The organism is Acinetobacter sp. NIPH 284, assembly GCF_000369425.1.
In the GTDB taxonomy this organism is placed as follows: domain Bacteria; phylum Pseudomonadota; class Gammaproteobacteria; order Pseudomonadales; family Moraxellaceae; genus Acinetobacter.
The window spans coordinates 173,015-288,357 of the sequence record NZ_KB850010.1 but is presented as its reverse complement, the minus strand read 5'-3'; the positions used below and the strand labels follow the sequence as shown (position 1 = coordinate 288,357).

Here is a 115,343-nt window from a genome sequence, read left to right as displayed (position 1 = left end):
TGTTGGTTTGATTGTTGCAAAATAAATATTCATTTTCGAAAAATTGTTACTTTTCTTGAGTTAATCAATTTAACTCAAGATATATTCAATAAAAACTATATTTTTCTTATAAATAAATACGATTACCGTGTTTCTGAACTGTTAGTTTCTCCATCGAATTTTACCATTTATCTAAAAGTGTCGATAGATTGGCATTTTTTGATCTATTTTTTATTGTTTATTTTCGATTTATATGTTTAAATTTTCATTATCGAAAAATAATGAAAAATTTGTGGTGATCTATGCAAACTTCTCCTCAGACAAATGAAAAAATCTATGACCTTGCGGTCATTGGTGGTGGTATCAATGGTGTTGGTATTGCAGCTGATGCTTCAGGACGCAGTTTATCGGTATTCTTGTGTGAAAAAGATGATTTAGCCAGTCATACTTCTTCAGCAAGCAGTAAGCTCATTCATGGTGGTTTACGTTATTTGGAACACAAAGAATTTCGTTTAGTACGTGAAGCGTTAGCTGAGCGTGAAGTGCTATTGGCTAAAGCTCCACATATTATTCGCCCAATGCGTTTTATTATGCCGCATCGCCCACATCTTCGCCCTGCATGGTTGATTCGCACGGGTTTGTTCTTCTATGACCATTTAGGTAAGCGTGAGAAATTATTGGGTTCAAATAATGTCTATTTTAAAGAAGATAGCCCTTTAAATTCTGCGATAACACGTGGTTTTGAATATTCTGACTGTGCTGTTGATGATGCTCGTTTGGTTGTACTTAATGCGATGCATGCCCGTGAAAAGGGTGCTGATATCGTAACTCGTACTCGTTGTTTGTCTGCACGAAGAGATGGGCAGTATTGGATTGTTGATTTAGAAAATGAAAATTGTCAATACCAAATTAAAGCAAAGGCACTGGTCAATGCTGCTGGCCCTTGGGTCGCAAAATTCATCAAACAAGATTTAGAGCTCAAATCACCTTATGGTATTCGCTTGATTCAAGGTAGTCATATCATTGTACCGAAACTGTATGAAGGTGATAAAGCATTTATTATGCAAAATGATGACCGCCGTATTGTCTTCGCAATTCCTTATTTAGATCAATACACCATGATTGGAACTACGGATCGTGAATACCAAGGTGATCCTGCGCAAGTGCAAATTACTCAAGCAGAAACAGACTATTTGCTTGAAGTGAGCAATGCACATTTCAAAAAACAGCTTACTCAAGCGGATGTTATTTGGACATTTGCTGGGGTACGTCCACTCTGTGATGATGAATCAGATAATCCTTCTGCAATTACGCGTGACTATACTTTGGCTTTGTCCAAAGGTGAGGTGGGGCAGGCCCCATTACTTTCCGTATTCGGTGGAAAGTTAACAACTTATCGAAAATTAGCTGAGTCAGCTATGCAGCAGTTAAAAGCATTCTTCCCTGAAATGAAGGGGAGTTGGACTGCAACAGAAGCTTTACCTGGTGGCGAAAATATGGAGTCTGTTGAACAGTTGATGCGAGAAATTCGTGCACAAATCACTGATGCATCAGAAGCTTTAGTTAAGCGTTGGGCATCAGCTTATGGTTCACGTATTTGGAATATTTTAGGCGAGAAAAGTTCAGTTGAGCAACTTGGACAGCACTTTGGACAAGGTTTGTATGCGCGTGAAGTGGATTATTTATGTACTGCTGAATGGGTAACAACCAGTCAGGATGTATTATGGAGACGTTCTAAACTAGGACTTAGCTTCACGCAAAAAGAAACAGAAGCTTTGGATGCTTATCTGATTGCAAAAACTCATAGCAACGAAGCTGCTTAAAAAGCGCTATAGCAGTATCTAAGCGCTGTCTTTAAAAAAGCCCTTTATCTAAATAACCTGAGTTCGGCGAACTCAGGTTATTTACTGATAGATGTGCAGGGGGCTTTGGGGGATGCGAATATTGTCATTTATTCGATGCATTGATGATTTAAATCATTTATTAATTGATGCTTGATTTTAGAGTGTTTTGATGAAAACCGTACGTGGGCAAATTGCTCATTTGGTTAGTGGCTGAGTAGAGTTATCGTCGTAACAGTTCATTGCATGCAAATTGCGTAGGTTTAAATAGACACGAAGCATCCATTTAACGCCTGAATTAGGTGCCGCTTTCGACATTACTAAGCACCGCTGATTTCACGATTTCTGAGTAAAGTGATATAACAAAATCATCAGTTAGTAACGAAACAAGCTCATCGTAGGCTAGCTTTGTATACTTTTTTATCTCTATTTCCTTCGTCATAGAGTGTGTATTCGTTATCTTGTTTAAAGATAAAGAAAAGAAACGGACTAGCAGGATTTTTTCATCTAGGACGATAACAATAGACTTTCTATCATCGTATGCATGCACAAGCCAATTAGTACCACCATATGTTTTATTTAATGAGCCAATTGAGTCGGCTCTGGAGTGCCTTGTTAGGGGGTATTACAGGCTAAACATTTGCAGGACTTTGTTAAGACGCCTCTCATAAGCCTGATCATTTTTGCAATTGGTAGCCAGTTGGTGACAGAACGTTTTTAATGCTTCAAGGAACACCAAATAAATGTCTTCTATATGAACTGGAATATGTTTACACCGTCTATTAAAGGCGTTGTGGATGCAAATAACTTGGCTTGTGGCGATTCTTTGGCGCCAGCGTAATACTGTAATTCTTTTGCATTATTGTTGTTGGATAGATCAGATTGGGATGTGAAGGTGTGAAGCACTGCACAGCGCGCCGCCCAAAAATCTAACTCGTTAAAGTTAATGCGAGGGTCGCCAAGCATGTATTTTTTTACCCAATTCTTGAATGAATCGCCTGTTGCTTTAATTTGTGATGGCGGTGCGTCTAGTAGCCCCATTGCATCTATGCACGAATAGAGCAAAACCAGCATTTGCCCATATAGCTTTGCGCCGTAAAGAAGGTTTAAACCATGTAAACTGTTGCTAAGGTATTTTTCGATTCTGCTATCTATTTCGAGTGACATGAGTCTGCTTTGCCCCTAACTATTCTTATGCGGTAGTGGTGATACATAAGATTCCAAATTCTGCTGCATAAGATGCCTATTTAATGAAGTATTAAACAAAATAATATTGATTTATTTTGACTTAAAACCATCATTAAATCATAAAAATAACAAGGATAATAACATGTCAGTTCATTAGCCTAAATTACTTGATTTAGTTAGGCGGCATATCCGTTATAAGCATATTAGTTATAGGGTTGGGTGGGTCTGTTATTTAAGGTATTTCTAGTCGTGGTGAAACCAAGGTTTTCGATTTTCTGACATGTCACTACGTTGATGGTTTGTGGCGTTTCTTTGGTTGGGGTGTTTAATTTTGCACCACAATTGTTTTAGTAACTACTTATAAATGTGTTGCGCATCGTTACGGAATCCGCCAAATAAAAAGGCCACCGAAGTGACCTTTTAAATCTCCCTGAACCCCTCTTTAATCAAGAGGGAAACTAGAGTGATTAAGCAGATTTAACAGCTGCTAATAATTCATTTTGACGATCTTTAAGTGCTTGCGGTAAGCGGTCACCAAGTTTAGTAAATAACTCAGTATGGCTTTCAAGCTCTTTGATCCATTGGTCTTTGTCTTGTGCTGTAACAGTTTCGAATTGTTCTTTAGAGAAGTCGATACCTGTCCAGTTCAACTGTTCGTAAGTTGGAACATAACCGATTGGTGTTTCAGTCGCTTCAGCACGACCTTCACAACGATCAATAATCCACTCAAGAACACGCATGTTTTGACCGAAACCAGGCCATACGAAGTTGCCTTCAGCATCACGACGGAACCAGTTTACATTGAAGATTTTTGGTAATTTGTTACCAGCAGCTTCTGCTTTAGCGCCAACTTCTTGACCAAGTTGTAACCAGTGACCGAAGTAATCAGCCATGTTATAACCAGCGAAAGGAAGCATTGCAAATGGGTCACGGCGAACAATACCTTGTTGACCAACAGCAGCAGCAGTTGTTTCTGAACCCATTGTTGCAGCTTTATAAACGCCATCAACCCAGTCAAAAGCTTCAGTTACTAAAGGTACTGTATCTGCACGACGACCACCGAAGATGAATGCAGAGATTGGTACACCTGCTGGATTTTCCCAGTCAGCATCAATAGAAGGGCATTGACCAGCTGAAACTGTAAAGCGAGCATTTGGATGAGCCGCTTTTTCACCTTCAACGTGAGGCTGACCTTTCCAGTTGGTTAAGTTTGCTGGAACTTCTTTAGAAAGACCTTCCCACCAAATTTCACCGTTATCTGTTACAGCAACGTTGGTATAGATAACATCTTTAGTTAATGTCGCCATACAGTTCGGGTTAGTTTTGGTATTTGTACCAGGTGCAACACCGAAGAAACCCGCTTCTGGATTGATTGCATATAAACGACCATCTTCACCTGGTTTGATCCAAGCAATATCGTCACCTACAGTTTCAATCTTCCAACCTTCATAACCTGCTGGTGGAATCAACATAGCAAAGTTGGTTTTACCACACGCAGAAGGGAATGCCGCAGCGATGTAGTGTTTTTCACCTTGTGGATTGGTTACGCCTAAAATAAGCATGTGCTCAGCTAACCAACCTTGCTCACGACCCATTGCAGAAGCAATACGTAAAGCTAGGCATTTTTTACCAAGTAAAGCATTACCACCATAACCAGAACCGTAAGACCAGATTTCACGAGTTTCTGGGTAATGAACAATGTATTTTTCATTGTTACATGGCCAAGCGACATCTTTTTGACCATCTTTCAATGGAGCAGCAACCGTATGAACACATGGGATAAACTCACCATCTGTACCTAATACGTCATAAACTGCTTTGCCCATACGCGCCATTTTTGTCATGCTGACAGCAACGTAAGGTGAATCTGTTAATTCGATACCGATGTGTGCAATATGGCTTCCTAAAGGACCCATAGAGAAAGGAACGACGTACATGGTACGACCTTCCATTGCGCCATCAAATAAGCCGTTTAATTTCGCACGCATTTCAGCAGGCGCAACCCAGTTGTTTGTTGCACCAGCATCTTCTTGATTTTCAGAGCAGATATATGTGCGATCTTCAACACGAGCAACATCAGAAGGGTCAGAATTTGCAAGATAAGAACCAGGATGTTTTTCTTGGTTAAGTTGTTGCATGGTGCCGTTAGCGATCATCAAGTCGATCAGACGTTGATATTCTTCCGCGCTTCCGTCACACCATTCGATTTTTGCTGGTTTGGTTAATTTTGCAATTTCTTCCACCCATGCAATAAGCTTAGGGTGACGAACGAATTCTGGTGCGTTCACTTGGGTCATGGTGATGCCTTTTTAAAGTGTGTACGACGTACAATTCTATTCATTGGATGACAATGAAAATAGATGAAGTAAAAAAAGTGGCTGTATTAAAGCATAAAATCGTAAAAAAAATAAGACTACCGTGCTTAATAGAGTCTTAATCTAAGAGTGTATATTTATGGGTAACGTATTGTTTTTGCTTAAATTGAGTATTTTTTGGTTCTATATGTAATTTTTTTATGTGTATTATTTTTATTTTAAATTATTATTAAAAACAATTAGATAGATTTGTTTATTTTTTTTGAGAATTATTATTGATAAATTGAATAATGCTCATCCAAAATTTACATAAACAAACTTTTAATTGTTGATTTTATAAACAAAAATACTGGTGATTTATCTTTAAGGCTGTTAGGTATGATTCAGAATTTACGGCCCTTGTCCATAATTTACAATCAAAAATCTGGCTTTCATGCAGCACAGCAAGAAGACCAGTATGAAGCTCTTATGGCTTTTTGGAGTCAGAAAGGATTTGAAATTCAGGTGTTTGAATTAAATTCGCACATGAATTTTGATGAAATGATGAATAATGTTTTATCTCGACATCAACAGGAACATGCGCGTGGGGTAGTTGTTGCTGCAGGTGGTGATGGTACATTAAATGCCGTAGCAAAAAAGTTAATGCATACCAATATTCCAATGGGAATAATGCCCTTAGGTACGTTTAATTATGTTGCACGTGCTTTAGATATTCCGATTGATGTGGCTCTAGCAGCAGAAGTAATCGCAGTGGGTCAACCGCGCGAAGTTCATGTTGCAACGATTAATGATCAAATTTATTTGAACAATGCCAGTTTAGGTTTGTATCCTTTATTCATTAAGAAGCGTGAACTTTATAACCAGTATTTAGGGCGCTTTCCATTACATGCTTATACTTCGGCATTAGATGTGCTACTGCGCGAACATAAATCATTAAAACTCGCACTCACGGTTGATGGGAAAAAATATCCTGTAGTTACTCCGTTAATATTCTTTGGTAATAATCAGTTGCAATTAGAGGATATGAAATTAAGAGTTGCAGAATGTGCTGCAAAAGGCAAGTTAGCTGGAGTTGTTGTTGCTAAAAGTGACCGAATCATTTTATTAAAAATGCTATGGAAACTTGTTCAAGGGGAAATCGATCAAGCATCGGACGTCTATTCTTTTTGTGCCGAACAAATACAGGTTGACTGTAAAAAGGCCAAACTTACTGTTGCAGTCGATGGGGAATTAGTGGATATGCAACCACCTTTAAAATTCTCAGTAAAAAAATCAGCCTTGAAAGTGATGGTTCCAAATGTTGTTACACCTATCTGATCTACATTTTGGTACTGAACGTGAAGAATGTATTCAAGCGATACGACTGTTTTGCCAACAAAAACGCCCAGAGGCAATTGTAATCAGTGGCGATTTAACCCAGCGTGCGCGTTTCAAGCAATTTTATGATTGCCGTCAGTTTTTAGATTCTTTACATATCCCATATCTTGTTGTGCCAGGTAATCATGATATTCCGCTTTATCATGTCTGGAAACGCTTCTTCTCTCCATTTGTACGTTACCAAGCGTTTTTTGGCCGTTTAGAGTCTACTTTAGAAACGGAGCATTTTTATATTGTTGGCATGAATAGTATTCGTCGGAGATACCATACCCGAGGGCATATTTCTCTTGAGCAAATTCATGAAACGGATACCAAGCTGAAAAATGCACCCACAAATAAAATAAAATTGGTCACTTTCCATCAGCCTTTTTATACCTTCCCAAATGAGCATGGAGATAAGGATTGTCCTGTGCTTGCTAAAATTGCATTAGAACGTTGGGGTGAGACAGGGTTGTTTGGTTTATTACATGGGCATCTACACAAAGTTGCTGTTCATGATTTAAATCAAATTTTTCAATTGGGATTCAACCATCCTATTTTAGATATTCATGCTGGAACAGCAACTTCAAATCGTTTGCGTTTTGGGTTTTCAAATAGTTTTAACGTGATTTTAGATGACGGAACAATTGAGCATTATTGGTTTGATGAAAAACAGAAAATCTTTCTTCGATCATGAAATGCTGCTTAATTCGGCAAGATCATGTGATTGTGTTGAAAAAAACATCTTTAAATAGATTTTTTTTTAATTTCCCCCTTGAAGCCATTTTTTTTAACCCCACAAAAGTGGCATATCAAATTTTGTTATGGCGCTTTTGTCTTGTCATAACAATTTATCAAAAAAGACTAAGTCTGATGGAGTTAAATATGAGCAACATTCGTCCATTACATGATCGTGTTGTGATTCGTCGCGTAGAAGAAGAAACTAAAACGGCTGGTGGTATTTTACTTCCAGGTTCTGCTGCTGAGAAACCTTCTCAAGGTGAAATCATTGCAGTGGGTAATGGTCAGATCACTGACAATGGCGTTCGTGCTTTAGACGTTAAAGTTGGTGACAAAGTATTGTTCGGTACTTATGCAGGTACAACAGTAAAAGTAAGTGGTGAAGAACTCTTAATTATGAAAGAGTCGGACATCTTAGCTGTGCTTGAAGGCTAACTCGACACATAACTCAAATTTATTTTCAGATTCAGTATTTAAAAAGATTCGGAGTTTAACATGTCAGCTAAAGACGTAAAATTTGGTGATTCAGCTCGCTCAAAAATGATCGCAGGCGTTAACGTGCTTGCAGATGCAGTAAAAGTAACTTTAGGTCCTAAAGGCCGTAATGTTGTCATCGACCGTTCTTTCGGTGCACCACACATTACTAAAGATGGTGTAACAGTTGCGAAAGAAATTTCTTTAAAAGACAAGTTTGAAAACATGGGTGCTCAACTTGTTCGTGAAGTTTCTTCTAAAACCAACGACATCGCGGGTGACGGTACAACAACGGCAACTGTACTTGCTCAAGCAATTTTAAATGAAGGGATCAAATCTGTAACTGCAGGTATGAACCCAATGGATTTAAAACGTGGTATCGATATCGCAGTAAAAACGGTTGTTGAAAATATCCGTACCAATGCAAAACCTGCTGATGATTTCAAAGCAATTGAACAAGTGGGTTCAATCTCTGCAAACTCTGACACAACTGTTGGTAAGTTGATTGCGCAAGCAATGGAAAAAGTAGGTAAAGAAGGTGTTATCACTGTAGAAGAAGGTTCTGGCTTCGAAGATGCTTTAGACGTTGTAGAAGGTATGCAGTTCGACCGTGGTTATATCTCTCCATACTTCGCGAACAAGCAAGATACTTTAACTGCTGAACTTGAAAATCCGTTCATTCTTCTTGTAGATAAAAAAATCAGCAATATCCGTGAATTAATCACGGTATTAGAAGCTGTTGCTAAAACAGGTAAACCACTTCTTATCATCGCTGAAGATGTTGAAGGCGAAGCGCTTGCTACACTTGTTGTAAACAACATGCGCGGTATTATCAAAGTATGTGCGGTTAAAGCACCTGGTTTTGGTGACCGTCGTAAAGCAATGCTTCAAGACATCGCGATCTTGACTGGCGCGACTGTTATTTCTGAAGAAGTCGGCATGTCTTTAGAGCAAGCTTCTCTTCAAGATTTAGGTACTGCACACAAAATCACTGTATCTAAAGAAAATACTGTGATTGTTGATGGCGCGGGTAATGCTGCACAAATCGCGGAACGTGTTCAACAGATTCGTGCGCAAATCGAAGAATCTACGTCTGAATATGACAAAGAAAAACTTCAAGAACGCGTTGCTAAATTAGCTGGCGGTGTTGCAGTTATCAAAATTGGTGCAGCAACTGAAGTTGAAATGAAAGAGAAGAAAGATCGTGTTGACGATGCACTTCATGCAACGCGCGCAGCAGTTGAAGAAGGTGTTGTAGCAGGTGGTGGTGTTGCACTGGTACGTGCTGTAAACGTATTGGATGGCTTAAAAGGTGCAAACGAAGATCAAACTGCGGGTATCAACATTTTACGCCGTGCGATTGAAGCGCCACTTCGTCAAATCGTTTCGAATGCTGGTGATGAGCCATCAGTTGTCATCAATGCAGTTAAAGCGGGTGAAGGTAACTTTGGCTATAACGCTGCAACTGGTGAATATGGCGATATGTTGGAAATGGGTATTCTAGACCCAGCTAAAGTAACGCGTTCTGCACTTGAGCACGCAGCTTCTGTTGCTGGTTTAATGTTGACTACAGAATGTATGATCACTGATATCCCAGAAGATAAACCAGCTGCTCCAGATATGGGCGGAATGGGTGGTATGGGCGGAATGATGTAAACCGCGCATATGTGGTTTAAGTTATTGTAATTTAATAATATTTAATCAGTATTTGTTAAACTTACTCATAATGTTACTCACATTCAAGTTTGTTACAAAAAAGGTCACAAATTTTATTTGTGACCTTTTTAATTTTATAGATCTACTAGATCTCTTAAAAACTAAAGTCATCATATTAGATAAGAATTTAACTATTGGATGAATGAAAATATTGAAAAAATACGCCTGAGAAAAATCAGGCGTTTTTGACTTAGAACAACAGCTATTTCATTCTGACGTAAGAGTGGAGTTTTCCTCATGAATAATACAGGAAAGGACATAGCTATTAAGCCAGTAATTTTTACGTCCATCTTTGATTGGTCTTGTCACGCGACCAGTTTTAATTCGATCATATAGCTCCTTTTCTGAAATATTCATGCGCAAAGCGAATTCGGCAGTAGATACTCGACGTTCGGTATTAGTTAGGTCTATAGATACAGCCATTAAATATCTCCTTCAATAAAGTTTTAAGAGAAAACCTCTTAAAATAAAGGCTATCAAAATATAAAAAAAAAAGATGAGATATATGGAAAAAAACCAAAAAAAGATGAGATATATGCAGAAAATAAAAAAAGATGAGATATGTTTAAAAAATAAAAAAAAGACTTATTTTTTTTATTATATCAGTAAATAATCTTTTGTAAGTTGTCAGTAATAACAACGTTAGCTCATTAGCCCATTTAAAATAAATGAGCTAAACGTATACTACTTTATCTTTTAAGCTATATTTTTATTTAAAAGGCATCCTTGGGTCAGATAAAATAGAGTTTTTCTTATCGTTAAAGTTTCTACCAATTTCTGAGAACTTAAATTCATTTATTTCATATTCTGAAAATAATTCTCTGTTAAAATAATTTTTAGTCTGATAAAGCTCTACCATCTTAAGTGTAATATCCAGATAATTCATTTCAATATCTTTAGATTTTAAAAATGATATAAGCACACTGCCAAGAAAAAACTTCTCATGATTCTCTTTTTTCCTGTCTTTTATCTTCTGATTTCTTTGCTTATACGAATTATTCAAAGATTTTTTAATTTCATAGTGTGCTTTTTGTTTGATTTCATATGGAATTTTTCTATTGTAATTTTTTAGCATTTTTAATGTTATTTTTAATCTTTCTTCAGTCTGAGAAAAAGGATCTTCATATCCACTAAAATCAACGATATCATTTTCAATATCAGAGCGATTACTCTTTTCGATTGTGCAGATAGAATCCATTAATTCTGATAATCTGTCTAATTCTAAGATTTTGTGATATTTATTATTTAATCTTTTTGTGTCTTCTTCGGTAAATTGATTTTCTGTTTTCGATTGAATTAATTGAAGTACCAACTCATCTGAATGAGTACGTCTTGCTATCTGATTTAAGTGTTTTTCAACTCTTAAAATTATTTCTCTCACTGTTAATTTAACTCTAGCCATTTTTAAACCATCTGTTTTTAGGAAAATGTTGGTATATCACAAAGTCTAAAAAAAAATCGTCAAAAGTTGATGTTTTCAAAAAATACTACTCTTCTGTTAATTTGAGCTGTTAATTTATGGCTGTTAATAGTGGGACAGATAAAAAATATTTTTTGCGAATGCAAAAAAGATTTTTTATATCTCGTATCCGTGTCTTTTAAATTTCGCTTCGCTTTCATTTAAAAGACACTTCTCCTCGTGCTGCGCAGCCCTGTTAATTTTTAAGTATATGATTTTTAATGATTATAGGGTGTTACTCTTATGTGCTATCGGCGTTACTCATATTTTAAAGAGTGTTACTCTTATTTATTTAAGCTGTTACACGTATTTTATAAATATCTTATGTGACTGTTTTTATTGGTAAAAATTGATATTTTTTAATTTTTTAGTCTGTTACTCTTATTTTTAGGTTCTGTTACTCGTGCAATTTTATTAAATGTGTGTTTTTTGATCGAAATTTAAGTTTTTTTCATTTTTCTTCACCAAACGAATCATGATTTTTTAAAATTTTGTAGGATCCGATATTCCAATTTAATTAATATCGGAAGTAAAGATGTATTATTTTCATTTAAGTCACAACGTTAAAGGTGATAGTCAAATAAAATTGAGTGACGGTCATTCAAAGTATCGACTATCAAAAAGTGCCTATCACTATATTACTCGCACCTTATATTTTTCTAAGCATAAAAGTGAGATTGAAGAGCTTGAATATTGTGCTTCTTATCATATGCCAGCTTGGGTCGATAATCATCCCGATCAGTTTTGGTATGCAGCAGATCAATATACAAGTGAGACCCGACGAACCTCATCACATATTACAATCGCTTTGCCAAAAGAATTGGATGAAAATCGGCGCATTGAATTATCTGAAAGGTTAATGCATGAGTTTTGTGGTCAATATAAAATGCCATGTACAATCGCAATTCATAATCATGTTGCTGCGCTGGATGGACAGTCAGAACAACCACATTTACATTTATTATTTTCAGAAAAAAGTATGTTGGATAATATCCAACGTTTACCAGAACAGTTCTTCAAGCAATATCGTCAAAAAAATCCTGATAAAGGTGGTGCATTAAAAATCACGGCTGATGTGCTTGGGTTTGGTCGTAACATATTATTTCACTACCGAACAAAAACTGAAAAAATAATAAATGAATTTTTAGAAAAATATGCGCCAACTAAGATTGTAGAAATTCATGGTCTTAAATTAGAAGTGAGCAGTGCAGTGTCATGTTTATCAAATGAAGATTATAATAAAAAATATGGAACTAAATTAAAGGATGTTCCTCAAATTCCTAGGCACTTACTGTATAGCACCGATCCTGAAGATCAAGACACAGTGAAAAATTATAGAAAGGAGATTCGGGAAATTCGTCAAAATAACTTATGTGAACTCTATAAAAAAGAGTATGAGTTAGCGTTGGCTAAAAAACGTGAACAGGAAAATACGAATACACATTATCGTGATCAATCGAAAGATCTAGATTATGACTTTTAATATACATACATTAAATAACTAAGGTCGGTTATCTCTGATGAGCCAGTTGAATGGATTTAATCAGTCTTTGTTTAACCTTTGATTTAATCAAATGATCCGTTTATGAACTTCCTATAGACGGATCATTTGAAATTGGTCTTCGTTCGATTTGACCTATTTCTTTAAATAATTTTCCATTTGTAGCTGTTCAAGCATGTGCCATTGATAGCGCTCATGTCCTGCAAAATTCTGTTTGATATATACAATATGTTGAAGAATCCGCTTCTGATACTTTAAGAGTTGTTGAATACGTAGATCATCACAATCAATATCTACACGGTGCTGCCTGAGTGCTTGATAAAAGCAGCGGTAATTGACATCCATATTTTTTAACGTTTCGTTTGATGCAGCAGGGTGGAGGGGTTGGCTTAATCCTTTTACTGAATAAGATTCACGCGTGACAAAGTCGGGGCGCAGACGGGATTCTTTTGCCACTTTTAATGTTGGTTCAAATGTATTTGATTTAACCTTGATATTTTGAAATGCCTGTTGTATTGAACTCATTAACATGGATGACTGGACGGCTTGAGCAGACTTCTCCAGAGAGGGGGTGATTACGACGGGATCAGGAGTTGGTACGATCTCATTAGGCTGATTGTTTTGCCCGTTATTCAGCGTGATGAGTTGTTTTAATTTCTTATAATTAATCGTATAGAAATTGGTTTGTAGCCATTTGTTCTGTGCTAACTTTTCAATCACAAGAATTCCAGCTTGCTTTAACTTTGCCACAATTCGTTTGATTGTTGATACGCTATACACGCCAAGCGTCGCTTGCCATTGCTCGTAGCTATGGAACCAATACTTTTTTCCATTAAAAATTTTCCCCTCGTTATTTTCTAAGCAATAATGCAATTTCTGTAGAAAATTGGCAGCCGCTACGCCAAACGCTTTTGCAAGCGTAGGCGAAGCAATTAAAGGATAGTCTCCCGAAATCAGGAGATTGTTATTCTTCTTAGCCTTGGACATGACCAGCTCCAAACAGCACACGCTGTGCGCGCTCAATCAACTTGTGACGTTGATGCGTACGGAATGCCCATAAAGAGGAGAGGTTATTATTTTGATTAAACTTTGCGACTTCGAGAATTTGCTCATCATTCATTTCATGCATACATTCACGGATGATCTGATGTGCTTGTTCAAGTTCTTTGAGCAAGGAATTTGCGGTATCAACAGCAATATAAAGATTGGCGAGTGTCTGGCGTTGTGGATTTGAAATTGATTTACCGAGTTCAACAATTAGTTGAGAGGCTTGTTTTTTAGGTGTGCAAGTGTTTGCACCATGAAGAATTGCGTTCATAGCAGTAGTCCTAGATAAGTTTAATTACTTACCGCCATCACTTGTCACAATGATGGTGGCAGCTAAACAGGGGTGACAATACTGAATCTAGGCTCAGCCAACCTTACGGTTGCCCTGTCAAGCTGCCATAACGACTGCTAAACAGTAGACAAAAAAATAGCCGCAAGTGCGACATTTATTTGCACCTAGATTATATCAGGTTGTCACGCCTGAACACAGATTTTGCTGTGTAGGTTTAGCTTAACTGGGTATACCTTAAACTGTCAATGATCCAATTCAACCTTTTTACATATCTTAACATTAAATAATCTATTGATTCTCCTGAAGATATTTTGAATTTCTGACGGCTAGGAAACTGGTTGTTAGAATTTTTATGCACGATGGTCATTGTTCAATGTTTATTCTTTTTCTTGCTTTGAGAACTGATCTGAATAGGTCTTAGATGTGTTTAAGTCATAAACTCAGAGTGATTGCTGTTAATCATGAGCTGAATTCATGATCGATTTTTCAGTGCCTCATCAATGTTTAAGACTTTCACTAAGCTTTCTCTAATATGAATGGGTTGAATTAGGATATTACCCATAGCTTTATTGGATAAGATCATAAAAGGATAAGTCCATTCTGAATCATAACTCACATAACTAAACCGATTTCAATAAGCCAAATATTTAAAGGTGCGGTTGGGAAATTTATTGATTTATTTTATTGTTTTATCTTACTAAAGAAGAAAAGTCCATTTTAGTCTCATCCATTAAACCAAAATGAGCTAATCGAGTGGCTTAATTTGACCTCATGGGAAAAATCAAACACTTAACTTAAATTCTTACAAGTAATTTGATCGTCCAGATTTTAGTATTGGTAAAATTGACTAAAGCTTTGAATAAAATTAATATGGGCTCGCTGGCCTACATTGCCAGTCGGTTTTGACAGACCGTTGATCCAGCACAGAGAATAGCTCGCCTATTTTTTGTGGACCTTCTCGTCCCTCTTTTATCTTTATGGTAGGACAGAAGGGGGACACCTTCGGGTGTGCTGGTTCCTTGGATCCCAGTCTGTCAACCCTCTTTTGTTCTGCCACCATTATTTGACAGTGATATGGCAGAACTTCTTAAGATTCAAGGAGCTTCACATGTTGTATCTATCTTTTCTCATTTGTGCCTCACCACCTGTTCAACCTTGTTGTGCTTTGCAACGGGGACTAGACGGCTAACTATTATTCGTCTGTATTAAAAAACTTTTAACAAGAACAATCCAACGGTGGATGGCTAAATCACGCCTATAAAAATAGAACTTTTTATATCTGCTGGTGATTGTGAATTGCATTGAACATGTGGGGAACAACCATGACTGAATTAACTAAACCTAAAATTATTCCAATCGAAAACCGTCCTCAAAAATCCAAGCTATTTTTAAAATGTGTGGTCTTGCCGATTGTGATCTTTCTGATTATTGCCAAACTCTTTTCCTTTGGTGCTTTTGCCTATATCTTCTTTGGCTTTGACCTGTTCTGGTTTGTGATCATTTACTACCTCTATCAATATGGAAATACATATTTCGATGGAATGACTGAGCAACTGAAACGCCAAGGGGAAACTTTTAACTATCAAAATCGTGGTGTCTGGATTAATAGTCAGGACAAAACTATCATCCTATTTGATCAGCCTGATCAACGTCTCGTCAAATATCCTTTTGACTATATAACTTCTGTTGGACATTACAATTTGGTTGAAGATCGCTTCAGAACCACAACCACAGTGATCAGTAACCCAATGATGGGAACCCATGTTAATCAACAAGTCCATCGGACACCGATGAAACGTGAGTTTCAGGTCAATATTGGAACACGGGATCAATTTAAACCAAATTACAGCCTTAAAGTGCTGTTTCCTTGGCGTAGTCCCAAAATGGCCAGTGAAATTCGTCAACTCCTTTCGGCTGATTATTATCAATAACAACAATTATATAAGGTAATAAATTATGAAGATTTCAAAAACGTTTATGCCATCTGTTCTGATGCTGGCAATCAGCACAGTAATGGTTGGGTGTGGGGGCGGTGGTTCGGGAGGAGATTCTGGTTCATCCAATGGTGGTGGAACGGAAAATTCTAATAATGGCAATATAAACCCTAAGCCAGTGACCTGTGCTGAAAGCCAATATCTGGAAGAGGGTACATGTAAAAACAAGGTAGTGCAGAATATCCAGTCTTTACCATTCAGCAGCCTGATTCAAGGTCAAAGCTATCCATTATCGCTTCAGACAGATCAAGGTCTGGCAGTAACGTTTAGCAGTAACACACCCAACATCTGTAGTGTAAGTGGCAGTGAACTCAAAGCGCTTAAAGTTGGTCAGTGTATTCTGGCACTGACACAGGTAGGGACGGAAAAAGTTCTACCACTCAATAGCAGCATGACCGTCAATGTGACTTGTGCTGCCGATCAATATCTAGAAAATAATGTTTGTGTAACTAAGGCCAAGCAAACCATTACCCCACTTAAAATGAAATACATCCTGACGGATAGTATTTATTCACTGGATGCTGAATCCAGTGTCAAACTTCCTGTTAAAATCAATAGCCTTTCTTCAGCAACCTGTACTTATTCTAATGGTGAACTAAAGGGGATTAGTGCGGGTGTATGTACCCTTAAACTCACCCAGGAGGGTGATGCCAAAACATTGGCCGCAGAAAGCAGGACTATTAGCTTTGATGTATTTAAAGCCTCATCCATGAGCGAGGCACCCGATATCAATAACTGTTATGCGGGTAAGCTCAGTGCAAAGTTTAGAAATGAATTTTTAAATGAAATCAATACGGTTCGTGCCTTGCATGGATTACCCAGTGTGAGTTATGACGATGCCCGTGAAGATGAGATGATGCAGACGGCACTGATTCTTGCGGCAAACAACATCCTGACCCATTACCCCGAAGCTAACACAAACTGCTATTCCGATATTGGTGCAGTGGGTGCAAGAACCAGTAGTCTGGAAATGGGAGTAAGACAGAATAAGAATGACTATTCACCTGCCGAAAGCATTACCAATATGGTGCATGACAAATTAAACCTGTTTGCAGGAGATGTGGGGCATCGACTCTGGATGCTCAATCCCTTCTTACAAAAATCGGCGTATGGTTCAGTTAATGCACCATCATTTAAAGATACCCGATTCCCTTATGTGGTCGGTACGTCCTATAAAGTGGTTTATCCCTTTAATCATACAACCACTGCACCACTCGGTGTGATTGCCTATCCCTACCACAACTATCCAGCCAAATATTATATGGCGGGTTCAATTCTCTCGATTTCAGTTTTAACCGAACAAAAGAATTTCTTTGCCAATCGCAATGTGGACTACGCTAAAGCTAACGTTGTTGTCACTGAACGAAGTAGTGGGGCTAAACAGAAGATCAGTAATATCCGTTATGAAAATATCGGAGTTCCCAACCATATCCAGTTTAACTTTGACGATTTGAAGTTGAATGTGATTTATGACGTCAAACTCAGCAATGTTCTGGTGAATGGTCAGCCTAAAGAATATTCCTATTGGTTTAACGTGAATGGTCGGTAATCCAACATAAGGACAACAACAAAATGACATGTATGATTCAAAAAATTCTCGTTACGAGTATCTCGCTGCTCATGATACATACCGCGATGGCTCAACCTATTTCTGCTTCAGCTTTAACCCTAGAGCAAGGCTTATCCTGTCTGGATTGGGCTGAAAAAGAACAATCTTTTAATAATCAACTGGCGCTGGGTGACAAGGCAGATATACCAACACCAGCGATCGTCAAACTTCAGAAACAATTTCAACAGCTATATAGCAAGCAAAAGACTACCATTATCGATGATTCAGACGATGAAAATTTCTGTCAGGACTGCCCTGAAACAACCGTCTATCTTCCTAGAAACAAAAGTAATCCGATTCAACGGATTGAGACCTCAATGCATGTCAGTGTTGCAGGAGCAAATACATCGATCTATCGTCGAGATGACATCGCCACAACTAAACAAAAAATTGAGAACGCATTAAATATTAAATTCAGTCACTATACAGGACAGCAATTCAAAAGCTTTAAACAGCAGTGGGATAAAGCTTCTATGCATGATGATCAAAATAGAAGTAAAACTCAAAAAGTCTTTCAGCAATATCCACATTTAAAGGTCTTTAATGGTGAAGTCTTCCAAAATCAAAAGATCTATACACCCAAACAGATTTATATCTATAGCCAGCGTTATAAACGTGACAGTTCTTATCTGAATGACATGATTGCTTTTATCAGTCTTTATGACAATCCGATCAATCCATCACAGCACATCTTACAGTGTGGTTTTATTGACAATGTGTTTTAACCTCCAAATAAATAAAGAGTCATATCAAATGAAAAAATTTATATTCGCAGGATTATGTTTAAGTCTTTCAACACTGGCTTGTGCAGGTGCGAAAGAAAGCCTAGCAGGAAAGCGTTTGGTCTTGGATTTGCCAGATACTGAATGTGCAGGATTGTCTTTTGCCAAGAATGGTAAAGATGCAGCAATGTATGCTGAAATGGGGCAATGCCAAGATCCTTTACTACTTCGAGTAAAATGGCTAGATGACAAAACCTTTATTTTAATTGAGAAAGTACGAACGAATAATATTTCTCCACCACGTAGCTATTTATATAAAGTCCAAAGCATCAATCAGCATTACGTAAAACTGACTCAGATATGGACGGGGTGGGGTGATTCAAAAGACGATACGCTAGGCTATTATTTTAAATAGCTTGATCTAAGGTAGGCTAAATATACAAAGCTAAAACGATAATTGATCAGAGATTTTTAAAACATGAATTACTATGCAGAGGATCCCTTCTAGATAACTTAATCTAGGAGGAAACATGAAAAAGCTGAAATTTCAGTATCTACAACCTGCAAACACTCATCCTAATGACGGTATACGAAAACGATATCCCCATATGAGGAATGCTTATTTTAAAAAGTTCAGTACATATCCAGAACGTAGTTTCTATTTTTTTCATTTGATCGAATATAAGGATTATCCTTTAAAACTTCGTGTTGCACGAGGTTCTGGTTTGCCAGAAGAATGGGATGATCTTCCATCTTCAGTCTACAATGTAGCTAAAAGCTGGAAGCATAATTCCAAAAGAAAGCATCAGTACTTTAAAGAGGATGTTGCCTAAAATTTATTTTATCTAAAAATAAGGGAATAGTTTTTCCCTTATTTTTTGCTTAATGCCGAATTTAATAATTACATACTTATCTAGCAGTAGCGGATGATTTGACGACTGTAGAAAACTTAGCTCAAATTTAGCTTAATAGCTGCCCTAAAAAATGGGTAAGTATTAGATAGATCGGATTTGGGTGGTGTTTCAAAAAGTATGCTGAAACAAAGCAGGTTGAATTTTGATAAAATAGAGAAATGCGAATAACTCTAGAAATCAAATGTCCAACCTGCCTCGGTGACAGTATAAAGAAAAATGGCATCAAAGTAGATGGGAAACAAAACTATCAGTGCAAAGACTGTAAACGTCAGTTTATTGGTGACCATGCTCTGAGCTATCTAGGATGTAATTCAGGCATTACTCGAAAAATATTACAGTTGATGGTCAGAGGTAGTGGTATACGAGATATCGCTGAAGTTGAGCGAATCAGTATCGGTAAAGTTTTACGTACTTTAACCGAATCGACCTACCAAATTCAGCCTAAACAAAGTCATTATGAGTCTCTTGAAGTTGATGAGTTTTGGACTTTTGTGGGAAATAAAAATAATAAACAATGGCTTATTTACGCCTACCATCGAGAAACAGGTGAGATTGTTGCTTATGTTTGGGGTAAAAGAGACTTAGCTACAGTTCAACGATTGAAGACAAAGCTTAAACAATTAGGTATTCACTACACCCGAATTGCAAGTGATCATTGGGACAGTTTCATAACTGCTTTTAAAAACTGCAAGCAAAGTATTGGTAAATTTTTTACTGTAGGTATTGAAGGTAATAATTGCAAAATAAGGCATCGAATTAGGCGTGGTTTTAGAAGGAGTTGTAATTTTTCAAAAAAGATTGAAAACCATTTTAAAGCTTTCGACTTAACCTTTTTTTACATCAATAATGGCTTCATTTAATGTCAGCATACTTTTTGAAACACCACCCGGATTTGAGCTTATTCATACTCCTTTTGCTGATATTGGTAATAGTTTCGAACATATTCATTTTCAAATGTTGAGGAGAGAGATTTACTTTAATAAAACTTTTTAGTATTTTGTTAGCAAATCAGTAGTATTTCCATCGCTATGCGTTCAAGTAGGTTGTCTAAGCTTATACTCGCATTTATCCTGTTTTTGTTTACGATAACAATTACGGGAGTTCATGCGTGGGCGCCTGTCTTACTTGAGAATATTGAACACCAACATGAGTTAAGTATTGTCGTTGAGGATGATGCATCAAGTCATTGGTCTTTGCAGCATTCTAGTGATTCTCTTAAAAACTCTACTGATCATGACGCTGAAGCGCATAGCTGGAAGAACATTGATGAGCCAATTTATCATCATTCAGTAAAACCAATTTCTTCTGATAGTGATCTAAGCATAGATCCAGTCTTTATTCTTAGTTTCGCACTTCCACTAGTTTTATTCTTTTTCCAGCTTTTTGAAAAGCCTATTTATCGAGCCTTTTTAAAGCGGCGATCCCCTCTAATATTTAGTAATTCTTATACCTACTCTAAAAACTTAATCGTCCTACATAATTGATTTTTCTATACAAAAATTAATTTTAATTTTTTTGTATAGGTAAAGTCATGTCTAAAAAATATCAGATATTTCTTACCTGTGGATTTGTAGCAACAGCAGCAAATGTATTCGCAGAAACGAATTATGCTGATCTACAAAAGCAGGTAATCGCAAGTGATGCTGTACTCAATAGCTTACAGCAGTCCGAGCAAGCTTATGAAATCAATCAAAAGTTTGCTGGTAGATTAAATAATCCGACTTTCAATGTGGAGTTGGATAATCTCGGTAATTCTAAACTGAAGGATTTGGATGGCCCAACAACCTTATTGGGACTGTCACAAGAGATTCCTCTTAGTAATAAACTTTCCTTGAGAAAACAGATTGCGAGTTTTCAAGGTGATCGCAATCTGTTCGAAATAGCAAAGCGTCAGGCTGAACTCAAAGCAGATTTAAGAATCTGTATGGCGAACTGGTATGTAGCTACTCAGCGTGCTGAAATTTATTCTTCTGAGAGTAAATTGAATGCCAGACAAGCTAATGTTCTTTCCGAACGGCTTAAGTACGGGCGAGTAATTCCTTCTGATGCTCAACTAAGCATAGCACTTTCATCTGAATCTAAATTGCGCCATCAAAATGAAGTGAAGAAGATTCAGTTCCAGAAAAATCTGTGCTCTAAGTTCACTTCCAACCTGCCAAGTAATGCATTGGAGGTTCCGCTAAGCTTTAATTTCACAGACAAAATAAGTTTGTCTGAGCAAGAAGCAACGCTGAGTTCAAAGCTGAAAAAGACTCAGTTTGAACTGGCCCGTAAAGAAGCAATACCCGATATTACTTTGGGAGTAGGGGTTAGGAACTACCAAGAAACCAATGACAAAGTCTTCCAAGTTTCAACGTCAATACCTCTCAATGTCTTTAATCGAAATAAGGGCAATATTGCGATTGCTCAAGCAGAGCATACGAAAGCAGAAACAAAGTCTGTGCTTGTGAGTCGTAACTCTAAAATTGAATTGGAAAACAAATCTATTGAGGTTTCAAATTTAATTGATGCGATTAAGCAATATGATCAAACCGTTTTGCCCGCAACAAATGAAAGCCTGCGAATTGCAGAGATGGGTTACCAAGCAGGGAAAAACTCTTTACTTGAGTTCAATAACATCAAGCAAATTTGGCTAGACAAACATCTTGCTCGATTCGATTTGTGGTTGGCTTTGCAGACAGAAATTGCAGAAGTCGAGCGCAACTACATTACTCATTTAGATCAAGAATAAGGGCAAGGATATGAATAAACAAACAAATACATTGATTGCAACTGGTGTCGTTGCCTTACTTATCGTCTTATGTGCTATTGCTTGGTATAAAACCGGAAATAAGACACAAGCGAGTGGACATGGTGAGGTCGCCGAAGAAAAAGTAGCTGTAGCTGGAGATGAGAAAGGACCACACGGTGGTCGTTTGTATCGAGATGGAGATTTCTCTGCTGAGGTTAAGATATTTGAAGAAGGAGTGGAACCACACCTCCGTGTTTATGGGTATTTGAAAGACAAGCCACTTAAACCTGAAGACTTAAAAGCGAATATTTACATTAAGCGTTTAGATGCTGAGCAGAATATTCAATTTAAACCAGAGAGTGATTACTTGATTGGAAATGAAATTGTCTATGAGCCACATTCGTTTCTAATGGTTGTAAATGTCGATTATCAAGGAAAAAAACATACTTGGAAGTGGGATACGAAAGAAGGTCGTGTCACCATGTTAGACAGTAGTATTAAGAGCAGTGGTTTAGAGCTTTTAAAAGTTGAACCAATGATGTTTGAAAATGCTTTGGAACTGAAAGGTGAATTGAAGTTTCCTGATAATTTTGAAAGCCTTGTTGCACCAAAAGCCAGTGGAACACTGATAAAAACCTACCGTAATATTGGGGATAAAGTAAGTCAAGGAGACTTACTTGCTGTTGTCCAAAGCCAAGATTTAATTCGTTTGAATGCGGATCGTAAAGTTGCTTTGGAAACTCTACAGTTTGCTCGACAAAAAATGGAACAAGAACGAGCATTATGGCAAAAGCTTGTATCACCTGAGATTGATTATATTTCTGCAAAGAGAGATTTTGATGCTGCTCAAACTCGTGCAAATGAGTTGAATAACTTAATAAGCTCTTATGGCGGTTCAGGTAATGGAACAGTTGAAGTTCGTGCAGCAATGTCAGGAACAATATTAGAAATCCTTGGTGCTGTTGGATCTAATGTAAGCGCTTCAACCCCTATTTTTAAAATCGCAAATACTTCGCAACTCTTGGCGGTAGTAAATGTTCCTGCTGACAAGCTTAATGCTATAAACCCTACAAACAGAGTCAAAGTTAAACCTCAAAGTCCGACAGGCACAGAAGAGGCATTGGGCAAGATCAAATATATTAGTGATGTCATCGATACTAAAACACGTACAGCGAAGGTATTTATTGAGATACCAAATCAGTTTAAGTGGCGTTCTGGACAGTTAATCACGGCTCAAATTTTTGAAAATCAAAGTCAAAAGCCAATGGTTGTACGTGAAGATGCGTTACAGAATTTCCGTGATTGGGACGTGGTATTCATTCGTGTTGGTAACGATTTTGAAGCTCGACCTCTGGAGCTTGGCGATAAATACAATGGGTATGTGGAAGTTAAATCTGGATTACGAATAGGACAGGTTTATGCCGCAGGAAATTCATATCTTTTAAAAGCAGAGCTAGGTAAATCTGGCGCTACTCATGACCATTAAGGGGAGTAGCGAATATGTTTGATCAGATTGTTAAACTCTCGATTAAGAATCGTTGGCTTGTACTCATCGTATTCCTATTTGTCGGTGCATTGGGGGCCTATAACTATTTTAAGCTACCAATTGATGCTGTTCCCGATATTACGAATGTACAAGTTCAGATTAATAGTGAAGCTCAAGGACTCTCTCCAATGGAGATGGAGTCTCAGGTGACTTATCCTATTGAAACGGCTTTGGCTGGTATTCCAAATTTAGACTATACCCGATCAGTCTCTCGGTATGGCCTGTCACAAGTGACGGCAATTTTCAAAGAAGGGACGGATATTTATTTTGCCCGACAATTAGTGAATGAGAAGCTACAAGGGGTGACACCAAATCTTCCCGTTGGAATTGCAACTTCTATGGGGCCTGTTTCTACAGGACTTGGCGAAATCTTCATGTATACCGTTGAAAATGCCAAGAACAATCCTAATCCACTTTCACCAACGGAATTACGCACCTTACAAGACTGGGTGATTAAACCTCAGCTTCGAAATGTAGAGGGTGTTAATGAAATCAATACCATTGGTGGTTATCTCAAACAATTTGTAGTTCAACCTGATTATGCTTATTTACGTAGCATAGGGCTGGATCAGAAAGCGATTTTAGAGGCTATCTCTAAGAACAGCATGAATAAAGGCTCGGGGTATATTGAGAAAAATGGTGAACAGTATTTGATTCGTTCTGATTCTCAAATTAACTCAATTGAGCAAATCCAGAATATCCCGATTACGACGAGCAATGGTTATATCCTCAGATTGAAAGATGTTGCCAAAATATCTATTGGTCACGAATTACGTACAGGTGCCGCAACTAAAGATGGGCAAGAAATTGTACTGGGTACAGCATTCATGCTTATCGGTGAGAACTCACGAAATGTTGCTCATGCTGTTGATCAAAAACTACAGCAAGTTCAAAAATCATTACCAGAAGGTGTAGAAGCAAAAGCGGTCTATAACCGTACAACTTTGGTTGATGCAACGATACAGACGGTGAAAAAGAATCTTCTAGAAGGTGCGATTCTGGTAATCGTTGTTCTGTTTGTATTTCTTGGTCATTTCCGTGCCGCGCTGATTACAGCTCTAGTTATTCCATTATCAATGTTGATGACAATCACAGGTATGGTGAACCAGAAAATTAGTGCCAACCTTATGAGTCTTGGGGCACTAGATTTCGGGATTATTGTAGATGGTGCTGTTGTAATTGTTGAGGCTTCCTTAGCAAAGTTGGCAATTAAACAAAAAGAGCTTGGGCGAGTTTTAACAAGGCAAGAACGCTTTACGACTGTGTTTGAAGCGACTAAAGAATCCCGCAAAGCGATTCTCTATGGTCAATTGATCATTATCTTGGTGTATCTACCTGTAATGACTCTGACTGGTGTTGAAGGAAAGATGTTTACACCAATGGCTGCAACAGTGGTTATGGCTTTAGTGGCAGCAATGATTCTTTCAATTACGTTTGTCCCTGCAATGGTGGCATTAGTCACTACCGGTGAAATTAAAGAAGAAGAGTCAAAAATCGTCCATGGCATCAAAAGATTTTATAACCCAATTTTAGATTGGTCTTTAAATCATAGATATTTGCTAATTGCTTTTGTCTCTATTTTCTTTGTTTTTAGTGCAAGTCTTTCGACTCGTTTAGGCTCAGAGTTTATACCTTCCTTGGATGAGGGAGATGTAGCACTACATGCCTTGCGTATTCCTGGCACGTCGTTGACTCAAGCAATTGAAATGCAATACACGTTAGAAAAAGAGATTAAGAAAATTCCAGAAGTTCAGACTATTTTTGCCAAAGTGGGGACTGCTGAAATTGCGACTGATCCTGTTCCACCTAACGTTGCAGATAACTTTGTCATGCTGAAACCTCGTAGTCAGTGGCCTAATCCTGATAAGGAAAAGTCTGCGGTTGTTGCTGAAATTGAACGTGTATCTAAAGGCGTATATGGAAACAATTATGAGTTTACACAGCCGATTCAAATGCGTTTTAACGAACTTATTTCAGGTGTCCGAACCGATGTTGCCGTAAAAATTTATGGTGATGATTTGGAACAGTTACTTGAATCAGCAAACGCTGCCGCTAAGATTTTAGAGGGAGTCAATGGTACTGCTGATCTTAAAGTCGAACAGATGTCTGGTTTACCCATGGTTTCTGTTGAGTTGAAAAAAGACATGATTGCCAATTATGGGCTTGATGCAGAGGATGTACAAAAACAGGTTTCTAGTCTAATCACAGGCGAGACAGCAGGTAAGGTGTTTGAAGGAGATCGAAAGTTCGACATTGTGGTACGCATGGACCAAAACTCGGTAACAGACCTCGAGAAGCTTTATCAGATTCCTGTGAGTTTAGCTGATGGTTCTAGTGTTCTTTTATCAGAATTGATTGAGTTAAAAAATGTTCAAGGACCAAACCAGATTTCTCGCGAAAATGGTAAACGTCGTATCGTCATTACAGCAAATGTTCGTGGAACAGATATTGGTAGTTACATTTCAGAAGCACAATCTAAGCTGAATGCTGATTTTAAATTACCAGATGGTTATTGGCTGACTTGGGGCGGTACGTTTGAGCAGATGGAATCTGCTTCAAATCGTCTTATGGTTGTAGTACCGATTGCTTTAATTCTGATCTTTGCCATGATCTATATGGCTTTAGGTAATATTAGAAACAGTATCTTGGTATTCACAGGTGTGCCATTTGCACTAACAGGTGGTGTGATTGCTTTAGCACTACGTGATATTCCATTCTCAATTTCTGCGGCTGTGGGTTTCATTGCCTTATCGGGTGTTGCTGTGCTGAATGGTTTGGTTCTTGTTTCAGCCATTCAGCGGCTTAGAGTTCAAGGTGAAAGTGTCATTGATGCAGTGAAACATGGTGCAATGGAAAGACTCCGCCCCGTGTTGATTACAGCTTTGGTCGCTTCATTAGGTTTTATTCCGATGGCCTTAAACGTAGGCATTGGCTCTGAAGTTCAACGCCCAATTGCAACTGTCGTTATTGGTGGGATTATTTCATCAACCTTACTGACTTTGATTATTTTGCCGACCTTATATGTGTGGTTTAACCAAGGTAGGTCAAGAAAATCAAACGATGCCACTGAACAGGTTGTTTAGGGGCATCTTTAATGACAAATATATTGCGAGATAAACAAAGCAAATTTGTGATGATGTGGCTAGTCTGCATGATCAGTCTCGCTTTATGTTTGCACTTTAATGAGCATGTAACTGAAAATGAATTTCAGAGACACGTTTCAATTGATGCAATTCACTCTCACCATCATGAGATAAGCCAACAACATTCACATAGTCACCAAGATAATTACTATGAACATTTTGTTGGCTATGACGCACTTAAATCGACCGCTTTAGCCCATCTCTTAAAGGGGATATCAATTCTAGATTGGTCAAAAGAATATGTTTATCTGATGGTGAGTCGTATTTTTAAACCGCCCAAAAAGTTAATGGATTTTCAATTCATTTTAAATTTTGGAGTTTGATATACATGCAAATTATTGCTTCACACATTGTGAAATTAAGTGCTTACATAAAGCTATTACTTGCTTTATTCATTACATTGGTAAGTCCTACACTTTTTGCTCATGGAGTAGCAGAAGGTGATAAGGGTTATATTCAAGAAATTTATGGCGTTCATGTGATTCCATTCATCTATTTGGGTGCGAAACATATGGTCACTGGATATGACCATTTACTATTTCTTGTTGGCATTATCTTCTTCTTATACCGAATGAAAGATATCGGCTTGTACGTCAGCCTATTTGCACTTGGGCATTCGATTACGATGCTGGTGGGTGTTTATTACAATATCTCGATAAACGCCTACATCATTGATGCAATCATTGGTTTTTCGATTGTTTATAAGGCTCTAGATAACTTGGGGGCATATCAGCGTTGGTTTGGTTTTCAACCAAACACGAAAATCGCGACTTTAATTTTTGGTCTGATTCATGGTTTTGGACTCGCAGTAAAAATTCAGGAATATGAAGTTCCGAGTGATGGACTGTTGGCAAATTTAATCTCATTCAATATTGGGGTTGAATTAGGTCAGTTTATGGCTCTGTGCATCATCTTGTTATTAATGACGTTTTGGAGAAAGACACCTTATTTCTTTAAAACAGCTTATCAAAGCAATGTCTTCCTCATGTTCCTCGGTTTTTTACTTGTTGGCTATCAACTTACTGGCTTCATTACTCAATAAGGATCTAAATTATGTATAACGCTGAAATTCCAAAAGATATCGAATTACCTTCATCAAAAAAATTAATTAAATCAACAGCAATTGCTGCCGTAAGTGCCGTTGTTGTGCTAGTTACCTGTGTCATGCCTGCGGAGTATGCAATTGATCCGACAGGTATGGGTAAAGTGCTTGGTTTAACGAAAATGGGAGAAATCAAACAATCACTAGCTGAAGAGTCAGAAAATGGTATCAATGCTGCACAGGCAGTGAATAGTGTTGAACAAATATCAGTAGAAACTTCGACTCAAACGGCAGCTGATAATGCTCAAATGATTATGCCTGCTATTAATAAAGAGAGCATTAGTATCGAGCTTAAACCGGGCCAAGCAACCGAAGTGAAACTGACAATGCCACAAAGTGCAAGTGTCAACTTTGATTGGAAAGCAGTAGGAGGTGGTCTTAACTATGATACTCATGGTGATCCAGTGAATGCTCCTAAAGGGTTCTATCATGGCTATGGCAAAGGAAAGAATGAGACAACTCAGCAGGGCGTCTTAAAGGCAGCTTTTGATGGCAAACATGGTTGGTTCTGGCGTAACCGTACTGAAAATCCAGTGACTGTAACTCTACTTGTAGAAGGGCAGTTTAGTGAAATGAAGAAAGTCTTTTAAGTTTTGATCAATCTCCTTGGAATATTATTCCAAGGAGATTCAATTGCTAAAGAAGTCAGGTTCTAAAAGGAATCCATAAGATGCTAGAAGTACTAAAAAACACAACATATCGGCATTTGTTTTTGGCCCAAGTAATAGCACTAATCGGAACGGGGTTAATCACAATTGCCCTAGCTTTACAGGCATACGATATTGCAAAGGGAGAAGCAGCCCAAGTTCTCGGTATTGCATTGGCAATTAAGATGATTGCTTATATCGGTGTAGCACCTATAGCATCAGCATTTGCTGAGAGATTACCAAGAAAACAAGTATTGGTTGGATTAGATGTTATTCGAGCATTAACAGCATTGTGTCTACCGTTTGTGACGCAAATTTGGCAAATTTATATTCTCATTTTTATTTTGCAATCTGCTTCTGCTGCATTTACACCAACATTTCAGGCAATGATTCCAGATGTTCTTCCTGAAGAAAAAGACTATACCAATGCTTTGTCATTGTCTCGCTTAGCCTATGATTTGGAAAATATTATCAGTCCAATGCTGGCAGGTTTCTTACTCACTGTCATGAGCTACCATAATCTGTTTTTAGGAACAGTATTAGGTTTTATCGGTTCTGCTTTGTTTGTGGTAAGTGCAAAATTACCAGTTGCCAAAGTACCTGAATTTAGAGGTGTTTATAGTCGTATAAAGCAGGGAGCTAAAATTTATTTTAATACGCCAAGACTTAAGGCGTTGCTTGCTTTAAATCTAGCAATTGCATCGGCGAGTGCGGTTGTGATTGTAAATACTGTTGTACTGGTTCAATCGACATTTAAACTTACTGAAAATGCAACGACATGGGCATTTGGTTTATTTGGTCTTGGATCAATGTTATCGGCTTTTGTTTTGCCAAAGATATTGGATAAATTTCCTGATCGATCAGTTATGTTGACTGGTACAACAATTCTTGTAATCGGGCTGTTAAGTGGTTATTTCATTACATCTTATAATGGTTTGCTTGCACTTTGGTTTGTGCTTGGTATTGGATATTCTGTTTCACAAACACCTACAGGCCGTTTAATTCGCAAGTCTGCATCGAGTGAGAATAGAACCTCACTGTTTGCCGCACAATTTGCTTTCTCTCATGCTTGTTGGTTAATTACTTATCCATTAGTTGGATGGTTAAGTACCAATATAGGCACATTACAGACTTTTATTCCGATGGCTGTTATTGCGATTATTGCTCTCATTCTTGCATTACGCTTATGGACAACTAAAGATGAAGATTTTCTAGCACATAGCCATGATGATTTACCCGCAGACCACGATCATGTGGTTCAGCACCAAGTCAATGGTGTACATGTGCATGAGTATGTGATTGATGACTATCATCAAAAGTGGCCTAAATAATTCTTTTCGACTAATGGCTTAGAAGTAACCCGTTTATTTGTTGTACAATTTTAAACTTGTTTTATCGTTCAATAAAAAAGGGGAACAACATGAAAAAACTAATCTTTGTATGTTTAATGGGGCTTGCGGTAACAAATGCTTTTGCTCATTCAGGTGGTACTGATTCTTCAGGCTGCCATACGAATAGCAAGACAGGGGATCGTCACTGCCATTAATAATCAAAAGTGAGTAGAGCATAATGTTCTACTCACTTTGAATAACGATCTAATAACAATAAGTATTTTTGCATTTCTTCTTCATCAAAATTTTGCTCTCCTTTTAGTACATGTTCTCTTAAATGTTGCTCTAGCAGTTGCTGCATTAATCCATTAACAGCACCTTTAATTGCTGCAACTTGTTGTAAAACATCAAGACAGGAGCTTTCTGGCGTCAAAAGTGACTTTTCTACAGATGCAACTTGTCCTTGAATCCGTTTAATGCGATTAAAAATTTTTTTATCTTGATGCAAATGAGACATGATTTTTCCTTAAAAAAATATATACTGGGGGGAGTATCTTGGAAAGATAAAACTTATGCAACTTCATAGTAACTTGGATCGCTATCATTCTCATCAATTTGATGAGGGAAATCCCTTAGCTCAAAAAAAGATTCTTATCGCTACGATATTAACAGCGATAATGATGGTGCTAGAAATTTTTGGTGGTTGGATTTTTAATTCAATGGCACTGCTTGCAGATGGTTGGCATATGAGTTCACATATGGTGGCTCTAGGCTTGGCCTATTTTGCGTATCGAATGGCTCGTCATTATGCTCATGACAAAAGATTTAGCTTTGGTACTTGGAAAATTGAAATTTTAGCAGGTTATAGCAGTGCCATTATTTTAATGGTAGTCGCGATATTAATGGGAATTCAGTCTATTGATCGTTTAATGAACCCTGTAAATATTCACTATAATGAAGCGATTCCTATTGCTGTTGTTGGTTTATTAGTAAATATAGTGTGTGCATGGTTATTGCACGATGGTGGAGACCATCACCATGGTCATGATGACCACCATCATGATCATCATCATGATTTAAATCAAAAAGCAGCTTTTATTCATGTAGTGGCTGATGCGGTGACTTCTGTACTTGCAATTGTGGCTCTTATTGCAGGTAAATATTTCGGTTGGAATTTCTTGGATGCTTTACTTGGTGTTGTTGGTGCAATTCTAGTTGCAAAATGGTCATGGGGCTTGTTGTGTGAAACTGGGAAGACTTTACTTGATGCAGAAATGTCACATCCTGTTGTAGATGAAATTAGAGAAGTTATTGATCAGTTTACTCAAGCTAAAATTACTGATTTACACGTTTGGAAAGTTGGGAAAGGGAAATTTTCATGTATCTTGGCTTTAGAAAGTACAGGTATTGATTTAACGCCTGATGTTGTAAAGAAAGCACTTTCTATTCATGAAGAAATTGTTCATGCAAGTGTAGAAATTCATTTTATTTAGTAGGTTTTTTAATTAAGAGGAGCTTTAAAAGCTCCTCTTAATTTTTAGGCTCCAATGTATAGAATCAAACCACATAAGGCAGCGGCAAGAATCACATACATGACTTTCACTTCAAAATGGAACAAGGCAATAAATGCCGCTATTGCGATGAATGCTGCTTCATAGTTGAAAGGATGATTGAATCCATTTGGCCATAAGACGTGATAGCTAAAGAAAAGTGCTAAGTTTAGTATCACACCGACAACAGCAGCAGTGATTGCTGTTAAAGGCGCTGTAAACTTTAGTTCATTGTGAGTTGATTCAATAACAGGAGCGCCAGCTAGAATGAAAATGAATGAAAATAGAAACGTAAACCAAGTGACGATTACTGCACCAATTGCACCCGCTAGAAATAAATGTTCGCTACCTAATAATGCATGATTATAACCACCTAAAAAACCTACGAATGCAACAACCATGATCAATGGACCAGGGGTGCTTTCTCCTAGAGCTAAGCCGTCAATCATTTGTGTCGGTCCTAACCAGCCATAAAAATTTACAGCACCTTGATACACGTAGGGTAATACAGCATAAGCTCCACCAAATGTTAGCAGCGCCGCTTTGGTAAAGAACCAAGCCATTTGTGTATAGGCATGATCCCATCCTAAGGTTAGAGTCAAACCTATAATGGGTGTGAACCATAAAATTGCACCTATAAATAATATTTTTCCTAAGTGCTTCCAACTAAATATGGCATGTTCTGGGGTTGGGGTATCATCATCAATTAGTGCTGGGCCATAATCTTTTTTACCTTGCTGATGTGAACCTCCACCCGTAAAAAAGCTTGGATATTTTTTACTTGCTAAGTATCCAATGATTGCTGCGGTTAGAACGATTAAGGGGAACGGAAGGTTAAAGAAAAAGATAGCAACGAATGCAAGTGCAGCAATTGCCCATAAAAATTTATTCTTTAATGATCGGCTGCCAATTCTGTAGGTTGCATGAAAGACAATAGCAACAACAGCAGGTTTGATGCCATAAAAGAGCCCAGCAATAATAGGAACATCACCAAACTTCACATAGACCCATGAGAGGGCGATCAGGATAAATAAAGAAGGTAAAACGAATAAGACACCAGCAACAATACCACCTATAGTCCTGTGCATTAACCAACCGATATAGGTTGCTAATTGTTGTGCTTCAGGTCCAGGCAATAACATGCAGTAGTTGAGAGCGTGTAAGAAACGTTTTTCAGAGATCCAGCGTTTTTGTTCAACGAGTTCTTGGTGCATGACAGCGATTTGTCCTGCTGGTCCACCAAAACTAATGAACCCCAATTTCAGCCAGAATAGAAATGCTTGCCAAAATGAAATTGACTGTATTTCTTGTTCTGGTTCTATAACAAGTTCTTGTTCCATGATTATTCTCTTGATAGGTTGGCATATAAGCCATCGAAAATGTGATTCGATAATGCAAATAATTGGTCATCGTCACTTATCTGACTTCGAATTCCTTGAATAACTTTTTCAATACCGATTGCTTCGGGAGGCTCAATTCCCCCTACATCTAGGTAATGAACAATTTCAGCGATTTTCTTTAATGCGGGTGTTTCTAGATCAAAACTATGTAAAAGAACTTCGAAGGTCACCCAATGATTGATATGACTGAAAGTTGCACCATCAAAATCGAATCCAAATGCTCCTTTTGGGCAGTCACTTGGTGTTTCTAACCAAATGAATTTTGGTGAGGCATCAATAAATGTCTTTATTAGCCATGCAGAGGCTAAACGATCAATCCAAGGTCTTTTACGAGTTGCCCAAGTTCTGTTTTGATAACTAGCTTTATCTAGAAGTTGAATATGAGCTTGTATTGCTATTGGTTCATTCACTTCACCAAGACGTGCAATTGAAAGTTCTAAAGAGGAAAGCTCATTTAGAACCTGTGCTTGAGTTTCATCGGGGTAGTAGTCAATTTCTACAAGCGCATCGATACTTTTTCTTAATTTACGGACTTGCTTGAGTAGCTCTTTCTTTTCATCTTTATTCTGTCTATCTCTCAACTCGGAGAGTTGTTTATAGAGGGCATCGTATTCTTCTTTTCGATTGAAGAAAGGAGCTAATTCAAGGTTTATAGGTTGGTCTGCGTGAAATACATAAGCAGCCCCTTGTTCTGAGATAACATCATTAGCAATAGGATCAAACTTTTCACTATGAGAAATAGGAAGCAAATAGACCCCATCTCTTAGAATTGCTGCGCCGCTTGCTTTGAGAGATCGCCAGACTCTCATACGAGTGGTTGTGTTCTGCGTAGGCAGTGAGGATATGAGTAAGGATATTTTCATGTAGTATACTCAACTTATTTGTTTATTATATTACATTATTTTTATCATGGTACAAATATGAAGAACTGATTTCTTATATCAGGATAAATATTAAGACGGGCGGCAGACAAGCTTTGATTGAAGTAGAATTAAAGTTGAAAACTATTCGATGTGTTTACGTTACTGATCTATTGTGTTGAAAAAAGGCTCAGTCGTAGTTAGCTTGTAGAGATGGCAATTTCTATTTTGAAGATTATGTTAGATAGCTTTAAAAAGTTTATGCTTAAGTTGTATATTATTATTTTTAGAAATAATAATATCTTAGTTATTAAGCTATATTCATAGTCGAAGTTTTAAAAGCTTAAAATAAATAATTGGGGATAATAATGCGCATTGAAAAAATTAAAGTAGAAGGTTTTAGGCTTCTGGAGAATGTCGAATTCGGATTGGAAGAGAATTCAACTGTAATTGTTGGACGTAATAATAGTGGAAAGACATCTTTTACCAGTATTTTTGATTGTTTTTGTGGTGAATCTGGAACAAGATTTCGGCTAGAGGATTTTTCAGTTTTATCACGAGAGAAATTTTTAAAAGCTAAAGAATTAAGAGAGGCGGGGGAAAGTTCAGAAGTAATATTCGAAGCACTTCCTCGAATTTCTCTTACACTTACATTTCAATATAATAAACTTTCTCCTGATTTAGGTTCTCTATCCCCTTTTGTTATTGATTTAGATGAAGACTCTACAACGGCTATTGCGCGAGTTGAGTATCGGCCTATTTTGAAAAATATGCATTTGCTTTTTGACCTTACCCCATCTTCCGCAGTGGTTGAACCTCGTACACATTTTTATAAAAATTTGAAGGGTAATTTGTCTAAAGCTTATGGGGTTCATGTAAGTGCAGTTGATCCTACTGATATTACAAATACGAGAGATTTTGAAGGCACATCTGCTTTAACAGCATTATTACAATGTAACTTTGTATTAGCTCAAAGAAATCTTGATAAAACAAAACTAGGGGATGCTGATGTAATAGGTAAATTGCTTAGTGAGCTATTTAAGACAGCTACAGCACCATCTGCTGCTGAGGCAGATCAAAATTTAGCTATAAGATTAAAGCAATCTGTTGAAAATATTGAGCATAATGTCCAACTCGACTTTGATGGTATGCTTAAAGAATTATTACCAGTTATGAACGTAATGGGATTCCCAAGTCTTAATGATACTGAGATAAGACCAGAGACATCATTAAACGTGGAATCATTATTATCAGGGCATACTAAGGTCGTTTATAGCGGAGTTGATGGAGTACATTTACCAGAAGGGTATAATGGTCTAGGAACCCGTAATTTGATTTACATGTTGCTACAGTTAGCAAGCTATCACAAAATCTATAGATCAAAATCAATTAGCCCCGCTACTCATTTAATATTTATTGAAGAGCCAGAAGCTCATTTACATCCTCAAATGCAGGAGGTTTTTATCAATCAATTAAATGTGGCTGTTCAAAAATTATCAGAAAATTATTCTAACAAAGATAAATGGAATATCCAGTTTGTTATCACAACACACTCCCCACATGTTGCGAATGCTGCAAAATTTGATGCTGTTAGATATTTTTATAATGAAATTCATAAGATAGAAAACGTACGTCAGACAAAGGTTAAAGATTTTAAGAAGGGGTTGAGTAGTATTTCTGTTAAAGATCAAAAATTTTTACATCAATATATGACCTTAACGAAATGTGATCTTTACTTTGCTGATAAAGCTATCTTAGTTGAAGGGACAACAGAACGTTTATTAATGCCAAAGTTATGTCAATTAGTTGATGAGTCTCTTGATGAACCACAAAAACTAGCCAGACAATATGTTACTTGTGTTGAGGTTGGTGGAGCACATGCGCATATTTTTTACCCACTTCTTGACTTTCTGGAGTTGAAAACGTTAGTAATCACTGATCTAGATTCAACAAAAAAAGGCAAAATAACTAAGAATGGAAAACAGGAAGATGCATGGGTGAAATGCCCAGTAGTTGATGGTCAGAATACATCTAATGCTGCCATTAAAAACTGGTTTTATCCTAAAGAAGTCGATGATACTGGTAAAGTTAAGAAAAAAGCTAAAAATGAGGATAGTCAAATTTCCCCGTCAGTCTTGATTGCTAAAACTGCTCAAGAGAAACAAATTAAGTTCCGTAGAATTGCATATCAAATACCAGAAGATCCAGAAACTAATATATGCGCTAGAAGTTATGAGGATGCTTTCATATTAGCTAATCTTTCTAAATTTGAATTACCTGAAGGACAAGATATTGCTGTTGCTGCTTGGGAAAAAGCACAAGGGCTTATTAAATCTGATTTCGCCTTAGAATATGCAATTCTAATAGAAGATTGGTCGGCACCAAGATATATCAAGGAAGGTCTAATTTGGTTATCTGAAATGGACACTATAAAAAAATCAAACTATGAATTAACTACAGGCGAATAAGTAGCATGAGTGAGATTCTAGACAATCCAGCAATAATTGCAGCTCAACTAGCTGAAGCAAAAATTAATGCAGCTATAAAAGCAGGACGAAGTTTCCGACTAGAAGCTGGCGCAGGTGCGGGAAAAACATTTTCTTTAGTTCATGCTCTAAAATCCATTATTAAAGAGCGTGGTAGATCATTAACGCAAACAGGTAAAAAAGTAGCTTGTATTACTTATACGGAAGTTGCAAGAAATGAGATTGCCCAAGAAATTGAAGACCATCCAGCAATTTTAGTCGATACTATACATGGATTCTCATGGGCTTTTATGCGCCAATTTCAAAAAGCCATAAGAGAGATTCTTATTGAAGATGATTCAAGAAAAGAAAAAGTTGAACAAGGTGGTGGCATTGGGTCTAAATCAGTGGAATACGAGTTGGGCTTTTTTGGTGTTAATGATCAGAAAATTACACTGAGTCATGATGATATCCCAACGATGATGGCTAAATTACTAAATAAAGAAAAGTTTCGGAAAATATTTAGCAATCAGTTTCCGGTAGTTTTTATTGATGAATATCAAGATACCAATCGCCAATTTATGGATGCTATTACAGAGTATTTCTTAAAACCAAAGGTGGGACCACTTTTTGGTCTTTTTGGAGACCATTGGCAGACTATTTATGGTAGTGAATATGAATTGGCAGAGTATCCAATCGAAGAGATTGCAAAGGGATCAAATTTTCGATCAGTTCCAGCAATTGTAGATATATTAAATAATTTAAGACCAGACTTACCACAAGCTGTCAGTTCGCCAGATGCCAAAGGTGAAGCTAGATTTTTTCATACTAATTCTTATAAGGGGACACGAACAGATGAGAGAAGTTCTAAAGATGATTTACCAATAGATATAGCTCGATCTACTCGTACAAGTTTGATACAGAGGCTACAAAATGAGGGGTGGGATATTGAAAAAACTAAGATACTGATGTTAAGCCATAATGTTTTAGCATCTGAACAAGGATACCCTCAATTAATTAAAGTATTTGACGGACGTAATGATCAATTTGCTAAAAAAGAAGACCCTGTAATAAAATTTTTTGCAGAAATAGTTGAACCAATGAGTGTTAGCTATAGCTTATCAAATTATGGTGAAATGTTTAAAATCTTTGGCTCAAGGCCTGCAATAACGAAGCATGAAGATAAATCTTGTTGGCGACGGGATATGGATCAATTATTAAAACTAAGACAAGAGGGGACTATAGGGCAAGTGATAGATCATCTTAAGCAGACAAAACGTCCCTCCCCCCCAGATAGAGTGCTTAGACGAGATGATGAGCTTATTTCTCTAAGAAATTCACCTGACACGGAAATGTCTTCAACACTACTTCGTTATAATAAATTAAGAGAAATTCCATATAAAGAAGTAATCGAAGTTACAAAGTTTATTGAAAAGCAAACTCCATTTGCAACTCAGCACAGTGTTAAGGGAGCAGAGTTTGAGAATGTATTAGTAGTTTTAGGTGGTGGATGGAATAATTATAAATGGCCACAGCTTCTCGAGTTGCTTGAGACTAAAAAGTTGACTAATGCAAACACAAAAGGTTTTTATAGAGCTCGTAATCTTTTCTATGTATCTATTTCTCGCCCAATGACGAGACTGGCCGTGTTAGCTACTCAGACATTATCTGATACAGCACTTGTAACAGTGAATAATCTATTTGGAAGTGAGAATGTAATAGAATTAAGTTTAGATACATAGAGTTGGTTTCAACTTATGTATCTAACTTTTTAAACATTTTTTTTGGGAAAAAATAAAGAATTTATACCTATACTATAGATTATTATTTTTATCCCAACTATCTACATGTTCAGCCCACCATTGCATCATCGTTTTACGATCATTTAACCATTGAGCATGATTGTACGATGCCCTTGTTTTATTATCTGAAACGTGGGCAAGTTGTATTTCAACCCAATCCTTATTAAAACCATTCTCATTAGCCACAGTGGATGCAGTTGCTCTTAGAGTATGCATCCTGAACTCTAATTTCATATTACTCAGGGCTGTATTCAATGTGGTTTTACCCATCATTTCCCCGTCTTCTCCTGCAAATATATATTCACTATCTGGATAAAGTGCAAATTGCTCTTTTATGATTTCAATGGCTTGGTCAGATAATGGTACAACATGTATTCTGTTCTTTTTCATATTGCGCTTGCCAGCCAAAATATCAGCCCTTGATACTGCTGGAATCGTCCATGTCTTATCTTCAAAGTCAATATATTCCTTTTTACCTCGACGTATCTCAATGCTTCTAAGCCATGTGTATATTGCGGCTTTAATAGCATTTCGTGTGCTAATTGAGCCACCGTATGCATTGAGCTTAAGCATAAGTACTTTTTTTTCAGACTCAGTTAATGGTCTGGCATGGGTTACATCTGGCTGTTTAATGTAACCCCTAAGAACATAAGTAGGATCTATAGAAATACGTTTTGTGATAATTGCATATTCCATAACCTCACCAATGATTTGTCTTACAAAAATCCCTTTAACTTCTCCTGTGCCTCTTCCTGATTTTTTGATTCTTGCCATAGTGCTATCAAGCACAGTTTTAATATCAATAGAGTCAATCTCATGAATAGGTTTGTTACCAATAAGAGGGTAAACATCTTTCTCAAAATAACTGCTTCGGCGTTGTTCCCATTCCTTGGATTGTTGAGCTTTTCGGGAATTTATAAATTCACTTGCGACTAACCGAAATGTACCATTATTTGCTTTAATTGCTTCAAGACGTTCATTTTTCTGGTGACCTATTGGGTCTACTCCTTTGGCAAGTTGCTCTCGATATTCAATAGTTTTTAATCGAGCATATGCTAAAGTAATTTCAGGATATTTACCGATTGTGAGCATTTTTGCTTTAGTAAGAAAGCGGTAACGATAACGCCAGAATTTGCTACCAGATGGGCGGACTTCTATACAGAGCCCTGAATGATCAGCCATGCGGTATAATTCTTCACGTGGTTTTAATCTTTTGATTTTTAAATCGTTCAGCATATGTTGTGAGTAACGCTATTTTTGAAAGGGCTTACTCACAATCTTACTCACAAAAATTGGTAATTGCATGTATTACATTGTTATGGAAGGTTAGAATAAAAATATCGTTGAATCAATTGGATAGGTTGTAATGTGATTTGTATTTATAGAAGGTTAGATTGTTAATTGGCATGATGTAATTAAATCTTCTTCCTAGATTAAAAAAAATCCCTGCTAATGCAGGGATTTTTTTTATTTAGAATTTATAATGACTTATCGAAATAAAATAATCATCCATGTAAAAAATATAATCGCAAGAGAAACAAATTGAGCAGCACTGCCCATGTCTTTTGCATTTTTAGAAAGTTGGTGTTTTTCTAAAGAAATACGATCAACTACAGCTTCAATTGCTGAATTAAATAGTTCAACAATAATTGCAAGCAAACAAACAGACACCATGAGTGCTTGTTCTAGGGCTGAGACATCAACAGAAAAACTGATTGGGATCAAAATTAAATTAAGCAAAAGGACTTGTCTAAAAGCGGCTTCATGGCTAAATGCAGCTTTAAACCCTGCAAGGGAATAGCCTGTTGCATTAAAAATACGTTTGATACCACTTTTGCCTTTGTAGGGAGAGTAAGGCGTCATAATAAAACTGCTTATGAAGAAAACACTACTATTATAAAATTAAAAGTAAGACAGAGGATTGGCAATAAGTCGCATGATTGCATCAAAAATGTAGTGTTTCTCGACATTTTAACTGGAACTTTCAGATTTGATTTGTCAATTTCCTTTGCGCTAAGGATAATAAGCACATACAAATCGATGGAAAGAATTGCATGAAAATTATCGCAGATGAAAATTTGGCATTTACCGATTATTTTTTTGCAGATTTTGCTGAAATACAGCATAAAGCAGGGCGCACCTTGACTCATAATGATGTCCAAGATGCCGATGCACTTTTGGTTCGCTCGGTGACTAAAGTGAATCATGCCTTAATTGATCAGACCAAGCTTCAATTTGTAGGCAGTGCGACAATTGGTACAGATCATCTTGATATTCAAGCTTTGGAACAGCAGCATATTGCATGGAGTAATGCTGCGGGCTGCAATGCGCAAGCCGTTGCTGAATATGTGATTACTGCTTTATTGCATTTGAATATCGACTTATTAGAACAAGAGAAAGCTTTTACATTAGCAATTGTTGGCTTAGGCAATGTAGGGAGTCGACTCGCAGTGATGGCTCAATTGTTGGGCTGGAATGTGATTGGCTATGACCCTTATGTGCAACTCGCTGGCATTGAAAATGTATCCTTTCAGGAGTTGTTAAAACAGGCTGATGCGATTTCAATTCATGTCCCTTTAACCTTAGCTGGTGATTATCCAACACAACATTTGTTTAATGATGCTACGTTTGCTGCAATGAAAGCATCCGCAATCTTGATTAATAGTGCGCGTGGTCCAGTGATTCAACAATCTGCTTTGATGAACGATATTAAAAAAAATAATCGTAAAGTTGTCTTGGATGTCTTTGAGTTTGAACCAGAGATTCCAGCGCAATTGCTGAATTTATTGGCTTTAGCCACCCCGCATATTGCAGGGTATAGCCTTGAAGGTAAAGCGAGAGGAACACAGATGATTTATGAGGCATTTTGCGATAAATTTTCTTATGAAGCCTCAAAGCGTTTTGAGAGTCAATTGCCTCAGGTGGAACAATATTTCGGGCAGCAGGATTTAAAAGCTGCGCTTAAACAATATCTCACTCAGATTTACGATATTGCTGAAGATGATAAACAATTAAGAGCTTGTGTTCAAAATGCTAAAGTTGAACAAAAAGCATTTGATTTACTTCGTAAAAATTATCCTTTACGCCGTGAATGGGCGGCACACGGTGGACCAGAAGCATGAGCCAAGATATGAAATCCTATCAACCGACTTGTTCTATTGAGGCATTAAAAGCACGTGCAGAGATGTATCAAAAGATTCGTCAGTTTTTTGCGGAGCGTAAGGTATTAGAGGTTGAAACGCCTGTTTTGTCTCAAGCTGCTGTAACCGATGTTCATTTGGCATCTGTACAAGTGCAACGTCATATTCATGGCAAATTAAATACTCAATACTTACAGACTTCACCTGAATTTCCAATGAAACGTTTATTGGCCAGTGGTAGTGGAGCAATTTATCAAATCTGTAAAGTATTCCGTGATGATGAGCATGGGCGTAAGCATAATAGTGAATTTACCATGCTGGAATGGTATCGACCTGGTTTAGATTTAAAAGGTTTAATGCATGAAACAGCAGATTTACTAGAAGTGTGTTTGGCACATCGTTTTGGTGAAGTCCGTCCGTATATTTTGAGTTATAAGCATGCTTTTCAAGATCGTTTAGATATTAATCCTTTACAAGCGAGTTTAAAGCAACTTAAAGAAACTGCGAATCGTGTAGGACTCAATCTTGATTTAGGAAATGATCGCTTGGGTTATATGGATTTATTGTTTTCGCATTTCGTTGAACCAAGTTTAGGCTTTGATGCACCTGTATTTTTAACTGATTTTCCGCCTGAAATGGCATCGTTGGCTAAGGTGAAAACAGATGAGGATGGTGAATTAGTCGCAGCACGCTTCGAGGTATACATTGAGGGTTTAGAGCTTGCCAATGCCTATGATGAGCTTTTAGATGCCAAAGTTTTAGCTGAACGTTTTGACGCCGATAATATCGAGCGTGCTCAACAAGGATTACCTGTTATTCCAACGGATCAACACTTGTTAGCAGCTTTACCACACATGCCAGAATGCTCAGGGATTGCACTTGGAATTGATCGTTTACTGATGGTTGCGATGAATAAGATGAAAATTGATCAAGTGATTACTTTCCCAGCGGAGATTGCTTAGAAACTTTCATCTTTACATGCTTATAAAAACTGCATCAATAATTGAATTAACTCACTTTGTCGATGCGTTTTGGTTTTCTTGAAAATCGCTTGTAGATGTTTTTTGACAGTATCAGCCTGAATATCGTGTGAGAGAGCAATTTCTTTAGTGGTTTTACCCTCAAGTAATTGCTCACATATTTTGTGTTCTACAGGTGTGAACATAAAAAGCTGAGTACATATTTCTCGTTGATATTTAGGTTTATGTTTTAAACCAGAAAATGTGGCGAGTAAAACTGGACGTAGACCAAAAATCTTGTGTGTTTTTTCTGGACTTAATAAATCCAGTGTTAAGAATAAATGATCATCAATCATCATAATTTTACTGCGTTCAGCGTAGCTTAAGTCATGATGGCGTTTATGTAGGCGTTCTAGCTCAATCAGGTTTAACTCAAATTGTTGTTGGCTACTTTCATTGAATGCAAAACGACGTTGTTTGATTTGGATCAGTTTACTATTTTCCAATAGCTGTTTTGCTTCTGTATTCAATTCAAGAATATCGCCATTCAAATTAATAATCGCAATGGGCTGATTCATTTTTTGAATTAATTGGGACCCGAGTAAGGTCATTGTCGAGTATTCAAAATGATGTCGATATTGTTGAATTTTTTGCTGTAGTATCGGTAATAATTCATAAATCGGTTGTAATTCAGAACAACTCAAAGCACCTCGTTCGGGGCTAGTCAAAAATGAAAGTATGATACAAACTTTATGATCATAAAGAATTTGTATTGCTGAACAAAAACGTAAATTTAGAGGTTTTAATACTTGTTGATAGACTTGAGTTTGAAGAATTTCATCTTCTGTGAAATGTTGAAAACAATGCATCCAACCTTGCATTGGAGCCACTAACATTTTGTTTAAGCGAGGATCATCATCTATATCTAAACGAATTTGTTTTAGTGCGGCTTGTTCAAGTTGATGTTCATCAAAATCAACGCCATGATGAACACTAAAAGATAGCGCTTGTACTTCAAGATCAACGGCGAGTAGTTGAGAGGCTTGTAGATTAAAATGTTGATTCAGTTGTTCTAATAAAATAATCCAATCATCAGCATGCTGCACCTTATTCAAGATTTCCATGACAGTGCTTTGTTGGCTTAGATCCATTCAAAAATCCCATTAAAATAAATAGAATACATTTCCATGTAGTTTATATGGGTTTTGATGAAATGAAATCAGTAACTGAAATATATTCTAGTTTTATTTATACAATTTGATGAGATGAATTATTTGAAAGAAAAAATTGAATAAACTTTATCATTTGATGAAAATGCCTAAGCCCTATCAAAGCCTAGGCGAGATTGAATTTAACAACGTCCTTTTTTAGCCTGTCCTGGAGGACAAAAATCACTATGACCATCATGGTGGTTGTCTGGATCAACAATCACACTGCCATGAGGAGTATGCACGGCACAGGCCGATAAGCTAAATGTGATTAAAGTACTGAAGCAAAGCAGTATTATTTTCATCATTGCATCCCCTTTTTATTGCTTTCCCATTTACTTTAAATTGATCCTCACTTTTCGACTAGCGTAATGACGCATGTTTTTAATAGAGATTTGTATCATTCGACTGTACGTAAAATAGTTCTAAATCCCACATGGGTTGCTGCCAAATCAAATTCTTGTGGATAACGACTACTGTTTCGATAGCGTGCGCAAAAGTTGGAGGCACATAGAAAAGAACCGCCTTTGAGTACATATTGCGTTGCGGTGCTGTTTTGTTGACGAAGTTCCGCATAATTGCCCATGTGCTGATCATGTGCGCCGTGATAAGCAGAAGAGGTCCATTCCCAGACATTACCAATCATATCGAATAACTTAAAAGCATTGGAAGCATAACAGCCGACAGGCGCTACACTTTGGAAATGATCTTCAACCGTATTATCGAAAGGAAATTCACCTTGCCAATAATTGGCTTGTGGATGTTGATGCGTATCTTGTGGCGCTTGGTGTAAAGGAGTATCACTTTTCGAACCTGCTTTGGCGGCATATTCCCATTCTTGCTCTGTAGGTAAGTCCCGACCTAACCAAACGGCATAGTGTTCAGCATCATTTTTAGTGACATAGCGAACAGGTTCAGACGGTAATGGAGGCTGACCCTGAGCACCATTCGGCGTTTTCCATGTGTAATCTGATTTCAGCTGCCACCATTGTTTTGGGTTGTTCACATCAGGTGAAAATACTGCAGCCTGTTTCTGCTTTTCTGCATCAGTGATATAGCCTGTGGCTTTGACAAAACTGGAGAATTGAGCAACTGTCACCTCGGTTTGGTCAATCCAAAAACCTGTTACTTGGCGTTGTGCTTGGCCAAAATTCAATTCATCAGGGTAGGCTAAGTTTGAACCCAGTTGAAATGAACCTTCAGGAATCCAGACCATACCTGCAGTTTTACTGTTTTGCCATGCCTCAGGTAAGCCCGAATACTGTTGGCATTGCTGTAATGAGCCCAATGGAGCTAATGTGCTGTTTTGTGTATGTGATTGAGTGGCAGCAGGCTTAACTTTGCTACAGCCTGTCACGAGGGACAGACTGATCAGTGAAACTAAAATGCATACCCATTTCATTTAAGGAAATATTCCTTAACCCCATTTTGCTGGGTATATTGATTATATACATTTATCAGCTCTTGTAATTTGGCCGGATTATCTTGAGCAAGGTTTTGCGTTTCGCCTCGATCATTTTTGAGGTTATACAATTCCCATGCACCTGTTCCGAGTTCTGATTTACCTTGTAATGCAATTTTCCAGTCCCCTTGACGGGCATATTTACTGCCATGTAATTCATCGGCAAAGCTAAAGTTAACGGGGCGGATCGCTTGCACTTTATTGTCGAGTACAGGTTTCCATGAATAGCCGCTTGGCGTATTGATTTGACGGCCTTTGTATTGACCTTGTGGGACGGCAATATTTGCGTAGTCGAGCACGGTTGGGAACACATCCAAGACTGAGGCAAAACCATGATGCATGGCTTCGGCTTTGCTTTGATAAGGGAGCTTCACAATTGCAGGTGCGGTGGTTGCACCTTCACCTGCAGTATCTTTCCATAGATGGAATGGCGCAGCACTGACTTCTGCCCAACGTGGCCCAACATAGTGATAAGAATTTGATGTTCCTACGTTATTGACGCTGTTATCAAAACCAGCTTCGGCACCGTAATTGCCACGGATAAAGCCTTCTGCACCATTGTCTGAGACAAAGAAGATTAATGTATTGTCATATAGATTATTGCGTTTTAAATATTGAATCACCCGACCGATATTGGCATCCAGATTTTCGACCATGCCTGCATAGATTTCCATTCTGCGTGCTTCTAGCATTTTTTGCTCGGTTGAAAGTTCATTCCACTTGCCATATTTTTGCGGTGCATTTTGCGTGGCAATTGGTTCAGCCGCAGTAAAATTCGCTGGAATTAAGCCAAGCTGTTTTTGACGGGCAATTCGCGCATCACGAATCACATCATAGCCTGCGTCATAAACACCGCGATAACGATCGCGATATTCAGCGGGTGCTTGTAAAGGCCAATGCGGCGCGGTGTAAGCAGCATAAGCAAAGAATGGCTTGCCTGAGTTTTTACCTGACTCAATATAACTGATCAATTTGTCTGTGAAGTAATTGGTAGAGAAGAAATCATCGGGTAAGGATGAAATCGGAACTTGTTTGCCGTCTTCCGTATACGTCGCATTACGCTTATAGGCACTCGGTGCTTGTTTAAAATGTAGGTCTAAGCCTTGCAATAACGTAAATGAGTGATCGAATCCTTTAGCATGTGCGTTGGTTGCATCGGTCAAGCCTAAGTGCCATTTACCACTGATATAGGTTCGGTAGCCATTGTCTTTGAGGACTTCTGCAATAGAGAGTGAACGCTCATTCAAATAGCCCTCATAACCAGGTTGACCCTTTAGATGCTCAGGTGTGAGTTCAGCCATTGCACCAATCCCCGCTAAATGATGGTCAGTTCCCGAAATCAATTGTGAGCGTGTCGGTGAGCAGGTCGGGGCAGTATGATAATCCGTTAAAATACGACCTGCTCGGGTCAGCTCATCAATATTGGGTGTATGAATTTCCCCACCAAAAGCGCCTAAGTCTGAATAGCCTAAGTCATCAGCCATAATGAATAAAATGTTGGGTTGCTTCTTGGTTTCAACCACAGTATTTGAATGATCAGAATCATTGCTGCAAGCTGAAATTGACAAGCTAAATAATGCAATAGAAAGTGTGCTAAAGAGACTATTATGAGACATTAGAATCGACTTAATTTTATAGAAGAATTATGACGAGTTTAGAGCGATGATTTTTATGATAAAAATAATTAAAATTTGATTGTTAATCTTAAAAAAAGAAAAGCCCCAAAAAAGGGGCGTGTATGATAAAAATTAAAATGGTATTTGAGTGAGTTGATTTAAAAAATGCGGCAGCACTTTAGGTTCTAATAAAATTGTCATGACCACACCATACGCTGCTCCCCATAAGTGAGCACTATGGTTGATATTTGTGTTGCCTCTTTTGCCAGACCAAATACTGTAAGCGACATATAAAATGGCAAAAATAATGGCTGGAACGGGAATAAAGAAAACGAAAATGAGCTTCCATGGTTGAAACAGAATATAAGCAAATAATACTGCAGAAACAGCACCAGACGCACCTAAACTTGCCCAACGAATATCATGTCGATGTTTTAAATAGCTTGGTAAAATTGCTGCAATTAACCCACCTAGATAAAATAAGACAAAGCCTGTGTCATAAAAAAACTGACGATAAAAGCTTTCAATAATATTGCCAAAGAAGAACAGCGTGATCATGTTAAAGAGTAAATGAGTACCATCAGCATGAACAAAACCATGTGTAATAAAGCGGTCATACTGCCCACGTTGCAGTGCAGGTGGCCAAAAAATTAAACGATTCATCACCGTTTGATTTGAGAAGGCTAACAAGGAAATGGCAACTGTAATGATGATCAGTGTCACAGTATGACTAAAGGGTAGATGTAACATAAATGTTTTAAAATTGATCAGTGTCTCAGCAATAATGCCATTAAAAACTTAATAAACAATGATCTTGCATAGAATTCCTACAAAAATGGTTGATTTTTTTTTATTACACTCCATCTTCGGTTAAGATAACGACATCAGCTTGAGGAATATTGTTATGTCGACTGAGAACACCAACACTGCCATTGCAGAAGAAATCCCAAACCTTTTGATTACTCCATCTGCGCAAGAGTATTTAAGTGATTTATTATCAAAGCAAAATACTCCAGGGATTGGCGTTCGTGTTTTTGTAGAACATCCAGGTACACCGCGTGCAGAATGTTGTATGGCATATAGCGCACCTGATGAAGTAGTACCAACAGACTACAAACAGGAATATCCTGATTTTCCTGCTTATGTTGATGCACCATCCATTCCATATTTATTAGATGCTGTCATTGACTACAACAAAGACCGTTTTGGTGGTCAATTAACTTTCCGTGCACCAAATTCGAAAGTGCCGCGTGTTGGCCCAGATGCGTCAATTGAAGAACGAATTACCTACATTTTACAATCTGAGATCAATCCAGGTTTAGAGGGTCATGGCGGTAATTGTAGTTTAGTCGAAGTGAAAGATGATCCAGAGCATGGTCTTACTGCTGTATTGAAATTTGGTGGTGGTTGCCAAGGTTGCTCAGCAATTGATGTTACCCTTAAACAAGGTGTTGAAACGACTTTACAACAGCATGTCCCAGAATTAAAGCGTGTGGTTGACCAAACTGATCACTCTCAGTCAGAAGGTGCGTACTTCAAGTAATAAAACTTGAAATTTATTGCATTATAAAAGCCCTGAATAGGGCTTTTTTCATTATTCATTTAATCAAATTTTATTTCATCATTATGTTCAGGAATGTTTCAGTCAAATAAAATAATGAAAATATAAATAATAATTATTATCATTTATATTGAGTTTTGTTGTTTCTTTGTTAGAATCTAGCGTAGTTTTTTAGCAAATCTTATGATTTATCTTAATGAGGTGGGAATATGTCTAATAAAATAGCACGCCATACATTACTCGCGACTTCAATTCTGAGTGGCATGATGACGTTTGCATATGCAGCAGAAACTACAGTTAATCAAAGTGGATTGGTTGAAAAATCAAATGAAAACGATGTTGTTAAACTGGAGACAATTGTTCTAACAGCAGAGGAACAAATTAAACAATCTCTCGGAGTTTCTAAGATCACTGCCGAAGATTTAGAAAAAATTCCAGTACGTAATGATATTTCTGAATACGTTCGTCGTATGCCAGGCGTTAACTTAACAGGGAATAGTGCAACAGGTCAGCGTGGAAATAATCGTCAAATTGATATTCGTGGTATGGGGCCTGAGAATACACTTATTTTGATTGATGGAAAGCCTGTGTCCTCACGTAACTCTGTACGCTATGGTTGGAAAGGAGAGCGTGACACACGGGGAGATTCAAATTGGGTGCCAGTAGAAGCAATCGAGTCTATTGAGGTTTTACGAGGTCCAGCAGCAGCTCGTTATGGTTCTGGAGCGGCGGGTGGTGTAGTCAATATTATTACTAAGAAAGTAACGAATGAGACACATGGTTCTGTTGAGCTATATACCAATCAACCTGAAGATTCCAAAGAAGGCGATTCTACTCGAGCAAGTTTCAATCTAAGTGGCCCAATCATTAAAGACATTTTATCTTATCGTTTATATGGTAATTACAATAAAACTGATGCAGATGCAGTAGATATTAATAAATCAATTGGCAGTCAGGCTGCTGGTCGAGAAGGGGTTAAAAATAAAGATATTGCTGGGCGCTTAGCTTGGCAAGCAACTGATGAACAAACAGTATTACTTGATATTTCTTCTGGTCGCCAAGGCAATATTTATTCTGGAGACTCTCAATTAAATTCAAATGCAGAAACCGACCCAATTCTTTCTCAACTTATCGGGAAAGAAACCAATACCATGTATCGAGATAGCTTGGCGCTAACTCATGAGGGAGATTTGGATTGGGGCAAAAGCAAATTGGTTGCGCAGTACGATAAAACACGTAATAAAAGACTTCCAGAGGGTTTAGCAGGAAGTGTTGAAGGAAAAATTAATAATTTAAATGATCGTGTTACATCTAAACTAGACACTTTAAGATTGCATGGCGAGCTAAATATTCCACTTGAATATTATCTGCCACAAGCATTGACCTTGGGTGTCGAGTGGGTGGAAGACAAATTCACTGATCAGACCTCTACAACACAAGGTAAGGATCAAAGTGGTGCTGGCTATGGCGATCAGCTTGCTAAAGGTGATCGTAGTAAAATGGAATCACGAATTGCATCGGCATATATTGAAGATAATTTCAAAGTTACAGATATGACCGATGTTGTGGTCGGTTTACGTTTTGATGATCATAGTAAATCAGGCTCAAACTGGAGTCCAAGTTTAAACATAACGCAAAAATTAAATGATCATTTTACTTTGAAAGGGGGGATTGCCAAAGCCTATAAAGCCTCGAATATGTACCAAAATGCTGAAGGTTATTTATTAAGTACCAATGGTAATGGTTGTCCTGCAAATATTGCTTCGCGCTGTTTATTACAAGGTAATGGCGATTTAAAACCAGAAACTTCAATCAACAAAGAAATTGGGATTCAATTCCAAAAAGATGTTGTGAATGCCAGCTTAGCTTGGTTCCGTAATGATTATAAAAATAAGATTGTTGCTGGAACAGACATTGTTGGGACTGTGAATGGTTCAAGTACAAATGCAAACGGAGGGGTTACGCAAACGAATTGGAATATTCTTCGTTGGGATAATACACCAAAGGCATTGATTCAAGGGTTTGAAGGGAGTTTAGGACTAGATTATGGCAATATCCGCTGGACCAACAATTTCACTTATATGATGGACTCTAAGGATAAGAAAACAGGAAATCCTTTGTCACTTGTTCCAAAGTATACGATTAACTCAATTTTCGATTATGACATCACGGATCAATTGGATGTGAATTTTGTTTACACTCAATATGGTCGTCAAAAATCACGTCAATTCGCAGAAAATAGGATTGAAGCAGGTGTGGGTTCAGGTGGTACAAGTAGTGCGATTAAGCCAAGTGATGTAAAAAGTTATAGCTTAGTCGGTTTAAATATGGGCTATAAATTTAACAGCCAATTCAGCACTCGTCTTGGTGTAAGTAATTTATTTGACAAACAAATTTTAAGAGATAGTAATTCAATCAGTCAAACATACAACGAACCAGGTCGGGCTTATTATGCAAGTTTAAAATATTCATTCTAAGCAAACGACGATAAAACAAGGCACTTTAAGTGCCTTGTTTTTTTAGTATTTCATGGACTTGTTCTGAGTAATAAAATTTTTCTAGATGTGCGCGTGCTCGTTGTCTTAAATACCCAGTTTGAATCACTTGCTGTAGCACGGGTGTAAGTAAATTATTCAATTCATTCTGAATTAAATCTTCATCAATATTTAGATCACGCAGTAACAAATCGAAAGTTCTCTCTTGGTTTCTTGCGTACCATGCATAGACCCCATCATGAATCTGCTGTTTCAAGTAAGGCGTTTGGCGAATATGATCCCAAATTTCATGACCTAATCCCACAGTTTGAGGTAGGTCTTGGACTTCAAAGTAATTTCGCAATACTGAAATCGGCATCAGTTTGATTTTATGCCAAAGATTTGCTTGGAAGTGATAGAGCTTGTCATCATTAAAATGTTGATTCAAAACTTTTTCGCTCATTTGGCTAATTTTTAAAATATTCTTTTGCAAATAATGACCAATCGTTTCATTCAGGTTGGAATCCGTAACGGTTTCTAAAACGGATTTTCCCATTTTCATGAAATGTCCTACGCCAGGAACGCGTTTAGACATGACCGAATTATCTAAGTAATCTTGGATGGAGTGTTGTATAAGCTGCGTAATCAAGGCTGAAAAGGCTGGATTATTGACGATAGTTTGAATTAAACGTTGCCGATGTCCAGCTTTTCCTGCGACGTATTGTGCAATTGAGTCGATGGTTAATACAGGCATAACCTCTTCAATTGTGGTGCTATCGTTCAGCGGATGAATCAATGCAAAACGAATATGCTCAGCAATTTGCTCAATGAGAAATGGACTGGCGGGCGTTGCAAGAATTTGCTTTTCGATCAGTTTAAAAATCTGTTCAAATGACCAAATATGTTGTAGCTGTTGCAACCGTAACCAATGATAGAATTGCTTAAACTCATATTGAATGGTTTCTGATTGTGAAAACTCTTGATCTAAAAAATCAAGTTGCGCATCAATTAGCTGTTCTATCATTGGATGTTTAGACATAAAACCTCAAATTCTTACTAAACTTATGGAGATGGTGCAGTTGCAGGCTTTTGTGTCTGGATTTTGCTCAAGAAAGGTAGATATTGTTGAACCACCAATTGATCTGCTTCCAAAATTGGCATATGTCCCACATTATCTAAAATCACAGGTGCTTGCGCATTTTTCAATAATGATTTTAACTCAGGTGCCACTTCGACATTAATAATTTTATCTTGCTTGCCCCATAAAATCAGGGTGGGTGCATCAATTGATTTTGCAAGCAGAGCAAAAGAATCAGGAGTAAACAGTTTATTAAGTGCGATCAATTGATCCACTATTTTTTGAGTTTGCTCAACTTGACCAATCATCATTTTTTCCTGTGCTTGAGCAATTTCTTTTGGAATAAATGGCGGAGCATACATCGCCTGTTGCATCAAGAAATTAAAGTCACCTTTTTTACTGACGATCATGTTTTTCAAATGTTTCGGATCTTTTAGATAAGGCGTTGTTGCTGCTTTGTACACACCAGCAGCATCGACCAAGAATAGGCTTTTCGTTTCAAAAGGATATTGACCTGCGTATAGCATTGCAATCGATCCACCAAGTGAGTGACCTGCAATATGTGCTGGCCCTGTCAAATTTGCGGCTTCGATAAAACGACGTAATTTTTCAGTCACATTAGGAACTGAATAATCAAAGTCTTTAGGAACTTGCGTTTCGCCACTCGCTGGTAAGTCAGGGATAATAACATGGTAATTTGCGGTTAATGCATGTGCGACACGATTCCAGTTATCACGACTACCTGCTAAACCATGAATTAAAATAACAATAGGTTTTCCTGCTTGACCACCTTCACTATATGACCAGCTAATATCTCCTACTTTTAATGTCTTGGTCTGTAAGCCAGCCCAAGCACGTTCTTGTTGTAATACATTTTGGAAACTCATTTCTATTTCAGCAGCTTGAGTAGAACTTACAGCAATTGTTGCTAAGCTGAATGAGAGCAAAGTGGCAGTGATCGTTTTTCGGAATGGTGTTGAAAACAGTGTTTTGGTCATGATTGTTCTATCCTTGATTTATTTTTAAACCAGTTGATTATTGTAGAAGTTTGGAATGCAGTCATTTGCATAATCTACAGATGTATGGAAATTCTTGCCAATAAAATGATTAATTTTCCATTATTTTTCTTGATATCAGGACACTCAATTGTCTGAGAGTTTTTATTTTTGTCAGTGACAATCTAGCATACTCACATTAAACTAGTTTTTCATGTCAATCATAGATGGATGTACGCATGCTCACCGCTCAAGAAGCCTTAGAACGTTTAAAATCTGGTAATGCTCGTTTTGTTAAAGGGGAAATGACCCAGCAAAAATTGCTCACTCACCAAGAGCGTGCTGAAATGGCAAGTGAACAAAATCCTTTTGCTATCGTCTTAGGATGTTCTGATTCTCGAGTGCCTGCGGAAATGGTATTTGATCAGGGGTTAGGTGACTTGTTTGTTATCCGAGTTGCTGGAAATATTGTTGCACCCTCTCAGGTTGGTAGCGTTGAATTTGCTGCTGAACGTTATGATTGTGCTGTGGTTGTTGTATTAGGACATAGTCATTGCGGTGCGATTCAAGCAACGATTGATACACTCAAACATCCGGATCAAGCACCATCTTCAAACTTGATGTCAATCGTAAATCGTGTACGCCCATCTGTTGAAATCTTAATGCAAACTGAGTTAAAGGATGATTTGAAAAAATTGTCTGCGCATGCAGTACGTTCAAATGTATTTGCTTCAGTGAATCAGCTACGTCATGGCTCAGCTGTATTAGAGGGTTTGATTGAAAAAGGCAAAATGATTGTTGTTGGCGCAGAATATTCGCTTGAGACAGGTGAAGTGACATTCTTTGATTTTTAATTAAAATCTCAGACTCTAAAAAATAAGAGGTGCCTAAAGGGCACCTTTTATGTATGGATAAGCTAAATTTAATAGAATAGGTTGAGCTTTAGCATTTGGGTGAATTTGATCGTTTTGAATTAAATTTTTATGTCCAGCGATCCCTTCTAAAAAGAAAGGCAATAGCTTGACCTTATATTGCTGGCTTACAACTTTATAATTTTTTTCAAAAGCGCTGCTATACGCCGTCCCATAATTGGGTGGTATTTTCATGCCAAATAGTAAAACAGAAGCTTTCTGCTTTTGGCTGAGTTGTACCAATTGTGCTAAATTTTTTTGAATCATTTGAGGGGGTTGACCTCGTAAGCCATCATTTCCACCTAACTCAATTACAACAATTTCAGGCTGATAAGTTTGTAATAATTTAGGCAATCTTGCCAAAGCACCACTTGTAGTTTCACCACTGACGCTTGCATTGACCACTTTATGCTGTTTCGGATACTGTTGATCTAAACGCTGTTGTAATAGGTTTACCCAGCCTTGTTTGGCATCTATGCCATAACCTGCACTGAGACTGTCACCCAAAATTAAAATAGTCTTTGCTGATGCGAAAGCGGGTAATGAGCAAATCGTGATGATTCCAAATGTTTTGGATAGCGAAAATAAAACTTTAGATATTTGCATTGCACTTTAAATTTGTCCTAAAGGATACGTGACATGATGCCACAGCCGATTATTTCTGCCCAAAAAGTTACACAAAATATCCACATTAATCAGCAAACATTAACCATCTTAAAAAATATCGATTTAGATATTTATCAGGGGGAACAGATTGCGATTACAGGTCGTTCAGGTTCTGGAAAATCCACTCTATTGGGTATTCTAGCAACACTTGATCGACCAAGTATGGGCGAATTGTGGGTCTGTGGACAAGCGGTGCATACTTTAACTGAAGAGCAGCGTGCTCAGGTTCGTTTAGAAAATATTGGTTTCGTGTTTCAATCTTTTCAGCTTTTACCACAGCTCAGTGCACTCGAAAATGTGATGTTACCCTTACGTCTTCAGCCTGATTTCAATTTTAGGCAAGCTGAAAGTAAGGCATTGCAATGGCTAGAGCGTGTTGGATTAGTTCGCCAAGCACAGCAAACGCCTAAAGTTTTATCGGGTGGTGAGCAACAACGTGTTGCGATTGCTCGAGCCTTAATTGCTGAGCCTAAGATTATTTTTGCAGATGAACCGACAGGTAATCTGGACGGGCAAACCGCAGCAGAAATTGAGCAACTGTTATTTGATTTAAACAAAGAACTCGGAACAACTTTAATCCTTGTAACGCATGATCAAAATTTAGCAGCCTTGTGTCAACGGCATGTCAAATTGCTTGATGGTCAAATCCAAGAAATTGTAAAAGTGCAGGAGGGTGTATGAGTTCAGTTCTCAAACCACTACTTTTGCAAAGTTTCCGCACAGGAGGGTTATATTTACTGATTATTGCCCTGTCTTTAGCTATAAGTGCCACCACCGCATTAAAATTTAGTAATACTCAAGTTCAAAATGCCGTTTCATTGCAAGCTGCCGAAATGCTCGGTGCAGATTTAGTTCTGTCTGATAATGACCCTATCCAATCAAAGTGGGTACAAAATGCCCAACAACTTCATCTAAAACAGACACCTGTCACTTTGTTTGGATCAATGGCACATACCCAAGACCAATTTGTGATGGTCAATGTCAAAGCTGTCGATGAGCATTTTCCACTGCGTGGTAAATTAGAGATTCAACCGAGAGCGAAATCTATTCAACAAGGTGAAGTTTGGTTAAGTCCAAGAGCAATTGATCTGTTAAAAGTAAAACTGGGGGATCAGGTTGCAATTGCTGATGGAAAATTTAAAGTAACAGGCATTATTGAGCATGATTCTAATCAGGAGTTGGGCTTTTCAGGTTTTTCACCGACCGTGATTATTCATCAAGCAGATATTGCGAAAACAAATGCTATTCAGGTTGGGAGTCGGATTGATTATCGATTATTAATGGCAGGTGAGCCAAAACAAGTTGAAACATTTAAGACCATCTTTAAACAAGAAACCAAGCTTGAAGCTGATCCACATAATCAACAAGCAGAGAATAGTGAACAAAGCACACTGAAACTACGTGATGCGAGTCAGTCCAATACCCGTTTGATGAAACCTATTGAAAATCTGGATACCTTTCTACAGCTTGCCAACCTCTTAACCATTCTATTGTGTGGGATTGCGATTGCTTTAACCAGCCAACGTTATGTGCAACAAAATCAGGATCATATTGCTTTGATGCGTTGTCTCGGTGCGAGTAAACGACAGATATTAGTCGCTTATATGATATTGCTTGCGATTGTCAGTGCCTTATCAATTGTGATTGGAAGCTTAATCGGAATCGCGTTGGGATACGGTTTGTTGCAATTGATGTTGCAACTGATTCCACAATTGCAACTCAGCTTTGCTATTGCTGATTTGCTTATGGCATTACCCATTGCAATTTTTACCAGTGTCATGGTGCTGATTGGTTTCATTTTGCCAAGTATTTGGGAATTATTGAATACGCCACCGATTCGTGTCATTCGTCAGCAAGAGCGTTCACGTAAGTCCTACATGATGATGTTTAGTGTCGGTATTGTGAGTTTGGTCATCTTTAGTTTGGTGCTGAGTGATAATTTAAAATTAAGTTTATTGGTCTTATCTGCCATATTAGTACTTTGTGTGACTCTATTTGCTGTGATTTGGTCATTACTGAGAGTAATTAAGCAGTTGAAACATCCCTTATCTGCTTATGTTCGAATCCCACATCAGACAGCCTTGCAAATCACAGCGCTTGCATTAGGTCTCAGCTTAATAACAGTTCTAAGTGTTTTAAGAACGGATTTATTAGAGCGTTGGCAGCAGCAATTGCCTGAAGGTACACCGAATCAGTTTGTCTACGGTCTACCACCATTTGATATGCCACAGTTCAAACAACAGCTTGAGCAGAATAAGTGGCAATCAACACCTCTATATCCCAATATTCGGGGACGCTTGATTGCTAAAAACGGTCAGGCTTTCAGTACTGAACTGATTCAACAAAATAATTCCTTACGCCGTGAATTGAATCTAACTCAAGCGGAGCGTTATCCAAAAGATAATCTGATTACTCAAGGGAACCCAAAGTTCACCCAAGTTGGGCAAGTGTCGGTAGAAGAAAAATTGGCTACTGAATTAGGGATTAAAGTGGGGGATCAACTGAGTTTTAGTTTGCCTGAAGGATCATTGGATGCCAAAGTGATTAACCTACGTTCAGTTGAGTGGGAGAGTTTTAGTCCTAATTTTTTCTTTATTTTTTCGCCCAAAACCATGGATGAAAATGCAGGAAGCTATTTAGGTAGTTTTTATGTCCCTACTGCGGATCAGCCGAAAATGGTACGCTTGATTGAACAATTTACCAATACCGTATTTATTGATGTGGGGCGTGTATTAGATGAAGTGAAACGCTTAATGAATATATTGGTTCAGGTGGTGACAGTACTGGCAATATTGGTTGGTTTGTCAGGTATCTTGGTTTTAATTGCATGTTTGAATGTTTTAATGGATGAGCGCCGTAAAGAAGTGGCGTTATTACGATCTTTTGGTGTCGCAAAAAATAAATTAAAACAGATGCTCAGTTTAGAAATTGGTTTTATTGGCTTGGTGGCAGGAATTGTAGCATGTCTTTTTGCTGAAGTGATTAGTGCGATTGCCAGTTACAAGATGCAAATGGCAATCCAATTTCATCCTGAAATTTGGTTAATTTTACCGCTCAGTATGATGCTGGTATGTATGTTGATTGGTCGATACCGACTCAGTTATTTATGTGATATTCCACCTTTACAAAGTCTGAGAGAAATTAATCAATCTTAAAAGCTTAACTGGTTTTGGCGCAGGATTTCATTCCATAGAGAATTAAGTCCTGTGCTTAACTCATTACAGTAAACATAAAATCCGAGCGTTAATAAACTACCTAAAACCAGTGCAATGATTTGTAAGATAACTCGATGTTGAGTTTTATGACTGAAATACCAAGAGCCTGCAAGTAAAGCACCCATGATCATTCCACCGATATGTGCTGCATTATTAATACCTGAAACAGTAAAACCAAAGGCAAGGTTAATGCCCATAATTAATAATAATGACTTGTTATCTAACCAAAAACGTTGTTGGGGTAAAGGTGGAAATAAAGAAACCGTTGTGAGCGCAGCACCTAAGCCCATCACTGCGCCAGATGCACCAGCACTGATATGTGGCAGTAATTTGGGATCGAAATGTTGTAATAATTCATAGCCGTCACGAATACTGAGATAACTGGAAAGAACGCTACCCATTAAACCCGCGAGAAAATACAGCGCAATATAATAACGACGACCAAAAAGTGGTTCAGCAACACTTCCAAAAATATACAGTGCCCACATATTCAGCATTAAATGGATTAGACCGAAATGGAAAAACATACTGCTAAACAGACGTTCAGGCTGTCCAGAGAAGGTGAGTGGTGTAAAATCTGCTCCCCAAGTAATTGCATCCATAGGGGAAGGGTCGGTAATATTCACACCTGAAAGAATTTGCCAGCCAAATAAACCAACATTGATGGCAATTAATAATGCTGTAAACCACCATATCTGTATTTGCAACTTTTGAGTAATTTGTGGTGGAGTGGTTTCAGTCATATGTTTATGCAAGTTATTACGATATAAAAATAGCTTAGCATGAATTTGTTGCCCAAGGAGTGATGCGCTTTAATGAAAGCCTTTTTAGCACGTGCAGTAATGTTGATTATCGGTATCATTCTTCTCATTCAGCTTTGGATTTTTAGTAGCTTGGTGTGGTGGAGAACGCAGCCTGTTGAAACAACGATGTTTATGCGTTGGGATTACCTGACTGACTTTAAGCCAATTCAACAAGACTGGCGTGATTATGATGATATTAGTGATAACTTTAAGCATGCAATTTTGGCTGCGGAAGATGCCAAATTTATTCATCATCATGGTTTCGATTGGGCTGGGATTCAGTTTGCATTAGAGCGTAATAATGAAAAAGGGGAAGTCGTTGCAGGCGGTTCTACGATTTCTCAACAGCTAGCAAAAAACTTATTCCTTTATAATCAGCGTTCATTTATTCGTAAGGGGCAGGAAGCTGTTGCTACATGGATGATGGAACGTATGTGGTCAAAACGTCGAATTTTAGAGGTTTATATGAATTCGGTCGAGTTTGGTCAAAATATCTATGGTGTTGAAGCTGCTGCACAATTTTATTATGGTAAGAGCTCGAAAAGTTTAACACGTGAGCAAGCTGCTTTTTTAGCTGCTTTACTACCAAATCCTAAGTATTATCAAGACCATCGCAATGATCATAAGTTACAGTTTCGTAAGCGTGTGATTTTAAGGTATATGAATAGTACACAAATTCCACAATAATTCAGATAAATAAAAAAAAGCTCAATATTTTTGGGCTTTTTTACCAAATTGACATAATTTTGCAGCATACTTAAACCGTGTTTTGATGAATGATAAAGCGACAAGGTTCAGTATGAATACTGCAGTGACGACAACAACGCCAACAGAATATACTTATAATGATCGATATATAAATCGTGAACTTTCTATTCTCGATTTTCATTTACGCGTACTTGAGCAAGCAGTTGATCCTCTCCACCCATTATTAGAAAGAATGAATTTCCTGCTTATTTTTTCAAGAAATTTAGATGAATTTTTTGAAATTCGTGTTGCAGGAATGATGGAGCAATTAACTTTAGGCAATGAAAGTCGTACACCAGATGGTTTGACCCCTAAGCAAGTGCTCGATCAAATTTCTAAAACAGCACATGCTGCGATTGAACGACAATATCGTATTTTAAATGAACAAATTTTACCAAAATTGCGTGAGGAAGATATTTGCTTCTTACGTCGTGGCGAATTGACCCCAGCACAATCTGCATGGATTAAAAAATACTTCCAAGAACAAGTTGCGCCTGTTTTAACACCGATTAGTCTTGATCCAGCACATCCATTTCCACGTTTAGTCAATAAAAGTTTGAACTTTATTGTCACGCTGGAAGGTAAAGATGCTTTTGGTCGTCAGATTGATCTTGCTGTAGTGCCCGCGCCTCGCTCTTTACCTCGTGTGGTTCGTTTACCCGATGAGCTTACAGATGGTAAAGAGCATCATGTCATGTTATCTGCGATTATCCATGAACATGTTTCAGATCTATTCCCAGGTATGACGGCAACAGGTTGTTATCAATTCCGTGTGACACGTAATGCCGATTTAGCCTTAAATGAAGATGTTGAAGATTTAGCAAAAGCTTTAAAAGGTGAGTTAAGTTCACGTCGTTTTGGACGTGCCGTTCGTTTAGAAGTTACGCATAATTGTCCAAAGCATATTTATGAATATTTGTTGGATGAATTTGATTTAGAAGAAGAACAGCTTTATCGCGTAGACGGTCCTGTAAATTTGGCTCGATTACTTTCTAATTTTAAACGTCCACATTTACGCTATGACTCGCATACGCCAGTGGTTCCAAAAGTATTCAAGAAGACTGAAAGTATTTTTGCCGCGATGCAAAAGCAAGATATTTTATTGCATCATCCATTTGAATCATTTGCGCCTGTAATTCAATTATTGCGTGAAGCAGCACGTGATCCGCAAGTTTTGGCAATTAAACAAACACTTTATCGTAGTGGTGCAGACTCAGAAATTGTTCAAGTTCTTGCCGAAGCGGCACGCAATGGTAAAGAAGTCACTGCTGTGATTGAGTTACGTGCTCGTTTTGATGAAGAATCAAATATTGAAGTTGCAAATGTATTGCAAGAAGCGGGTGCTGTAGTTGTTTATGGCATCGTTGGTTATAAAACACATGCCAAAATGATTTTAGTGGTACGCCGTGAGAATAATAAATTAGTACGTTATGTACATTTGGGTACAGGGAACTACCATGCCACGAATGCACGTATTTACACCGATTATGGTCTAATGACTACAGATAAAGATTTGTGTGAAGATGTACATCGGATTTTCCAAGAGCTTACGGGCATGGGGAAAATGGCAAAACCGAAAAAGTTATTGCATGCACCATTTACATTACATGCTCAACTAATCAACTATATTGATGAAGAAATTGCGAATGCCAAAGAGGGTAAATCGGCGCAGATTATTGTAAAAGTGAATGCGTTAACCGAAGTCCAACTGATCAATAAGTTATATGAAGCATCGCAAGCAGGCGTACAAATTGACTTAATTATTCGTTCAATTTGTTGCTTACGTCCGGGTCTCCCGAACTTGTCAGAGAATATTCGTGTTCGCTCAATTGTGGGAAGATTCTTGGAACATACACGAGTTTATTATTTTAGTAATAATGGTAATCCTCGTATTTATTGTTCAAGTGCAGATTGGATGGATCGTAATTTATTTAATCGTGTAGAAGCATGTTTCCCGATTGAAGATTCTGCACTGAAAAAGCGTATTTATCAATTAGGTTTAATGAATTACTTAAAAGACAATCAGCAAGCTTGGTTATTACAAGGTGATGGTGTCTGGGATCGCGCTAAACCCGCTCAGGGTGAGGAACCGCACAACGCGCAACACAAATTACTTGATGCGATTAAATAAATCTAAAAAACCGACCTTAGGGTCGGTTTTTTGTAGATATGGATTAGTTGGTTTTAATTTCTAAGACCAACTGATTGACTAAATCTGCAGCTTCCAACTCTCTAATTTGTGCCACATTGCTCCCTGCCCAAAATGCACTATAACTAAAATCTCGGTGGGTATTTGCAATACTCATGAGTTGTTTAGCTAGATCATAAGTATAAGGATATGCTGGCGTTTGAGGTCGATTTGGTGAGTCAATCAATGTGTGCCAAGTCCCCACTAAACCACGTGCTGGACGACCTGATAAGCTTGAACTGATTTGTGTAATAGATTTACTGAATAAAGCTTTTCGATAGGCTGCATTCGCATTCGAACTTTTACATTGCACAAATGCCGTACCCAATTGAACAGCAGCAGCACCTAATTTCAACATCGATTTTGCTTGATCACCATTCATAATACCGCCAGCAGCTACGACAGGTAATTTACAATGTGTTGAGATCAGTTGCACAAGATCACTGGTTTTAATGGCTGCATCAAAAGTTTGATTAAAAATGCCTCGGTGTCCTCCAGCTTCAATGCCTTGAGCAATAATAATATCAATACCCGCCGCTTCGATTGCCTGAGCCTCGATGAGATTGGTTGCAGAAACCATGGTGATAATTCCAGCTTGTTTTAAGGCTTCAATTTGATGAGGATGTGGAATTCCAAAATGAAAACTCACAGCTTTGGGGCGAGTTTCAAGTACAACGTTCAGGAAATCATCATTATCTAAAAAGCTTGGGTAGATACAATCCAATTCAGTCGGAGGTTCTGCTCCGAATTTTTCAAATTCAGGACGAATATAATTAATCCACTGTTGAGCAACTTCTGGATCGAGTTGTTCTGATTGATGGCAGAAAAAATTAACTTGAAAAGGGTGGTCAGTCAGTTCTTGAGTTTTAATAATTTGTTGTTTTGCTGTCTCTGCTGAATTTGCCCCAAGTCCCAAAGAACCTAAAGCACCTTGATTAGAAACTTCAGCAGCAAGTTCTGGTGTTGATACACCAGCCATTGGAGCAAGGAAAATAGGATGTTTTATTTCTAATAATTCTAAAATTGACATGATTTATATACTCTTTAGCTTTTCTATCACCATAACGTAAAAACAAAAAGCCCTGCAAATAATAATCAGTATTTAATTATTGAATATTAATCTTTTAAAATACCGAGTCACACAGAAATTAAATGCCAGTCACATGGAACAATGAGCCGACCCAACTCGAAAATGCCATGGCTAAAATGCCCCATAAGGTAATACGTAGACTACCTTTTAGCATTGATGTTCGAGCAAAATAACTGGATAACGCTCCCAATAATGCGAGTGAGACGATACCTGTAATTAAAACTGAGCGAGCGACCCATGAACTTGGGCTGAGTAAAATGGCAAGCATAGGAAGTACAGCACCACATGAAAAGGAAGCAGCAGAAGAGAGCGCTGCTTGAATCGGATTCGCAGCAGTATTTTCATGTATGCCAATTTCATCACGGGCATGTGCCCCAAGTGCATCATGTTCTGTGAGTTGTGTGGCAACTTCATGTGCCAATTCAGGTTTTAGACCTCTCGAAATATAAATTTCAGTCAGTTCTTTCAATTCTGCATACGGATTGTTTTCAAGTTCAGTTGCTTCAAATTTTAAGTCTGATTTTTCAATATCTTCTTGAGATTTTACCGAAATATACTCTCCAGCCGCCATCGAGGTTGCACCTGAGATCAGTCCAGCAATACAGGTGACCAAGAGTGTTTGCGAACTCGCACCACTGGCTGCCATCCCCATAATTAAACTTGTGACAGAAATAATGCCATCATTTGCGCCAAGCACGGCAGCACGCAGCCATCCTGAGCGTTGTATGACATGAAGTTCTTGATGGTATGACAAAGACATAATGGCTCTCTTTTTATATATGTAAACGTAATTATAGGGGCAAATAGATGAATCATTTTTATTTTAACGAATTCTTTTCTGATTAACTTAACACCATATTAATCTGGTTTTTGATTGTTTTATGTTGTTGGTTTGATGAACTGTTTATTTCTGCGATTAAAAAATGATTACTCAGCAAATTTATAGCCTTGGTGAAGGCTATAAATATGATTTGAAAGCTTCGATTGCGCGTGCTCGGCTAGTTTTAAGATCAACAATTGGTTTTGGATAATTGAGATTTTTTGATACATCTTTTGCATAAGGTTCATGTATGATTTGCGCATCTAAATGCGCGAGTTCTGGTACCCATTTACGAATATAGTCTCCATTTGAATCAAATTTTTGTGATTGACTAATTGGATAGGACTTACGCATTGACGGATTCAAAAAAGTATTAAAATAGTTTATAAAGTATCTGTGATCAGACGAACTAAACATGCTTCTACAGCAACTTGTACATTACCCATTTATATGGGCTTTCTCATGACAGAACCGAACTCTATTAGCTGCACACAACTTGCCGAGACTTATAATATCTCGCATGATAGTGTAAATCGCTTTCTGGAGCGTGAAGACTACACACCTCACGACCTATATCAAGAAGCAATTCAACATATTGATAATAATAAACTTATAGTCAGTATTGATGATACTGTTTTAGATAAACCATATAGTCAACATATGGACTTGGTTAGCTATTTTTGGTCAGGCAAACACCACCGATCCGTCAAGGGGATTAATCTCATTACCCTGTATGCGACAGATCAGAATGGTCAAAATATTCCAATTAATTTCCGAATTTATGACAAATCTGAGGGTAAAACCAAGAATGATTACTTTATGGATATGTTAAGTGAAGTACTTAGTTGGGGTGCAAAGATTCAATTTATTACAGGTGATAGTTGGTATTCATCGACTGGAAATCTAAAAACCATAAGAAAATATGGTATTCGATTTATGTTTGGTATCGACTGTAACCGTAAGGTTTCCCCAGAAAAAGGACAATGGTTTCAACTGCGTTTATTGCCAGATTTTCATCAGGGTCAAGTGGTCTGGCTCAAAGATTTTGGCTTTGTACAATTATTTAAGACTCAGTTAAAAGAACAGCAGAGGTTTTATATTGTGCATCAAGATGAAGATGATTTATTGTCCTTTGAGGGTTTTCATGAATTACATTCAAGTCATTGGAAAATAGAGCAATATCACCGAGTGATTAAACAGGTTTGTCATATTGAAAAGTTTCAAGTAAGACGATCTAAACTGATTTTGAATCATATTTTTGCAGCCTTGATGGCCTACGTCGAGATACAAAAGAACCAGTTTGAGCGGATCTTTGAAAATGTATATCGTTGGCAGAAGAAATTATTTAGACCAATCATCAAAGACTTCATTGATGACTTTATTCTCGATAAAAATCATCTCCTACCACAGAGAATCTATAAATAATAGTGCGTAAGTCCTATTGGATTAAATACTCGGAAATAAGGGGCAGCATCTGTGCCTGTAGATGCACACCATTGCCATCCACCATTATTTGCCGCTAAGTCACCATCGATTAAATGTTGCATAAACCATTGTTCGCCAATGCGCCAATCAATCAATAGATTTTTAGTTAAAAACATAGCGCAAATCATACGAACTCGATTATGCATCCAACCTGTTGCGAGTAGCTGACGCATGCCAGCATCTACAATTGGAATACCTGTTTGCCCTTGTTGCCATTTTTCTAGATTAACTGGATCATTGCGCCAATTGATATTTTGGGTTGCTGCTTTGAAGGGTAAATGTCTAGAGACTTGTGGAAAATCAAACAAAATATGTTGATAAAATTCACGCCATAACAGTTCATCTAGCCACGTTTGTTGACCTTCAGATTGAATAACAAAATCCCCGTGCTGTTGTCGAAACAATGCTTGGATACATTGTCGAATGGAAAGTATGCCAATATTTAAATAGGTAGAAAGCTGGCTTGTGCCTGATATTGAAGGCAGATCACGAGATATTTTGTAGTCCGTTAGATTTTGATCGATGAAATGATCCAATAAATTATGTGCGTGTGACTCACCGACATTCCAAAGAGTAGTCATTGGTGGTTTTATTTTCTCTGCATATTCGACTTGTAATTGATGAATATCTGTTTGAGCTAAAGCAGATAAATCTAATTCAATCGGTTGTTGAATATTGGGCATCGGATAGCATTGAGGTAAAGCATGTTGTAAACGTTGGTAGCATGCTTTTTTAAATGCGCCAAAAACTTGGTAGGGCAGGTTCGATTGATTACGGATAGATGCAAAAGGAAACAGAGTTCGATCATGTAACAGCACGAGTTCTTTTTGATGCTGATTTAAAAGCTTTTGAACATTTGCATCACGTTGAAGTTCATGAACACCGACTTCAATATTCGCATAAATAGTTTGAAAACTAATATGTTCTAATAAGCGAATAAAGAATTGGGGAATATCGTTCCATAAAGGAATGGTTTGAACGATTAATGGGATATTCAGGCTATCCAGTTGTTTTTTTAGTTCTTGTAATTGACGCAGATAAAATTCAATTTTAATCGGCGCATCGTCATGGCGTTGCCATTGTTCAGGCGATAATAGAACGATTGCGATACATGCACCTGTTTGAGTCGCACGCCATAAAGCAGCATGATCATGGATTCTTAAATCTTGACGAAACCAAATCAATTGATAGACATGAGACATAAGCTAACAACCATTACATTTATTAGAAAGAAATTAAATATAATTATGATTTTATCTATGTCTATGTGAAGAAAAAGCAAAGCCGAAGCTTTGCTTTTTTATCTAATTCAAAAAATGAATTAGTGGTGGTGACCACCTGCACCGTGAACATGACCGTGATCTAATTCTTCTTGACTAGCATCACGGATTTCTACGATTTCAACTTCGAAAGTTAAGTCTTGACCAGCAAGAGGGAAGTTTGCATCAACAATAACGTTTTCGCCTTCAACTGCTTTAACAGTTACGATTTGAACGCCATCATCAGTTTGAGCTTGGAATTGCATACCCGCTTGGATATTGTCTACACCTTGGAACATTTGAGCTGGAACTTCTTGTACGAGGTCTGGGTTATATTCGCCGTAACCTTCAGCAGCTGGAACAGTTACAGTAAATTTTTCGCCTACTGTTTTACCAAGAAGTGCATTTTCTAAACCAGGAATGATGTTGCCCGCGCCGTGCAAATATGCAAGTGGTTCACCTTGAGATTGATCAAGTGTTTCACCCTCAGCGTTTGTTAAAGTGTAGTGGAATGAAACCACGTGGTTATTTGCAATAGCAGTCATGTTTTGAATCCATGTCATCAATAGTTTTAACTGTATATCATAAAGTGAAAAATAGCTTTTGTTGACTATTTTCCACTTTTTGAAACGATTTAGTTATAAATGGGAGTGAAATTTTAAATTTCAACTCAATAAAGCTTAATTTTTGGACGTACACGGCGGGTCAGAAAATCTTTCATGGTGAGCATTCCTGCTTGGGTATAACCATGAATATTGGCTTGATGTAATCGATACAAAGACACATACATTGTTTTGGCAATAAAACCTTGTACGCTTACATCACCGAGTAATTCTCCAACAGCCTGATTACGGCTTAATGAAACCAAAGAGCCTTTATCACTGAAATTAAACATAGGTTGAGGTGAACTAGATAAACGAGCGGCCATCGCATCTACCAAGAATGTCGCTTGTTGGCTTGCGACCTGTGCACGTGGTCCTAATGGAGGTTGACGTGCATCAAGCTGACAATTTGCACAATCTCCAAAGGCAAATACATTTGGATCTGAATACGTTTGTAATGTCGCATAGACCATTAAACGATTAATTTTATCGCGTTTAAAATCTGTAAATGATTCTAAAACTTTGGGCGCTTTGACACCTGCCGCCCATACGGTAATGTCTGAATGCAAAACATGGCCGTTGCTAAAATAGACATTTGATTCATCGACTTTTTGCACTTGATGTTCCGTCAGAATATCGATGCCCATTTTTTGTAATTGTTTCGCACTATGTACAGCTGTTTTTTCATTAAGTGCGGGCAAGATACGATCTGAGGCTTCGATCAAAGTAATTTTAACTTGCTTTGGATTAATTTTCTTTAACCCATAACGATAAAAATTCTTCGTGGTTTCAATCAGTTCAGCCGCTAATTCAACACCCGTTGCACCCGCACCCACGATACCAATATTCAAGGCACGTTCAGTTGCTTGGTTTTGCGCTTCAATATAAAGATGGAATAAGTCCTGTTGGAAAATATCGGCTTGTTTGCGACTATCTAAGAAATGACAATTTTCACGTACACCTTCGGTTCCGAAGTCATTTGAAACTGAACCAACAGCTAATATCAGTGTGTCGTAGCTAAGACTCTGAATAACAGGAGTATGTTCTTTAGAAAGTTGAGGAGGTGAAATCGTAATTTGTTTTTGATCTTTATTTACGTTGATTAAGGTTCCAAGGATGAACTCAAAATCATGTTTTTCTGCGTGAGCAAAATAATTGGTTTGTTCTTCGTGAGGATTTAGTGAGCCAGCGGCAATTTCGTGTAGGAGAGGCTTCCATATATGCGTGAGATTTTGGTCGATTAGGGTAATTTTGGCTTTCTTTTTCCTGCCAAAACGTTCACCTAATTGTGTTGCAAGCTCTAAACCACCTGCGCCACCACCCACAATCACGATATGATGTAAGGTTTTGCTCATGATTAACCTAATTATTTTTGTGAAAGGATGGTTGGATTATGCCATCCTTTTTTCAACATTGTATGGTTAATCTTGATAAAAATAGTAGGTTTTTTTATCCTTGATTTAAAGGATAAATTTTGGCAGCTTTGACATCATTTGTTGAAAAAAACGAGAATAAGTTTGCAAACCAAATCATAATTTTTTGAAAAATATTCGCTTCCTCAATTTCCACGTTATTTTCAATTTGTAGGCTACGAATTAACTGATTATTTTGATAAACCGTCACTGTGGCCAAATTCATGACTTGCGTCAAAGGTGCTGTTAAATGCTGTTCATTGAGTTTGATATTGACGTGTGTTTTTGTCGTTTCAAGTGGTTCAATCGTTTTGATTTGCTGGTTTGTATCAAGCATCTGTATACGTTGTGTGAGTAAATCAAAACTATTTAAATCAATTGGTGTCGCTTGATCGTATAAAGATGTTGTTACGATAGTGGGTTGTTGAGTTTCAACTTTGAAAATTTTTAAAGTTGATTTGATGACAGGAAGTTCAGCAATTAGCTTTTGTTTTGGAATCACTTCTTCATCGCGTGTGTATGTATACGCTAAATTCATTAATTTATGCGCGACTTCAGCCCGTTTTACCGCACTTGGTGTTCCAAGTACCACTACAATCAAACGACGCTTATCGACATGTGGATTTAGAGTAGGGCGCTCAGCGGTTAAAGCCAAGTTGTAACCTGCCGCCTTGGTATAACCTGTTTTTAAACCATCTGCTGTTGGATCCATTTTTAATGCAAGATTTGTTGCACGGTGGAAACGTTGGTTATAGCTAAAACTTGGCATTTTTGAATAATGTAAATATTCAGGTGTCTCTTTTACGATCGCTTTTGCTAATAAACTCAAATCTGCTGAAGTTGAGTAATGATCTGTCATGGTGATACCCGCAGGATTACTAAAATGGGTATCTTTCATTCCTAAGGCTTGGGCTTCTTTATTCATTCGTGCAACGAACTGTGGAACACCACCTGAAATTTTTTCAGCAAGCGTAACTGCTGCATCATTGGCAGACATGACAATCAATCCTGCTAAAAGTTGATCAACAGAAATTTGTTCACCAGCTTTTAAATACATTTGGGATTCATCCCACATGACCGTGCTCACCACAGGTGTTGCGGTTAATACCTCTTCCTTACGTAATTTACCTGCTTCGATTTCTTTCAAAGCAATATAAGCCACCATCATTTTGGTGAGCGATGCAGGCGAACGTTGAACATGACTATTATGTTCAGCAATGATTTGACCTGATTGAGCATCTACGATCGACCAAGCTTGCGCTTCAACCGTTTCAGGAGCGATATTAAGTAAATTGGCATGTACTAAATTGGCACATAACAGACTAAACAACGTAAAGAGCGAGAGGAGAAATTTCAAGAGAACACCTAGTGCAGCCGATCCAATGGCATGTAAAGCGAAAAAAGCATGCTATGACTTTTTTGTTACAGAATCCAGCAACTTTTGCCAACAATTAAGACATCTACGCATGACTTTGTAAAAAAATGCTAAGCTGTGTGAAACTGTTCCTATTTTTATGATCTAAAACTATGTTGCACTATCAAATTGAGTTTGACGATTATCGCCAACATCTTATTCATGTCACACTTCGTTTCCTTGCTAATCCGAACCAAGAACTTTGGTTACCGACATGGATTCCTGGCAGTTATTTGATTCGAGAGTTTTCAAAACATATTGAATCAGTAAAAGCATCTGATGAAGCAGGGCGGTTACTTAGTATTAAGAAAACGGAAAAGAACCGTTGGCAATTATTCAATACAGATCATGAATTGATTACGGTTGAATATGATGTCTACGCTTATGATTTGTCGGTACGAGGCGCTTATGTTGATCAAACTCGCCTATATGTAAACCCTGCTTGTGTTTGTTTAGGTTTAATCGATCAAGAACAATCACCATGTGAAGTTGAAATTTTCTTGCCGCATGAATTAAAACATTTTCAAATTGCAACAGGTTTAACTGCTAAGAGTTTGGTGAAAGGACGCTATACTTTAAAGGCAGATAACTACGATCAGTTGATTGATAGTCCATTTGAGTTGGCAGAGCAAAGCCGTTTTAGCTTTGAAGCAAATGGTATTCCGCATGAGTTTGTGATTTCAGGTAAACACAATACAAATCTAGAGCGGTTACAAACTGATATTCAGCAAATCTGTCAGACTGAAATTAAGATGTTCGGTTCTGCACCGTTTCAAAACTATACCTTTATGACTATGGCAACGGGCAATAGTTATGGCGGTCTAGAGCATTGTAATAGCACCAGTTTGATCACACCACGTGATGATTTGCCGAAAGTAGATGAAGCTGAAGAACCGTCTAAAGATTATCAGCGTTTCTTAGGCTTATGTAGCCATGAATACTTTCATTCATGGTTAGTTAAATTTATCCGTCCTGAAAACTTTACGAATTATGATCTACATAAAGAAGGATATACGAGCTTATTGTGGATTTTTGAAGGCTTTACTTCTTATTATGATGATTTAATTTTATTACGCAGCGGCGTTATTTCTCAAAAATCCTATCTGGATTTACTTAAAGCACAGATTGAGCGTTATTTGCAAAATCCAGGACGCTTTATTCAGTCTGTGTCAGAATCGAGTTTTGATGCATGGATTAAATTCTATCGTCAGGATGAAAACTCAAATAATGCAGGAACAAGTTATTACAACAAAGGTAGCTTAGTTGCGCTTTGCTTAGACTTGGGCTTGCGTTTACGTGGTTCAAACTTAGATGCCTTGATGCGCCGTTTGTATGAAAATACCCAAAAGGGCATTCAGGTCAATGAACGCACGATTTTTGAATTGTGTAATGAATTGACTGGGGATAACTGGATTGAACAAATTAATCATTTGATCAATACCACTGATGAATTGCCATTGGATCAACTATTCCCAGAGTTTGGTTTGAGCTATATCGTTAAAAATAACAAAGCATTACCTTTTGGCTTAAAAGTGCTAGATAAAGCTGACGGTGTCATCGTGCAAAATGTTCGCCGTGATAGTGCTGCTGCACAAGCAGGTTTGTCTGCTAACGATGTCATTATTGCGATTGATGGTATCAAAGCATCAGAAAAGTTGTTGGCGAAGTATGCAAAACAAAAAGGCTCATTTATAGTTTATGCATTCCGTCGCGATGAGCTCCTACAGTTTGAACTTCATGCTGGAGAGAATCCTCTGAATTCGGTTGAGTTAAAAGTTGAGGATCAAACCAAATTAGAGGTTTGGTTGAAAGGTTGATGCAATTGATAGCGTGGTACGCACCGTTAGCATAAATCCTTGTGTGAATGAGGGAACAGATTCAGTTTCCCTCATTTGTATATCAAAATTTTAATTAAGATTTTCTGAAAATAATTAGTTACCACGATAAGTTGAGTATCCATAAGGACTTATCAAAAGTGGAATATGATAATGTTCAAGATTGCGATCCACAGAGAAAATTACAGGAACTTCTGGGAAAAATGAGCTTTGTTTATTGTTTTGGAACCATTCACCTGTTTTAAAAGTAACTTTGTAAATACCTTTTTGAAGGGCAGCATCTTCAGGATATAACGCTGTGATCCGACCTTGCTGATTGGTTGTACTTTGGTTAAGCTCTTTCCATTGGTTATTTTCTTGTTTTTCTAAAATAACTTTTACACCCGCTGAAGGAAGTCCATTTTCTAAGTTAAGCACATGTACACTTAAAGGGTTTTGCGCAAAGCTAAAAGATGAAACAGAAATGGCTACGCAAGGAATCAAAACTTTTAACATCTGACCAATCCTAAAAATAAAAAATGATTTTAATCATTTGTTCAAAATATAGGTTTAAAAAGTGTAAATGAAACTTGAGTCGAATATTCGTACGGACTTAAACAATTTATTATGGTTAAGCATTTTATAAAATATTTGGCAGAAATGAATCGGCAAATAAAATTTTAAAAAATGTAGGGTTTAATCGTACGAAAGTACTCAAGCATTGGTATTTCGTAGCGAAATGTCAATATCACGATATATTACATTGACTGAGAAGTAATCAACGCAGATACTCTCAAGTTTTATTTAAGCTAACCGGTTCCTTGGTCACAAAGCGTAAGCTTTATACCATTATTTCGTAGCGAAATGTCAATATCACAAGATATTGCGTTGACTGAGATACGTTGAGGACTGATACTCTCAGACCTTAATCAAGCAAACCGGTTTTAATGGACTGGGCCAAAAGCTCGTTCATGAAAAACTCAACCAAACACAAGGGGCTATATATGGCTGGTGGAAAGTCAAAAATCATTTATACACTGACTGATGAGGCGCCATTGTTGGCGACCTATTCGCTACTGCCGATCATTGAGACCTTTACTAAGCCAGCTGGCATAGAAATTGTCAAGAGTGACATTTCTGTTGCAGCACGTGTGCTTGCGGAATTTTCGGAATACTTAAGCGATGAGCAGAAGGTAAGCAATAACCTTGCTGAGCTTGGTCGCCTTACTCAAGATCCAGATACAAATATCATTAAACTGCCAAATATCAGTGCTTCAGTTGCTCAGTTAACAGCATGTATCAAAGAATTGCAGTCTAAAGGATATGCAATTCCTGATTATCCAGAAAATCCAACAACGGATGAAGAGAAAGAACTTAAGACACGTTACGGTAAATGTCTTGGTTCTGCTGTAAACCCTGTATTACGTGAAGGTAACTCAGATCGTCGTGCGCCTGCTGCTGTAAAAAATTATGCGAAAAAGCATCCTCATTCAATGAGTGAGTGGAAACAGTGGTCACAAACGCACGTTTCTCATATGGAAGAAGGTGACTTCTACCATGGCGAGAAATCAATGACACTTGATCGTGCACGTAATGTGAAGATGGAGTTAATCACGAAGAACGGTGAGACAATCGTTCTCAAGTCTAAAGTTGCGCTTCAAGATGGTGAAGTGATCGACTCAATGTTCATGAGCAAAAAAGCATTGTGTGACTTCTATGAGAAGCAACTTGATGACTGCCGTGAAGCTGGTATTTTATTTTCATTACACGTAAAAGCGACCATGATGAAAGTTTCACACCCGATCGTTTTCGGTCACTGTGTGAAAATTTACTATAAGGATGCTTTTGAAAAACACAGTAAGTTATTTGATCAGTTAGGTATTAATGTCAATAATGGTATGGCAGGTCTTTATGAAAAGATCGCAACTTTACCAACTTCACTCCGTGAAGAAATCATTGAAGATTTACATGCTTGCCAAGAACATCGCCCAGCATTAGCCATGGTTGATTCAGCGAAAGGGATTGATAACTTCCATTCTCCAAACGACGTGATTGTAGATGCATCTATGCCGGCAATGATTCGTGGTGGTGGTAAAATGTGGGGTGCCGATGGTAAACCTTACGATTGTAAAGCTGTTATGCCTGAATCAACTTTTGCACGTATCTACCAAGAAATGATCAATTTCTGTAAGTGGAATGGTAACTTTGACCCACGTACGATGGGTACTGTACCGAACGTTGGTTTGATGGCGCAAAAAGCTGAAGAATACGGTTCACACGACAAAACTTTTGAAATTCCTGAAGCGGGTATTGCGAACATTACCGATTTAGACACTGGTGAAGTGTTGATGTCTCAGAATGTAGAAGAAGGCGATATCTGGCGTATGTGTCAGGTGAAAGATGCACCAATTCGTGACTGGGTAAAACTTGCGGTAAGTCGTGCTCGTAACTCTGGTATGCCTGCGATTTTCTGGCTTGACCCATATCGTCCACACGAAAATGAGTTGATCAAGAAAGTTGAAAAGTATCTAGAAGAACATGATACAGAGGGTCTTGATATCCAAATCATGTCACAAGTGCGTGCAATGCGTTATACGCTTGAACGTGTAGCACGTGGTTTAGACACAATCTCTGTGACTGGTAACATCTTACGTGATTATTTAACTGACTTGTTCCCGATCATGGAATTGGGTACTTCAGCGAAAATGTTATCAATCGTTCCGTTAATGGCGGGCGGTGGTATGTATGAAACAGGTGCAGGTGGTTCAGCGCCGAAGCATGTTCAGCAGTTAGTTGAAGAAAACCACTTACGTTGGGATTCGCTTGGTGAGTTCCTTGCGCTTGCAGTATCTTTAGAAGAGCTTGGTCTTAAAGAAGATAATGCACGTGCGAAGTTACTTGCAGAAACTCTTGATCAAGCAACGGGTAAATTGTTAGATAACGATAAGTCTCCATCTCGTCGTACGGGTGAGCTAGATAACCGCGGTAGCCACTTCTATTTAGCAATGTATTGGGCTGAAGCGCTTGCTGCTCAAAACGAAGATGCTGAATTGAAAGCGAAGTTTGCTCCTCTTGCAAAAGCCTTGGTTGAAAATGAACAAAAAATTCTTGCTGAATTAAGTGAAGTACAGGGTAAAGCAGCTGATATTGGTGGTTACTACGCTGTGGATCCAGTAAAAGTAAATGCAGTAATGCGTCCAAGTTCAACGTTTAATGCTACGCTTGAAACGATTTAAGTTTTAATGCAGAACTAACAAACCTGTTGGTAATGTAAAAATACCGATGCGAAAGCATCGGTTTTTTATTTGATAAATAAGATATTTTTAAATTTGATTGTTTTTTAATGATCTATTTAAATTTAAATAAAACATCAATTTAGAATTAATTTCTTGAGGGTGTATGAATAAGAGAAGTTTAACTATTGGGATTGTTGTTACAGTAATTTGCATTGCAATTATTGTATGTATTTATCTTTTTACTGGCTTAGAGCATCCGAAGTCTTTGAATGAGTTTGGAGATTTCTTAGCTGGTGTTTTTGCACCAGTTGCTTTCTTTTGGTTGATTTTAGGGTATATGCAGCAGGGCAAACAATTAGAGCAAAATACCAAAGCTTTAGAGCAACAAGAAAGAGCACTTCAACTTCAGATTGATGAGATGAGACAAGGGATAAAACAGCAAGTTGAATTAGTTCAACTTCAACGACAACAACTTGATGAACAGCATAGGACGCTCGAACCAAGATTTATTATTTCTCAATCTAAAGTAAATTCTCCTGTATATGGCAGCAGCACAGATCCTAAGATAGATATTAATCATAATGTAGTATTTGTTGTGATCAATTATACTTTAGACAATTTGGGAGGAGATGCTTTTAATTTGAGAATAACTCACCCGAAGACTAATGAGATTTTTGAAAAAATTAGTAACGTAAAAGCATCTACATCTGAAGAAATTAGATTTGAATTAGCGCAATTTCAATTAGATCAATTAAATCAAAAAAAAGAGTTGGAAGATTCATTAGATTTCTTTTATGAATGTAAAAATGGGCGTTCAGTAAAATATGAATTACTTATCCATGTATATCAAACCAACCATCCATTTTATGGTGTAAATCTCTTTTTGAAGAACGTTGATTTGTAAAAAATAAAAATGCATTAATTAAAAAAAGCCCATCTTCATGGGCTTTTATAAGTATCTAAACTTTAACGACCATTACGGCTACGCCCACGAGGTGCTTTAGTATTTGGACGAGTTGTACCATTGGTCTTACGACGTGGTTTCTCACTTTCATCCATTTGCCAAATACGCTTTGTACCTGACTTTTTCTTGTTCGGATCTTTTTTATCACCTTCTTTCTTCTTCTGGTGCATGGGTTTACCGCCCGTGCCGCCTGGTTTTTTAACATACGAGCGAGAACGATACGGTTGATCTTCAGGTAAATCTTTAAAATCAGGATAAAGCAAAGGCTCGATTTCAGTTTGCTCACCTGGTTGTAAACCTAAACGAACCAAATCAATTGCACCAATTTTAGTGCGAATTAAGCGTAAAGTTGGAAAGCCAACCGCCGCTGTCATACGACGTACTTGGCGATTACGACCTTCACAAATTTGTAGCTCAATCCAACTTGTTGGGATGTTAGCGCGATAGCGTACAGGTGGATCTCGGTCCCATAACCATTCTGGCGCATCTACTTTCACTGCATTAGCAGGTAACGTCATGCCATCAGCGAGTTCAACGCCTTTACGCAATTGCTCTAATGCCTCCTCAGTTACATCACCATCGACTTGAGCAAGGTAGGTTTTAAATTTTTTATTTGCAGGATTTGTAATGTATTGATTCAGACCACCATGATCCGTAAGGAACATAAGTCCTTCTGAGTCAAGATCAAGTCTGCCTGCCAGACGTAAATCTGGATCATGAATAAAGTGAGAAAGTGTAAGGTGTGCTTCATCCTCACGGAACTGTGACAAAACGTCGAAAGGTTTGTTGAATACAACTATTTTCATATGAGTATACTGCTTTGGCTATGGGCGGCATCATAACAATAAAGGTTTCTATTTAATGGGAAAATGTTGTTATTTCCCGTATAAATCTCAAAAAAACCTGTTTTGAACTAAACTGTTTCATGCAATAAAAACGAAAGTATGCCATAGAAGGCATAGTGATAATCGCTAAATACATGAGGGAGAACCTGCAAAATGGGTTATCAGAAGATCGTGGTTCCTGCCGATGGTGACAAAATCACAGTAAACGCAGACCTGTCACTGAATGTTCCAAATCATCCAATCATCCCTTTTATTGAAGGTGATGGTATTGGTGTGGATATTACACCAGCTATGAAAGCAGTAGTAGATGCTGCGGTGTTAAAAGCTTACGGTGGCAAACGTTCGATCGAATGGATGGAAGTCTATTGCGGTGAAAAAGCAGATAAAATTTATGGCACTTATATGCCTGAAGAAACCTTCGAAGCTTTACGAGAATTTATTGTTTCGATTAAAGGCCCTTTAACCACACCTGTGGGTGGTGGTATTCGTTCACTGAACGTTGCTTTGCGTCAAGAGCTTGATTTATATGTTTGCGTGCGGCCAGTCCGTTGGTTTGAGGGGGTTCCTTCACCTGTTCAACATCCTGAACTTACGGATATGGTGATTTTCCGCGAAAACTCAGAAGATATTTATGCAGGGATTGAGTGGAAAGCAGATTCAGAAGAAGCTAAAAAAGTGATTAAATTTCTAAAAGAAGAAATGGGCGTAACAAAAATCCGTTTTGATGAAGGCTGTGGAATTGGGATCAAACCTGTTTCTAAAGAAGGGACACAACGTTTAGTACGTAAAGCTATTCAGTTTGCGATAGATAATGATAAACCTTCTGTGACGTTGGTCCACAAAGGTAACATCATGAAATACACCGAAGGTGCATTCAAAGAGTGGGGCTATGAACTCGCAATAGAGCGCTTTGGTGGTGAACTACTTGATGGTGGGCCGTGGGTTAAAATCAAGAATCCTAAAAATGGTAAAGACATCATTATTAAAGATGTGATTGCCGATGCATTCTTACAGCAAATCTTAATGCGTCCAGCAGACTATTCTGTTATTGCGACGCTTAATTTGAATGGTGACTATATTTCTGATGCGCTGGCAGCAGAAGTTGGGGGAATTGGCATTGCACCGGGCGCCAATATTGGCGGTGCGATAGCAGTTTACGAGGCAACACATGGAACAGCACCAAAGTATGCGGGGCAGGATAAGGTTAATCCTGGTTCAATTATTCTTTCTGCTGAAATGATGTTACGTGATATGGGATGGGGCGAAGCTGCTGATTTGATTATCAAAGGTGTTTCTGGTGCAATTGAAGCGAAAACAGTAACGTATGACTTTGAACGATTAATGCCGAATGCAACCCTATTGCGCTGTTCTGAATTTGGTCAAGCCATTATTCAACACATGGAAGATTAAACAAAGCTGAGCTAAAGAGAAGGGTGTTTAAGTAACGCCCTTTTTTGTCGGCATTTTTTTAGTTCTATTATATTGTTTGTTAATATCGTTCTTTCATAGTGTATTTCACATGATTTTTAAACGTATAAATATGCACTGTATCGTAAATTTAGATAAATCTGTATCTATGTTTTATCGGCTAAAAGTTCAAAATAGTTGAAAAATATTTAGAGTCTGTTGCTATGAAAATGTATCAAGTTGATGCTTTTACCCAAGTATTATTTAAAGGCAATCCAGCAGCAGTCATTGTCTTAGATGAATGGTTGGATGAGTATCTCATGCAAAATATTGCATTAGAGAATAATCTTTCTGAAACGGCTTTTGTTAAAAAGATTGATGAGACAAATTATGAAATTCGTTGGTTTTCGCCAACTGATGAGGTCGCTTTTTGTGGACATGCGACACTGGCAAGTGCATTCGTATTATTTAAAGATTTTACAAGAATAAAAACCATTCAATTTCATGTGCGTGAGTTGGGAATTTTTGTCGTTAGCCAAGCAGCAGACGGCAAGATTAAAATGAATTTCCCTATTCGAAAAGCTAAACTTGTATCTGAATATCCTCAGGAACTTCGCGATGGTTTAACCAAGCCATTTAAAGCAGTTTATCTGAATGGTCAGGCGTATATTGTTGAATATGAAACAGTCGCTGATGTATTAAACGAGCAACCTGATTTTGAAAAATTAAAGCAATTAGGCGCATTACGTACCGCAATTACTGCATCTCAACCTGATGTTGCTATTACAGCAAGAGGTGAAGGTCAGTTTGATTGTGTATCTCGCTATTTTGCTCCTGCGATTGGGATTAATGAAGATCCTGTTACGGGTTCGATTCATACCGCAATTGCGCCCTTATGGGCTGAAAAACTTGATCAAACTCAGCTTATCGCATATCAGGCATCAGTTCGAGGTGGGGTTTTAGAGTGTGTTATTGAGTCTGAGGATCGTATTGAAATTTCAGGTTATGCAAAACTGTATATGCAAGCTGAACTGACGATCTAAATTTTAACTAAACCGCTATAAAAACATAGAAAAAAGCTGTTTAAATACACAGCTTTTTTCAAAACATAACTATTAAAAATTTAAACCATTATCTAGTATAGCTTGTTGTTTTTATTTAAATCACCAAAAAACTCGGATAATCTATGTTAATGCGGTTTAAGCAGCTTACTCTCTCACTTTGTTTGATCGGGTTGAGTGCAACGTCTTGGTCTCAGACAGTACTCGTAAAAAGTGAAAAAAATATTGAAGAATACAAATTAGATAATGGTTTCAGAGTTATTCTTGCACCAAATGATAAAGAAAATAAAGTCTATGTAAATACAGTATATTTAACAGGCTCTCTTAACGATCCTAAAGGGAAAAGTGGTCTTGCTCATTTGCTCGAACATTTGGCATTTAAAGGCACACAAAATGTAAAAGGTGAGGAGTTCCAGCGTCGTTTGGACCAATTCACTTTAATGACCAATGCCAGTACCGATTATTACTCAACTAAATATTTAAATATTGTTCGTCCTGAAAAAAATGCACTGAATGAAATTCTATACCTTGAGTCTGAGCGTATGGATAGATTAGTGCTACAAGAAAAATTTGTTCCATCTGAAATCGAAATCGTAAAACGTGAACGTGAAATTCGTATGGATCAACCGTTTGCAGTATTGATGGATCAGATGTGGAAAGCGGCTTATGGCAATCAATATTTAGGTCGATTGCCGATTGGTGATTTGCCTGAATTGAAGTCTATAAAAATGAATGAACTAAATCAGTTTTATAGAACATGGTATGCACCAAATAATGCTGTGATGGTCATTTCTGGAAAATTTGATAAATCAGAAGTATTAAATAAAATTGATCAATATTTTAGTCCGATTCCTGCACGTACTGTACCTGCACCTGTTCAAGTTCCAGTCTTAGATTCTAGTAAGATTGAGCAGCGAAAATTCACGGTGCAAAAGGGTAGTGATCTTGCTAAATTCCACATTTATATGAATGGAAAAAATACGCAACTACAACCAGCATTAGCACTTGCACCAGCACTTTATACCATGCAACCTAGTGGTACGTTGTATAAGAGTATGGTAGAAACAGGAGTGAGTACAGCTGTTCAATCAACGACATGGTTGGACCAAGATTTTAATATGGTGTTTATGGGTGCGGTGTATGCGCCGAATCATGATGCAAAGAAAGTTGATGATGCGTTGATTGATGGTGTTGAGAATAGTCAATCATTTACCGACGCAGAATTACAACGTATCAAAACTATTACTCTAAATACCGCTGATACGATTGCAAATGATGCCGTTGCTTTGGGTTCTCGCCTTAGTGATTATGCAGTGTCTTCACACGGACAATGGGATCAGTACTTCAAAGATTTACAAGCCATTCAAGATTTAAAATTAAATGATGCCAATCAAACATTAAAACAGTTTTTAGTATCATCGCATCGTATTTCGGGAGATATTCAGCCTACGCCTGAAGATCAAAAGAAAGCGATGACACTCAAGACACAAGATAAACCTAAAACCTTAGACCAAAGTGCCGAAAAGCCTGAACCTTTGAAAGATGTTGCCATTTATCAACAAGAAGTCACTCAATTTGTTGCACAGTCTGCGCAGCAATTGCGAAAAAATGAGCAAAAAATTCAACGTGGTGAATTAAAGAATGGTATTCGCTATGCTTTATTCCCAACCACAACACGTGATGACAAAACCTATGCCACGATTAGCTTAGATTTTGGTACAGAAAAATCACTGTTTGGTAAAGGAGTGACCTTAGATTTAACCAGTTATTTGATGTTGCGTGGTTCTGAAAAACATACACTGCAAGAAATTACAGATAAAGCGATTGCAGCAAGTGGTGGAGCATCTATCACTTCAAATGGTAATGGTTTAACAATTGGGATTCAGGCAAAAAAAGATAAGTTTGAAGATTTTTTAAACTTTATTGTCGATGTGATGAAGCAACCTAAATTTGCACAATCGGAATTTGATCTAGCAAAAAATCAGAGTTTATCTGCATTAGATCGACCTTATACTGAACCTGCTGTGGTCGCATCTATGACTTTGGCAAGATTACTCGAAACCTATCAACCAGGTGATTTGCGTTATCACTTTGAACCAGAGTTTGCGAAGCAGCAGTTAAATGCGGCTACGCAAGCACAGGTGAAGCAATTCTATGATCAATTCTTTGTGACAGATCATGGTCAAATTGCTGTGACAGGTGATTTCGATCCGAAAAAAATGCAAGGCATGCTACAGAAAGCATTTGGACAGTGGAAAACGAAACAGCCGTACCAAAAAATTACTTCTCCTTATGTTGCTTTCAAAGCTGAAAAAGTCCATGCACTATCCGAGCAACGTGAGTTTGGTAGCTATCAAAGTATTCTAACGATTCCAGTAGGTGCTTATCATCAAGATGCTCCCGCACTCATTATCCTTAGTCATATTATGGGTAACTCGCAGTTGTCTTCTCGTTTGGCGCAGGAATTACGTGAGAAAAATGCGCTTGTTTATGGATTTGGCAGTAATCTTGATCTAGATTCTGATACCGATAGTGGATCAATTAGTATTACTGCGAATTATACAGCTGGTCGTTCTGATCAAGTTTCTCAATCTGTTCATAAAGTATTAACTGATTTGCTAAGCAAAGGTGTGACTGAACAAGAGGTTGAAGCAGCTAAAGCCGATATTATGAAGAAGCGTGTGACTTCATTAGAAGATGAAAGAAATATTCATAGTATGCTTACGGGTCAATTAGAGCGAAATAAAACCTTGATGGATCGTGCTGAACGAGATCAAGCACTTGCAAAGTTGAGTAAGGCAGATGTAGATGCTGTAATTAAAAAATACATCAAATTGGATCAGTTTGTGGAAGTGATGGCTGACCAATATGGTAAAGCCCAAGACTTAAAATAACAGACCAAAAGAAAGCCACCCTTAGGTGGCTTTCTTTTTACGTTTAGATTATTCGTGATCGTGTTTATGCGTATGAAAATCTTCATTTTTACGGAATCGTAAGTAATTTTCAAACTGCTCACAATATTCGTCAAAGTTGTCTTCAAGCATCATTTGAAACTGTTGCAATAAATAAGACATCACCTGTTCTTTGGCATCACGCATTTCATTGCCATCTTTAAAATTATTTGCTGCAACCCACGTATTAAAGCGAGCTGTTGCAAATAACATGGCAGCGCTGACTTGTCCACGTAACTCTTCTGGTTTGGGTTGCTGTCCTTTTGGTGGGCGACAAAACTCATTGGCTTGTTTGATAAATTCATCTGCTCGCTCAAAAAATATCGCATTTAAAGCTTCTTCTTCTGTCACATCAGTGGCATTAATTTTTTGAGACATGATTTTTCCCAACAACAAATAAGACACGATATTATAGACAAAGCCTTGCGGAAACTAAACCTTTGGCTTAATCTAAAATAGCCTAAGTAATTAGAATAATCACTATGCAAGATGCGATTGCAATTCAAAGCCTTAAAACGGATATCGCTTTACTACGTCAACATATTCATCCACCCCAATATTTAGAGCATGTCGAAGGTTTGCCGATTTATTATGGTTTAAAGGATGAGGTCGATGAATACTACCAACAATGGCAACCTTTGATTGAAAGGGCACAGCAACTCTGTCAGCCTTTTATGGAGGATGATGTCGTTGATGCAATTCATTTACCGAGCCATCTAAATTTGCCACTGTTTTTCTTTCATGTAGATCGTATTCGAATTAATAAAACACGGGCTAAAGAATCTAAGACTTTTCGTGGAGTAGCGGCTTTGCTCGAAAAATGTGGAAAATTTGAGACCGATCAGATTTTTGCGATGCAGGAATGGTTGGGGAGTGATGATACTGCGGCTTTGGTGGCACATCGTGAGTTTATTGATTTACGAACTTATGTCTTTCAACATGGACAAAGTGAATATACGCGTACCCGTTTTTATATGAATGGCGTGATTTTAAGTGTTGAGCCGCATTTTAAATTGGTAGATGCGCGAGATAAGCCACGTAAGCAGCGTAATGATAGTTATAGTGATCCGATTGCTGATAATGGGACATGGAAGATTTTTGGGAAATATCGATAGAATTTGATAGTTTCTTATCCAGTCAAGCTTTTCATCCCCCTCTTTTCAAAGAGGGGTTAGGGGCGATTTACACTGATCAGTATGTGGGTTTGAGTAGAGATTGCTATTTCCAGAAAATATCTTGAGCCGATAAATGCTGTAACTTTTTATTAGCTTTCTTTGCGACATGCGGCTGCTGTGCCTTAACCCAACCTAAAGCAAATAAAAATTGTGATTGTTCTGCTGCCTGTTGTTCAAAGACCTGTTCTGCCACAAAGAGATCATTATAAAAACCTAAATATTCTTGGATTGGTTCTAGTTTATTCAGAAATTGCTGAACCTCTTTTTCAGGATAAAGCCTAGAAATAAAATCGATGCAATAACGCAATTGCTTAATACGCTTACGAGTACGATGTTGTTTTTCAACTGTAAGTGTAGAAAACTGAGTCGCGTCCATTAAAATTTTATGAAAAAGCTTGCTCAAACTTTTAGCCACTTGTTTAGATAATTTTGATTTCGATTTATCTCCACAATATATAAAACTAAATAATGATAAGAATAGCTGTGTTGTTTTAGCTCCGCTGAAAAGCTTGGCGATATTGGAATCTATTTCAGCATCAATAGGAAATTCAAAATCACAGCTTTGTTTTATAAGCGGAATCACAGAATCCTGAATTGCATCGTGATCACGTAATTGCCCCAAAGCCTTAAAAAGTTCTGCTAATTCATTTTCCCAAGTTGGATCAATCTGTGCTGACCAATTTGAAAAATGTTTTAAAGCAGAACGTAAGCGACGCAAGCCGACACGTGCTTGATGAATATGATCGGCTTCAGCAACACCATCGGCAATTGCGGCAGCATTCGGCAATATGTGGTTTAAGGTATTTTCGACGATCAGTTTAAGCGACTGTTCCGCGCTAAGTTCAGATTCTAAATTGAGCTGTTTGGCTTTGGTCGCAGGAGAAACACGTTTGCCAACTGCGAGTAAATTACCACGTTCTGCTTTGCTACGCACATCAAGCCATAATTGATATTTATCTACCCATGTCTTGGTAAAATCAATTAAGTCCTGAGCGGAACCTTGTTTGAGTTCAAATTCAACTTCACAGATTTTCGCCTGATCTTTGCCTGTACGAATTTCGCCATCATCCAGACACACTTCAATCTGTGAATGATTAAACTCAAATACATGATAGCTACGCTGCACATCAGTTTGAAACTGCAATTCTAAATCAGCAGGTGAATCACCCAAGATATCACGCAACACATTTTGAACGGTCTGGTTATGCTGATAAAGCGATAAATCCAGTTCAGGTTCCTGTTCACATTTACCCAATACAATATCTTCTTCAATCCGTTGTAGATGATTTTTACTGGCGGCTTTAAAGGTTTGTACCCAATGCTCACCTTCTTGGCGTAAACGGATAGCGACATAGTTTTTGGCAAGTAAGCGGTCAGCGGTATCATAATATTTGGCTTGGAGCTGAATTTTTTGCGCTTTTTGCTTATTCAATATTTGTAAAACACTTTTTTTCTTAGATTCAGGAAGTTGAAATTTAAGCTCTATTTCCATGATGTTATGACTCCTGAGCGCAAAGAATGATAAATATAAAATGAGTATAACGGGTTGACCTCAAGAATGATTGTAAAGTTGTTTTAAGTCTGGATACGATGACACCTAATGACTTTATTTTGTGCAAAAAATGAATTAACGTGTGAACAATCTTGCACGATTAGGATGATCAAGAAATGAATGCACCAGCAAATATAACTAAGCCAGTTGAATTTTCATTACCGATTAAAAATTATAATGAATTCTATTATTTCTACCTGACAGAGCATCGGAGTATCACGAGCCGCCGTTTGCACGTGATCGGTAGTTCAATTGGCTTATATTTCTTTAGTAAAGCAATTCGTCAGCGCAAAGCAAAATACTTCGCGTATGGTTTAGTCTCAGGCTATGCATGCGCTTGGGTTGGGCATTTCTTCTTTGAACACAATAAACCTGCTAGCTTTAAACAACCATTTTATAGCTTTATTTCGGATTGGAAGATGCTATCAGACGTTGCACGTGGGCGTTTGAGTTTGGTTGATCGTCAGTTTGATAAAATTGATTCTTAAAAAATATTTTTCTTTAATACGATAAACGACATCTAATGTCCCGTAGGGTTATGGCTAAAACTTCCCTAAACAGCGTTATGAAACTTGACAAGGGGATCGCCATTGCCTGCGTTTCATGCCTTATTTATGTCGTTTTAGCCTATAACGCAATGCATGGCTGAAATGTCAACACACCCTAAGTGTTTAGTCCCGGCATTTGATGGATCGGATCAATCTTAAAAAGTTCAGGTTCATCTGTCCACTGTTTGCAGATGAATTCGTAGGGAGTCAGGCCCCTGAGTGTTTTGAGTCTGCGGCCGAAGTTGTATGCAGCAATAAAATCAGCAAGGTGAATACATAGCTGAGTGTGATCGTCGTAATGGAACCGTTTGACAGTAGCTTCTTTAATCGTTCGGTTCATCCGCTCGACCTGTCCATTGGTCCATGGATGCTTAACCTTGGTAAGACGATGTTCAATGCCACATTCAGTACAAACCCGATCAAAGATGTGCTCAGAGGCGTAGCGATCACAGGTGCGGTTCGTGAACTGGATGCCGTTATCTGTTAGCACCATATGGATTCTATAGGGCACAGCCTTAACCAGATTGCGCAGGAACTCCGCGGCTGCCATCTTACTGGCTTTAGTATGCAATTCAGTGAACGCGAACTTGGAAGTGCGATCAATCGCAACGAAGAGATAAAGCTTATCCTGTGCTGTTTGCATCTCAGCGATGTCGATATGAAAGTAACCAATGGGGGTAGCTCTTGAAGCGCTTCCTGACAGGGCGATCACCTTGTACCTCAGGCAGTCGTGAAATACCATGCCGCTGCAAGCAGCGGTGTAACGACGAGCGTGTCAGATAAGGAATACTCGGCTGCAATGCATAAAGGCAATCGTCTAGTGGCAACAAAGTGCGTTTTCGAAAAGCAACAATTGCCGCCTCATCTTCAGGCGATAACACGCTTGAGCGAGGATTCTTTGGCCCGGTTGTAAGATCATCTACTTACGTTTCTTCCATTTTGCGATGGTCTTTTGATTGATGCCGTAACGCTTGGCTAGCGTTCTTAAGCTCTCTTGACTATTTTGTATTGCTCGACGCACTGCCTGTGTCGTTGTGGCGCTGCTGTGTAGAACTTGTCCCATAGTGCTTCCTTCCATTTATCTGAGAATATTGCACCATTAAAATCTGGGACTAAACACCTAAGTAATATAAGAAAAAATAAGAGAAATCATAACAATGGAACAGCTTAATCCTTCCGATTTAAAAACAATTTTACATTCTAAACGTGCCAATCTTTATTACCTTGAACATGCACGTGTCATGCAAAAAGATGGTCGAGTTTTATATCTCACAGAAGCCAAAAATGAAAACCCATATTGGAACATTCCAATCGCCAATACAACGGTCATTTTATTGGGTACAGGCACATCCATTACCCAAGCGGCAATGCGGATGCTCGCCAGTGCAGGGGGCGGTTTTACAGATTGCGGCGGAACGCCTTTATTTATGGGCAGCGAAATTGAATGGATGATGCCACAAAGTGAATATCGCCCCATGGAGTACATGCAGGGGTGGATGAGCTTTTGGCTTGATGAGGCGAAACGTTTCGAGGTCGCAAAGCAATTTCAGTTCGCGCGTATCGAATTTATCCGTAAAGTTTGGGCTAAAGATCGGGATTTACAAGCCGAAGGATTTTATCTGGATGACCGAGATATCACCCAGATGTTAACAGGATTTGAAAAGAAAATTCCGCATCAAAGCAAAGTTGGTGATTTGTTGCTTGCTGAAGCACAAATGACCAAGCAGCTTTATAAGATTGCGGCAACACGTTGCAAACTCAATTTTGAACGCAATCCTGAGCAGGGGGATTTAGCCAATGACTTTTTGAATCATGGTAATTATCTCGCTTACGGTTTCACTGCTATGTAGGCAGCTTATAAAGTTTAAATTAAATAGATTTTTATTTCCTAGTCATATTTTATTTAGTTAAAATGAAAAATAAAAAGAGTTTATACTTTATTACTTAATGCGTAATTCAATATTATTTTTTGGACTTATATTTGTGAAAAAATATCCTATTATTCTAAGTATTCTATTATTTTGTTTTATACAAAGCATATGGGCGAATATGAGTCCACAAGCTCGAATTATCAATGGTAATACCACTACAGAAGCACAAATTCCTTGGCAAGTTGCACTCATAACTAGTCCTTTAGACCCTTATCAATCCTACATTTGCTCAGGAAGCTTAGTTGCAGATCGTTGGGTGGTGACAGCAGCACATTGTATTGAACCACTCGAAAAACAAAACAGTGATTATTATATTTTGATTGGCGCACAAAATTTACAAAGTATTCAATTAGGACAAATTATTAAAGTTAAAAAGGGGCATATGCATGAGAAATATAATAATCGTATTTATGATAACGATCTTGCACTATTAGAATTGGAAAGTGCTGTCGATTTTATAAAATGTGGTAAAAATTGCCAAACAATCGATATTATTAATCCAACTTTAGAAAAACAAAATGCATTGATTGCGAGTATGACGCAAATTGCAGGGTGGGGCGTATTAGAGGATTGTGACAATAGTCAATCTCTAGTTTGTCAGCATTACGCAGGGCAAATGATGAGAAATCCTGCGCTGTATCCAACCACTTTAAGATATACCACGCTAAAATTAGCCAATTGTCTATCTTCATCATTATATAGCGCGCAACAAATCACTCAGAATATGCTTTGTGCAGAATCACCGATGCAAGACAGTCTTACAGATGCTTGTTATGGTGATAGCGGTGCAGGTTTAACGATAAACAATTTAGAAAAGCCATATCTGCTTGGGATTGCAAGTTGGGGTGTCGGTTGTGCCAAGGTGGGTTATCCTGGTGTTTATACGCGAGTTACAAATTACTCTGATTGGATAAACAACTATCTGCATCCAAGTACTATTCCAGAACAAAAAACTAGCCAAACAAATCAATCAGGTGGTGGAAGTGTCGGTATTTTCATGATTTTATTATTCGTAATATTAGCAATTACACGTGGGCGTTTTATTAAAAGTGCGTAATATTTTTGCTTTATACTTTAATACATGAAATTGATGAGTTTGAACTATGCGCGGTCTTTATCTGATTACCAATGATGATCCCCTCCAATTATTATTAGAAAAATTAGATGTGGCTTTGGCGACGGAGAATATTGCTATTTTACAATATCGCCGTAAAAAAGTGGCAAGAGTAGCTCAACCATCCGAAGTGCAACAAATCAAAGCACTTTGTGAAAAATACCAAGTTCCATTTGTAATTAATGATGATTTAGCTTTGGCAGAACAATTTGGTTTAGGTGTACATCTTGGACAATCTGATGGTGAAATTATCGATGCGACTGCACGTCTACCAGAGGGTGTGATTATTGGGCGCACTTGCTTAAACTCCTTAGAACTGGCTGAAAAGGCAATTGCTGAAGGTGCAACTTATGTGGCCTTTGGCGCAGTCTATGCCACTTCAACTAAACCTGAAGCAGGTAATGTTGGAATTGCAGTCATTCAACAAGCAAAGCAGACGTTTGGAGTACCAATATGTGCCATTGGCGGTTTGACCGTTGAAAATTCCCAAGTGGTCATCGAGGCAGGAGCAAGCCTTTGTGCGGTAATTAGTGATATATTAGGGCGATCAACAGCCGAAATTCCTGCTCGTGTAAATGCATGGGCAAAGTTATTTGCATAATTTTTTGCATCGTTTCGACATTTTATTCTTCGATTCTAGGTTGAGTCTTTTATGAGTTTATCTCCAAAGCAAGAACAGTTATTTAAACAAGCAAATAAACATATTCCAGGTGGTGTCAATTCACCTGTACGTGCATTTAACGGTGTGGGTGGTACGCCTGTCTTTATTGAAAAGGCAAAAGGTGCATACTTGTGGGATGTTGATGGTAAGCGTTATGTGGATTATGTTGGTTCATGGGGACCAATGATTTTAGGTCATGCGCACCCCGATATTATCAAAGCGGTACAAACCGCAGCTGAAGATGGCTTAAGCTTTGGCGCACCAACAGTACATGAGACTACGCTGGCAGACACCATTTGCGAGATTATGCCTTCAATTGAATTGGTACGAATGACCAGCTCAGGTACTGAAGCGACTATGACCGCGATTCGTTTGGCGCGTGGTTATACTGGACGTGACAAAATCGTAAAATTTGAAGGCTGTTACCATGGTCATTCAGATTCGTTATTGGTGAAAGCAGGCTCAGGTTTACTCACTTTAGGTGAAGGTGAACCAACTTCAAAAGGCGTACCTGCTGATTTTGCAAAACATACCTTAACCTTGCCATATAACAATATTGAAGCTTTAAAAGAATGCTTTAGCAAGTTTGGTCATGAAATTGCAGGGGTCATCATTGAGCCTGTGGCAGGCAATATGAACTTGGTGACGCCAATCAACGGCTTCTTACAAGCGATTCGTGATGTTTGCGATGAGTACAAATCGGTATTTATTATTGATGAAGTGATGACAGGTTTCCGTGTTGCTTTAGGTGGTGCACAATCGGTTTATAACGTAAAACCAGATTTAACGACTTTAGGAAAAATTATTGGTGCAGGTTTGCCAGTCGGTGCTTTCGGTGGTAAACGTGAAATCATGGAATGCATCGCACCTTTAGGCGGTGTTTATCAAGCAGGTACATTGTCAGGGAATCCATTGGCAATGCGTGCTGGTATCGCGATGTTCAAGCATCTCCGTGAACCTGAATTTTATGACAAGCTCGCTGCACAGCTCGCAAAATTACTTGCAGGGTTACAAGCTGCGGCAGATGAAGCAGGTATTCCATTTAAAACTCAGCAAGTCGGTGGTATGTTCGGTTTGTATTTCACCGATCAAGAGGACATTACCAGCTTTGATTCGATGTTAGCTTGTGATGTTGAAGCATTTAAGAAGTTCTTCCACGGAATGTTAAAGCGTGGTGTCTATCTTGCACCATCTGCATTTGAAGCAGGATTTATTTCTTCTACGCATTCAGATCAAGATATTGCAGAGACCATTCAAGCAGCAAAAGAAACTTTTGCAGAGATGAAAGGCTAAAATATAAAAAGCAAGCACACTACTGAGTGTGCTTGCTTTACAAAAATTACCAATCTCGTGTTGCTATAAGCTCTTCTATATCTGCATCAGTAAACCCATAAGCGCCAGCAATCACATCAAAACCATGCGCAATTGCTTCTCGTGCTGCCGTTTCGATTTCACTTTCTTTTTCCCAAAACTCTTCTTGCAACTCATTAAATTGCTCAGTTGTTGCATGAGTCAAAACATAGAGTTCTGCCAAAGTTTTGGGCTGGGTTAAGTTACTTTATTTTTGTAATTTCGATATTGATATCAAATCAAATTTAAAAAACTTTATTTAAAACTATTGAGTTCGTGGTGGCATACACCATTTAGAGAAAACGATCAGTATTATTTGGGACTTAAATGTGAGTCATGCTAAAAAATAACTGAGTTAGCTAAAATTTGATTGTAATTTCTCTTCAAGCTTTTTATGATTGCCCGCTTGTTTTCATCCAGTCGTTGGAAGGCTACCTTGAGTGATTTTCTAAGTGAACATTTGATTCATCGTGATGAAGATTTTATGGTGATCCATAAACCTGCTGGGCTTCTGACAGTGCCAGGGAAAACACCCGATTTACAAGACTGTTTGATCAATCGTTTATTAAAATTAGAACCGAAAACTTTACTCATTCATCGTTTAGATCGAGATACCTCAGGCATTTTGGTGTTTGGTTTATCCAAATTTGGACAGAGCAAAATTTCACGTCAATTCCAAGACCGTCAAACCTCAAAAATTTATCAAGCTTTGGTTGCTGGTCATTTAGAGGGTCAGGGCACAGTTGATATTCCTGTGATTTATGATCCAAGTCGTCCGCCATTACATATCGCTGATGCAGCACATCACAAACCTGCATTAACCGAATGGCAAGCCATTGAGCATTTCGAAATTCAAGGACAAGCAGTAACCCGAGTTAAATTGATTCCGATTACAGGCCGTTCACACCAACTTCGTGTGCATATGCAATATCTAGGTCATCCAATACTAGGAGATACCTTATATGCAACTCCTGAACAGCAACAGCTTTATGCACGTTTGTGTCTTCATGCAACACAACTTAGCTTCACTCATCCTAAAACAGGCACTCAACTCAGTTTTGACTACCCAGTGCCGTTTTAATCGTATTTTTTTTATCAAACTAGATGTAAAGCGCGATATTTCAGTCAGCTTTATGTCAAAATATTGAGCTTATTTGGTGATTCATTTTCACCATAATACCAAATTTAAAACTACATAAAGTAGCTTAAACTTTCATCAGTTTAAGGCATACAATATGTGGGCTAACATGAAAAAAGGTGGAATAAATTGCAGCAGTTTGCTATTGGTCAACGTTGGTTATCAGATACAGAAACTGAACTAGGTTTAGGCGTTCTTATTGATGTGGATGAACGTTCTATCAGCATTTTATTCCCCAAAAGTGATGAAACTCGTGTCTATGCACGTAACAATGCACCTTTATCTCGTATCATTTTCAATGTAAACGATGAAGTGCAAGATCAAGAAGGCACCAAGTGGATTGTTGAAGCAATCGAAGATCGTCATGGCGTGCTGCGTTATGATGTCGTTCGTAGCCTAGAAAATGGCGAACAAGAACGTAAGTCATTGAACGAAACCCGTATCGGTGCACAAATTCAGCTATCAAAACCTTTAGAGCGTTTGTTAGCGAGCCAAATTGATTATAAAGAATGGTATGACCTTCGTATTGAAGCAATGTTATTGCAAGCGAAAATGCATACCAGTCCTTTACGTGGTTTTTTAGGTGCGCGTGTTGGCTTGATTCCTCACCAGCTTTATATCGCACACGAAGTGGGTAAACGTTTTGCACCACGCGTATTGTTAGCAGATGAAGTCGGTCTTGGTAAAACTATTGAAGCGGGTCTCATTATCCACCAACAACTGAAAACAGGTCGTTCAGAACGTATCCTGATTTTAGTACCTGATTCATTACAGTATCAGTGGATGATTGAAATGCGTCGTCGTTTCAATTTGCAATTCTCCCTGTTTGATTTAACACGTACCGCTTCGATCAAAGAACATGATCCTGATCTCAACCCATTCCTGACTGAGCAATGCATTATTGCCAGTGTCGATTTGATGGTTGACCATGATGATTTGCGTGAGCAAGCAGTCGAAGCAGGTTTTGATTTACTGGTAGTCGATGAAGCACACCATTTAATGTGGAGTGAAGAAAAAGGCGGTAATGATCGTTATGATCTTGTCGAAGAGTTGGCTGAACAAACAGCGGGTGTCTTACTTCTTACGGCAACGCCTGAACAACTCGGTGTTGAAAGTCATTTTGCACGTTTACGTTTACTTGATCCGCAACGTTTTAGTAGCTTAGATCGTTTCCTTGACGAAGAAGAACAATATCAGCAAACAGCTAAAGTTGCTGAAGTCTTAATGTTAGATGAAGCATTGACTGAAGAACATCTTGCTGCTCTGGATGGCTTATTGGGTCATCGTATTGATGATCAGCCTGAACAGCGTATGCGTGCGATTCACGAGTTGTTAGACCGTCACGGTACAGGTCGTATTTTATTCCGTAACACACGTGAAGCGATTCAAGGTTTCCCAGGTCGTGATTGCCAGCCAGCGCCTTTACCAGCACCAGAAGACTGGTCATTTGATGGCAAAATGCGAGAGCAAATGTGGCCAGAAGAAGGTCAACTCGATGGTGCTTGGATGGAAAATGATCCTCGTGTGCCATGGTTGATGGAAGTTCTACGCAAAGATTTGAAACATAAAAAAATCTTGTTGATTGCACGTAGTGGACCAGTAGTTGAAGCACTTGAAAATGTATTGCGTTTACATGCAGGTATTCGTACTGCCATGTTCCATGAGGGCATGAGCTTATTGGAACGTGACCAAGCTGCGGCATACTTTGCCGAAGACAGTTACGGTGCTCAGATTCTTCTCTGTTCGGAAATTGGTTCAGAAGGACGTAACTTCCAGTTTGCCAGTGACTTGATCCTATTTGATTTACCTGCAAACCCTGACGTACTTGAACAACGTATTGGTCGTTTAGATCGTATTGGTCAGGAAAATCGCATTCAAATTCACGTGCCATATTTGATCGGTACAGCGCAAGAGCGTATGTTCCGTTGGTATAATGAAGCATTGAATATTTTCAGCAGTATTTCTCCGACGGCGCAAACGCTGCAAGAGAACTTTATTGTTGAATTGAAAGACTGTTTATTGGCTGATCAAGGTCAGACGTTTGAGGATTTACTTGAAGAAGTGAATGTACAACGACAAGCTTTGGAAGCTGAGTTACAAGCGGGTCGTGATCGTTTGCTTGAGTACAACTCTTGTCGCCCAGTCGTTGCGCAGGGCATTGTACAAGCACTTGAAGACTATGATGACAACACGACTTTGCCAATGTTTGTGAAGCGTTTCATGTCATCGACCAATATTGACTTTGATGAGCAAAGCAATGGTACGGTGATCATCAAACCAACGGATCAAATGCAAGTTCAAGGCATTACCTTGGACGAAGAAGGCATGACAGCAACTTTCTATCGTGATCAGGCTCAAATCCGTGAAGATGCACAATATTTGACCTTGGAACACCCATTTATTGAAAGTGTGATGGAAATGATCCGCACACAATCATTTGGTAGTACTAACGTTGCATTACTCAAATCGAATGCGTTAAAACAAGGTTCGGTCTTACTCGAAGTTTGGTTTAAGGTCGATGTAGTTGCACCAAAAGGGTTGAACTTACCGTCAAGTTTGCCTAAGCAATTGATTCGCGTATTACTGAGTGAAACAGGTCAAGATTTATCTGCCAAGATCGATCCAAGTATTTTACGCCCATATTTGCATCATCTCGATGGCAATAGCTGCCGTCAAGTTGTGAAAGCTCGTCGTGATGTAATTGAACAGCGTTACGCACAAGCTTTAGATATTGCCAAAACCTCGTTGCCTGAATTGATGCAACAAGCCAAAGAGCATTATGGCAGCAAATGGCAATATGAAATTGACCGTTTAACTTATCTTAAGCAATTTAACCCAAGTATTCGTCAAGATGAAATTGAGCGTTTACAAAAGTTCCAGAAAGAGGGTCTAAGCTTATTAGATGGTCTTTCTGTGACTCCAGAAGCGATTCAAGTCTTAGTTGTAGTTAAACCATAATTACGACTGATGTAATAAGAAAGAGGACCAATCGTCCTCTTTTTTATATCGTGAATATACTTAATTTTGATCGATATTGGCTTCTAAGAACCATAAATATTGATCCAGATCTTCGAGTGCTGCATGGATAATATCTTCAGAGATTGGATCTTTAATTTGCTCGATTGTATCTCGAAGATGATTTGCAACGACACCATAACGATCAGCCAGCTCTTTTAAGTGATCTTGCACTGCATGGATTGCAATAGGATAAGGCTTAAGATGCGAACTTTCAGCAACCGTTTGGGTTGTTCCGAGCGCTGTTCCACCAATCTGTACCGCACGCTCTGCGACATTGTCTAAATGGGTGATCAATGAAGTACGGAACATATCTAACATTTCATGTACCGCAATAAAATTACTACCCCGCATATTCCAATGCGCTTGTTTGGTAAGCAATGATAGATCAATAAGATTTGCAAGAATTTGATTTAAAATTTTAACGGTGGCTTCTTTGATAGAATCATCTAAATTATTACGAGTATATACTTTCAAAGCCGCTGCTGAAGAATTCATAGTTACCTCATTCAATTATAATGTAATGAAACATCGTGAATAAAAACCATTCTGTTCTAGCTTAAGTGCAGAATGCCTGAATGAATGTTTTAATTCGCAAGGCTTTTGTAATTTTCCTTATCATCATTTTTCTTTTTATTACTTTGCTAAATCAGTCGCAATGATAAATTGATCTATTGAATCTGAATAGCCTGAATATAATTCAGATCAAACCAGCATCTTTGCATTCTAATTTAATGTAAGCGTAAAAAATCGGTGCAACGATTAAGCCACTTAATCCGAAAATCGATTCAAAAATGAGCATAGCCAAAAGTACTTCCCATGCACTTGCATTAATTTTTGTACCAATGATTTTTGCATTTACGAAATATTCAAGTTTATGAATGATGACTAAATATGCTAAAGCGATGGCTGCTACTGAGAGTGAAATGGTTAAGCCAGCCATAATAATTAAAGTATTAGAAATTAAGTTACCAATAATAGGTAAAAGACCAAAAATGAAGGTCAAAATAGTCAGTGTTTTAGCAAAAGGTAAATGGATATGGAATAGAGGCAAAACGATAAAAACAAAAATGATAAATAGTGCTGTATTGATTAAAGAGATTTTTACTTGAGCAAAGACGACATTTTTAAATGAAATCGAAAGCTTCTGAATACGATGTAAAATAGCAGCTTTAAAGACAGGTTGTGGTGCGTGCTGCTTAAAGTTCTGAATTGAAACCAAGATACCTACAATTAAACCGATCAGCATGGTCGTTAAGTTATGCAGAATATCGGTACCTGTATTTTTAACAATCGAAATATTATTCTTGATGAAGGACAAAATCTGATTCTTGATATCTGCAACACTATGAGGAAGATAACCAGGGACATATTGACTCATTTCAGCTTGGAATTTAATGAGAGTTTGATCAATCTTAAAGTTAAACGAGTTAAGACCTGTTCCTTTTAAATCATAGATCACAAAGCTAATTAAACTAGTAATAAAAAATCCAATCAAAAATGTGGTCAAAATTCCAAGAATAATACTGATAAAGATACGCGCACGTTGTCCATCAATATGTTTTTCAACAATTGAGCTTAGACTGTTAATAATTTCGAAAATCAAGAAACCTGCAAAAAAACTAGGCAACAAATGCAGGGGAATGACCATCATTAAAAATAAAAACATCAGAATAAAACTGGCGATGATACTTTGACGGTCATTGAGAAGGATCATGATCTGTATGCCTAAATTTGCTTATAGTTATGATAAATGACAAAGATATATCCCAAATGAAGATAGTCTATGCTGATGAAATTGCTTAATCAATTTCCATTTTATCGAAATGACGGGCACCTTCTAAAATCATACGAATCATTACCATGGTTTGCTCTGCAACGTCAGTTCGTTGTTCAGCAGGTAAATCAATCACTTTTGCACCCATATTGAATACCAATTGGGTAATCGCTTTAGCTGCAATGTCAGCATGACTGATTTTACTATTATTCATTTGTTCTAGGCGAATCAGGTCTTCTTGTAATTCTTGCTGAAAGAAATTTAGCTGACGGTCTACAGCGAGTTTATATGAGGTTGAGCCCGTATATCCTTCGCGTAATAATAAGCTGAGATAACCTTCATCGGCATCGAGCTGTTGAATGAAAACTTCAACTGAACTTCGAATAATGCTTTGCTGCATAGATGCCTGCAAACGCGCTTCGCGAATGATTTTACGTAATACCAAACCTGCACGATCGATGAGAGCGATAGCTAGTTCATCAATATCTTTAAAATGTCGATAAAAACTATTCGGTGCAATGCCTGCTTCACGTGCTACTTCACGTAAGCTCAAAGATGCAATACTTTTTTGTGGGCCAATTAAATTCAGTGTCGCCTGAAAAAGTTCTTCTTTGGTAATGGTTGCTTTTCTACCAACCGAACGTACAGGAGATTTCATAGCAATGACATCTTGTTCATTTAGTGAGTCATGACCGAGCGGTAAAAAAGTAGAAGATTGAACCATTATTTTCAAAATATAAGTAAGCTACTCGGGATTATAGCGATTGTCTGACTACTTGGGAAATGTAAATTCCTATACGAATATATATACAAATATATATACATATGTATAATAATTAAAAATGATCAGAGTTCCCGCTCATGCAAGCAGTCGAAAAGAGAATTTCTCTATTCAATTCAATAGCCCAAAGCGTAATTACGAACCATGATGCCAATTTTTGGCTACAAAAAATCAATCCACTGTGGTCTTTGAATCAATCACTCGCTAAAGTTGTAAAAAAACAAACGGTAGCTAAAGATACGGTAAGTCTTATTCTGCAATGCAATCGTCATGTACAACGCGGCGCAGCAGGACAACATCATCCTATCACTGTTGAAATAGCAGGGCGTCATTACGAACGCACGTATAGCTTGATGCAATTAGATGCAGATCATCTCTGTTTAACTGTCAAAAAAGTTGATCAAGGTTTGGTGAGTTCATGGTTGGTTGAGCAAGCTAAAGTAGGGGATATTGTCTATTTAGGGCAACCTTATGGCGATATGCAGCAGCATATTCAAACTCCTAACCTGTTATTACTTGCAGCAGGTAGCGGCATTACGCCGATGCTGAGCCTGATCGAAAGTTTGAGTCAAATCAAACAGTTTTCGACGACATCTGTACAGTTGATGTATTGGGTGAAAACTCAGGCCGATGCAGCCTATGCTGAATATTTCAAAGAAACAGCGGAAAACTTTCCTCATTTCAGTTATCAAATTTTTTATACCCAAGAACAAGATCAACGTTTGAACCAGAGTTATGTTGATCAAATTTCAGCTTTAAATGAAACCACTGTATATGCCTGTGGTCCATCGGGTTTTGTGAGTACAGCAGAAAAATTATTTTCTTGTGCTGCTTTGCTTCAAACTGAGGCTTTTAGTTTAAGCCAATTTGATGTGGATGCTTCGGAAACTGGTTTTATAAATGTGAGATTGACTCAATCGAACAAAACGGTTGCGATACCTAAAGGGCAATCCATTCTTTTTAGTTTAGAACATCAAGGGATTAAACCTAATCATGGTTGTCGTATGGGCATTTGTAATAAATGCGCCTGCACTAAAGCGCAAGGCTCAACGAAGAATTTGTTGAATGGTTCAGCGAATCATGAACCAGCTCAACTATTAAAAATTTGTGTAAATTCCGCTCAGTCTGATCTAGTGATTGATCTATAAATGAGAAATTAATTATGAATATGCCTGTTAAAATTGAATATTTTAAAAATCCAAAAAATCGTGATTTAACTGCTTCAGAATTAGATGCTTTTGCTCGAGAATTAGATCAGATCAAGCAAGAAGTATTAGATGACTTAGGCGAAAAAGATGCGAAGTATATTCGCCGTGTTTATTCTTCAATCCGTTATAGCAGCTTACTCGGACGAGCTTTGTTATTTGCAGGATGGTTTCCACCAGCATGGTTATTAGGAACGGGGTTATTGGGTTTTGCCAAAATTATGGAAAACATGGAGTTAGGTCATAATGTGATGCATGGACAATATGACTGGATGAATGATCCAAAATTTAACGGTCAGACTTACGAATGGGATACAGTTGGAACCTCAGATAATTGGCGTCAAACACATAATTACAAACATCACACTTATACCAATGTGAAAGGTATGGATGATGATGTGGGTTATGGTGTATTTCGCTTATTTCCAGAACAACGCTGGACAAAGTTTACTTTAATTCAACCGATTTATATCGTGCCATTCAGCTTATTATTTCAGTGGGGAGTTGCAATTCAAAATCTTGAACTCGGCAAAGTGATTTATAAGCGTAAATCAATGACGCAATTTAAACGAGAATGGCAACCAGCGCAGAAAAAAATAGCGAAGCAACTTTTTAAAGATTATGTGTTTTTCCCATTGATTGCAGGACCTTCAGCGATCCCAGTTTTTACTGGAAATTTAGTTGCTAATGGGATTCGTAATATTTGGACTTTTAGTATTATTTTTTGTGGTCATTTTACTAAAGATGCTGAGGTCTTCCCAAAAACTGTTTTACAGAATGAAAGTCGCGGTCATTGGTACATGCGTCAAATTCGTGGTTCTTCTAATTTAAAAGGTTCAGAAGCATTTCATATTTTGACAGGACATTTGAGCCATCAAATTGAACATCACTTATACCCAGATATTCCCGCTCGCCGCTATCGTCAAATTGCACCTAAAGTGGAAGCTGTATGTGAGAAATATGGTTTAAATTACAATAATGCTAGCTTTGTAAAACAATTCGGTGAAGTGGTCGGGCGTATTTTTAAATATGCCTTGCCGTTAAAAAAATAAATGTTAGGAGAGCGTATGCGATACGCTCCTACGATTTTATTTAAACTGAATCGACCCATTGGCGCTAACCGTGATTTTGGATTCACCAGCCGCCATGTCTTGTGCTGGAGCTGCCTCAGCCATCGCAAATTTTGCCATACCACCACGCATTATTGGTTGAGGGAAATAATTACTTGTATTCAAATTTAAACTGACAAGATTATATTGCATTTTATTCCAAGCTTGGGTAATCGCTTGTGCGCGTTGCTGAAAGTTTTTAGAAGCTTCAATCATCAGTTCATTTTCAACTTTTTTACGTTGTTCGTCAGATACGCTAAAACTAATCGATTGAGTCTGAAAGCTCTGTTGTAGTTCACTAATCAACTGGCTTGCTGCTTTAAAGTCTTTACTTTCAATTTGGATTTCTGCGCGTGCGCGCCATTCTTTTAACTTATTGTTATCATTGTCATAAATAGGGTAAGTGCTTTGAGCACCTGTTTCGACTTTTACTTGTGTGTATTTACGTGAAATAGCTTGCGCTTGATTCATTAATTGATTGATTTGATTCGAAAGCTCTGCGGGTTGCTTATTGCTTCTTTCAATATAAAGCACAGCACGCATTTCATCATTGGCAACTTGGCGTGCTGCATCTGCTTGGATATTCACAATATTATAGTTCAAGTTTTCAGTTTCATGAGCAAAAAGGCTTGGGCTAAGTGCAGCTCCGATCATTAATGTTGCAAGTGCTAAAGTACGCATAAAAAATTCCTTAAAATTTGGTATTAAACATTTATTTTTACAAGTCTGATATTAGAAACAACTGATGGGGAACTTTTGCATATTTTGTGGTGTCTTTGTAATATATTAACAGTATTTTGCAACAGAAAAATTAATTAAAAAATATTTAAAATTAAATGATTAGTTTTATATATTTGACCATTTATCTAAAAAAATTAAGGCTGTTAAAAAAAGCTTACTTTCTTTCGCTTGTCACATAGTATGATGATAATTCATCATAGTTATTGGAATGAAGCATTTTTTCAATAATATTAGATGAATGTCAGGCATAAAAAGAGTTTATTTTATTTCAAAATTAGGTATCATCTCGCTCCTAGTTTAAAGATATAAAATTTGTGTCTGACTAGATTCTAAAAAGCACCGAGTCAAACGACCGCAAGTCACCAGACTTATTTCTTTTACCCATATCAGAGATGGTAATTCGATATGAGCGTTACTTCCGTAAATCCTGCCGCTAATGCAACTAACGAATATTATCTGACTCGCCAAAGTCAGATGGAATCGAATGTTCGTAGTTATCCACGTAAATTACCGTTAGCGATAGCAAAAGCACAAGGCTGTTGGGTTACTGATGTTGAAGGTACAGAGTACCTTGATTGTTTAGCTGGGGCAGGGACATTGGCTTTGGGCCATAATCATCCTGCGGTGATTCAAAGTATTCAAGACACATTGGCAAGCGGTTTGCCATTGCATACTTTAGACTTAACGACTCCTTTAAAAGATGCGTTTACTGAAGCGCTTTTGGCTCATTTGCCAGGCGGTCAAGAAGAATATTGCCTACAATTCTGTGGACCATCTGGTGCAGATGCTACAGAAGCGGCGATTAAACTTGCTAAAACATATACTGGTCGTAGTTCTGTGATCAGTTTTTCAGGTGGATACCACGGTATGACTCATGGTTCACTGTCTATGACAGGTAACTTGAGTGCTAAAAATGCCGTGAATGGTCTTATGCCTGGCGTTCAGTTTATGCCATATCCACATGAATATCGTTGCCCACTTGGTTTAGGTGGTGAAGCGGGTGTTGATGCTTTGACTTACTTCTTTGAAAATTTCATCGAAGATGTTGAAAGTGGTGTAACGAAACCTGCTGCTGTGATTCTTGAAGCAATTCAAGGTGAAGGCGGTGTCGTAACTGCACCTGTTAAGTGGTTGCAAAAAATTCGTGAAGTGACTGAAAAGCACAACATCGTTTTAATTTTGGACGAAGTTCAAGCTGGTTTTGCACGTTCAGGTAAAATGTTTGCCTTTGAACATGCAGGTATCGAGCCTGATGTTGTGGTGATGTCAAAAGCTGTGGGTGGTGGTTTACCACTTGCGGTACTAGGTATTAAGCGTAAGTTTGATGCTTGGCAGCCAGCAGGTCACACGGGTACTTTCCGTGGCAACCAGTTGGCAATGGGTACAGGTTTAATGGTTCTAAAAACTATTTCTGAACAAAACCTTGCTCAAAATGCGCAAGAGCGTGGTGACTTCTTACAAGCTGAATTCAAAAAGTTAGCTCAAGAATTCCCATGTATTGGTAATGTCCGTGGTCGTGGTTTGATGATCGGCGTTGAAATCGTTGATGAGCGTAAACCAGCTGATCATATGGGTTCACTTCCTGCTGATGCACAATTAGCTGCGGCAATTCAAACCGCTTGTTTCAACAATAAACTTTTACTTGAGAAAGGTGGTCGTAACGGTACTGTAATTCGTTTACTTTGCCCACTTATCATCAATCAAGACGAATGTGTTGAAGTGGTTGCACGCTTCAAAAAAGCTGTTGCTGAAGCATTAAAAGCAGTACGAGGCTAATCCATGGTTGATTTTGCAGAACATCGTAAAGCGTTACTCTGCAATGATGCACAATCCATTGCTGACTATCAGTCAGCAATGGGCGAAGCGGTTAAAGCCGTTTCAGCATGGTTGCAAAATGATAAAATGTACACAGGTGGAAGTATTAAAGATTTGCGTGCAGCAATTTCTTTTAATCCATCAAAAGAAGGTTTAGGTGTACAACAATCATTACAACGTATGGTTGAGCTTTTCCTCAACAAAAGTTTAAAAGTACATCATCCACACTCACTTGCACATTTGCATTGCCCAACGATGGTGATGAGCCAAATTGCGGAAGTGTTAATCAATGCAACCAACCAATCTATGGATTCCTGGGATCAAAGCCCTGCGGGTTCATTGATGGAAGTTCAACTTATTGATTGGTTACGCCAAAAAGTGGGCTATGGCGCAGGTCAAGCAGGTGTGTTCACTTCTGGTGGTACACAGTCAAACTTGATGGGTGTGTTACTGGCGCGTGACTGGTGCATCTCAAAAAACTGGCAAGACGAAAACGGCAAGCCGTGGTCAGTTCAGCGTGATGGTATTCCTGCAGAAGCAATGAAAAACGTCAAAGTCATTTGTTCTGAAAATGCACACTTCTCTGTGCAAAAGAACATGGCAATGATGGGTATGGGCTTCCAGTCTGTTGTCACTGTTCCTGTGAATGAAAATGCACAGATGGATGTAGATGCGCTAGAAAAAACCATGGCACATCTTCAGGCTGAAGGCAAAATCGTAGCATGTGTGGTAGCGACAGCAGGTACAACCGATGCGGGTGCGATTGATCCGCTTAAGAAGATCCGTGAAATTACCACCAAGTATGGTTCATGGATGCATATTGATGCGGCTTGGGGTGGTGCACTGATTCTTTCCAATGACCATCGTGCAATGTTAGATGGTATTGAATTATCCGACTCAATCACACTTGATTTCCATAAGCATTATTTCCAAAGCATTAGCTGTGGCGCTTTCTTGTTGAAAGACGAAGCAAACTATCGCTTTATGCATTATGAAGCAGAATATTTAAACTCTGCTTATGATGAAGAACATGGTGTACCTAACCTTGTATCTAAATCATTACAAACGACACGTCGTTTCGATGCATTGAAATTATGGATGACAGTTGAAGCATTAGGCGAAGAGCTTTATGGTTCAATGATTGATCATGGTGTGAAACTTACACGTGAAGTTGCTGACTATATTAAAGCAACAGCGGGTCTTGAATTGTTGGTTGAACCACAATTCGCTTCAGTTCTGTTCCGTGTAGTACCAGAAGCTTATCCTGCTGAATTTATCGATAGCTTAAACCAAAACGTGGCAGATGAATTGTTTGCTCGTGGCGAAGCGAATATTGGTGTAACCAAAGTGGGTAATGTTCAATCATTGAAGATGACCACTTTAAGCCCAGTTGCAACGCTTGAAAACGTTCAAAACTTGCTTGCACTTGTGTTGGCAGAGGCTGATCGTATTAAAGATGCAATTGCTGCAGGAACTTATGTTCCAGCGATTGACTAATCGATTTGCTTTCTAAGAGAAAGGCACATTCATGTGCCTTTTTTATTTTTTAGTCTGTGAGATTGAGCTTAGAAAGATTTAGTTCATATGAATATACCTTTCATTTAATCTCAAGTAATTTTCGGAATAGCTTTAGATAGACGTGTAAATGGCTATTGGAAACCTGATTTTATTTCATTTAGAACCAAGTCGACGGATTAAAACTAATATTACATAGACATTTGTCATATAGTTTTCATTACTAAGGCTGTCAAATTTGTATTTCTAGTTTGATTTCTTATATGTCGTGTTTTAAGTAAAAAATTATAAATTACAATCATTAAGATAATTTTCTTTTGCTATTTTTATCAAAAAATTCATTTCTTTATGACTGAAAATTTTCAAATAAAAAATGATCATCATAAAAGCGTCATAAAGTTGTCACTTAATTGTCATATTATCTCCTCAAAATGCAGTTAACTAAAGTACAACACTTGAATTAAAAAGAGTTGTAAATCAAATTGTATAAATGAGAGAAAACAGAATGCGCTTAAATCCACGTCATATCGCAATTGCATTAGCTGTATCTGGAGTAGCCGTAGCAACAACTGCGAATGCAGCTCGTGATACGATTCAAATCGCTGGTTCTTCAACTGTATTACCATATGCAAGTATTGTTGCTGAAGACTTTGGGAATACCTTCCCGCAATTTAAAGCACCCGTTGTTGGTTCAGGTGGTACTTCAGGTGGTTTAAAGCAATTCTGTCAAGGTGTTGGCGATAATACCATCGATATTGCAAACGCTTCACGTAAAATTAAAGATTCTGAGCTTGCTGCATGTAAAAAAGCAGGCGTAAATCAAGTTCAAGAAATCAAAATTGGTTATGACGGTATTGTATTTGCGTCTAACTCAAGAAAGGGTGCTTATAACTTAGATCCAGTACATGTATTTACTGCATTAGCTGCACAGCTTCCTTCAGGTGGTAAATTGGTTCCAAACCCATATACACGATGGAACCAAATTGATGATGACTTACCAAATGAACCGATTACTTTAGTTATTCCAGCAACAAACCATGGTACGCGTGAAGTGTTCCAAGAAAAAATGGTTGAAGCGGGTTGTGAATCATTTGCTTATTTCAAAAACTTAGATAAAGAAGCTCAGAAAAAAGCGTGCTCTACATTCCGTAAAGATGGTCGCGTAATCGAAATCGCTGGTGACTATACAGAAACTCTTGCTCGTTTAAAAACTTCTCCTAATGCAGTGGGCGTATTTGGTTTAGGTTTCTATGACCAAAACCGCGATAAATTACGTGTTGCGACAGTAAATGGTGTATTACCTTCTGAGAAAACAGTTTTAAGTGGTCAATACCCAGTATCTCGTGCACTTTACTTCTATGTGAAAGGCGAGCATTTAAAATCAATTAAAGGTTTACCGCAATACGTAGAATATTTCTTAAATAAGAAAGCTTCTGGTAAAGGTTCTAAATTAGAAAAAGCTGGCTTGATCAGTATGAGCGATAAAGAACGTGCAAAAGTTCTAGCTGATTTCAAAGCGGGTAAAACAGTTAAGTAATATTGTTAAAAGGGAGGCTGGTGCGACTTAGGTTCATCAGCCTTTTTGTCTAACTAAGTTTTTTCAAATGATGAAAATTGAGAAAACAGTGGAGATTACATGAATCTGCTACTTATCGGTGTGTTATTAGCCCTTGTGGCAATTGCATATCAAATCGGGCTGAGCAAAAGCCGTAACCTAGCAGGTAAGGGAAACAACTCAGCAACTTTGCATTCACGTCCAGGTTATTATGGTGCGTTGGTCGCTTTGTGGTGTGGTGTTCCTGCTTTTTTAATTTTGATCATTTGGAATTTGGTCGAACCAAGTGTCCTTCAACATATTATTTTTAACAATATTCCAGCATCGGTCAGTGCAACTTTAGATGAAGCAAGCCGTGAGGTTTTAATCGATCGTGTTCAAGCGATTGCGTCTGGTTTTGGGGTTACAGATCATCCAGCAGCTTATGAGCTAGCAGCTGCACAACAACTTGCTAAATTTGAAACCATAGGTTCTTTTGCAAAATTGGCAATCGTAATTAGTGCTGGTTTAGCAGGTTTAGTTTGGGCAAAACGTCATGTGAGTCAGCAATTTCGTGCTCGTAATCATGTTGAAAAAGCCATTAATGTTGGTTTGATCCTATGTTCTGGTGTAGCGATTCTCACAACGATTGGTATTGTACTGTCAATGTTGAGTGAAGCATTACATTTCTTCCGTTTTGTTAGTCCAGCAGATTTTTTCTTTGGCACAGAATGGAATCCAGGTTTTAGCACGTCAGGTAATGCAGAGGGAAGTTACGGTATCTTGCCATTAATTTGGGGTACTTTAATGGTCAGTGGTATTGCATTATTAGTTGCAGTACCAGTGGGATTGATGATTGCGATTTATCTAGCTGAATATGCATCTCCAAACTTACGCTCTTGGGCAAAGCCAACAATTGAAGTATTAGCGGGTATTCCAACCATCGTTTATGGTGTATTTGCTTTAATGGTCATTGGTCCATTCTTCAAAATGATTGGTGAAATTGTTGGTATTGATATTAATGCAACAAGTGCACTGACTGCGGGTTTTGTCATGGGGATTATGATCATCCCATTTGTTTCATCGCTTTCAGATGACATTATTACTCAAGTTCCTCGCGCGTTACGTGATGGTTCATTGGGTTTAGGTGCAACCAAATCAGAAACGATTCGCCAAGTTGTATTACCAGCAGCATTACCGGGTATTACAGGGGCATTTCTACTTGCAGTGTCTCGTGCTGTAGGTGAAACCATGATTGTGGTACTTGCAGCAGGGAATAGTCCATTATTGCATGCAAATCCATTTGAAGCGGTTTCAACAGTGACCGTAACCATTGTTAAACAGTTAACTGGTGATACAGATTTTGCGAGTCCACAAGCATTGGTGGCATTTGCACTTGGTTTAACTTTGTTTGTGATTACTTTGGGTTTAAACATTATTGCACTATATATCGTGCGCAAATATCGTGAGCAATACGAATGAGTTCAAATACATCTCCTCTGGATCAGAACTTATTTGATCCACAAGTAGCTGCTGAACAACGTAAGCAGCGTAAAGCAATCATTCAAAGCTCTCTAGCAAAGCGTCATCGTAAAGAAAAGGCATTTCGCTTTGCAGGTTTCTCTGCGGTGATGATTGGTCTTGCATTTGTTGCTTTATTGTTCGTTAGCATTTTAGCAAAAGGTTTGCCTTCATTTTGGCAAAGTAGTATGACCGTTCCTGTGTATTTTGATCCTGCAATTATTAATGTAGGAGCAAAGCCAAAGCAGACTGCTGGTGAGACACCTGCTCATTTTGAAGAGCGCTTTGTGGCTTGGCAAACTGAAATGGGCATGGTGGATTGGGATGCACTTATTGTTAATGGTATTGTGGCTAAAGATCCAGCACTTGAGTCACAACGTGATTATTTGAATAGTTTGTACACGAGTTCAGAAGCCTATCGTTTACGTGACATGGTGCTTGAGAATCCAGCATTAATTGGTACTAAAGAAGAGATTAAATTCTTAGCGGACGCCAATGTGGATGTGTGGTTAGCAGGTAATATTGATCGTTCTTTACCAGATGACCAACAGCAGCTTGATCCAGAAGTTCGTCAACTTGCAGATAAACTAAAAGCAAATGGTATTATTGAAAATACATTTAATACGAATTTATTTATCAGTCCAGATTCTCGTAGCTCACCAGCAACAAGTGGTTTAGCGGGCGCGTTTATGGGTTCGTTATTCATGATGTTGATTGTAATCTTGATTTCAATTCCAATCGGGGTTGCAAGTGCGATTTATCTTGAAGAATTTGCACCTAAAAACATCATGACTGACATCATTGAAGTCAATATCAACAATTTGGCTGCTGTACCTTCGATTGTATTTGGTCTACTCGGCGCGGCGATTTTTATTGGTTGGATGCATTTACCATTGTCTGCACCGTTGGTTGGTGGTCTGGTACTCAGTCTCATGACTTTACCAACCGTGATTATTACCACACGTGCTTCATTAAAAGCTGTGCCACCTTCAATTCGTCAGGCAGCGCTTGGCTTAGGTGCATCAAAAGTTCAAACAGTGTTCCATCACGTATTACCATTGGCATTACCGGGTATCATGACAGGATCAATTATTGGTGTTGCACATGCTTTGGGTGAAACCGCACCATTACTATTAATTGGTATGAGTGCTTTCGTTGCGAGTGTTCCAGCTACGCCACTGGATCAGGCAACAGCCTTACCTGTACAAGTTTATTTATGGCAGGGAAATGAGTTACGTAACTTCTTTGAAGGACGTACTGCTGCTGCGATTATTGTGTTACTTGCATTAATGATTGGTTTAAATAGCCTTGCAATTTGGCTTCGTAAGAAATTTGAAGTGCGTTGGTAGTTGAGGAGAGTACAATGAATACGATTGAAATTATGAACGCATTAGAAAAGGATAAGTCAGTGAATCCACAGCAAACAGAATCGAATTCATCTGAAGCACAAGTTCAGCAATCTAATACTGCTTTTGTTTCTCAGTTTGAAACGGCTTCATCAAATAAAAAGCCTAAAAGCAATGAAGTAAAAATCACGACCAAAGATGTTCATGTTTACTATGGTGAAACTGAAGCGATTAAAGGTATTGATCTTGATATCTATCAAAATGAAGTGATTGCTTTTATTGGTCCATCAGGGTGTGGTAAATCGACTTTCTTGCGTACTTTGAATCGCATGAATGATACGATTGATACTTGTCGCGTAACAGGTAAAGTCACTCTAGATAATCAAGATATTTATGATCCAAATCTTGATGTGGTTCTACTACGTGCGCAAGTTGGTATGGTATTCCAAAAGCCAAATCCATTCCCGAAATCAATTTTCGATAACGTTGCTTACGGACCAAAACTGCATGGTTTAGCACGTGATAAATATGACTTAGAAGAAATTGTTGAAAACAGCCTACGTAAAGCGGGTTTATGGGATGAAGTGAAAGATCGTCTCAGCCAACCAGGTACTGGTTTATCAGGTGGTCAGCAACAACGTTTATGTATCGCGCGTACCATTGCTGTAAGTCCAGAAGTCATCTTAATGGATGAACCATGTTCAGCACTGGATCCAATTGCGACCGCAAAAATTGAAGAGTTGATTTCAGAACTTTCTGAACAGTATACCATTGCGATCGTAACGCACTCGATGCAACAGGCTGCACGTGTTTCTGATCGTACTGCATACTTCCACTTGGGTGATTTGATCGAAGTCAATTCAACTGAAAAAGTATTTACACAACCAGATCATCAATTGACTGAAGCTTATATTACGGGTCGTTTTGGTTGATTCTTGCTGAATAAATTAAAGAGCCTTCGGGCTCTTTTTTTATGAGATAGATGAAAATGAATCTATTTTGCAAAATCACTATTGAATTTTTATTCAACAGGCCACATCTTAGTCGAATAAAGCCGAACTTATAGAGCACTTACTTTATGTTATTCCATTTACCTAAATTTCCTGCTGAAATTCGTATTAGTCATTTAAATGCGCGTGTGAATGAACAAAGAAAAAGAATTGCACAAACAACAGCATCTCGTTTGGAATTACTACAACTCGTTCAACAACTTGCTAAAGAAGCAAAGATTCGAAAAAAGAATGATCAAAAAATTTATGTGCTTGACTTTAAAGGTGATGTGCAAGCATCTGCGGTAGATACTATTCGTGAAGAAATTACTTTAATTTTAGCAACTGCAAAAGCAGGGCATGACCGTGTCGTTGTACGTTTAGAAAGCCCTGGTGGTATGGTTCATGGTTATGGTCTAGCTGCTGCTCAATTGGTTCGTTTACGTGATGCCGGTTTTAATGTCACGATTTGTGTGGATAAAGTCGCTGCAAGTGGCGGTTATATGATGGCATGTATTGCCAATGAAATTATTTCTGCTCCTTTTGCGGTTGTAGGTTCGATAGGAGTGGTTGCTCAAGTTCCAAACTTCAATCGTTTATTGAAGCAACACAATGTTGATTTCGAGCTGTATACTGCGGGCGAATACAAACGTACTGTGACGATGTTTGGTGAGAATACGCCAGAAGGTAAAGCGAAATTTGAAGAAGAATTACAACAAACCCATTCTTTATTTAAGCACTTTGTTGAGAAGTATCGTCCACAATTAGATGTTGCTCAGGTTGCAACAGGTGAGCACTGGTACGGTGAAGACGCACGTGAGCTGAACTTGGTTGATAAATTACAGACCTCGGATGAATATTTACTCAGTCTTCTGCCACAACATGATGTCTATGTGATTAATACCCGTAAGCGCCCAACTTTTGGTGAAAAACTGGGTTTGCAGGCGGCACAAATGGCTGAGACTCTGATTCCAACGGTGATGGGTAAAATCGCTGATAGCCTCGCCAAGGCAAACAGCACGTTGGTTCAGATGCGTGACCCTAAGTTTTAATCAATTTGTCCTGATCAAAGAAAAGCACCTGTTTAAGGTGCTTTTCTTTTGCTTTTGCCTAAATAGAGCAGCCCTGTAAAGATTGATCCGATTGTGGCCAGAAACATATCCTTGTGTGCATCCCACATATCTCCCTGCTGTCCATTATAGTTTTCTGCATCTTCAGGCGATAAACCAATGGATAGTCCCCATTCGAGCAACTCATAGAGCATACTGGAAGCCATCACAAACTGGATCACCAGCAGGAACAAGGTCAATGGTTTTGCGGTAGGAAACCAGACCTGAAAACAACGGAGAAAAAATGGGTAAAGCAATAATCCATAAGCAAAATGCACCAGTCGATCATACATGTTGCGAGACCAGCCCATCACCTGATTCAGGTCAAAATGAAATAGGGACTTTAACCATTCATTGTAAGGCACATAGGAGTACAAATAATGTGCCGCAACAATATGGATGAAAAGAAAAAGCAGGTACAAGCAAAAACTGGAAAAATTGATGCCTATTTTTTTCATGCTGATGATCAGCACAACCAGCATAAACACGGTGCCCACCTGATGCAGGAGATAGGACTCAAGCTCAAGCGGCTGTATGCTGGCAATTGCCACGGCAAGGGCGATGACCCCAAGCGCAATATAATGTTTTAAACCAAGTTGTTTTTCAATCATGCTGCATCCGAGAAGAAAAAATCATCAGGCAGGTTGATTTATCATTGTTCGGTTGAAACTGGTATTAAAGGTGACGCTGCAACCCCACCAAGCGCCTGACAAGCCTGTAGATAGAGCTGGTACTTTTGTTGTACAACTTCATCGAGTGGAATGTCAAACAGGTCCTCACCATTTTTATACTGTTCAATATAGGTGCTGGCTTTGTCCTTGTTTGCGGCAAGGGTCTGTTGATAAAAATTAGTAATGGAAGAAGTGGCAAGCTGGCTGGTCTCGACGTTGCTACACTGGAAACGCTGTAAAATTTTTTCAGCACGTTTGACTTCACTTGATTGTCCAAATACACATCCTGTTAATTGGGCAATCACAATCAGCACGCATAAGATCTTCATGATATTTAGAATAAAAATTTTTAAAGATTGTTATTGTATAAGCTGTCATTAAAAAGTAAACATGTATTCTTTTCCGAATTGGTTTGATACTCTCTCCACCCATTGCTCTATTTTATCAGCTGTCATGACTTGAAAATCTCGCCAATAATATTTCATCTGCTTCCATACCATCTCGATTCGATTTAACTCAGGGCTATAAGCTGGAATAAAATACAAATTCGTCGAAAAGTTACTTTTAAGTAGCTCTCTGTAATCAGCCATCTTTTTACTTCTATGAATCGAGGCATTATCAACAATAAGAACCAATGGAAGGTTATAAGTCTGTTTTACTTGTTGAGCTATTCCAGTTAAATAGGCATAAAACCAAGTGCTTGTAACTGACTCTTGTAAACAACTTGTCACCAGTTTCCCCGTTGAAAGCAAACACCCCATGACATTAACTCGTTTTAATCTTATTGCATCAACCGCATGAACATCACCTATCTTTGTCCACGCATAGCGGTTATCAGGTGTAGATGAAAACCCTGTTTCATCAACATAACCTAATATAATTTCACCACGTGCCGCTTGCTCTCGTAATTTTTCAATCTGCTGTGTTGCTTGTTCAAATGCAATCGGATCTCTTTTTTTTCAAGCTATGACGGGTACGCTTGAAGACCATACCTGAATCACGTAAAAACTTACGAATGGTTTCAACAGACACGGACACTTCGTATTCTTCATGTAGTTTGACTCGGATTTGTTCTGCATTGAGTGGACTTGTATTGACCCAATTTAGGATTTTCGCCTGATAGTCTGAGATCAATGTATTGGGCCGACCTGAGCGATGACCTTCTTTAATCGATTCAAACTCATACAATTCCCAACGTCGGCGTTGTAGCCTTATGGTTTCTGGGATACGTTCTTGTAGAGTGGCAACTTCCGCAACACTTTTACCTTCAGAAAGCCAGAGAATAGTTTGGGCACGTTGTCTTTCACGCCAATGTTTTGCATGCTTGGCCAGAAAAATGAGTCGCTCTCGCTGTTCTAAACTAAGTGGTACAGAAACAATTCGAGGCATGTGTGAACATCTGTTAACTAAAAAAACTTTTTTCGCATGATTAGTTATTTTTGTCAACTTATAGAATTTATTCTGTAAATAAATTAATTATGTCTAATATAAGCAATTAAATGACTTAAATAGTGTGGCATAAAATCCAGTTTTGAGATGAAGCGCATATTTTTTTCTATATATTTGATTTTAATCATGTAATATAATTGGGAAAACAAAAATGAAAAATTTATCCTATTTTATCTTATTTTTCTCCTGTGCCTGTCATGCAGGGGATTATAATTTTTTTACAGAGGTCAATGATGATACTGAAGAAATGTTTGACTCTGCCTATCCACAGCAAGAGAAAACAGATTATTCAATCTTGCATAATCTGTTTTTCCAAGATGATCGTTGGCGTGTTTATAACTATACCGCTTACCAAACCAATCAATTTAATCAAAAGATGTTAACAGGAGATACCAGCAATCTATCTTTAGGTGATTTTTCGATTTCACTTGGATACGGTATGGTGTATCAATTGAATAAAAATAATCGGATTGGTTATGAATATCTTTCCAGTTTTCCATTTGATCGGGGCCAATTAATTCGATTATTTTGGTTGCGCATTTTTTAAGATTTTTTCTGGTATAAACCCGCTCTGACAATTCCTGCTTTGGTTTCTTTAATTTTTTGCCAACTAGATGGAAGTTTTAATTGAGATAATTCTCGATCTGCCTCTACATAAATAAAGGCATTTTCCGTAATAATAGGATCAGCTAATTCAGCAAGTTCTTCCCATAATTCTAGATCGTAGGGGGGGTCTAAAAAAACAACCTGATAATGACTATTTAATTGCTTTAATGCTTGCTGTGCAGTGAGTGTTAGTAGCTGACAATTTTCTGCTTTTAGCAATTGAATGTTTTCTTTTAAAAAGCGAGCTTGAATCGGGTTGGGTTCGATCATGACGACTTTTGCAGCGCCGCGTGATAAAGCTTCAAAAGCTAGTGCACCAGAGCCGCTACATAAATCTAAAACTTGTGAATTTTGTATATCCCACATGAGCCAATTAAATAATGTTTCTCTTACTCGATCTGGTGTCGGACGTAAACCTTCAATGCTAGCGAATGGTAGCGTTCTACGTTTCCAATCACCACCGATGATACGTAATTGATTTTTCATTACTCAGTGACTCCATCATTAGAATGAGAAGCAGCAGTAGTTGTAACTGAACTTGCTGCTGGTGTCGATGCAGGTGAATCAGAACTACTTGGTAGTTCACCGGGCTTAATACCAGCAGTCATTAAACCGCCACTCACTTGATGGTTGGCTGGACGAATAGGATTATTTTTACGAGTGACTAGCCAGTAATCAAAGACTGGACGTGCAAGTTGAGCTGCTGATCCGCCATGTTTACCATTTTCCCAAACGACAGCAATTGCGATTTGAGGATTATCCGCTGGTGCAAAGCCAACAAATAAACCGTGGTCCCATTGTCGGGAGGAAAGAGCGGCTTCATTATAACGTTTGCCCTGAGCAATACTTTTGACCTGAGCTGTACCTGTTTTACCCGCAATAGAATATTGTAATCCGCCCTTAATGCCACGCCCCGTTCCAGATTGAATCACGTCTATCATGGCTGCGTGCATGTTAAGCCAATCTTGCTCTGTACCATTAAATTGAATTTTACCGTCAGGAGCATTGTGCACAGAATATTTTTTTGCGCCTTTATTATCACGTAAAACGTGAGGTGTAACGTGAGAGCCTTTGTTCGCAGTAATTGCTACAGCCATCGCAAGTTGTAATGGGGTAGCAGTAAATGCGCCTTGTCCAATACTCACAGAAATCGTTTCACCTTTTAACCATTTCGATTTGCGTGTACGCATTTTCCAGTCTGGACTTGGATATAAACCTGTGCTTTCACTTGGTAAATCTACACCTGTTTTTGCGCCAAAGCCAAATTGTCGCATCCAGTCATTCATTTTTTCGATACCCATACGATAAGACAAGATATAAAAATAGGTATCACAAGATACAACTTCGGCTTTATGTAAATTTACAGCACCATGACCTGTCTTTTTATGATCACGGAAGCGGTGGCTATCTCCTGGTAAATTAAAATAACCAGGATCAGAAATTGCTGTGCCCCAATCGACGAGTCCGTAATGAATTCCGCCAAGTCCGAACATCGGCTTAATTGTCGAACCCGGTGGATAAACGCCTTGTACGGCACGGTTATAAAGTGGTTGGTCTAAGTTGTCACGTAAACCACTATAATCTTTTGAACTGATGCCTGTAACAAATAAATTTGGATTAAAACTTGGGCTAGAGACCAGTGCTAAAATTTCTCCAGTTCGAGGATCCATGGCTACAATTGCACCACGACGATCTGCCAACTGTTGAGCTGCAATGGTTTGAAGACCATAATCTATCGATAAATAAAGATCATTTCCGCGCGTTGGGTTTTGACGACCTAGATGACGGAGTACATTACCATGTGCATCGGCTTCAACGGATTCATAACCTGGTGTTCCATGTAATAACTCTTCATAGCTTTTTTCTGCACCAATTTTTCCAATCAGGTTGGTACCTGCATATAAATCTTTATCAATAGATCTTAATTCTTTGTCATTAATTCGCCCCACATAACCGATCACATGGGCAAACAATTCGCCATGAGGATAGTAACGTGTCATTTGTGTTTCAATTTTCACACCCGGGAAGTCGTATTTAACTTCGCTGAATTTCGCAATATCTGCTTCAGTCAGATTTAACTTGATGGCAATTCTTTCCGTTTTACGTGCAGTTTTTACGCGACTTTTAAAACGATCGACATCTTCTTGGGTTAAGCTCAGTACTGGAATTAAACGTGCAATGGTTGCATCAATATCTGCGACATCTGTACGACTGAGTGTTGCTGTAAAAACAGGATAATTATCCGCTAAGAGTACGCCATTACGATCATAAATATAACCACGTGCGGGTGGAAGAGGTTGTAAACGAATTCGGTTTTTATCAGAGGCTGTTGTAAAGTCGTCGTAATGAATAATCTGTAAATATGCATAACGGCAAATTAATAAAAGTAGAAAAGTAGCAACGACAAATATAGCAAAGAAGATTCGACCCTTGTAAATGCGCTTTTCTTGTTGCATGTTTTTTAAAGGAAAGTGCTGTTTCATAGGGTGTCGACTTAAATTACAAGGGAGAAAATATAAAAGGCGCACTATTTTAACGTAAGTTGCATGATCATACTGTAGTATTTTCAATACATCATCTGAATGATGATGCGACAGTTTTTGACTTTGCAGACATTAAAATTGTAGGGACTTGTATATTAGATGCAAAATAATTCTGTTAAAGTCTGAAGCTGTTTGAAATAGGATTGTCCAAGATACACTCTTAGGGAAAATGGAGAAAATAATGAAAAAATCTTACCTTTTACTAGCGGTTTTAGCATTCAACGGCGTTGTCCATGCTGAAGAAAATCCATATATGCCTGAAGCAAAATTAAAAGGGGCAAAAGACGTAGCAACTTGGAATATTGGTGCTGGTTTTACTAAAAAATTACTACATGCCAATCTTGAATGGGTAAATCCATACGGTATTGCTTATGCAAAAGTAGGCGCTTTTTTAAATGATGATAATGAATCTGGTGCGCAAATTGGCTTTCGTTATCCATATCATTTAACAGGTACAGATAAAAATGGTTATTACCTTGGTCTTTATGCTGGTCATTTAGATAGTAAAAACTATGGCGGTAAACAAAAAGGGAATTTAGGTGTTGGTACTGATTTAGCATTTGTTTGGTTAAATAGTGATCGAATTAGTACGTTTAGTGTAGGAGCGGGACTGCGTGACAAGATAGAAGATGGAAATGGGAATACTGTTAAAAAAGTAGAGCCCGTTTTTCAGATTTCTTACACGTTAAGTTTTGGCTTATAGGGACGTGACTGATTGTTCATTCTTTTATAAGTCTTAATGTATCAATAATTCTGAGAGTCATGCATGTTTGATTACGTCAATGAATTGTGGCAGATTTTTTTAAATCGGCCTGACCATCTGGCGGTCCTAAGTATTATTCCAGTGACAGCCCTAGTAACATGGGCTCATGTATGGATGGCTTTAAAAATGGTGTTTTACCCAATTAATTTTTGGGGATTCCATTTAGGACCATTACCTGTAGGTTGGCAGGGGATTGTGCCGCGTAAAGCAGGGCGTATTTCGGGCATCATTACCGATAATACATTATCTAAGTTGGGTTCATTGCGTGAGTTTTTAG

At 38.1% G+C, this 115,343-nt stretch carries 99 protein-coding genes and 5 pseudogenes (2 of these 104 running past the window's edge); 61 read left to right on the top strand and 43 right to left on the bottom strand.

The window, feature by feature from the left end; all coding sequences use genetic code 11:
• Positions 1-25: the 3' portion of a DeoR/GlpR family DNA-binding transcription regulator gene (locus F908_RS04430; RefSeq protein WP_005158113.1), read on the top strand. 734 nt of this gene lie to the left of the window's left edge; only the last 25 of its 759 coding nucleotides appear in the window; the start codon falls outside the window, past its left edge; its stop codon occupies positions 23-25.
• A gap of 256 nt (positions 26-281) precedes the next feature.
• Entirely contained in the window at positions 282-1,802 is a 1,521-nt protein-coding gene (gene glpD, locus F908_RS04425; RefSeq protein WP_005158111.1) for a glycerol-3-phosphate dehydrogenase, read from the top strand.
• Between the two features lie 768 nt (positions 1,803-2,570).
• Here the strand turns inward: glpD and F908_RS04420 are convergent.
• Complete coding sequence (locus F908_RS04420) at positions 2,571-2,987, bottom strand: hypothetical protein (protein ID WP_005158110.1); 417 nt, start codon at positions 2,985-2,987, stop codon at positions 2,571-2,573.
• Positions 2,988-3,475: 488 nt separating this feature from the next.
• Positions 3,476-5,305, bottom strand: a complete 1,830-nt coding sequence (locus tag F908_RS04415) for a phosphoenolpyruvate carboxykinase (GTP) (protein ID WP_005158109.1) — start codon at positions 5,303-5,305, stop codon at positions 3,476-3,478.
• Positions 5,306-5,701: 396 nt separating this feature from the next.
• Between F908_RS04415 and F908_RS04410 the strand changes: the two genes are divergently transcribed.
• The 4 genes from F908_RS04410 (at position 5,702) to groL (ending at position 9,550) form a co-directional block, all read left to right on the top strand.
• A complete protein-coding gene (locus F908_RS04410; RefSeq protein ID WP_005158108.1) occupies positions 5,702-6,640 on the top strand; it encodes a diacylglycerol/lipid kinase family protein in 939 nt (312 codons plus the stop codon).
• Positions 6,621-7,376: a metallophosphoesterase family protein gene (locus F908_RS04405; protein WP_005158107.1), complete on the top strand. Its 756-nt coding sequence runs from the start codon at positions 6,621-6,623 to the stop codon at positions 7,374-7,376. The genes F908_RS04410 and F908_RS04405 overlap by 20 nt, the downstream gene beginning before the upstream one ends.
• A gap of 188 nt (positions 7,377-7,564) precedes the next feature.
• Positions 7,565-7,855, top strand: coding sequence for a co-chaperone GroES (locus tag F908_RS04400; RefSeq protein ID WP_005144860.1), 291 nt, complete (start codon positions 7,565-7,567; stop codon positions 7,853-7,855).
• A 60-nt stretch (positions 7,856-7,915) separates the two neighbouring features.
• Positions 7,916-9,550: a chaperonin GroEL gene (groL, locus tag F908_RS04395; protein WP_004770360.1), complete on the top strand. Its 1,635-nt coding sequence runs from the start codon at positions 7,916-7,918 to the stop codon at positions 9,548-9,550.
• A 267-nt stretch (positions 9,551-9,817) separates the two neighbouring features.
• On the opposite strand, the gene F908_RS04390 is transcribed toward groL, so the two are convergent.
• On the bottom strand, positions 9,818-10,033 hold the full coding sequence (locus F908_RS04390) for a hypothetical protein (protein WP_004828347.1): 216 nt from the start codon (positions 10,031-10,033) through the stop codon (positions 9,818-9,820).
• Between the two features lie 286 nt (positions 10,034-10,319).
• The gene (locus F908_RS04385) at positions 10,320-11,012 is read right to left on the bottom strand and encodes a hypothetical protein (protein WP_004828350.1); all 693 of its coding nucleotides are present in this window, start codon (positions 11,010-11,012) and stop codon (positions 10,320-10,322) included.
• A 592-nt stretch (positions 11,013-11,604) separates the two neighbouring features.
• Between F908_RS04385 and F908_RS04380 the strand changes: the two genes are divergently transcribed.
• A complete protein-coding gene (locus F908_RS04380; protein WP_004828353.1) occupies positions 11,605-12,552 on the top strand; it encodes a MobA/MobL family protein in 948 nt (315 codons plus the stop codon).
• Positions 12,553-12,705: 153 nt separating this feature from the next.
• On the opposite strand, the gene F908_RS04375 is transcribed toward F908_RS04380, so the two are convergent.
• Together F908_RS04375 and F908_RS04370 are read right to left on the bottom strand one after the other, a co-directional pair.
• Positions 12,706-13,557, bottom strand: coding sequence for a hypothetical protein (locus tag F908_RS04375; protein ID WP_004828355.1), 852 nt, complete (start codon positions 13,555-13,557; stop codon positions 12,706-12,708).
• Positions 13,544-13,888, bottom strand: a complete 345-nt coding sequence (locus F908_RS04370) for a hypothetical protein (protein ID WP_004828357.1) — start codon at positions 13,886-13,888, stop codon at positions 13,544-13,546. Before F908_RS04370 ends, F908_RS04375 begins: the two co-directional genes overlap by 14 nt.
• Before the next feature lie 1,343 nt (positions 13,889-15,231).
• Here F908_RS04370 and F908_RS04360 point away from each other — a divergent pair.
• From F908_RS04360 to F908_RS15885, 15 genes are all read left to right on the top strand, one after another.
• On the top strand, positions 15,232-15,840 hold the full coding sequence (locus F908_RS04360; RefSeq protein WP_005158105.1) for a sortase family protein: 609 nt from the start codon (positions 15,232-15,234) through the stop codon (positions 15,838-15,840).
• A gap of 25 nt (positions 15,841-15,865) precedes the next feature.
• Positions 15,866-17,452: a CAP domain-containing protein gene (locus F908_RS04355; protein WP_005158104.1), complete on the top strand. Its 1,587-nt coding sequence runs from the start codon at positions 15,866-15,868 to the stop codon at positions 17,450-17,452.
• A gap of 23 nt (positions 17,453-17,475) precedes the next feature.
• On the top strand, positions 17,476-18,237 hold the full coding sequence (locus F908_RS04350) for a hypothetical protein (protein WP_004828362.1): 762 nt from the start codon (positions 17,476-17,478) through the stop codon (positions 18,235-18,237).
• A 28-nt stretch (positions 18,238-18,265) separates the two neighbouring features.
• The gene (locus F908_RS04345; protein ID WP_005158102.1) at positions 18,266-18,649 is read left to right on the top strand and encodes a hypothetical protein; all 384 of its coding nucleotides are present in this window, start codon (positions 18,266-18,268) and stop codon (positions 18,647-18,649) included.
• 115 nt (positions 18,650-18,764) lie between these two features.
• Entirely contained in the window at positions 18,765-19,067 is a 303-nt protein-coding gene (locus F908_RS04340; protein WP_004828367.1) for a hypothetical protein, read from the top strand.
• A 239-nt stretch (positions 19,068-19,306) separates the two neighbouring features.
• Entirely contained in the window at positions 19,307-20,008 is a 702-nt protein-coding gene (locus F908_RS04335; RefSeq protein WP_005157712.1) for an IS1-like element ISPa14 family transposase, read from the top strand.
• Between the two features lie 168 nt (positions 20,009-20,176).
• Complete coding sequence (locus F908_RS04330; RefSeq protein ID WP_004828369.1) at positions 20,177-20,632, top strand: hypothetical protein; 456 nt, start codon at positions 20,177-20,179, stop codon at positions 20,630-20,632.
• A 47-nt stretch (positions 20,633-20,679) separates the two neighbouring features.
• Complete coding sequence (locus F908_RS04325; protein ID WP_004828371.1) at positions 20,680-21,879, top strand: TolC family protein; 1,200 nt, start codon at positions 20,680-20,682, stop codon at positions 21,877-21,879.
• A gap of 10 nt (positions 21,880-21,889) precedes the next feature.
• A complete protein-coding gene (locus F908_RS04320; RefSeq protein ID WP_005158100.1) occupies positions 21,890-23,365 on the top strand; it encodes an efflux RND transporter periplasmic adaptor subunit in 1,476 nt (491 codons plus the stop codon).
• A 14-nt stretch (positions 23,366-23,379) separates the two neighbouring features.
• Positions 23,380-26,508, top strand: a complete 3,129-nt coding sequence (locus tag F908_RS04315) for an efflux RND transporter permease subunit (RefSeq protein ID WP_004828374.1) — start codon at positions 23,380-23,382, stop codon at positions 26,506-26,508.
• 11 nt (positions 26,509-26,519) lie between these two features.
• Entirely contained in the window at positions 26,520-26,891 is a 372-nt protein-coding gene (locus F908_RS04310; protein WP_004828376.1) for a hypothetical protein, read from the top strand.
• Positions 26,892-26,896: 5 nt separating this feature from the next.
• Positions 26,897-27,610 carry a HupE/UreJ family protein gene (locus tag F908_RS04305; protein WP_004828379.1) on the top strand — a complete coding sequence of 238 codons (714 nt, stop codon included), beginning with the start codon at positions 26,897-26,899 and terminating at the stop codon, positions 27,608-27,610.
• Positions 27,611-27,621: 11 nt separating this feature from the next.
• Positions 27,622-28,260 (top strand): hypothetical protein, encoded by a 639-nt coding sequence (locus tag F908_RS04300; protein ID WP_004828381.1) that lies wholly within the window; start codon positions 27,622-27,624, stop codon positions 28,258-28,260.
• A gap of 80 nt (positions 28,261-28,340) precedes the next feature.
• Complete coding sequence (locus tag F908_RS04295) at positions 28,341-29,648, top strand: MFS transporter (protein ID WP_004828384.1); 1,308 nt, start codon at positions 28,341-28,343, stop codon at positions 29,646-29,648.
• An 89-nt stretch (positions 29,649-29,737) separates the two neighbouring features.
• Entirely contained in the window at positions 29,738-29,863 is a 126-nt protein-coding gene (locus F908_RS15885) for a YHYH domain-containing protein (RefSeq protein ID WP_016541229.1), read from the top strand.
• Positions 29,864-29,895: 32 nt separating this feature from the next.
• Here the strand turns inward: F908_RS15885 and F908_RS04290 are convergent, their stop codons facing one another.
• Complete coding sequence (locus tag F908_RS04290; RefSeq protein ID WP_005158090.1) at positions 29,896-30,165, bottom strand: metal/formaldehyde-sensitive transcriptional repressor; 270 nt, start codon at positions 30,163-30,165, stop codon at positions 29,896-29,898.
• A gap of 55 nt (positions 30,166-30,220) precedes the next feature.
• Between F908_RS04290 and dmeF the strand changes: the two genes are divergently transcribed.
• The gene (gene dmeF, locus F908_RS04285) at positions 30,221-31,141 is read left to right on the top strand and encodes a CDF family Co(II)/Ni(II) efflux transporter DmeF (protein ID WP_004828387.1); all 921 of its coding nucleotides are present in this window, start codon (positions 30,221-30,223) and stop codon (positions 31,139-31,141) included.
• A gap of 44 nt (positions 31,142-31,185) precedes the next feature.
• Here dmeF and chrA read toward each other — a convergent pair whose 3' ends face one another.
• Positions 31,186-32,538 carry a chromate efflux transporter gene (chrA, locus tag F908_RS04280; RefSeq protein ID WP_005158089.1) on the bottom strand — a complete coding sequence of 451 codons (1,353 nt, stop codon included), beginning with the start codon at positions 32,536-32,538 and terminating at the stop codon, positions 31,186-31,188.
• 2 nt (positions 32,539-32,540) lie between these two features.
• Positions 32,541-33,461 carry a chromate resistance protein ChrB domain-containing protein gene (locus tag F908_RS04275; protein WP_004828391.1) on the bottom strand — a complete coding sequence of 307 codons (921 nt, stop codon included), beginning with the start codon at positions 33,459-33,461 and terminating at the stop codon, positions 32,541-32,543.
• A 365-nt stretch (positions 33,462-33,826) separates the two neighbouring features.
• On the opposite strand from F908_RS04275, the gene F908_RS04270 reads away from it, so the two are divergent.
• Both F908_RS04270 and F908_RS04265 read left to right on the top strand, forming a co-directional pair.
• On the top strand, positions 33,827-35,926 hold the full coding sequence (locus F908_RS04270) for an ATP-dependent nuclease (RefSeq protein ID WP_004828393.1): 2,100 nt from the start codon (positions 33,827-33,829) through the stop codon (positions 35,924-35,926).
• A gap of 5 nt (positions 35,927-35,931) precedes the next feature.
• Positions 35,932-37,665 carry a UvrD-helicase domain-containing protein gene (locus F908_RS04265; protein ID WP_004828394.1) on the top strand — a complete coding sequence of 578 codons (1,734 nt, stop codon included), beginning with the start codon at positions 35,932-35,934 and terminating at the stop codon, positions 37,663-37,665.
• A gap of 72 nt (positions 37,666-37,737) precedes the next feature.
• Here F908_RS04265 and F908_RS04260 read toward each other — a convergent pair whose 3' ends face one another.
• Together F908_RS04260 and F908_RS04255 are read right to left on the bottom strand one after the other, a co-directional pair.
• Positions 37,738-38,961: a tyrosine-type recombinase/integrase gene (locus F908_RS04260; protein ID WP_004828396.1), complete on the bottom strand. Its 1,224-nt coding sequence runs from the start codon at positions 38,959-38,961 to the stop codon at positions 37,738-37,740.
• Positions 38,962-39,213: 252 nt separating this feature from the next.
• Entirely contained in the window at positions 39,214-39,588 is a 375-nt protein-coding gene (locus F908_RS04255; protein ID WP_005158085.1) for a diacylglycerol kinase, read from the bottom strand.
• Between the two features lie 191 nt (positions 39,589-39,779).
• Between F908_RS04255 and F908_RS04250 the strand changes: the two genes are divergently transcribed.
• On the top strand, positions 39,780-40,847 hold the full coding sequence (locus F908_RS04250) for a 4-phosphoerythronate dehydrogenase (RefSeq protein WP_005158083.1): 1,068 nt from the start codon (positions 39,780-39,782) through the stop codon (positions 40,845-40,847).
• The gene (gene epmA, locus F908_RS04245; protein WP_005158081.1) at positions 40,844-41,827 is read left to right on the top strand and encodes an EF-P lysine aminoacylase EpmA; all 984 of its coding nucleotides are present in this window, start codon (positions 40,844-40,846) and stop codon (positions 41,825-41,827) included. Before F908_RS04250 ends, epmA begins: the two co-directional genes overlap by 4 nt.
• A 20-nt stretch (positions 41,828-41,847) precedes the next feature.
• On the opposite strand, the gene F908_RS04240 is transcribed toward epmA, so the two are convergent.
• From F908_RS04240 to F908_RS04225, 5 genes are all read right to left on the bottom strand, one after another.
• Entirely contained in the window at positions 41,848-42,975 is a 1,128-nt protein-coding gene (locus F908_RS04240; protein WP_005158079.1) for a helix-turn-helix transcriptional regulator, read from the bottom strand.
• Between the two features lie 200 nt (positions 42,976-43,175).
• Positions 43,176-43,337 carry a hypothetical protein gene (locus F908_RS15880; RefSeq protein ID WP_087536989.1) on the bottom strand — a complete coding sequence of 54 codons (162 nt, stop codon included), beginning with the start codon at positions 43,335-43,337 and terminating at the stop codon, positions 43,176-43,178.
• A gap of 95 nt (positions 43,338-43,432) precedes the next feature.
• Complete coding sequence (locus tag F908_RS04235; RefSeq protein WP_005158059.1) at positions 43,433-44,434, bottom strand: SUMF1/EgtB/PvdO family nonheme iron enzyme; 1,002 nt, start codon at positions 44,432-44,434, stop codon at positions 43,433-43,435.
• Positions 44,431-46,110, bottom strand: a complete 1,680-nt coding sequence (locus F908_RS04230; RefSeq protein ID WP_005158055.1) for an arylsulfatase — start codon at positions 46,108-46,110, stop codon at positions 44,431-44,433. The genes F908_RS04235 and F908_RS04230 overlap by 4 nt, the downstream gene beginning before the upstream one ends.
• A gap of 132 nt (positions 46,111-46,242) precedes the next feature.
• Entirely contained in the window at positions 46,243-46,860 is a 618-nt protein-coding gene (locus F908_RS04225; RefSeq protein WP_004663327.1) for a rhomboid family intramembrane serine protease, read from the bottom strand.
• A 154-nt stretch (positions 46,861-47,014) separates the two neighbouring features.
• On the opposite strand from F908_RS04225, the gene nfuA reads away from it, so the two are divergent.
• Entirely contained in the window at positions 47,015-47,653 is a 639-nt protein-coding gene (gene nfuA, locus F908_RS04220; RefSeq protein WP_004663326.1) for a Fe-S biogenesis protein NfuA, read from the top strand.
• Between the two features lie 227 nt (positions 47,654-47,880).
• On the top strand, positions 47,881-50,148 hold the full coding sequence (locus tag F908_RS04215; RefSeq protein WP_005158054.1) for a TonB-dependent siderophore receptor: 2,268 nt from the start codon (positions 47,881-47,883) through the stop codon (positions 50,146-50,148).
• A 25-nt stretch (positions 50,149-50,173) separates the two neighbouring features.
• Here F908_RS04215 and F908_RS04210 read toward each other — a convergent pair whose 3' ends face one another.
• On the bottom strand, positions 50,174-51,184 hold the full coding sequence (locus F908_RS04210; protein WP_005158053.1) for a hypothetical protein: 1,011 nt from the start codon (positions 51,182-51,184) through the stop codon (positions 50,174-50,176).
• Between the two features lie 23 nt (positions 51,185-51,207).
• Positions 51,208-52,221 (bottom strand): alpha/beta fold hydrolase, encoded by a 1,014-nt coding sequence (locus F908_RS04205; RefSeq protein WP_005158052.1) that lies wholly within the window; start codon positions 52,219-52,221, stop codon positions 51,208-51,210.
• A gap of 236 nt (positions 52,222-52,457) precedes the next feature.
• On the opposite strand from F908_RS04205, the gene F908_RS04200 reads away from it, so the two are divergent.
• Positions 52,458-53,072, top strand: a complete 615-nt coding sequence (locus tag F908_RS04200) for a carbonic anhydrase (protein ID WP_005158051.1) — start codon at positions 52,458-52,460, stop codon at positions 53,070-53,072.
• Between the two features lie 33 nt (positions 53,073-53,105).
• Here the strand turns inward: F908_RS04200 and F908_RS04195 are convergent, their stop codons facing one another.
• A complete protein-coding gene (locus F908_RS04195) occupies positions 53,106-53,735 on the bottom strand; it encodes an arylesterase (RefSeq protein ID WP_005158050.1) in 630 nt (209 codons plus the stop codon).
• A gap of 36 nt (positions 53,736-53,771) precedes the next feature.
• Here F908_RS04195 and F908_RS04190 point away from each other — a divergent pair, with 36 nt between their 5' ends.
• Together F908_RS04190 and F908_RS04185 are read left to right on the top strand one after the other, a co-directional pair.
• Positions 53,772-54,476 (top strand): ABC transporter ATP-binding protein, encoded by a 705-nt coding sequence (locus F908_RS04190; RefSeq protein WP_034602655.1) that lies wholly within the window; start codon positions 53,772-53,774, stop codon positions 54,474-54,476.
• A complete protein-coding gene (locus F908_RS04185; protein ID WP_005158033.1) occupies positions 54,473-56,950 on the top strand; it encodes an ABC transporter permease in 2,478 nt (825 codons plus the stop codon). Before F908_RS04190 ends, F908_RS04185 begins: the two co-directional genes overlap by 4 nt.
• On the opposite strand, the gene F908_RS04180 is transcribed toward F908_RS04185, so the two are convergent.
• Positions 56,947-57,753, bottom strand: coding sequence for a rhomboid family intramembrane serine protease (locus F908_RS04180; RefSeq protein ID WP_005158030.1), 807 nt, complete (start codon positions 57,751-57,753; stop codon positions 56,947-56,949). The two genes, F908_RS04185 and F908_RS04180, sit on opposite strands and share 4 nt — an antisense overlap.
• A 72-nt stretch (positions 57,754-57,825) precedes the next feature.
• On the opposite strand from F908_RS04180, the gene mtgA reads away from it, so the two are divergent.
• Entirely contained in the window at positions 57,826-58,500 is a 675-nt protein-coding gene (gene mtgA, locus F908_RS04175) for a monofunctional biosynthetic peptidoglycan transglycosylase (protein ID WP_004663315.1), read from the top strand.
• A 112-nt stretch (positions 58,501-58,612) separates the two neighbouring features.
• On the top strand, positions 58,613-60,691 hold the full coding sequence (gene ppk1, locus F908_RS04170; RefSeq protein WP_005158024.1) for a polyphosphate kinase 1: 2,079 nt from the start codon (positions 58,613-58,615) through the stop codon (positions 60,689-60,691).
• Positions 60,692-60,734: 43 nt separating this feature from the next.
• On the opposite strand, the gene F908_RS04165 is transcribed toward ppk1, so the two are convergent.
• From F908_RS04165 to F908_RS04155, 3 genes and pseudogenes are all read right to left on the bottom strand, one after another.
• Positions 60,735-61,778: an NAD(P)H-dependent flavin oxidoreductase gene (locus F908_RS04165; RefSeq protein ID WP_005158021.1), complete on the bottom strand. Its 1,044-nt coding sequence runs from the start codon at positions 61,776-61,778 to the stop codon at positions 60,735-60,737.
• 118 nt (positions 61,779-61,896) lie between these two features.
• Complete coding sequence (locus F908_RS04160; protein ID WP_005158017.1) at positions 61,897-62,598, bottom strand: VIT1/CCC1 transporter family protein; 702 nt, start codon at positions 62,596-62,598, stop codon at positions 61,897-61,899.
• 198 nt (positions 62,599-62,796) lie between these two features.
• A pseudogene (locus tag F908_RS04155) lies at positions 62,797-63,018 on the bottom strand (FAD-binding domain-containing protein); the annotation flags it as partial.
• A 36-nt stretch (positions 63,019-63,054) separates the two neighbouring features.
• On the opposite strand from F908_RS04155, the gene F908_RS04150 reads away from it, so the two are divergent.
• The gene (locus F908_RS04150) at positions 63,055-64,083 is read left to right on the top strand and encodes an IS701 family transposase (RefSeq protein WP_081399852.1); all 1,029 of its coding nucleotides are present in this window, start codon (positions 63,055-63,057) and stop codon (positions 64,081-64,083) included.
• A gap of 14 nt (positions 64,084-64,097) precedes the next feature.
• On the opposite strand, the pseudogene F908_RS04145 reads toward F908_RS04150, so the two are convergent.
• The 4 genes and pseudogenes from F908_RS04145 to F908_RS04130 form a co-directional block, all read right to left on the bottom strand.
• Positions 64,098-65,345, bottom strand: a pseudogene (locus F908_RS04145) (cryptochrome/photolyase family protein); the annotation flags it as partial.
• 119 nt (positions 65,346-65,464) lie between these two features.
• Entirely contained in the window at positions 65,465-65,947 is a 483-nt protein-coding gene (locus F908_RS04140; protein WP_004663295.1) for an FKBP-type peptidyl-prolyl cis-trans isomerase, read from the bottom strand.
• Between the two features lie 125 nt (positions 65,948-66,072).
• Positions 66,073-67,359: an NAD(P)/FAD-dependent oxidoreductase gene (locus F908_RS04135; protein WP_005158005.1), complete on the bottom strand. Its 1,287-nt coding sequence runs from the start codon at positions 67,357-67,359 to the stop codon at positions 66,073-66,075.
• 94 nt (positions 67,360-67,453) lie between these two features.
• On the bottom strand, positions 67,454-68,773 hold the full coding sequence (locus F908_RS04130) for a D-alanyl-D-alanine carboxypeptidase PBP6B (RefSeq protein ID WP_005158002.1): 1,320 nt from the start codon (positions 68,771-68,773) through the stop codon (positions 67,454-67,456).
• Positions 68,774-68,943: 170 nt separating this feature from the next.
• Here F908_RS04130 and F908_RS04125 point away from each other — a divergent pair, with 170 nt between their 5' ends.
• A complete protein-coding gene (locus tag F908_RS04125) occupies positions 68,944-70,647 on the top strand; it encodes a M61 family metallopeptidase (protein ID WP_005158001.1) in 1,704 nt (567 codons plus the stop codon).
• A 114-nt stretch (positions 70,648-70,761) separates the two neighbouring features.
• Here F908_RS04125 and uraH read toward each other — a convergent pair whose 3' ends face one another.
• On the bottom strand, positions 70,762-71,160 hold the full coding sequence (gene uraH / locus F908_RS04120; RefSeq protein WP_005158000.1) for a hydroxyisourate hydrolase: 399 nt from the start codon (positions 71,158-71,160) through the stop codon (positions 70,762-70,764).
• A 488-nt stretch (positions 71,161-71,648) separates the two neighbouring features.
• Here uraH and F908_RS04115 point away from each other — a divergent pair, with 488 nt between their 5' ends.
• Positions 71,649-73,880, top strand: coding sequence for an NADP-dependent isocitrate dehydrogenase (locus F908_RS04115; RefSeq protein ID WP_005157995.1), 2,232 nt, complete (start codon positions 71,649-71,651; stop codon positions 73,878-73,880).
• Positions 73,881-74,043: 163 nt separating this feature from the next.
• Positions 74,044-74,784, top strand: a complete 741-nt coding sequence (locus F908_RS04110; protein ID WP_005157992.1) for a hypothetical protein — start codon at positions 74,044-74,046, stop codon at positions 74,782-74,784.
• A gap of 62 nt (positions 74,785-74,846) precedes the next feature.
• Here the strand turns inward: F908_RS04110 and F908_RS04105 are convergent, their stop codons facing one another.
• Complete coding sequence (locus F908_RS04105) at positions 74,847-75,650, bottom strand: pseudouridine synthase (protein ID WP_005157989.1); 804 nt, start codon at positions 75,648-75,650, stop codon at positions 74,847-74,849.
• A gap of 192 nt (positions 75,651-75,842) precedes the next feature.
• On the opposite strand from F908_RS04105, the gene icd reads away from it, so the two are divergent.
• The 3 genes from icd (at position 75,843) to F908_RS04090 (ending at position 81,051) form a co-directional block, all read left to right on the top strand.
• Complete coding sequence (gene icd, locus F908_RS04100; protein WP_005157986.1) at positions 75,843-77,099, top strand: NADP-dependent isocitrate dehydrogenase; 1,257 nt, start codon at positions 75,843-75,845, stop codon at positions 77,097-77,099.
• A gap of 221 nt (positions 77,100-77,320) precedes the next feature.
• The gene (locus F908_RS04095) at positions 77,321-78,139 is read left to right on the top strand and encodes a PhzF family phenazine biosynthesis protein (RefSeq protein ID WP_005157983.1); all 819 of its coding nucleotides are present in this window, start codon (positions 77,321-77,323) and stop codon (positions 78,137-78,139) included.
• A gap of 143 nt (positions 78,140-78,282) precedes the next feature.
• A complete protein-coding gene (locus F908_RS04090; RefSeq protein ID WP_005157980.1) occupies positions 78,283-81,051 on the top strand; it encodes a M16 family metallopeptidase in 2,769 nt (922 codons plus the stop codon).
• A gap of 48 nt (positions 81,052-81,099) precedes the next feature.
• Here F908_RS04090 and F908_RS04085 read toward each other — a convergent pair whose 3' ends face one another.
• The gene (locus F908_RS04085) at positions 81,100-81,486 is read right to left on the bottom strand and encodes a DUF3144 domain-containing protein (RefSeq protein WP_005157976.1); all 387 of its coding nucleotides are present in this window, start codon (positions 81,484-81,486) and stop codon (positions 81,100-81,102) included.
• 104 nt (positions 81,487-81,590) lie between these two features.
• Between F908_RS04085 and F908_RS04080 the strand changes: the two genes are divergently transcribed.
• On the top strand, positions 81,591-82,223 hold the full coding sequence (locus F908_RS04080) for a hypothetical protein (protein ID WP_005157974.1): 633 nt from the start codon (positions 81,591-81,593) through the stop codon (positions 82,221-82,223).
• A gap of 103 nt (positions 82,224-82,326) precedes the next feature.
• On the opposite strand, the gene F908_RS04075 is transcribed toward F908_RS04080, so the two are convergent.
• Positions 82,327-83,775, bottom strand: coding sequence for a CYTH and CHAD domain-containing protein (locus tag F908_RS04075; RefSeq protein WP_005157971.1), 1,449 nt, complete (start codon positions 83,773-83,775; stop codon positions 82,327-82,329).
• A gap of 176 nt (positions 83,776-83,951) precedes the next feature.
• Here F908_RS04075 and F908_RS04070 point away from each other — a divergent pair, with 176 nt between their 5' ends.
• Entirely contained in the window at positions 83,952-84,323 is a 372-nt protein-coding gene (locus F908_RS04070) for an Mpo1-like protein (protein ID WP_005157968.1), read from the top strand.
• Between the two features lie 175 nt (positions 84,324-84,498).
• Here the strand turns inward: F908_RS04070 and F908_RS15400 are convergent.
• Positions 84,499-85,446, bottom strand: a pseudogene (locus tag F908_RS15400) (IS481 family transposase).
• A gap of 94 nt (positions 85,447-85,540) precedes the next feature.
• On the opposite strand from F908_RS15400, the pseudogene cas1f reads away from it, so the two are divergent.
• The 4 genes and pseudogenes from cas1f to hemL all read left to right on the top strand — a co-directional run.
• A pseudogene (cas1f, locus tag F908_RS04055) lies at positions 85,541-86,227 on the top strand (type I-F CRISPR-associated endonuclease Cas1f); the annotation flags it as partial.
• A 205-nt stretch (positions 86,228-86,432) separates the two neighbouring features.
• Entirely contained in the window at positions 86,433-87,371 is a 939-nt protein-coding gene (locus F908_RS04050) for a S1 family serine peptidase (RefSeq protein WP_155756595.1), read from the top strand.
• A gap of 46 nt (positions 87,372-87,417) precedes the next feature.
• Positions 87,418-88,029 (top strand): thiamine phosphate synthase, encoded by a 612-nt coding sequence (gene thiE / locus F908_RS04045; protein WP_005157951.1) that lies wholly within the window; start codon positions 87,418-87,420, stop codon positions 88,027-88,029.
• A 51-nt stretch (positions 88,030-88,080) separates the two neighbouring features.
• Positions 88,081-89,382, top strand: coding sequence for a glutamate-1-semialdehyde 2,1-aminomutase (gene hemL / locus F908_RS04040; protein ID WP_005157947.1), 1,302 nt, complete (start codon positions 88,081-88,083; stop codon positions 89,380-89,382).
• Positions 89,383-89,428: 46 nt separating this feature from the next.
• Here hemL and F908_RS04035 read toward each other — a convergent pair.
• Positions 89,429-89,626, bottom strand: a pseudogene (locus tag F908_RS04035) (DUF5713 family protein); the annotation flags it as partial.
• Between the two features lie 249 nt (positions 89,627-89,875).
• On the opposite strand from F908_RS04035, the gene F908_RS04030 reads away from it, so the two are divergent.
• Together F908_RS04030 and rapA are read left to right on the top strand one after the other, a co-directional pair.
• Positions 89,876-90,520: an RluA family pseudouridine synthase gene (locus F908_RS04030; protein WP_171063531.1), complete on the top strand. Its 645-nt coding sequence runs from the start codon at positions 89,876-89,878 to the stop codon at positions 90,518-90,520.
• 186 nt (positions 90,521-90,706) lie between these two features.
• A complete protein-coding gene (gene rapA / locus F908_RS04025) occupies positions 90,707-93,535 on the top strand; it encodes an RNA polymerase-associated protein RapA (RefSeq protein WP_005157940.1) in 2,829 nt (942 codons plus the stop codon).
• Between the two features lie 60 nt (positions 93,536-93,595).
• Here rapA and dps read toward each other — a convergent pair whose 3' ends face one another.
• From dps to fabR, 3 genes are all read right to left on the bottom strand, one after another.
• Positions 93,596-94,090, bottom strand: a complete 495-nt coding sequence (gene dps, locus F908_RS04020) for a DNA starvation/stationary phase protection protein Dps (RefSeq protein ID WP_005157937.1) — start codon at positions 94,088-94,090, stop codon at positions 93,596-93,598.
• Between the two features lie 202 nt (positions 94,091-94,292).
• Positions 94,293-95,309 carry an AI-2E family transporter gene (locus F908_RS04015; RefSeq protein WP_005157935.1) on the bottom strand — a complete coding sequence of 339 codons (1,017 nt, stop codon included), beginning with the start codon at positions 95,307-95,309 and terminating at the stop codon, positions 94,293-94,295.
• 85 nt (positions 95,310-95,394) lie between these two features.
• A complete protein-coding gene (fabR, locus tag F908_RS04010; RefSeq protein WP_005157932.1) occupies positions 95,395-96,093 on the bottom strand; it encodes an HTH-type transcriptional repressor FabR in 699 nt (232 codons plus the stop codon).
• A 137-nt stretch (positions 96,094-96,230) separates the two neighbouring features.
• Here fabR and F908_RS04005 point away from each other — a divergent pair, with 137 nt between their 5' ends.
• Both F908_RS04005 and F908_RS04000 read left to right on the top strand, forming a co-directional pair.
• The gene (locus tag F908_RS04005) at positions 96,231-97,298 is read left to right on the top strand and encodes a ferredoxin reductase (RefSeq protein WP_005157929.1); all 1,068 of its coding nucleotides are present in this window, start codon (positions 96,231-96,233) and stop codon (positions 97,296-97,298) included.
• 14 nt (positions 97,299-97,312) lie between these two features.
• Positions 97,313-98,407, top strand: coding sequence for a fatty acid desaturase family protein (locus F908_RS04000; protein WP_005157925.1), 1,095 nt, complete (start codon positions 97,313-97,315; stop codon positions 98,405-98,407).
• Positions 98,408-98,443: 36 nt separating this feature from the next.
• On the opposite strand, the gene F908_RS03995 is transcribed toward F908_RS04000, so the two are convergent.
• Positions 98,444-99,145 carry an SIMPL domain-containing protein gene (locus F908_RS03995; protein ID WP_005157922.1) on the bottom strand — a complete coding sequence of 234 codons (702 nt, stop codon included), beginning with the start codon at positions 99,143-99,145 and terminating at the stop codon, positions 98,444-98,446.
• Between the two features lie 465 nt (positions 99,146-99,610).
• Here F908_RS03995 and F908_RS03990 point away from each other — a divergent pair, with 465 nt between their 5' ends.
• The 7 genes from F908_RS03990 (at position 99,611) to sohB (ending at position 108,977) form a co-directional block, all read left to right on the top strand.
• Complete coding sequence (locus F908_RS03990; RefSeq protein ID WP_005157920.1) at positions 99,611-100,981, top strand: diaminobutyrate--2-oxoglutarate transaminase; 1,371 nt, start codon at positions 99,611-99,613, stop codon at positions 100,979-100,981.
• A gap of 3 nt (positions 100,982-100,984) precedes the next feature.
• The gene (locus F908_RS03985) at positions 100,985-102,517 is read left to right on the top strand and encodes a pyridoxal phosphate-dependent decarboxylase family protein (protein WP_005157918.1); all 1,533 of its coding nucleotides are present in this window, start codon (positions 100,985-100,987) and stop codon (positions 102,515-102,517) included.
• Between the two features lie 523 nt (positions 102,518-103,040).
• Positions 103,041-104,072, top strand: a complete 1,032-nt coding sequence (locus F908_RS03980; RefSeq protein WP_005157915.1) for a substrate-binding domain-containing protein — start codon at positions 103,041-103,043, stop codon at positions 104,070-104,072.
• 99 nt (positions 104,073-104,171) lie between these two features.
• Positions 104,172-105,551: a phosphate ABC transporter permease subunit PstC gene (gene pstC, locus F908_RS03975; protein WP_005157913.1), complete on the top strand. Its 1,380-nt coding sequence runs from the start codon at positions 104,172-104,174 to the stop codon at positions 105,549-105,551.
• Positions 105,548-106,939 carry a phosphate ABC transporter permease PstA gene (pstA, locus tag F908_RS03970; RefSeq protein ID WP_005157911.1) on the top strand — a complete coding sequence of 464 codons (1,392 nt, stop codon included), beginning with the start codon at positions 105,548-105,550 and terminating at the stop codon, positions 106,937-106,939. Before pstC ends, pstA begins: the two co-directional genes overlap by 4 nt.
• 14 nt (positions 106,940-106,953) lie before the next feature.
• Positions 106,954-107,868 (top strand): phosphate ABC transporter ATP-binding protein PstB, encoded by a 915-nt coding sequence (pstB, locus tag F908_RS03965; RefSeq protein ID WP_005157910.1) that lies wholly within the window; start codon positions 106,954-106,956, stop codon positions 107,866-107,868.
• Positions 107,869-108,014: 146 nt separating this feature from the next.
• Positions 108,015-108,977: a protease SohB gene (gene sohB / locus F908_RS03960; RefSeq protein WP_005157908.1), complete on the top strand. Its 963-nt coding sequence runs from the start codon at positions 108,015-108,017 to the stop codon at positions 108,975-108,977.
• A 32-nt stretch (positions 108,978-109,009) separates the two neighbouring features.
• On the opposite strand, the gene F908_RS03955 is transcribed toward sohB, so the two are convergent.
• From F908_RS03955 to F908_RS03940, 4 genes are read right to left on the bottom strand one after another with little or no spacing between them, the layout of a single operon-like run.
• Positions 109,010-109,645 (bottom strand): DUF2238 domain-containing protein, encoded by a 636-nt coding sequence (locus F908_RS03955; protein WP_005157906.1) that lies wholly within the window; start codon positions 109,643-109,645, stop codon positions 109,010-109,012.
• A gap of 41 nt (positions 109,646-109,686) precedes the next feature.
• A complete protein-coding gene (locus F908_RS03950) occupies positions 109,687-110,034 on the bottom strand; it encodes a hypothetical protein (protein ID WP_005157904.1) in 348 nt (115 codons plus the stop codon).
• A gap of 48 nt (positions 110,035-110,082) precedes the next feature.
• Positions 110,083-110,622, bottom strand: coding sequence for an IS630 family transposase (locus F908_RS03945; RefSeq protein WP_141730351.1), 540 nt, complete (start codon positions 110,620-110,622; stop codon positions 110,083-110,085).
• Positions 110,623-110,638: 16 nt separating this feature from the next.
• Entirely contained in the window at positions 110,639-111,094 is a 456-nt protein-coding gene (locus F908_RS03940; protein ID WP_005157902.1) for a helix-turn-helix domain-containing protein, read from the bottom strand.
• Positions 111,095-111,305: 211 nt separating this feature from the next.
• On the opposite strand from F908_RS03940, the gene F908_RS03935 reads away from it, so the two are divergent.
• Positions 111,306-111,701, top strand: coding sequence for a hypothetical protein (locus F908_RS03935; RefSeq protein WP_005157898.1), 396 nt, complete (start codon positions 111,306-111,308; stop codon positions 111,699-111,701).
• On the opposite strand, the gene rsmD is transcribed toward F908_RS03935, so the two are convergent.
• A complete protein-coding gene (gene rsmD / locus F908_RS03930; protein ID WP_005157897.1) occupies positions 111,698-112,246 on the bottom strand; it encodes a 16S rRNA (guanine(966)-N(2))-methyltransferase RsmD in 549 nt (182 codons plus the stop codon). The genes F908_RS03935 and rsmD overlap by 4 nt on opposite strands.
• The gene (gene mrdA / locus F908_RS03925) at positions 112,246-114,243 is read right to left on the bottom strand and encodes a penicillin-binding protein 2 (RefSeq protein ID WP_005157896.1); all 1,998 of its coding nucleotides are present in this window, start codon (positions 114,241-114,243) and stop codon (positions 112,246-112,248) included. Before mrdA ends, rsmD begins: the two co-directional genes overlap by 1 nt.
• A gap of 241 nt (positions 114,244-114,484) precedes the next feature.
• Here mrdA and F908_RS03920 point away from each other — a divergent pair, with 241 nt between their 5' ends.
• Positions 114,485-115,006 carry a hypothetical protein gene (locus tag F908_RS03920; RefSeq protein ID WP_005157895.1) on the top strand — a complete coding sequence of 174 codons (522 nt, stop codon included), beginning with the start codon at positions 114,485-114,487 and terminating at the stop codon, positions 115,004-115,006.
• Positions 115,007-115,069: 63 nt separating this feature from the next.
• Positions 115,070-115,343, top strand: the 5' end (the start) of a protein-coding gene (locus tag F908_RS03915) for a DUF445 domain-containing protein (RefSeq protein ID WP_005157894.1). 1,040 nt of this gene lie beyond the right edge of the window; the window shows 274 of its 1,314 coding nt (coding positions 1-274); it begins with the start codon at positions 115,070-115,072; its stop codon lies off the right edge, out of view.

What these genes read in the sequence shown, in the direction of transcription:
- dps (WP_005157937.1), bottom strand. Translation starts at nt 94,090, where the DNA reads ATGAATTCTTCAGCAGCGGCTTTGAAAGTATATACTCGTAATAATTTA.
- uraH (WP_005158000.1), bottom strand. Translation starts at nt 71,160, where the DNA reads ATGTTAAAAGTTTTGATTCCTTGCGTAGCCATTTCTGTTTCATCTTTT.
- F908_RS04415 (WP_005158109.1), bottom strand. Translation starts at nt 5,305, where the DNA reads ATGACCCAAGTGAACGCACCAGAATTCGTTCGTCACCCTAAGCTTATT.
- F908_RS04190 (WP_034602655.1), top strand. Translation starts at nt 53,772, where the DNA reads ATGCCACAGCCGATTATTTCTGCCCAAAAAGTTACACAAAATATCCAC.
- F908_RS04195 (WP_005158050.1), bottom strand. Translation starts at nt 53,735, where the DNA reads ATGCAAATATCTAAAGTTTTATTTTCGCTATCCAAAACATTTGGAATC.
- thiE (WP_005157951.1), top strand. Translation starts at nt 87,418, where the DNA reads ATGCGCGGTCTTTATCTGATTACCAATGATGATCCCCTCCAATTATTA.
- F908_RS04335 (WP_005157712.1), top strand. Translation starts at nt 19,307, where the DNA reads ATGCGAATAACTCTAGAAATCAAATGTCCAACCTGCCTCGGTGACAGT.
- F908_RS04400 (WP_005144860.1), top strand. Translation starts at nt 7,565, where the DNA reads ATGAGCAACATTCGTCCATTACATGATCGTGTTGTGATTCGTCGCGTA.
- F908_RS04160 (WP_005158017.1), bottom strand. Translation starts at nt 62,598, where the DNA reads ATGTCTTTGTCATACCATCAAGAACTTCATGTCATACAACGCTCAGGA.
- epmA (WP_005158081.1), top strand. Translation starts at nt 40,844, where the DNA reads ATGAGCCAAGATATGAAATCCTATCAACCGACTTGTTCTATTGAGGCA.
- F908_RS04315 (WP_004828374.1), top strand. Translation starts at nt 23,380, where the DNA reads ATGTTTGATCAGATTGTTAAACTCTCGATTAAGAATCGTTGGCTTGTA.
- F908_RS04005 (WP_005157929.1), top strand. Translation starts at nt 96,231, where the DNA reads ATGCAAGCAGTCGAAAAGAGAATTTCTCTATTCAATTCAATAGCCCAA.
- F908_RS04260 (WP_004828396.1), bottom strand. Translation starts at nt 38,961, where the DNA reads ATGCTGAACGATTTAAAAATCAAAAGATTAAAACCACGTGAAGAATTA.
- F908_RS04000 (WP_005157925.1), top strand. Translation starts at nt 97,313, where the DNA reads ATGAATATGCCTGTTAAAATTGAATATTTTAAAAATCCAAAAAATCGT.
- F908_RS04230 (WP_005158055.1), bottom strand. Translation starts at nt 46,110, where the DNA reads ATGTCTCATAATAGTCTCTTTAGCACACTTTCTATTGCATTATTTAGC.
- F908_RS03950 (WP_005157904.1), bottom strand. Translation starts at nt 110,034, where the DNA reads ATGAAGATCTTATGCGTGCTGATTGTGATTGCCCAATTAACAGGATGT.
- ppk1 (WP_005158024.1), top strand. Translation starts at nt 58,613, where the DNA reads ATGAATACTGCAGTGACGACAACAACGCCAACAGAATATACTTATAAT.
- F908_RS04385 (WP_004828350.1), bottom strand. Translation starts at nt 11,012, where the DNA reads ATGGCTAGAGTTAAATTAACAGTGAGAGAAATAATTTTAAGAGTTGAA.
- F908_RS04015 (WP_005157935.1), bottom strand. Translation starts at nt 95,309, where the DNA reads ATGATCCTTCTCAATGACCGTCAAAGTATCATCGCCAGTTTTATTCTG.
- hemL (WP_005157947.1), top strand. Translation starts at nt 88,081, where the DNA reads ATGAGTTTATCTCCAAAGCAAGAACAGTTATTTAAACAAGCAAATAAA.
- F908_RS04225 (WP_004663327.1), bottom strand. Translation starts at nt 46,860, where the DNA reads ATGTTACATCTACCCTTTAGTCATACTGTGACACTGATCATCATTACA.
- F908_RS04330 (WP_004828369.1), top strand. Translation starts at nt 20,177, where the DNA reads ATGCGTTCAAGTAGGTTGTCTAAGCTTATACTCGCATTTATCCTGTTT.
- F908_RS04165 (WP_005158021.1), bottom strand. Translation starts at nt 61,778, where the DNA reads ATGTCAATTTTAGAATTATTAGAAATAAAACATCCTATTTTCCTTGCT.
- rsmD (WP_005157897.1), bottom strand. Translation starts at nt 112,246, where the DNA reads ATGAAAAATCAATTACGTATCATCGGTGGTGATTGGAAACGTAGAACG.
- F908_RS04125 (WP_005158001.1), top strand. Translation starts at nt 68,944, where the DNA reads ATGTTGCACTATCAAATTGAGTTTGACGATTATCGCCAACATCTTATT.
- F908_RS04250 (WP_005158083.1), top strand. Translation starts at nt 39,780, where the DNA reads ATGAAAATTATCGCAGATGAAAATTTGGCATTTACCGATTATTTTTTT.
- F908_RS04205 (WP_005158052.1), bottom strand. Translation starts at nt 52,221, where the DNA reads ATGACCAAAACACTGTTTTCAACACCATTCCGAAAAACGATCACTGCC.
- F908_RS04135 (WP_005158005.1), bottom strand. Translation starts at nt 67,359, where the DNA reads ATGAGCAAAACCTTACATCATATCGTGATTGTGGGTGGTGGCGCAGGT.
- F908_RS04290 (WP_005158090.1), bottom strand. Translation starts at nt 30,165, where the DNA reads ATGTCTCATTTGCATCAAGATAAAAAAATTTTTAATCGCATTAAACGG.
- F908_RS04295 (WP_004828384.1), top strand. Translation starts at nt 28,341, where the DNA reads ATGCTAGAAGTACTAAAAAACACAACATATCGGCATTTGTTTTTGGCC.
- F908_RS04270 (WP_004828393.1), top strand. Translation starts at nt 33,827, where the DNA reads ATGCGCATTGAAAAAATTAAAGTAGAAGGTTTTAGGCTTCTGGAGAAT.
- fabR (WP_005157932.1), bottom strand. Translation starts at nt 96,093, where the DNA reads ATGGTTCAATCTTCTACTTTTTTACCGCTCGGTCATGACTCACTAAAT.
- F908_RS04075 (WP_005157971.1), bottom strand. Translation starts at nt 83,775, where the DNA reads ATGGAAATAGAGCTTAAATTTCAACTTCCTGAATCTAAGAAAAAAAGT.
- F908_RS04275 (WP_004828391.1), bottom strand. Translation starts at nt 33,461, where the DNA reads ATGAAAATATCCTTACTCATATCCTCACTGCCTACGCAGAACACAACC.
- F908_RS04355 (WP_005158104.1), top strand. Translation starts at nt 15,866, where the DNA reads ATGAAGATTTCAAAAACGTTTATGCCATCTGTTCTGATGCTGGCAATC.
- pstC (WP_005157913.1), top strand. Translation starts at nt 104,172, where the DNA reads ATGAATCTGCTACTTATCGGTGTGTTATTAGCCCTTGTGGCAATTGCA.
- F908_RS04110 (WP_005157992.1), top strand. Translation starts at nt 74,044, where the DNA reads ATGAATAAGAGAAGTTTAACTATTGGGATTGTTGTTACAGTAATTTGC.
- glpD (WP_005158111.1), top strand. Translation starts at nt 282, where the DNA reads ATGCAAACTTCTCCTCAGACAAATGAAAAAATCTATGACCTTGCGGTC.
- F908_RS04320 (WP_005158100.1), top strand. Translation starts at nt 21,890, where the DNA reads ATGAATAAACAAACAAATACATTGATTGCAACTGGTGTCGTTGCCTTA.
- F908_RS15880 (WP_087536989.1), bottom strand. Translation starts at nt 43,337, where the DNA reads ATGAAAATAATACTGCTTTGCTTCAGTACTTTAATCACATTTAGCTTA.
- F908_RS04050 (WP_155756595.1), top strand. Translation starts at nt 86,433, where the DNA reads ATGAGTCCACAAGCTCGAATTATCAATGGTAATACCACTACAGAAGCA.
- F908_RS04410 (WP_005158108.1), top strand. Translation starts at nt 5,702, where the DNA reads ATGATTCAGAATTTACGGCCCTTGTCCATAATTTACAATCAAAAATCT.
- F908_RS04350 (WP_004828362.1), top strand. Translation starts at nt 17,476, where the DNA reads ATGACATGTATGATTCAAAAAATTCTCGTTACGAGTATCTCGCTGCTC.
- F908_RS04115 (WP_005157995.1), top strand. Translation starts at nt 71,649, where the DNA reads ATGGCTGGTGGAAAGTCAAAAATCATTTATACACTGACTGATGAGGCG.
- groL (WP_004770360.1), top strand. Translation starts at nt 7,916, where the DNA reads ATGTCAGCTAAAGACGTAAAATTTGGTGATTCAGCTCGCTCAAAAATG.
- F908_RS03935 (WP_005157898.1), top strand. Translation starts at nt 111,306, where the DNA reads ATGAAAAATTTATCCTATTTTATCTTATTTTTCTCCTGTGCCTGTCAT.
- F908_RS04215 (WP_005158054.1), top strand. Translation starts at nt 47,881, where the DNA reads ATGTCTAATAAAATAGCACGCCATACATTACTCGCGACTTCAATTCTG.
- F908_RS04375 (WP_004828355.1), bottom strand. Translation starts at nt 13,557, where the DNA reads ATGTCCAAGGCTAAGAAGAATAACAATCTCCTGATTTCGGGAGACTAT.
- F908_RS04305 (WP_004828379.1), top strand. Translation starts at nt 26,897, where the DNA reads ATGCAAATTATTGCTTCACACATTGTGAAATTAAGTGCTTACATAAAG.
- F908_RS03995 (WP_005157922.1), bottom strand. Translation starts at nt 99,145, where the DNA reads ATGCGTACTTTAGCACTTGCAACATTAATGATCGGAGCTGCACTTAGC.
- F908_RS03985 (WP_005157918.1), top strand. Translation starts at nt 100,985, where the DNA reads ATGGTTGATTTTGCAGAACATCGTAAAGCGTTACTCTGCAATGATGCA.
- nfuA (WP_004663326.1), top strand. Translation starts at nt 47,015, where the DNA reads ATGTCGACTGAGAACACCAACACTGCCATTGCAGAAGAAATCCCAAAC.
- F908_RS04360 (WP_005158105.1), top strand. Translation starts at nt 15,232, where the DNA reads ATGACTGAATTAACTAAACCTAAAATTATTCCAATCGAAAACCGTCCT.
- F908_RS04390 (WP_004828347.1), bottom strand. Translation starts at nt 10,033, where the DNA reads ATGGCTGTATCTATAGACCTAACTAATACCGAACGTCGAGTATCTACT.
- F908_RS03980 (WP_005157915.1), top strand. Translation starts at nt 103,041, where the DNA reads ATGCGCTTAAATCCACGTCATATCGCAATTGCATTAGCTGTATCTGGA.
- F908_RS04325 (WP_004828371.1), top strand. Translation starts at nt 20,680, where the DNA reads ATGTCTAAAAAATATCAGATATTTCTTACCTGTGGATTTGTAGCAACA.
- mtgA (WP_004663315.1), top strand. Translation starts at nt 57,826, where the DNA reads ATGAAAGCCTTTTTAGCACGTGCAGTAATGTTGATTATCGGTATCATT.
- F908_RS04070 (WP_005157968.1), top strand. Translation starts at nt 83,952, where the DNA reads ATGAATGCACCAGCAAATATAACTAAGCCAGTTGAATTTTCATTACCG.
- F908_RS04345 (WP_005158102.1), top strand. Translation starts at nt 18,266, where the DNA reads ATGAAAAAATTTATATTCGCAGGATTATGTTTAAGTCTTTCAACACTG.
- F908_RS04405 (WP_005158107.1), top strand. Translation starts at nt 6,621, where the DNA reads ATGTTGTTACACCTATCTGATCTACATTTTGGTACTGAACGTGAAGAA.
- F908_RS04300 (WP_004828381.1), top strand. Translation starts at nt 27,622, where the DNA reads ATGTATAACGCTGAAATTCCAAAAGATATCGAATTACCTTCATCAAAA.
- F908_RS04200 (WP_005158051.1), top strand. Translation starts at nt 52,458, where the DNA reads ATGCTCACCGCTCAAGAAGCCTTAGAACGTTTAAAATCTGGTAATGCT.
- F908_RS04265 (WP_004828394.1), top strand. Translation starts at nt 35,932, where the DNA reads ATGAGTGAGATTCTAGACAATCCAGCAATAATTGCAGCTCAACTAGCT.
- F908_RS04140 (WP_004663295.1), bottom strand. Translation starts at nt 65,947, where the DNA reads ATGACTGCTATTGCAAATAACCACGTGGTTTCATTCCACTACACTTTA.
- F908_RS04105 (WP_005157989.1), bottom strand. Translation starts at nt 75,650, where the DNA reads ATGAAAATAGTTGTATTCAACAAACCTTTCGACGTTTTGTCACAGTTC.
- F908_RS04210 (WP_005158053.1), bottom strand. Translation starts at nt 51,184, where the DNA reads ATGTCTAAACATCCAATGATAGAACAGCTAATTGATGCGCAACTTGAT.
- F908_RS04255 (WP_005158085.1), bottom strand. Translation starts at nt 39,588, where the DNA reads ATGACGCCTTACTCTCCCTACAAAGGCAAAAGTGGTATCAAACGTATT.
- mrdA (WP_005157896.1), bottom strand. Translation starts at nt 114,243, where the DNA reads ATGAAACAGCACTTTCCTTTAAAAAACATGCAACAAGAAAAGCGCATT.
- F908_RS04095 (WP_005157983.1), top strand. Translation starts at nt 77,321, where the DNA reads ATGAAAATGTATCAAGTTGATGCTTTTACCCAAGTATTATTTAAAGGC.
- icd (WP_005157986.1), top strand. Translation starts at nt 75,843, where the DNA reads ATGGGTTATCAGAAGATCGTGGTTCCTGCCGATGGTGACAAAATCACA.
- F908_RS04240 (WP_005158079.1), bottom strand. Translation starts at nt 42,975, where the DNA reads ATGGATCTAAGCCAACAAAGCACTGTCATGGAAATCTTGAATAAGGTG.
- F908_RS03990 (WP_005157920.1), top strand. Translation starts at nt 99,611, where the DNA reads ATGAGCGTTACTTCCGTAAATCCTGCCGCTAATGCAACTAACGAATAT.
- F908_RS04180 (WP_005158030.1), bottom strand. Translation starts at nt 57,753, where the DNA reads ATGACTGAAACCACTCCACCACAAATTACTCAAAAGTTGCAAATACAG.
- F908_RS04080 (WP_005157974.1), top strand. Translation starts at nt 81,591, where the DNA reads ATGCAAGATGCGATTGCAATTCAAAGCCTTAAAACGGATATCGCTTTA.
- F908_RS04085 (WP_005157976.1), bottom strand. Translation starts at nt 81,486, where the DNA reads ATGTCTCAAAAAATTAATGCCACTGATGTGACAGAAGAAGAAGCTTTA.
- F908_RS03955 (WP_005157906.1), bottom strand. Translation starts at nt 109,645, where the DNA reads ATGATTGAAAAACAACTTGGTTTAAAACATTATATTGCGCTTGGGGTC.
- F908_RS04090 (WP_005157980.1), top strand. Translation starts at nt 78,283, where the DNA reads ATGTTAATGCGGTTTAAGCAGCTTACTCTCTCACTTTGTTTGATCGGG.
- F908_RS04340 (WP_004828367.1), top strand. Translation starts at nt 18,765, where the DNA reads ATGAAAAAGCTGAAATTTCAGTATCTACAACCTGCAAACACTCATCCT.
- F908_RS04185 (WP_005158033.1), top strand. Translation starts at nt 54,473, where the DNA reads ATGAGTTCAGTTCTCAAACCACTACTTTTGCAAAGTTTCCGCACAGGA.
- F908_RS04380 (WP_004828353.1), top strand. Translation starts at nt 11,605, where the DNA reads ATGTATTATTTTCATTTAAGTCACAACGTTAAAGGTGATAGTCAAATA.
- pstA (WP_005157911.1), top strand. Translation starts at nt 105,548, where the DNA reads ATGAGTTCAAATACATCTCCTCTGGATCAGAACTTATTTGATCCACAA.
- F908_RS04370 (WP_004828357.1), bottom strand. Translation starts at nt 13,888, where the DNA reads ATGAACGCAATTCTTCATGGTGCAAACACTTGCACACCTAAAAAACAA.
- F908_RS15885 (WP_016541229.1), top strand. Translation starts at nt 29,738, where the DNA reads ATGAAAAAACTAATCTTTGTATGTTTAATGGGGCTTGCGGTAACAAAT.
- F908_RS04310 (WP_004828376.1), top strand. Translation starts at nt 26,520, where the DNA reads ATGACAAATATATTGCGAGATAAACAAAGCAAATTTGTGATGATGTGG.
- chrA (WP_005158089.1), bottom strand. Translation starts at nt 32,538, where the DNA reads ATGGAACAAGAACTTGTTATAGAACCAGAACAAGAAATACAGTCAATT.
- F908_RS03920 (WP_005157895.1), top strand. Translation starts at nt 114,485, where the DNA reads ATGAAAAAATCTTACCTTTTACTAGCGGTTTTAGCATTCAACGGCGTT.
- pstB (WP_005157910.1), top strand. Translation starts at nt 106,954, where the DNA reads ATGAATACGATTGAAATTATGAACGCATTAGAAAAGGATAAGTCAGTG.
- F908_RS04420 (WP_005158110.1), bottom strand. Translation starts at nt 2,987, where the DNA reads ATGTCACTCGAAATAGATAGCAGAATCGAAAAATACCTTAGCAACAGT.
- sohB (WP_005157908.1), top strand. Translation starts at nt 108,015, where the DNA reads ATGTTATTCCATTTACCTAAATTTCCTGCTGAAATTCGTATTAGTCAT.
- F908_RS03940 (WP_005157902.1), bottom strand. Translation starts at nt 111,094, where the DNA reads ATGCCTCGAATTGTTTCTGTACCACTTAGTTTAGAACAGCGAGAGCGA.
- dmeF (WP_004828387.1), top strand. Translation starts at nt 30,221, where the DNA reads ATGCAACTTCATAGTAACTTGGATCGCTATCATTCTCATCAATTTGAT.
- F908_RS04235 (WP_005158059.1), bottom strand. Translation starts at nt 44,434, where the DNA reads ATGAAATGGGTATGCATTTTAGTTTCACTGATCAGTCTGTCCCTCGTG.